General features: G+C 34.0%; 110 protein-coding genes and 1 tRNA gene (1 of these 111 running past the window's edge). 77 read left to right on the plus strand and 34 right to left on the minus strand.

All coding sequences use genetic code 11. From position 1 onward, the window contains the following. Both J8H85_RS10995 and J8H85_RS11000 read right to left on the minus strand, forming a co-directional pair. The coding region (locus J8H85_RS10995; RefSeq protein WP_245243791.1) for an Arm DNA-binding domain-containing protein at positions 1-336 on the minus strand (336 nt) is incomplete at its 3' end. Positions 337-587: 251 nt separating this feature from the next. Beyond that, a tRNA-Pro gene (locus tag J8H85_RS11000) sits at positions 588-662 on the minus strand. Between the two features lie 132 nt (positions 663-794). Here J8H85_RS11000 and J8H85_RS11005 point away from each other — a divergent pair. The 8 genes from J8H85_RS11005 to scpA all read left to right on the plus strand — a co-directional run bounded on the left by J8H85_RS11005 (position 795) and on the right by scpA (position 9,794). Continuing rightward, a complete protein-coding gene (locus tag J8H85_RS11005) occupies positions 795-3,092 on the plus strand; it encodes a TonB-dependent receptor (protein ID WP_245243792.1) in 2,298 nt (765 codons plus the stop codon). Positions 3,093-3,116: 24 nt separating this feature from the next. Continuing rightward, positions 3,117-4,241, plus strand: a complete 1,125-nt coding sequence (locus J8H85_RS11010; protein WP_209655253.1) for a PQQ-dependent sugar dehydrogenase — start codon at positions 3,117-3,119, stop codon at positions 4,239-4,241. A gap of 10 nt (positions 4,242-4,251) precedes the next feature. After that, positions 4,252-4,653: a c-type cytochrome gene (locus J8H85_RS11015; protein ID WP_245243793.1), complete on the plus strand. Its 402-nt coding sequence runs from the start codon at positions 4,252-4,254 to the stop codon at positions 4,651-4,653. Between the two features lie 69 nt (positions 4,654-4,722). Continuing rightward, positions 4,723-5,328: a uridine kinase gene (udk, locus tag J8H85_RS11020; RefSeq protein WP_209655254.1), complete on the plus strand. Its 606-nt coding sequence runs from the start codon at positions 4,723-4,725 to the stop codon at positions 5,326-5,328. A 1-nt stretch (position 5,329) separates the two neighbouring features. Next, the gene (locus J8H85_RS11025) at positions 5,330-5,653 is read left to right on the plus strand and encodes an FtsB family cell division protein (protein ID WP_209655255.1); all 324 of its coding nucleotides are present in this window, start codon (positions 5,330-5,332) and stop codon (positions 5,651-5,653) included. Continuing rightward, entirely contained in the window at positions 5,646-7,034 is a 1,389-nt protein-coding gene (locus J8H85_RS11030) for a methylmalonyl-CoA mutase subunit beta (RefSeq protein ID WP_209655380.1), read from the plus strand. Before J8H85_RS11025 ends, J8H85_RS11030 begins: the two co-directional genes overlap by 8 nt. Beyond that, the gene (locus tag J8H85_RS11035) at positions 7,027-7,671 is read left to right on the plus strand and encodes a hypothetical protein (protein ID WP_209655256.1); all 645 of its coding nucleotides are present in this window, start codon (positions 7,027-7,029) and stop codon (positions 7,669-7,671) included. Before J8H85_RS11030 ends, J8H85_RS11035 begins: the two co-directional genes overlap by 8 nt. Next, positions 7,671-9,794 carry a methylmalonyl-CoA mutase gene (gene scpA / locus J8H85_RS11040; protein WP_209655257.1) on the plus strand — a complete coding sequence of 708 codons (2,124 nt, stop codon included), beginning with the start codon at positions 7,671-7,673 and terminating at the stop codon, positions 9,792-9,794. Before J8H85_RS11035 ends, scpA begins: the two co-directional genes overlap by 1 nt. Positions 9,795-9,816: 22 nt before the next feature. Here the strand turns inward: scpA and J8H85_RS11045 are convergent, their stop codons facing one another. After that, a complete protein-coding gene (locus J8H85_RS11045) occupies positions 9,817-10,128 on the minus strand; it encodes a winged helix-turn-helix transcriptional regulator (RefSeq protein ID WP_209655258.1) in 312 nt (103 codons plus the stop codon). Between the two features lie 120 nt (positions 10,129-10,248). Here J8H85_RS11045 and J8H85_RS11050 point away from each other — a divergent pair, with 120 nt between their 5' ends. The 9 genes from J8H85_RS11050 (at position 10,249) to J8H85_RS11090 (ending at position 17,035) form a co-directional block, all read left to right on the plus strand. Further along, complete coding sequence (locus J8H85_RS11050) at positions 10,249-10,761, plus strand: lactoylglutathione lyase family protein (protein ID WP_209655259.1); 513 nt, start codon at positions 10,249-10,251, stop codon at positions 10,759-10,761. A 267-nt stretch (positions 10,762-11,028) separates the two neighbouring features. After that, entirely contained in the window at positions 11,029-11,793 is a 765-nt protein-coding gene (locus J8H85_RS11055; RefSeq protein ID WP_209655260.1) for a ParA family protein, read from the plus strand. Between the two features lie 2 nt (positions 11,794-11,795). Next, positions 11,796-12,707 carry a ParB/RepB/Spo0J family partition protein gene (locus tag J8H85_RS11060; RefSeq protein WP_209655261.1) on the plus strand — a complete coding sequence of 304 codons (912 nt, stop codon included), beginning with the start codon at positions 11,796-11,798 and terminating at the stop codon, positions 12,705-12,707. Further along, positions 12,697-13,311, plus strand: a complete 615-nt coding sequence (locus tag J8H85_RS11065) for a DUF5683 domain-containing protein (protein WP_209655262.1) — start codon at positions 12,697-12,699, stop codon at positions 13,309-13,311. Before J8H85_RS11060 ends, J8H85_RS11065 begins: the two co-directional genes overlap by 11 nt. Positions 13,312-13,349: 38 nt before the next feature. Next, the gene (gene dapB / locus J8H85_RS11070; protein WP_209655263.1) at positions 13,350-14,054 is read left to right on the plus strand and encodes a 4-hydroxy-tetrahydrodipicolinate reductase; all 705 of its coding nucleotides are present in this window, start codon (positions 13,350-13,352) and stop codon (positions 14,052-14,054) included. A gap of 61 nt (positions 14,055-14,115) precedes the next feature. Then, entirely contained in the window at positions 14,116-15,687 is a 1,572-nt protein-coding gene (lepB, locus tag J8H85_RS11075) for a signal peptidase I (RefSeq protein WP_209655264.1), read from the plus strand. A gap of 41 nt (positions 15,688-15,728) precedes the next feature. After that, positions 15,729-16,091 (plus strand): four helix bundle protein, encoded by a 363-nt coding sequence (locus tag J8H85_RS11080; protein ID WP_209655265.1) that lies wholly within the window; start codon positions 15,729-15,731, stop codon positions 16,089-16,091. A gap of 12 nt (positions 16,092-16,103) precedes the next feature. After that, entirely contained in the window at positions 16,104-16,727 is a 624-nt protein-coding gene (locus J8H85_RS11085; protein WP_209655266.1) for a WbqC family protein, read from the plus strand. Next, positions 16,727-17,035, plus strand: a complete 309-nt coding sequence (locus J8H85_RS11090) for a DUF6122 family protein (protein ID WP_209655267.1) — start codon at positions 16,727-16,729, stop codon at positions 17,033-17,035. Before J8H85_RS11085 ends, J8H85_RS11090 begins: the two co-directional genes overlap by 1 nt. Positions 17,036-17,170: 135 nt before the next feature. On the opposite strand, the gene J8H85_RS11095 is transcribed toward J8H85_RS11090, so the two are convergent. The 7 genes from J8H85_RS11095 to J8H85_RS11125 form a co-directional block, all read right to left on the minus strand. After that, positions 17,171-18,199: an endonuclease/exonuclease/phosphatase family protein gene (locus J8H85_RS11095; RefSeq protein ID WP_209655268.1), complete on the minus strand. Its 1,029-nt coding sequence runs from the start codon at positions 18,197-18,199 to the stop codon at positions 17,171-17,173. Between the two features lies 1 nt (position 18,200). Next, the gene (locus J8H85_RS11100; protein ID WP_209655269.1) at positions 18,201-19,061 is read right to left on the minus strand and encodes a rhomboid family intramembrane serine protease; all 861 of its coding nucleotides are present in this window, start codon (positions 19,059-19,061) and stop codon (positions 18,201-18,203) included. After that, the gene (locus J8H85_RS11105) at positions 19,061-19,828 is read right to left on the minus strand and encodes a rhomboid family intramembrane serine protease (RefSeq protein ID WP_209655270.1); all 768 of its coding nucleotides are present in this window, start codon (positions 19,826-19,828) and stop codon (positions 19,061-19,063) included. Before J8H85_RS11105 ends, J8H85_RS11100 begins: the two co-directional genes overlap by 1 nt. 3 nt (positions 19,829-19,831) lie before the next feature. Then, entirely contained in the window at positions 19,832-21,682 is a 1,851-nt protein-coding gene (gene mutL, locus J8H85_RS11110) for a DNA mismatch repair endonuclease MutL (protein WP_209655271.1), read from the minus strand. Between the two features lie 3 nt (positions 21,683-21,685). Continuing rightward, positions 21,686-21,973 carry a riboflavin synthase subunit beta gene (locus J8H85_RS11115; RefSeq protein WP_209655272.1) on the minus strand — a complete coding sequence of 96 codons (288 nt, stop codon included), beginning with the start codon at positions 21,971-21,973 and terminating at the stop codon, positions 21,686-21,688. A gap of 398 nt (positions 21,974-22,371) precedes the next feature. After that, a complete protein-coding gene (ribH, locus tag J8H85_RS11120; RefSeq protein ID WP_209655273.1) occupies positions 22,372-22,857 on the minus strand; it encodes a 6,7-dimethyl-8-ribityllumazine synthase in 486 nt (161 codons plus the stop codon). A 1-nt stretch (position 22,858) separates the two neighbouring features. Next, on the minus strand, positions 22,859-23,629 hold the full coding sequence (locus J8H85_RS11125) for a tetratricopeptide repeat protein (RefSeq protein WP_209655274.1): 771 nt from the start codon (positions 23,627-23,629) through the stop codon (positions 22,859-22,861). A gap of 140 nt (positions 23,630-23,769) precedes the next feature. On the opposite strand from J8H85_RS11125, the gene recF reads away from it, so the two are divergent. The 5 genes from recF to J8H85_RS11150 all read left to right on the plus strand — a co-directional run bounded on the left by recF (position 23,770) and on the right by J8H85_RS11150 (position 26,181). Further along, on the plus strand, positions 23,770-24,849 hold the full coding sequence (recF, locus tag J8H85_RS11130) for a DNA replication/repair protein RecF (protein ID WP_209655275.1): 1,080 nt from the start codon (positions 23,770-23,772) through the stop codon (positions 24,847-24,849). A gap of 61 nt (positions 24,850-24,910) precedes the next feature. Beyond that, positions 24,911-25,207: a DUF721 domain-containing protein gene (locus J8H85_RS11135; RefSeq protein ID WP_209655276.1), complete on the plus strand. Its 297-nt coding sequence runs from the start codon at positions 24,911-24,913 to the stop codon at positions 25,205-25,207. A gap of 98 nt (positions 25,208-25,305) precedes the next feature. Continuing rightward, the gene (locus J8H85_RS11140; protein WP_034044451.1) at positions 25,306-25,497 is read left to right on the plus strand and encodes a cold-shock protein; all 192 of its coding nucleotides are present in this window, start codon (positions 25,306-25,308) and stop codon (positions 25,495-25,497) included. A 158-nt stretch (positions 25,498-25,655) separates the two neighbouring features. After that, positions 25,656-25,847: a cold-shock protein gene (locus tag J8H85_RS11145; RefSeq protein ID WP_092847583.1), complete on the plus strand. Its 192-nt coding sequence runs from the start codon at positions 25,656-25,658 to the stop codon at positions 25,845-25,847. A 142-nt stretch (positions 25,848-25,989) separates the two neighbouring features. After that, a complete protein-coding gene (locus J8H85_RS11150; RefSeq protein WP_132217323.1) occupies positions 25,990-26,181 on the plus strand; it encodes a cold-shock protein in 192 nt (63 codons plus the stop codon). Positions 26,182-26,258: 77 nt separating this feature from the next. On the opposite strand, the gene J8H85_RS11155 is transcribed toward J8H85_RS11150, so the two are convergent. Further along, positions 26,259-26,678, minus strand: coding sequence for a nucleoside-diphosphate kinase (locus tag J8H85_RS11155; RefSeq protein WP_209655277.1), 420 nt, complete (start codon positions 26,676-26,678; stop codon positions 26,259-26,261). A 222-nt stretch (positions 26,679-26,900) separates the two neighbouring features. Between J8H85_RS11155 and J8H85_RS11160 the strand changes: the two genes are divergently transcribed. The 5 genes from J8H85_RS11160 to J8H85_RS11180 are packed head-to-tail and all read left to right on the plus strand — an operon-like array spanning position 26,901 to position 31,064. Continuing rightward, complete coding sequence (locus J8H85_RS11160; RefSeq protein WP_209655278.1) at positions 26,901-27,920, plus strand: DHH family phosphoesterase; 1,020 nt, start codon at positions 26,901-26,903, stop codon at positions 27,918-27,920. Continuing rightward, complete coding sequence (gene gldI / locus J8H85_RS11165; RefSeq protein WP_209655279.1) at positions 27,913-28,464, plus strand: gliding motility-associated peptidyl-prolyl isomerase GldI; 552 nt, start codon at positions 27,913-27,915, stop codon at positions 28,462-28,464. Before J8H85_RS11160 ends, gldI begins: the two co-directional genes overlap by 8 nt. A gap of 2 nt (positions 28,465-28,466) precedes the next feature. Next, the gene (locus J8H85_RS11170; RefSeq protein ID WP_209655280.1) at positions 28,467-29,594 is read left to right on the plus strand and encodes a peptidylprolyl isomerase; all 1,128 of its coding nucleotides are present in this window, start codon (positions 28,467-28,469) and stop codon (positions 29,592-29,594) included. Positions 29,595-29,644: 50 nt separating this feature from the next. Further along, on the plus strand, positions 29,645-30,574 hold the full coding sequence (gene lgt / locus J8H85_RS11175; RefSeq protein WP_209655281.1) for a prolipoprotein diacylglyceryl transferase: 930 nt from the start codon (positions 29,645-29,647) through the stop codon (positions 30,572-30,574). A 1-nt stretch (position 30,575) separates the two neighbouring features. Then, complete coding sequence (locus J8H85_RS11180) at positions 30,576-31,064, plus strand: DUF192 domain-containing protein (RefSeq protein ID WP_209655282.1); 489 nt, start codon at positions 30,576-30,578, stop codon at positions 31,062-31,064. Here J8H85_RS11180 and J8H85_RS11185 read toward each other — a convergent pair. Next, positions 31,061-31,750, minus strand: coding sequence for a uracil-DNA glycosylase family protein (locus tag J8H85_RS11185; RefSeq protein WP_209655381.1), 690 nt, complete (start codon positions 31,748-31,750; stop codon positions 31,061-31,063). The two genes, J8H85_RS11180 and J8H85_RS11185, sit on opposite strands and share 4 nt — an antisense overlap. 60 nt (positions 31,751-31,810) lie before the next feature. On the opposite strand from J8H85_RS11185, the gene J8H85_RS11190 reads away from it, so the two are divergent. Then, positions 31,811-31,948: a 30S ribosomal protein THX gene (locus J8H85_RS11190; protein ID WP_209655283.1), complete on the plus strand. Its 138-nt coding sequence runs from the start codon at positions 31,811-31,813 to the stop codon at positions 31,946-31,948. A 3-nt stretch (positions 31,949-31,951) separates the two neighbouring features. Here J8H85_RS11190 and J8H85_RS11195 read toward each other — a convergent pair whose 3' ends face one another. The 12 genes from J8H85_RS11195 to J8H85_RS11250 all read right to left on the minus strand — a co-directional run bounded on the left by J8H85_RS11195 (position 31,952) and on the right by J8H85_RS11250 (position 46,713). Continuing rightward, on the minus strand, positions 31,952-32,677 hold the full coding sequence (locus tag J8H85_RS11195; protein ID WP_209655284.1) for a hypothetical protein: 726 nt from the start codon (positions 32,675-32,677) through the stop codon (positions 31,952-31,954). A 3-nt stretch (positions 32,678-32,680) separates the two neighbouring features. Further along, on the minus strand, positions 32,681-33,439 hold the full coding sequence (gene yaaA, locus J8H85_RS11200; protein ID WP_209655285.1) for a peroxide stress protein YaaA: 759 nt from the start codon (positions 33,437-33,439) through the stop codon (positions 32,681-32,683). 106 nt (positions 33,440-33,545) lie between these two features. Continuing rightward, complete coding sequence (locus J8H85_RS11205; RefSeq protein ID WP_209655286.1) at positions 33,546-34,082, minus strand: GNAT family N-acetyltransferase; 537 nt, start codon at positions 34,080-34,082, stop codon at positions 33,546-33,548. A 79-nt stretch (positions 34,083-34,161) separates the two neighbouring features. Then, entirely contained in the window at positions 34,162-34,614 is a 453-nt protein-coding gene (locus tag J8H85_RS11210; protein ID WP_209655287.1) for a GNAT family N-acetyltransferase, read from the minus strand. 75 nt (positions 34,615-34,689) lie between these two features. Further along, the gene (locus J8H85_RS11215; protein ID WP_317195000.1) at positions 34,690-35,985 is read right to left on the minus strand and encodes a phosphoribosylamine--glycine ligase; all 1,296 of its coding nucleotides are present in this window, start codon (positions 35,983-35,985) and stop codon (positions 34,690-34,692) included. 401 nt (positions 35,986-36,386) lie between these two features. Then, positions 36,387-39,383, minus strand: coding sequence for a protein translocase subunit SecDF (gene secDF / locus J8H85_RS11220; protein WP_209655288.1), 2,997 nt, complete (start codon positions 39,381-39,383; stop codon positions 36,387-36,389). Positions 39,384-39,567: 184 nt separating this feature from the next. Beyond that, a complete protein-coding gene (locus J8H85_RS11225) occupies positions 39,568-40,185 on the minus strand; it encodes a hypothetical protein (protein ID WP_209655289.1) in 618 nt (205 codons plus the stop codon). A 137-nt stretch (positions 40,186-40,322) separates the two neighbouring features. Further along, complete coding sequence (gene mdh, locus J8H85_RS11230; protein WP_209655290.1) at positions 40,323-41,243, minus strand: malate dehydrogenase; 921 nt, start codon at positions 41,241-41,243, stop codon at positions 40,323-40,325. Positions 41,244-41,492: 249 nt separating this feature from the next. Continuing rightward, positions 41,493-42,527, minus strand: a complete 1,035-nt coding sequence (locus tag J8H85_RS11235; protein WP_209655291.1) for a DUF6588 family protein — start codon at positions 42,525-42,527, stop codon at positions 41,493-41,495. A 100-nt stretch (positions 42,528-42,627) separates the two neighbouring features. Beyond that, on the minus strand, positions 42,628-45,171 hold the full coding sequence (locus J8H85_RS11240) for a TonB-dependent receptor plug domain-containing protein (protein WP_209655292.1): 2,544 nt from the start codon (positions 45,169-45,171) through the stop codon (positions 42,628-42,630). Continuing rightward, positions 45,161-46,072, minus strand: coding sequence for a FecR family protein (locus J8H85_RS11245; RefSeq protein ID WP_209655293.1), 912 nt, complete (start codon positions 46,070-46,072; stop codon positions 45,161-45,163). Before J8H85_RS11245 ends, J8H85_RS11240 begins: the two co-directional genes overlap by 11 nt. Before the next feature lie 131 nt (positions 46,073-46,203). Next, positions 46,204-46,713 (minus strand): RNA polymerase sigma factor, encoded by a 510-nt coding sequence (locus J8H85_RS11250; RefSeq protein WP_209655294.1) that lies wholly within the window; start codon positions 46,711-46,713, stop codon positions 46,204-46,206. 300 nt (positions 46,714-47,013) lie between these two features. Here J8H85_RS11250 and J8H85_RS11255 point away from each other — a divergent pair, with 300 nt between their 5' ends. From J8H85_RS11255 to J8H85_RS11270, 4 genes are all read left to right on the plus strand, one after another. Beyond that, the gene (locus J8H85_RS11255) at positions 47,014-48,057 is read left to right on the plus strand and encodes a hypothetical protein (RefSeq protein WP_209655295.1); all 1,044 of its coding nucleotides are present in this window, start codon (positions 47,014-47,016) and stop codon (positions 48,055-48,057) included. 90 nt (positions 48,058-48,147) lie between these two features. Next, positions 48,148-48,915, plus strand: a complete 768-nt coding sequence (locus J8H85_RS11260; RefSeq protein ID WP_209655296.1) for a zinc metalloprotease — start codon at positions 48,148-48,150, stop codon at positions 48,913-48,915. Positions 48,916-48,945: 30 nt separating this feature from the next. Beyond that, positions 48,946-49,524: a porin family protein gene (locus tag J8H85_RS11265; RefSeq protein ID WP_209655297.1), complete on the plus strand. Its 579-nt coding sequence runs from the start codon at positions 48,946-48,948 to the stop codon at positions 49,522-49,524. A gap of 243 nt (positions 49,525-49,767) precedes the next feature. Beyond that, positions 49,768-50,226 carry a hypothetical protein gene (locus J8H85_RS11270; protein ID WP_209655298.1) on the plus strand — a complete coding sequence of 153 codons (459 nt, stop codon included), beginning with the start codon at positions 49,768-49,770 and terminating at the stop codon, positions 50,224-50,226. Between the two features lie 100 nt (positions 50,227-50,326). Here the strand turns inward: J8H85_RS11270 and gyrB are convergent, their stop codons facing one another. Next, a complete protein-coding gene (gene gyrB / locus J8H85_RS11275; protein WP_209655299.1) occupies positions 50,327-52,276 on the minus strand; it encodes a DNA topoisomerase (ATP-hydrolyzing) subunit B in 1,950 nt (649 codons plus the stop codon). Between the two features lie 424 nt (positions 52,277-52,700). Here gyrB and J8H85_RS11280 point away from each other — a divergent pair, with 424 nt between their 5' ends. The 13 genes from J8H85_RS11280 to J8H85_RS11340 all read left to right on the plus strand — a co-directional run bounded on the left by J8H85_RS11280 (position 52,701) and on the right by J8H85_RS11340 (position 68,964). Beyond that, positions 52,701-53,789: a right-handed parallel beta-helix repeat-containing protein gene (locus tag J8H85_RS11280; RefSeq protein ID WP_209655300.1), complete on the plus strand. Its 1,089-nt coding sequence runs from the start codon at positions 52,701-52,703 to the stop codon at positions 53,787-53,789. 12 nt (positions 53,790-53,801) lie between these two features. Then, positions 53,802-55,010 carry a T9SS type A sorting domain-containing protein gene (locus J8H85_RS11285; protein ID WP_209655301.1) on the plus strand — a complete coding sequence of 403 codons (1,209 nt, stop codon included), beginning with the start codon at positions 53,802-53,804 and terminating at the stop codon, positions 55,008-55,010. 41 nt (positions 55,011-55,051) lie between these two features. Then, positions 55,052-56,899 (plus strand): sensor histidine kinase, encoded by a 1,848-nt coding sequence (locus J8H85_RS11290; protein WP_209655302.1) that lies wholly within the window; start codon positions 55,052-55,054, stop codon positions 56,897-56,899. After that, positions 56,896-57,531 carry a response regulator gene (locus J8H85_RS11295; protein ID WP_209655303.1) on the plus strand — a complete coding sequence of 212 codons (636 nt, stop codon included), beginning with the start codon at positions 56,896-56,898 and terminating at the stop codon, positions 57,529-57,531. The genes J8H85_RS11290 and J8H85_RS11295 overlap by 4 nt, the downstream gene beginning before the upstream one ends. Positions 57,532-57,825: 294 nt before the next feature. Next, positions 57,826-58,095: an Asp-tRNA(Asn)/Glu-tRNA(Gln) amidotransferase subunit GatC gene (locus J8H85_RS11300; RefSeq protein WP_209655304.1), complete on the plus strand. Its 270-nt coding sequence runs from the start codon at positions 57,826-57,828 to the stop codon at positions 58,093-58,095. Positions 58,096-58,097: 2 nt separating this feature from the next. Next, a complete protein-coding gene (locus J8H85_RS11305) occupies positions 58,098-59,498 on the plus strand; it encodes an amidase family protein (protein WP_209655305.1) in 1,401 nt (466 codons plus the stop codon). Next, the gene (gene gatB/aspS, locus J8H85_RS11310) at positions 59,498-62,836 is read left to right on the plus strand and encodes a bifunctional amidotransferase subunit GatB/aspartate--tRNA ligase AspS (RefSeq protein WP_209655306.1); all 3,339 of its coding nucleotides are present in this window, start codon (positions 59,498-59,500) and stop codon (positions 62,834-62,836) included. Before J8H85_RS11305 ends, gatB/aspS begins: the two co-directional genes overlap by 1 nt. A gap of 83 nt (positions 62,837-62,919) precedes the next feature. Then, positions 62,920-63,474 carry a ferritin gene (locus J8H85_RS11315; RefSeq protein ID WP_209655307.1) on the plus strand — a complete coding sequence of 185 codons (555 nt, stop codon included), beginning with the start codon at positions 62,920-62,922 and terminating at the stop codon, positions 63,472-63,474. 191 nt (positions 63,475-63,665) lie between these two features. Beyond that, positions 63,666-64,568 carry a hypothetical protein gene (locus tag J8H85_RS11320; RefSeq protein WP_209655308.1) on the plus strand — a complete coding sequence of 301 codons (903 nt, stop codon included), beginning with the start codon at positions 63,666-63,668 and terminating at the stop codon, positions 64,566-64,568. Positions 64,569-64,783: 215 nt separating this feature from the next. Then, complete coding sequence (locus J8H85_RS11325; protein WP_209655309.1) at positions 64,784-65,143, plus strand: hypothetical protein; 360 nt, start codon at positions 64,784-64,786, stop codon at positions 65,141-65,143. A 355-nt stretch (positions 65,144-65,498) separates the two neighbouring features. Then, the gene (locus J8H85_RS11330; RefSeq protein ID WP_209655310.1) at positions 65,499-66,746 is read left to right on the plus strand and encodes an alginate lyase family protein; all 1,248 of its coding nucleotides are present in this window, start codon (positions 65,499-65,501) and stop codon (positions 66,744-66,746) included. A gap of 88 nt (positions 66,747-66,834) precedes the next feature. After that, a complete protein-coding gene (locus tag J8H85_RS11335; RefSeq protein ID WP_209655311.1) occupies positions 66,835-68,295 on the plus strand; it encodes an FAD-dependent oxidoreductase in 1,461 nt (486 codons plus the stop codon). A gap of 135 nt (positions 68,296-68,430) precedes the next feature. Further along, a complete protein-coding gene (locus J8H85_RS11340; RefSeq protein ID WP_209655312.1) occupies positions 68,431-68,964 on the plus strand; it encodes a DUF2911 domain-containing protein in 534 nt (177 codons plus the stop codon). A gap of 231 nt (positions 68,965-69,195) precedes the next feature. On the opposite strand, the gene J8H85_RS11345 is transcribed toward J8H85_RS11340, so the two are convergent. Continuing rightward, positions 69,196-69,825, minus strand: a complete 630-nt coding sequence (locus J8H85_RS11345) for a 7-carboxy-7-deazaguanine synthase QueE (RefSeq protein WP_209655313.1) — start codon at positions 69,823-69,825, stop codon at positions 69,196-69,198. 107 nt (positions 69,826-69,932) lie between these two features. Here J8H85_RS11345 and J8H85_RS11350 point away from each other — a divergent pair, with 107 nt between their 5' ends. The 5 genes from J8H85_RS11350 to rluF all read left to right on the plus strand — a co-directional run bounded on the left by J8H85_RS11350 (position 69,933) and on the right by rluF (position 74,577). After that, positions 69,933-71,477: a helicase HerA-like domain-containing protein gene (locus J8H85_RS11350; protein WP_209655314.1), complete on the plus strand. Its 1,545-nt coding sequence runs from the start codon at positions 69,933-69,935 to the stop codon at positions 71,475-71,477. 37 nt (positions 71,478-71,514) lie between these two features. Continuing rightward, positions 71,515-72,492 carry a YitT family protein gene (locus tag J8H85_RS11355; protein ID WP_209655315.1) on the plus strand — a complete coding sequence of 326 codons (978 nt, stop codon included), beginning with the start codon at positions 71,515-71,517 and terminating at the stop codon, positions 72,490-72,492. 16 nt (positions 72,493-72,508) lie between these two features. Further along, the gene (locus tag J8H85_RS11360; protein WP_209655316.1) at positions 72,509-72,877 is read left to right on the plus strand and encodes a cupin domain-containing protein; all 369 of its coding nucleotides are present in this window, start codon (positions 72,509-72,511) and stop codon (positions 72,875-72,877) included. Then, complete coding sequence (locus J8H85_RS11365) at positions 72,878-73,702, plus strand: alpha/beta hydrolase (protein WP_209655317.1); 825 nt, start codon at positions 72,878-72,880, stop codon at positions 73,700-73,702. Positions 73,703-73,812: 110 nt separating this feature from the next. After that, on the plus strand, positions 73,813-74,577 hold the full coding sequence (gene rluF / locus J8H85_RS11370; RefSeq protein ID WP_209655318.1) for a 23S rRNA pseudouridine(2604) synthase RluF: 765 nt from the start codon (positions 73,813-73,815) through the stop codon (positions 74,575-74,577). A gap of 17 nt (positions 74,578-74,594) precedes the next feature. Here rluF and J8H85_RS11375 read toward each other — a convergent pair whose 3' ends face one another. From J8H85_RS11375 to J8H85_RS11390, 4 genes are all read right to left on the minus strand, one after another. After that, positions 74,595-75,335, minus strand: a complete 741-nt coding sequence (locus tag J8H85_RS11375) for a hypothetical protein (protein ID WP_209655319.1) — start codon at positions 75,333-75,335, stop codon at positions 74,595-74,597. 49 nt (positions 75,336-75,384) lie between these two features. Next, on the minus strand, positions 75,385-76,263 hold the full coding sequence (locus J8H85_RS11380; RefSeq protein ID WP_209655320.1) for a bifunctional 5,10-methylenetetrahydrofolate dehydrogenase/5,10-methenyltetrahydrofolate cyclohydrolase: 879 nt from the start codon (positions 76,261-76,263) through the stop codon (positions 75,385-75,387). A gap of 113 nt (positions 76,264-76,376) precedes the next feature. Then, positions 76,377-77,705, minus strand: a complete 1,329-nt coding sequence (gene ffh, locus J8H85_RS11385) for a signal recognition particle protein (RefSeq protein ID WP_209655321.1) — start codon at positions 77,703-77,705, stop codon at positions 76,377-76,379. Between the two features lie 325 nt (positions 77,706-78,030). Then, positions 78,031-79,770, minus strand: a complete 1,740-nt coding sequence (locus J8H85_RS11390) for a hypothetical protein (protein WP_209655322.1) — start codon at positions 79,768-79,770, stop codon at positions 78,031-78,033. A 151-nt stretch (positions 79,771-79,921) separates the two neighbouring features. Here J8H85_RS11390 and J8H85_RS11395 point away from each other — a divergent pair, with 151 nt between their 5' ends. The 9 genes from J8H85_RS11395 to J8H85_RS11435 all read left to right on the plus strand — a co-directional run bounded on the left by J8H85_RS11395 (position 79,922) and on the right by J8H85_RS11435 (position 91,430). Beyond that, the gene (locus tag J8H85_RS11395) at positions 79,922-80,437 is read left to right on the plus strand and encodes an RNA polymerase sigma factor (RefSeq protein ID WP_209655323.1); all 516 of its coding nucleotides are present in this window, start codon (positions 79,922-79,924) and stop codon (positions 80,435-80,437) included. Between the two features lie 136 nt (positions 80,438-80,573). After that, a complete protein-coding gene (locus J8H85_RS11400; RefSeq protein ID WP_245243795.1) occupies positions 80,574-81,485 on the plus strand; it encodes a FecR family protein in 912 nt (303 codons plus the stop codon). After that, positions 81,478-83,793 carry a TonB-dependent receptor plug domain-containing protein gene (locus J8H85_RS11405; RefSeq protein ID WP_317195001.1) on the plus strand — a complete coding sequence of 772 codons (2,316 nt, stop codon included), beginning with the start codon at positions 81,478-81,480 and terminating at the stop codon, positions 83,791-83,793. The genes J8H85_RS11400 and J8H85_RS11405 overlap by 8 nt, the downstream gene beginning before the upstream one ends. An 87-nt stretch (positions 83,794-83,880) precedes the next feature. Beyond that, on the plus strand, positions 83,881-86,028 hold the full coding sequence (locus J8H85_RS11410) for a cation:proton antiporter (RefSeq protein WP_209655324.1): 2,148 nt from the start codon (positions 83,881-83,883) through the stop codon (positions 86,026-86,028). Between the two features lie 631 nt (positions 86,029-86,659). Continuing rightward, positions 86,660-88,300 (plus strand): DUF1800 domain-containing protein, encoded by a 1,641-nt coding sequence (locus J8H85_RS11415; RefSeq protein WP_209655325.1) that lies wholly within the window; start codon positions 86,660-86,662, stop codon positions 88,298-88,300. 39 nt (positions 88,301-88,339) lie between these two features. Then, complete coding sequence (locus J8H85_RS11420) at positions 88,340-89,968, plus strand: DUF1501 domain-containing protein (protein ID WP_209655326.1); 1,629 nt, start codon at positions 88,340-88,342, stop codon at positions 89,966-89,968. A gap of 58 nt (positions 89,969-90,026) precedes the next feature. Continuing rightward, positions 90,027-90,773, plus strand: a complete 747-nt coding sequence (locus J8H85_RS11425) for an NHL repeat-containing protein (RefSeq protein ID WP_209655327.1) — start codon at positions 90,027-90,029, stop codon at positions 90,771-90,773. 118 nt (positions 90,774-90,891) lie between these two features. Continuing rightward, on the plus strand, positions 90,892-91,134 hold the full coding sequence (locus tag J8H85_RS11430; RefSeq protein ID WP_209655328.1) for a hypothetical protein: 243 nt from the start codon (positions 90,892-90,894) through the stop codon (positions 91,132-91,134). Next, the gene (locus J8H85_RS11435) at positions 91,116-91,430 is read left to right on the plus strand and encodes a type II toxin-antitoxin system RelE/ParE family toxin (RefSeq protein WP_209655329.1); all 315 of its coding nucleotides are present in this window, start codon (positions 91,116-91,118) and stop codon (positions 91,428-91,430) included. Before J8H85_RS11430 ends, J8H85_RS11435 begins: the two co-directional genes overlap by 19 nt. Positions 91,431-91,573: 143 nt before the next feature. Here J8H85_RS11435 and J8H85_RS11440 read toward each other — a convergent pair whose 3' ends face one another. Then, a complete protein-coding gene (locus tag J8H85_RS11440) occupies positions 91,574-94,270 on the minus strand; it encodes a valine--tRNA ligase (protein ID WP_209655385.1) in 2,697 nt (898 codons plus the stop codon). A 313-nt stretch (positions 94,271-94,583) separates the two neighbouring features. Here J8H85_RS11440 and J8H85_RS11445 point away from each other — a divergent pair, with 313 nt between their 5' ends. Continuing rightward, positions 94,584-95,009: a DUF1573 domain-containing protein gene (locus J8H85_RS11445; RefSeq protein ID WP_209655330.1), complete on the plus strand. Its 426-nt coding sequence runs from the start codon at positions 94,584-94,586 to the stop codon at positions 95,007-95,009. A 54-nt stretch (positions 95,010-95,063) separates the two neighbouring features. On the opposite strand, the gene J8H85_RS11450 is transcribed toward J8H85_RS11445, so the two are convergent. Continuing rightward, complete coding sequence (locus J8H85_RS11450; protein ID WP_245243796.1) at positions 95,064-96,368, minus strand: aspartyl protease family protein; 1,305 nt, start codon at positions 96,366-96,368, stop codon at positions 95,064-95,066. Between the two features lie 164 nt (positions 96,369-96,532). Here J8H85_RS11450 and J8H85_RS11455 point away from each other — a divergent pair, with 164 nt between their 5' ends. From J8H85_RS11455 to J8H85_RS11505, 11 genes are all read left to right on the plus strand, one after another. After that, positions 96,533-97,723 (plus strand): pyridoxal phosphate-dependent aminotransferase, encoded by a 1,191-nt coding sequence (locus J8H85_RS11455; RefSeq protein ID WP_209655332.1) that lies wholly within the window; start codon positions 96,533-96,535, stop codon positions 97,721-97,723. A 132-nt stretch (positions 97,724-97,855) separates the two neighbouring features. After that, complete coding sequence (murB, locus tag J8H85_RS11460; RefSeq protein WP_209655333.1) at positions 97,856-98,869, plus strand: UDP-N-acetylmuramate dehydrogenase; 1,014 nt, start codon at positions 97,856-97,858, stop codon at positions 98,867-98,869. Positions 98,870-98,935: 66 nt separating this feature from the next. Continuing rightward, positions 98,936-99,466 carry an RNA polymerase sigma factor gene (locus J8H85_RS11465; protein ID WP_209655334.1) on the plus strand — a complete coding sequence of 177 codons (531 nt, stop codon included), beginning with the start codon at positions 98,936-98,938 and terminating at the stop codon, positions 99,464-99,466. A gap of 12 nt (positions 99,467-99,478) precedes the next feature. After that, positions 99,479-100,267, plus strand: coding sequence for an anti-sigma factor (locus J8H85_RS11470; RefSeq protein ID WP_209655335.1), 789 nt, complete (start codon positions 99,479-99,481; stop codon positions 100,265-100,267). A gap of 344 nt (positions 100,268-100,611) precedes the next feature. Then, positions 100,612-100,815 (plus strand): membrane or secreted protein, encoded by a 204-nt coding sequence (locus J8H85_RS11475; protein ID WP_209655336.1) that lies wholly within the window; start codon positions 100,612-100,614, stop codon positions 100,813-100,815. A gap of 5 nt (positions 100,816-100,820) precedes the next feature. Beyond that, the gene (locus tag J8H85_RS11480; RefSeq protein ID WP_209655337.1) at positions 100,821-101,933 is read left to right on the plus strand and encodes a glycosyltransferase; all 1,113 of its coding nucleotides are present in this window, start codon (positions 100,821-100,823) and stop codon (positions 101,931-101,933) included. Beyond that, positions 101,924-102,469: an RNA polymerase sigma factor gene (locus J8H85_RS11485; protein ID WP_209655338.1), complete on the plus strand. Its 546-nt coding sequence runs from the start codon at positions 101,924-101,926 to the stop codon at positions 102,467-102,469. Before J8H85_RS11480 ends, J8H85_RS11485 begins: the two co-directional genes overlap by 10 nt. Then, the gene (locus tag J8H85_RS11490) at positions 102,469-103,713 is read left to right on the plus strand and encodes an NRAMP family divalent metal transporter (protein ID WP_209655339.1); all 1,245 of its coding nucleotides are present in this window, start codon (positions 102,469-102,471) and stop codon (positions 103,711-103,713) included. Before J8H85_RS11485 ends, J8H85_RS11490 begins: the two co-directional genes overlap by 1 nt. A gap of 48 nt (positions 103,714-103,761) precedes the next feature. Beyond that, positions 103,762-104,643, plus strand: a complete 882-nt coding sequence (lipA, locus tag J8H85_RS11495; protein WP_209655340.1) for a lipoyl synthase — start codon at positions 103,762-103,764, stop codon at positions 104,641-104,643. A 2-nt stretch (positions 104,644-104,645) separates the two neighbouring features. Continuing rightward, complete coding sequence (gap, locus tag J8H85_RS11500; RefSeq protein ID WP_209655341.1) at positions 104,646-105,662, plus strand: type I glyceraldehyde-3-phosphate dehydrogenase; 1,017 nt, start codon at positions 104,646-104,648, stop codon at positions 105,660-105,662. Positions 105,663-105,689: 27 nt separating this feature from the next. Beyond that, on the plus strand, positions 105,690-107,927 hold the full coding sequence (locus J8H85_RS11505) for an ATP-binding protein (RefSeq protein ID WP_209655342.1): 2,238 nt from the start codon (positions 105,690-105,692) through the stop codon (positions 107,925-107,927). On the opposite strand, the gene lpxK is transcribed toward J8H85_RS11505, so the two are convergent. Beyond that, on the minus strand, positions 107,924-108,928 hold the full coding sequence (lpxK, locus tag J8H85_RS11510; protein ID WP_209655343.1) for a tetraacyldisaccharide 4'-kinase: 1,005 nt from the start codon (positions 108,926-108,928) through the stop codon (positions 107,924-107,926). The two genes, J8H85_RS11505 and lpxK, sit on opposite strands and share 4 nt — an antisense overlap. Positions 108,929-108,973: 45 nt before the next feature. On the opposite strand from lpxK, the gene J8H85_RS11515 reads away from it, so the two are divergent. From J8H85_RS11515 to J8H85_RS11530, 4 genes are all read left to right on the plus strand, one after another. After that, positions 108,974-110,068: a Nif3-like dinuclear metal center hexameric protein gene (locus J8H85_RS11515; protein WP_209655344.1), complete on the plus strand. Its 1,095-nt coding sequence runs from the start codon at positions 108,974-108,976 to the stop codon at positions 110,066-110,068. 3 nt (positions 110,069-110,071) lie between these two features. Then, positions 110,072-110,854, plus strand: coding sequence for a zinc ribbon domain-containing protein (locus tag J8H85_RS11520; protein WP_209655345.1), 783 nt, complete (start codon positions 110,072-110,074; stop codon positions 110,852-110,854). A 128-nt stretch (positions 110,855-110,982) separates the two neighbouring features. Next, on the plus strand, positions 110,983-111,639 hold the full coding sequence (msrA, locus tag J8H85_RS11525; protein ID WP_209655346.1) for a peptide-methionine (S)-S-oxide reductase MsrA: 657 nt from the start codon (positions 110,983-110,985) through the stop codon (positions 111,637-111,639). 39 nt (positions 111,640-111,678) lie between these two features. Then, on the plus strand, positions 111,679-112,326 hold the full coding sequence (locus J8H85_RS11530) for a hypothetical protein (RefSeq protein ID WP_209655347.1): 648 nt from the start codon (positions 111,679-111,681) through the stop codon (positions 112,324-112,326). 132 nt (positions 112,327-112,458) lie between these two features. Here the strand turns inward: J8H85_RS11530 and J8H85_RS11535 are convergent, their stop codons facing one another. Next, positions 112,459-112,878, minus strand: coding sequence for a (4Fe-4S)-binding protein (locus tag J8H85_RS11535; RefSeq protein WP_209655348.1), 420 nt, complete (start codon positions 112,876-112,878; stop codon positions 112,459-112,461). A 116-nt stretch (positions 112,879-112,994) separates the two neighbouring features. Here J8H85_RS11535 and kynU point away from each other — a divergent pair, with 116 nt between their 5' ends. After that, positions 112,995-114,266 (plus strand): kynureninase, encoded by a 1,272-nt coding sequence (kynU, locus tag J8H85_RS11540; RefSeq protein WP_209655349.1) that lies wholly within the window; start codon positions 112,995-112,997, stop codon positions 114,264-114,266. Further along, positions 114,259-115,343: the 5' portion of an FAD-dependent oxidoreductase gene (locus J8H85_RS11545; protein ID WP_209655350.1), read on the plus strand. The gene runs 313 nt beyond the window's last position; the window shows 1,085 of its 1,398 coding nt (coding positions 1-1,085); it begins with the start codon at positions 114,259-114,261; the stop codon falls past the right edge of the window. Before kynU ends, J8H85_RS11545 begins: the two co-directional genes overlap by 8 nt.

Consider the following 115,343-nt stretch of genomic DNA (forward strand, 5'->3'; position numbering starts at 1 on the left):
ATCCTCAACGGAATGGTTTTGCTCATCTTCTCCAAGGTATCTTGCCTTAACCGCTTGGGAGGTAATGAGCCTTTGTTCCAGTTTTAAATCTTGGTAGCATTTAAAAAGGCTACTGTTGACTTCCTCTAAATAATTGTTGAGGGTTCTTGTGTTTTTGTTGGTACCTCGAGACCTGCCTTTATGGGCATCCCAATCGGATATCGGTACTTTTCGCTTTAAACTGATGGTAGCCCGTTTGCCATTGACGGTAATTCTTGCGTAAATGGAGGCTTGATTGTTTTTTGCTCTGGAAAAATCTGCCCAGAATAGAATACTGAAAGTTGCTGTTGTTTTCATGATTTCGTCTTTTTGTTAATATTAATTTTATTACCAGACGAAAGTCAAATCACTTTAAAGATACATTTATTCTACCAACTAATTACTGAATTTTAACAATTCGGTCAACACTTTTCTTAAACTATATTTGTTATCCGATTTGTTGACTTTTTTAACAGTATTTTTTACTTTACTATGATACTGTTAAAAATACAAAAACCTGTAAATCATACGATTAACAGGTTTTTGATATTGATTGATATACTAATTTGTCGGGGTGGCAGGATTCGAACCTGCGACCTCCTGCTCCCAAAGCAGGCGCGATAACCGGGCTACGCTACACCCCGAAGTTAGTTTTATTCTAACGGGATGCAAATATACTTTTTTATATAATATAGAAACCAATTATTTAATTTAATTTTAAAAAATATATTTTTACCTATTAAACACAAAGCAACCTAACCTATTTTTATCAAAAAATGACGCAGCCAAATTTCCTTATCTTAAAAAAGATGTTCTTTTTGGGTGTTTTTTTTATTTGTCTAATGGATGCCTATTCACAAGCACTTCTAACAGGTAAAATTATTGATAGCGAAACCAAGACTCCTATTGCCAACGCAACAATTAAAAACACGCAAAACAATAACATAGTAATTTCAAACAATTTAGGTGAATTTGAATTGAAAGAAGCCGGTAATTATCAATTTTCAAAAACAAGTTATCAAACAAAAAACGAACATTTAAATTCTGGTTATACTATTATTCAATTGGAAATAAATCCTTCAAATCTAAATGAAGTTATTGTAAACGCAAGTCATATCCCCCAAAACCTACAAAGAGCCAATACAACCATAGACATTATCACTTCAAAAGATATAGAACGTGGCAACACAACAAATGTTCTTGATATTTTAAACAGGGTTCCCAGTGTTTTTATGCAATCGGGGGCATTAAACACCAATAAAATTTCTATTAGAGGTATTGGATCGAGAAATCTATATGGCACTTCAAAAATCAGAGCTTACTTTCAAGATATTCCTTTGACTTCCGGAAACGGAGAAACAACCATTGAAGATTTTGAACTAGGTTCTATTTCGCGTTTGGAAATCATTAAAGGTGCTGGTTCTAGTATTTATGGTGCGGGACTTGGTGGCACCATACACTTAATACCTCAAAGCGCTTACTTAAACCAAACTACAGCGCAAAGCGATGTGTCTTTTGGATCTTTCGGACTTATGAAAAGTGTTTTTAACGTAAATCATGGTTCTAAAAAACATAGTTTTCGAGTGATACACAGTAACACCCATAGCGACGGCTATAGAGATAACAATAATTATGACCGACAAACTCTCACCATAAACACCAACCATTTTTTAAGTGACAAAGATGATATTACGCTTCTAGGTAGCTACGTAGATTTAAAAGGGTTCATACCCAGTTCCATAAATGAAAACGATTACCTTAACAATCCTAAAAAAGCCGCTTTCACTTGGGCACAAGCAAAGGGTTATGGAGATTCTAAACGTGCTATATTAGGGCTTTCTTGGAACCATCAATACAACAGCAACACAAAGCAAGTAACCAGTATTTTCACTTCTTTTAAAGATGCTTATGAACCCAGGCCTTTTGATATTCTTACTGAAAACATGGCTGCTATTGGCATTAGAAGTCATGTTTTAGGCACTTTTAAAAAACTAAATTGGACCCTTGGAGGCGAGCTATTTAAAGACACATACAAATCGAGAAACTACGAAAATCTATATCAAGATTTTCCCGCAGGCACCGGCAGTGTAGAAGGCGATAAGTTTTCAGATTTTAAAGAAAAACGCACCTATTACAACCTCTTTTTTGAAACCAATTACAGTCTTTCGGAAAAAACCACACTTTCCGTTGGATTGAATTTCAACAAAACTTCTTATGATTTATTAGATAAATTTACAACAAATGAATCCCCAGACCTATCTGGCACCTATAGTTTCAAAGGTATGGTATCTCCAAAATATGGAATTTCACATGTTTTCAATGATAACATCAATGTATATTCAAACGTAAGTCATGGTTTTTCACCTCCTTCAACCGAAGAAACTTTACTTCCAGACGGATTAATAAACACCTCCATAAAGCCGGAAACGGGTTGGAATTTTGAAGTTGGTACACGTTCGGCGTTCATCAACAATCGTTTACAATTTAATATAGCTTTGTATAGATTAGATGTTCGCAATCTTTTAGTAGCTAGAAGAACGGGAGACGATCAATTTATTGGCGTAAATGCTGGAAGAACCATGCACAATGGGTTGGAAACCGTTTTGAAATATCAATGGATTCGATCTGAAGCAATTTCATTGAACCATTATCTTTCGTATACTCTTAATGATTTTAAATTTGAAGAATTTATTGATGATGGAAATAATTTCTCTGGAAACAAACTTACAGGCGTGCCGTCAGAAGTTTTAAATACTGGTATAGACTTTGACACTAAATTAGGCGTGTACATAAGCATTAATTATCAATATGTTGGACGTATTCCTATTACAGATAGTAACACGCTTTTTACAAATAGTTACAATTTAACCAACATCAAATTAGGCTACAAACACCAAATAAACAAAAACCTTAAATGGAATGCTTATTTTGGGCTGGATAATATTTTTGACACCCATTATGCATCGCAAATACTAATTAATGCCACAGGTTTTGGTGGTGCCGCCCCTAGATATTATTATCCAGGGAATCCTGTTAATTATTACACCGGAATAAACATAAGTTATATGTTTTAACTAAATTTATAGCAAAAAAAGAACATGAAACAGTTTCAATTAATACTCACTATAGCCCTAATATCCTTAATGGCATGCGCGCAACAAACGGAATCTTCAGTAAAAGCGCAAGACCCTGAATCCCTAAACTATACAACAGAATTGGTGGTTGGAGATATAAACATCCCTTGGGGTATGGCTTTTTTACCCGATGGCAGTATGCTAATTACCGAAAAAGCCGGTGAACTTATCCATTTTAAAAACGGACAAAAGCAATTGATAGCTGGTGTTCCCGATATTTATGTGCGTGGTCAAGGTGGTTTTATGGGTATCAAATTACACCCAAACTACGAAACAAATGGTTGGATTTATTTCTCTTACGCTTCCGCGGAAGGTGAAGGCGATGGGGGCAATACGGCCATTATGCGAGCAAAAATCAACAACAACACTTTAGTTGAAAAAGAAGTGCTCTATAAAGCAGAACCTAACACAAAAAAGGGGCAGCATTTTGGTTCGCGAATTGAATTTGACAATGATGGCTACTTATATTTCTCTATTGGTGAACGTGGAGAACGTGATATAAATCCGCAAGACCTTACTTTAGATTGTGGTAAAATTTACAGATTGCATGATGATGGACGCATCCCTGAAGACAATCCTTTTGTAAACGTACCTAATGCTAAAAAAGCTATTTATAGCTACGGGCACAGAAATCCACAGGGCCTTATAAAACATCCTGAAATAGGAGACATTTGGGAGCACGAACATGGTCCACAAGGCGGCGATGAAATTAACATCATCCAAAAAGGGAAAAACTTTGGTTGGCCTGTTATTTCCTATGGCATTAATTATAGTGGCACTTCTTTTACCGATCTTACCGAAAAAGAAGGCATGGAACAACCTGTTTTTTATTGGGTTCCATCCATAGCACCAAGTGGTATGGCGTTTGCTACATCAAACAAATACCCCGATTGGAAAGGAAATATCTTAGTCGGTTCACTTAAATTCGAATATTTAGAACGTTTGGTTTTAGAAAATGGCAAGGTTATAAAGCGTGAAAAGTTATTTGAAAAAATTGGTCGCGTTAGAGATGTTATTCAAGCGCCTGACGGTTACATTTACATAGCCGTGGAAGGCAAAGGCATCTTTAAAATTGTCCCTAAAAATTAATTATAAAACTATGAAATCAACCCTATTAACCTTATTTGTTACGCTTTCAATCATATTTACAAGTAATTCTCAAAACAGCGCTTTAAAATCGAGCATGGAACGTGGCGAAGAAATCTATACCGATTTTTGTGTAACCTGCCATTTACCTAACGGAAAGGGTGTAGAAAAGGTGTATCCGCCGTTGGCAAATTCAGATTATCTTCTAAAAAACAGAGAAGCAAGCATTAAAGCCATTAAATTTGGAATGCAAGGTGAAATTACCGTAAACGGAAAAAAATACAACACGGTTATGGCGCCTTTGGGTTTAAGTGATGATGAAGTAGCCGATGTTATGAACTACATTAACAATAGTTGGGGCAATAAAAACGACAAAATGGTAACCGAAGCCGAAGTTTCAAAAGTCAAAAAATAAAATAAGAGCCTCATTAATTGACTTTCATTTTAACTAACTTTGTAACGGGTTAATTAAACAAAATTACACATGCTTATTATAGGAATTGCTGGAGGAACAGGTTGCGGCAAAACAACTGTTGTAAATCAAATACTTAACGAACTTCCAGAAGGTGAAGTTGGCGTTATTTCGCAAGATTCTTATTATAAAGACACCACACACTTAAGTTACGATGAACGCATAAAAATAAATTTTGATCACCCAAGGTCTATAGATTTTGAACTTTTGGAAAGTCATCTTAAAGATTTAAAAAACGGCCTTCCTGTACACCAACCTGTCTATTCTTTCGTTAAACATAATAGAACCAGCGACACTATTTTAACGCACCCTAGAAAAGTAATGATTGTGGAAGGTATTTTAATTTTAACACATCCCGAATTACGCGATATGTTCGATATTAAAATTTTTGTGCATGCCGATACCGATGAACGTTTAATAAGAAGATTAAAACGCGATATTTCAGAACGTGGCAGAGATTTAGATGAAGTGTTAACCCGTTACCAAACCACATTAAAACCCATGCACGACCAGTTTATAGAACCTATGAAAGAGTACGCAGACATCATTATACCAAACAACAAACACAACACAGTAGCCGTAGATATTGTTAGAACTATTATAAACAACAAGTTGTAAAATGACGTTTTTTAAGCACAAAATATTCAAACCGTTTAAAAATATATTCATACTTATATTGGCCGTATTTATTGTTTGGATGCTTTTTTTCGATGCCAATTCATGGTTAATCCATCATGAATTAAATACTGAAATTGATGCCTTGGAAAATGAAAAAGAATACTATAAAAAAGAAATTGAAAAAGATAACAAAGCTGTTAAAACCTTAAATACAAAAGACGGTTTAGAGAAGTTTGCTCGTGAAGAATATTATATGAAACGAGAAAATGAGGAAATTTATATTATTGAATATGAAGACAGCTTAAAAACTAAAGATGATGACTAATGGTTTGTTTGATGAATTCAATGGGGTTTCAGCAAAACAGTGGAAACAAAAAATTCAGTTCGATTTAAAAGGGGCTGATTATAATGAAACACTTGTTTGGAAAAGCAACGAAGATATTTCAGTAAAACCTTTTTACAATGCTGAAGATTTTAAAGAACTCCCTGAAGTTTCAAACACCAAAGCAACCCAATGGAGCATTTGCCAAACCATTTTTGTTGCCAATGTTGAAAAATCCAATAAAAAAGCCATAAAGTCTATTGAACGAGGTGCAGAAAGCATCAAATTCATCATTCCAAATCCAGATATTTCGGTTTTAGATTTACTCAAAAACCTTGATAACATTCCTGTTTTTTTTGAACTTCAATTTCTTTCAGAAGCATTCATAAACAAACTAAACGAATGTCACCTTGAACTCAGTAAAAAAATCGCTTCTGAAAACAAAATAAGTATTCAAACCGACATTATAGGAAACCTAGCTAGAACGGGCAATTGGTTCCAAAATTTGAATGATGATTTCTCAAAATTCAAATCAATAGTACAAAAAACCAAATCTTTTAATGTAGACACCACGTTATACCAAAATGCTGGTGCCAATATGGTGCAACAATTGGCTTATGCCCTAGCCCATGCCAATGAATACCTAAATACTTTTGACAATAGTCTTAATACTGAAACCAAACAAAATTTAAAAATAACCTTTGAGGTTTCTGTTGGTTCCAATTACTTTTTTGAAATCGCCAAATTACGTGCTTTAAGGCTACTTTGGAACACATTAGCTTTGGAATATGAAGTAAACCCCAATTGCAACATTTTTGCCATTCCTACAAAACGCAATAAAACCATTTACGATTATAACACCAATATGCTTCGCACTACCACCGAATGCATGAGTGCTGTACTTGGTGGTGCCAATACCATTTGCAATTTACCATACGATGTTATGTACAAAAAAGCCAATGCGTTTAGCGAACGAATGGCTCGAAATCAGCTTTTAATCTTGAAACATGAAAGTTATTTTGATAAGGTAAACAACCCATCGGACGGCACATATTATATCGAATCTTTAACGCAGCAACTTGCTGAAAAGTCCTTAACACTATTTAAAGATATAGAATCGAATGGCGGTTTTTTAGTGCAACTTAAAGAAGGCACCATTCAGCGAAAAATAAAAGAAAGTGCCGCGAAAGAACAACAACAGTTTAATGATACTGAAATTATTTTATTAGGAACAAACAAACTTCCAAACCCTAATGATGCAATGAAAAACGAATTAGAAATTTATCCTTTTGTAAAAACGCATCAAAGGAAGACGTTAATTGAACCTATTATTGAAAAACGTTTAGCAGAAACTTTAGAACAAAAACGTTTAAAAAATGAATAAAAACCCCTTCATATTAGTTATCCTTTTTAGCTTTTTAATGCTAAGCAGTACATCATGCTTAACGATTGCGAAAGATGTTAAAAATTGGATTGAAATCAACGATATTGAAGACGTTCAAGGTAAATATCATTTTTTAACCCAAGACCAAATAAAAATTTATTTACCAGATACCTTTAAAAAATATTCAAGAGCTGGATATGAAAAACTTTTAGATTCTTTAGCCAACAAAAAAGATTTTGAACTAGAACTAAAACGTTTGGAGTCTTTACGTGAAATGGAAGGTAATTTTTACATCTTTTTTGATGAAGAAACACGTTCTACTTTTACCATAAACACCATGACTTACATGCCCATACATAAAGGTGATGCACAATTTATTTTAGGGATGATTAGTTTAAACAACAAGAAAATAGCTAAAGAATCGAACCTAGAAATAACTAAAATAACTGCAAAATATAGTGCTACCGACAAGATGCAACTGTTTAAAGCTATTCACAAAATAGACCACAAAAAGAAACAGCTTACTAACTACAATGCTTCATACATCCTCTCTGCCAATAAGAAAACCATTTATATCCAATTGCTTACTGGTTTTGATGTGAATTTCGACCCTTTTTTACAAAAAATGATTTTATAATGTCCAGAAAAAATCTTCAACATATTATTTTAAAGACGGAAGACGGAAGACAAAAGAAACCTACTTTTGAAACTTTTACAACCTCTGAAGGCATTGATGTAAAATCAACCTATTCAAAACAAGACATTGAAGGTTTAGAACACCTCAATTTTGCCGCTGGTATATCGCCGTACCTACGTGGACCCTACAGTACCATGTACCTTCAAAAACCATGGACTATTAGGCAATATGCTGGTTTTTCTACCGCAAAAGAAAGTAATGCTTTTTACAAACGTAATTTGGAAGCTGGACAAAAAGGACTCTCTGTTGCCTTCGATTTAGCAACGCACCGCGGGTACGATAGCGACCACGAACGTGTACAGGGTGATGTTGGAAAAGCGGGTGTAGCCATCGATTCGGTGGAAGACATGAAAATTCTTTTCAACCAAATTCCGCTCGATAAAATGAGTGTTTCCATGACCATGAATGGTGCTGTTTTGCCCATTATGGCATTCTACATTGTTGCGGCTGAAGAACAAGGTGTAAAATTAGAACAGCTTTCAGGAACTATCCAAAATGATATTTTAAAGGAATTCATGGTACGCAATACGTACATTTACCCACCTACGGCTTCCATGAAAATCATTGCTGATATTTTTGAATATACCAGCAAACATATGCCAAAGTTCAACAGCATCAGCATTTCGGGATATCACATGCAGGAAGCTGGCGCTACTTGCGATATTGAACTTGCTTACACCCTAGCTAACGGTTTAGAGTATATTAGAAAAGGACTGGATGCAGGCATGGATATTGACACCTTTGCTCCTCGCCTATCCTTCTTTTGGGCCATTGGCATGAACCATTTTATGGAAATTGCAAAAATGCGCGCTGCACGCATGCTTTGGGCTAAATTGGTGAAACAATTCCACCCAAAAAATGAAAAATCTCTTATTTTAAGAACACATTGCCAAACCTCTGGATGGAGTTTAACAGAACAAGATCCTTTTAACAACATTGCACGAACTACCATTGAAGCTGCTGCTGCCGTTTTTGGAGGCACCCAAAGCTTACACACCAATGCTTTAGATGAAGCTATGGCGTTACCAACCGATTTTTCGGCTCGAATTGCCCGAAATACACAACTTTTTTTACAGAAAGAAACTCAAATAACGAAAACAGTAGATCCATGGGCGGGTAGTTTTTATGTAGAAAAACTAACGCACGACCTAGCTGAAAAGGCATGGGGATTAATTGAAGAAATTGAAGCACTTGGTGGCATGACCAAAGCTATTGAAGCTGGCATACCAAAAATGCGTATTGAACAGGCAGCCGCAAAAAAACAAGCCCGAATCGATTCCAATCAAGATATTATTGTAGGCGTTAATAAATTCAAACTTACAAAAGAAGATACCATCGTTACGCTTGAAGTTGATAACGAAACCGTTCGTAAACAACAAATGGAACGTTTAAACGCCATTAAAGCTGAAAGAAATGCTGAAAAAGTTAAAGAAGCTTTATCAAAATTAACCGAAGCAGCACGTACAGGCCAAGAAAATTTACTAGCTTTAGCTATTGAAGCAGCTCGCCAACGTGCAACACTGGGAGAAATTAGTGATGCCCTTGAAGAAGTTTTTGGACGTTATAAAGCTGAAATAAAATCGTTTTCTGGTGTGTATAGTAAAGAAATAAAAAATGATGCTTCCTTTAAAAAAGCTCAAGAATTAGCAGATACGTTTGCAAAACAAGAAGGCAGAAGACCTCGTATCATGATTGCAAAAATGGGACAAGATGGTCATGACCGAGGTGCTAAAATAGTAGCGACAGGTTATGCCGATGTTGGTTTTGATGTTGATATTGGCCCACTATTTCAAACACCAAAAGAAGTAGCGAAACAAGCCATTGAAAATGATGTACATATTTTAGGTATTTCATCGCAAGCAGCTGGTCATAAAACCTTGGTTCCGCAAGTTATTGCTGAACTTAAAAACTACGGTCGCCATGATATTATGGTTATTGTTGGTGGCGTTATTCCAAAACAAGATTATCCGTTTTTATTAGAAGCTGGCGCTACAGCAGTTTTTGGCCCTGGCACAAAAATTAGTGATGCTGCCATACAGATTTTAGAAATTTTGATTGGTTAATAAGCAAAGGATTACAACTTTCCTATTTCTGGAAATTTTCAGAACCCCATGTATCTAAACTTCTTAAAATAGTTTCAAGAGATTGTCCTTTATCACTTAGTTTGTATTCAACTCTAGGAGGTACAACTGGGAAAATTTTTCTAACAATAAGACCATCTTGCTCTAACTCCCTCACACTTTGTGTAAACATTTTGTTTGAAATTCCTGGTACTTTTTTTTGCAACACTCCCGAACGTAAAGAGCCTTCAAGTAAATGAAACAATATTAAAGGTTTCCATTTTGTCCCAATTAAATTCATGGTATAATGAAGTGTGCACTCATTATTTTCATTCATTTAAACATTATAATTAATTGATAATCCACATTTTACCCTTTTTAGTAAGTATATTACTTTTAAGTAAGTTATTGCTTATAAAGCAAATATATACGTATTTTGCATAATAAATTCAAAATTATGAAATTAAATAAAGATTATCCGAAATCATTTTCACACATTGGCATTACCGTTCCAAATATCAATGAAGCCGTTACATTCTATTCTGAAGTTATGGGATGGTATGTAATTATGGAACCTTCCAAAGTAAAAAAAGAAAACGACACCGCCATTGGACAGATGTGTATAGACGTTTTTGGTGAAGATTGGGAATATTTCGAAATTGCGCATTTAGCAACATCCGATGGCATTGGAATCGAATTATTTTCCTTTCCAAACGGTGTAAAAAAAGCTCCCGATTTTAACCCTTTCAATACCGGTTTATTTCATTTTTGCGTTCAAGATCCAAATATTGAAGGATTAATTGAAAAAATTGTGGCTCATGGCGGTAAACAAAGAATGCCTATTAGGGCTTATTATCCTGGCGATAAGCCATACAGAATGTGCTATGTTGAAGATCCCTTCGGAATTGTTTTTGAAGTTTACACACACAGTTATGAATTAACATATTCATCTGGGGCTTATGCCAATTAAAATGGGTGGTAAAACATCTAAATTGATAAAAAAAGCCAATCTTCTAAATTTAGGAGATTGGCTTTTTCATAAATTATAAATAGAATAATTTATTATTTTTCAAATTATGCCTTAAAAACCGACAACAAACTATCGAAATCTCGTTGAAACACCTACAAATTTAAAATAAATTGAGTTTAATTATGGCTTTATTAATCTGTTAACAATTTGGGTTTTTATTCCTCATAAATAATTGTATTTTTACCGTTCATAAAACCAAATCAATTAATGGGTAAAATCATTGCAATTGCAAATCAAAAAGGAGGCGTTGGAAAAACAACAACATCCATAAATCTAGCTGCTTCACTAGGTGTTCTAGAAAAAAAAGTCTTACTTATCGATGCTGACCCTCAAGCAAATGCAACTTCCGGAATAGGAATTGACGTAGACTCAATAGAAATAGGTACGTACCAACTTTTAGAACATTCAAGTTCTGTAAAGGATGCTATTTTAAAAACAGAAACGCCAAATCTAGATATTATTCCAGCGCATATAGACTTAGTAGCTATTGAAATAGAATTAGTTGACAAAGAGTCTAGAGAGTATATGCTGAAAAAAGCTTTGGCAGAAATTAAAGACGATTACGATTATATTTTAATTGATTGTGCACCGTCTTTAGGCTTATTAACACTAAATGCCCTAACAGCTGCCGATGCCGTTATAATACCTATACAGTGCGAATATTTTGCGCTTGAAGGGTTAGGAAAACTTTTAAACACCATCAAAAGTGTTCAAAAAATACACAATCCAGAATTGGACATAGAAGGTTTATTGCTAACCATGTACGATTCTCGCTTAAGATTGTCTAACCAAGTAGTTGAAGAAGTTCAAAAACATTTTAACGATATGGTATTCCAAACCATTATACAACGAAATGTAAAATTAAGTGAAGCACCAAGTTTTGGAGAAAGCATCATCAATTACGATGCGGCCAGTAAAGGCGCTTCAAACTACTTAAGTTTGGCAAAAGAAATTATAAACAAAAACGCTTAATTATGGCTAAGGCAATTAAAAAACAAGCTTTAGGAAGAGGTTTATCGGCACTTTTAAAAGACCCAAGCAACGACATACAAACTGCACAAGATAAAAATGCAGATAAAGTTGTTGGGAATATTATTGAATTAGATATTGAATTTATTGAAGTTAACCCATTTCAACCGCGTACCAATTTCAGTGAAGAATCACTACGCGAATTAGCTTCATCTATAAAAGAATTGGGCATTATTCAGCCTATAACTGTTAGAAAATTAGGCTTTAACCAGTACCAATTGGTATCGGGTGAACGTCGTTTTAGAGCTTCAAAATTAATTGGGTTAGAAACCATTCCTGCATACATTCGTATAGCAAACGATCAAGAATCGTTGGAAATGGCTTTGGTTGAAAACATTCAACGTCAAGATTTAGACCCTATTGAAATTGCCTTATCATACCAACGTTTAATTGACGAAATCAATTTAACACAAGAACAAATGAGCGAACGTGTTGGTAAAAAACGTTCAACCATTACCAACTATTTGCGTTTATTAAAATTAGACCCTATCATTCAAACAGGAATGCGTGATGGATTTATTTCCATGGGGCATGGCCGTGCTTTAATTACCGTTGAAGATACTAGTATTCAATTGGATATTTACGAAAAAGTGCTTTCAAACGAATTATCGGTTAGAGATACTGAAAACCTAGTTCGCAACTACAATACAACGCAAGAAGTAAAAGTTGCTCCTAAAAAAGAGGAGGGAGAAATTACTCCAAACCACATAAAAGAGGGCATTAAAGCTTTTTCGGAATACTTTGGGCATAAAATAGACGTTAAAGTCTCTAAGAATGGAAAAGGAAAAATTACCATTCCGTTTCATTCTGAAGAAGATTTTAATCGTATTAAAAAATTAGTTGAAGGTGCCAAATAAACTCTTTATAGCTACTCTATTTTCACTATTAATTTGCTGCTTAGTAACAGCACAAGAAAAAAACAACAAAGAAGAAGAGATTACCAATGCTATTGTTGCCGATTCCATTATAGAAATTAAAAACTCCTACAATCCGCTTTCGCCTGCAAAAGCCGCTTTTTACTCGGCTGTGTTACCTGGTTTGGGGCAAGCTTACAACAAAAGATATTGGAAAATTCCTTTAGTTTATGGTGGATTGGCTACAGGTATCTATTTCTACTCAACCAACAACAAAGAATACAACCGCTATAGAGATGCTTATAAAAGTAGACTTGCAGGTTTAACTACCGATGAATTTTACTATGATGCCGAAGGTGTCCAACTAACGACACCTCGTGTGTCTACAGATGGTTTACAACGCGGACAAAAATTCTATAAAAAAAACAAAGAAATTTCGCTTTTGGTAACACTTGGCATTTATGCCCTTAATATTATAGACGCCAATGTTGATGCGCATTTAATGCAATTTAATGTGGATGAAAACCTATCTTTGGCACCACATTATAGAATCAATGAGATTGATGCAACAAGCAATCTCGGGTTAACTTTAAATTTTAAATTTTAGCCCATTATGGGCATTTTGCAAATTAAAACTATAAATAAATGAAAATAGCGCTACTTGGATACGGAAAAATGGGAAAAACCATTGAGCAAATAGCTATTAAACGCGGGCATACCATTGTTTTGACCGTTGATAAAGATGATGAAGAGTATGATATTACCAAAGCTGATGTTGCTATCGATTTCAGTATTCCAACGGTGGCTTTTGATAATATTTCAAACTGCATCAACCATAATGTTCCCGTAATTTCTGGAACTACGGGTTGGTTAGAAAATTACGATAATGCGGTTGCTTTGTGCAAAGAAAAGAAAGGGGCGTTTATTTACGCTTCAAATTACAGTTTAGGTGTTAACATTTTTTTCGAGCTTAATAAAACCTTGGCAAAAATGATGACCACTTTAAAACAGTACAACGTTTCTATGGAAGAAATCCATCATACACAAAAACTGGACGCTCCAAGTGGAACCGCTATTTCTTTAGCGAATGATATTATTGCAAATAATGCCAACTACGATGCTTGGAAATTGGACGAAGCCGCTGAAAAAACCATTCCTATTGTAGCAAAACGTATTGAAGATGTTCCAGGAACACACACCGTTAATTATGAAAGCGAAGTAGATACTATTACTATAGAACACGTAGCTCATACACGCCAAGGTTTTGCTTTAGGTGCTGTTATAGCTGCTGAATGGATTGCAGGAAAAACAGGTGTTTTCACTATGAACGATGTGTTAAATATTGGTTAATCCTTACAAAACAAGTAACAGCTTGATTAAGTTTAACTACTAAAAATAAAAAAATACGATTATGACTTTGATGCAATGGTTTATTTTCATCTTAATTATTCAAGTAATACATGGTTTAGGCACTTGGAAATTATACATTAAAGCAGGAAGACAAGCATGGGAAGCCTTTGTACCTGTGTATAATGGTGTTGTTTTAATGAAAATCATTAATCGTCCGTGGTGGTGGGTCATTCTTTTATTTTTACCCATAGTTAACCTCATTATGTTAGCTGTTGTTTGGGTAGAAACCGCTAGAAGTTTTGGCAAAAACGCAACTTTAGACACGTTTTTAGCTGTTATAACTTTAGGATTTTATAATTACTACTTAAACTATGTCACCGATGTTACATACATTGAAAACAGAAGCTTACAACCAAAGTCTGATGTGGGAGACTGGGTAAGCTCTATTCTTTTTGCTATTGTAGCCGCCACTATAGTTCACACCTATTTCATTCAACCGTTTACCATTCCATCATCATCTTTAGAAAAATCGTTGTTGGTTGGCGATTTTCTATTTGTTAGCAAGTTTCATTATGGTGCCAGAGTACCTATGACAACCGTTGCTGCTCCTATGGTACACGATACCATTCCGGGGTTAAAAAAGAAATCCTATTTGTTTGATGACCATAAAGAAAGTAGTTCTTGGAAAAATAAATTACAACTACCTTACCTTAGAATTCCAGGGTTTGAAGACATAGAAAGAAACGATATTGTAGTTTTCAACCAACCAGCCGATACACTGTTGGATATGAATGATTTTCATCCAGACAGAAACTATTACAAGCCTATTGACAAAAAAACAAATTTAGTAAAACGTTGTGTGGGTATTGCTGGTGATTCTTTAGAAGTCCGTGAAGGTTTTGTTTACATCAACGGAAAGAAAAACGAATTACCAGATAGAGCACATTTGCAATTTAGCTACTTTGTACAGCCAAAAACATCGCAATTCAATCCGCTTTTCCTAAAGGAACGTTATGATATTACAGATGGTTTCGGCATTATAAACGACCAAAACACCTATTATTTCTCTGCGATTTCAGATGAAGCTTTAGCTAAATTTAAGGACAATCCTAACGTAGTAAGCATCACACCAAATATTCAAGAAAAAGGTGTTAGGGATGCTAATATTTTTCCTCACGACCCAAATTATAATTGGAACGTAGACTTTTTTGGTCCGTTATATATACCAGAAAAAGGAAAAACCATCGATATTGATTTAAAAGTTTTACCACTTTACAAACGTGTTATTACCGAATACGAAGGCAATACATTACAGGTAAAAGGCAATCAAATTTTAATCAATGGTGAAGTAGCCACTACCTATACCTTTAAACAAAATTACTATTGGATGATGGGTGATAACCGCCACAATTCCATAGATGCCAGAGCTTGGGGCTTTGTACCTTTCGACCACGTAGTGGGGAAACCTGTATTTATTTGGATGAGTTGGGATGGAAAAAAACCACGTTGGGATCGTTTCTTTACAACCGTTAGTGGTGAAGGCAAAGCAACTTCATACCTTATTCCTTTTCTTGTATTATTGTTAGGATGGATTGGTTTTAACAAATGGAGAGCTAGGAGGATGAATAGTTGATACGTTTATTCGTTGATTTGTTGATTTGTTGATTTGTTGAAATGTATACTTATAGTTTTGAAAAATTGGAAGTTTGGATTGAAGCGAAAAAGCTATCCAAAGATATTTACACAATTACCAGTAAATTTTCACCCGACGAAAAATTTGGGTTAACTTCTCAATTGAGAAGAGCTTCTATTTCTATTTGTTCAAATATTGCTGAAGGGTCTGCAAGAAAAACCAATAAAGACAAAGCACATTTCACAATAATGGCTTTCAGTTCTGCTGTTGAAGTATTAAATCAAATTATAATTTCTTATGAACTAGATTTTATTGATTTAGATGCATATACTGCTTTGAGAGAACAAATTGAAAGTATAACTAATAAGTTGAATGCGTTACGAAACTATCAAATAAACAAATAAACGCATCAACAAATGAACATCATACTCCACCCCACATACTTCCCAAACATAGCGCATTTTGTTGCCATAGCAAATGCCGACCATGTAGTGTTTGAGGTTGATGATAATTTTTTAAAGCAAACCTACCGAAACCGTAGCTATATTTACGGTGCCAATGGTAAACTCGCTTTAAACATTCCTGTTGTTCATACACAAAAGAACAGGCAAAAGTATCGGGATGTTAAAATTTTTAATGAAGAAAACTGGCAAAGCAATCATTGGAAATCGTTACTTTCAGCCTACAGAACTTCGCCCTTTTTTGAATATTATGAAGATGAGCTTCAACCGTTATTCAACGTAAAAGCCGATTATATTTTAAACTATAATTTAAAGTGTTACGAGGTTATTTGCGAATGCTTGCAATTGGATATACAGACTTCAAAATCTGAAATTTATCAAAAGGAGATTTCTAATACAACAGATTTTAGACCCTTAGTGAACGCTAAGAAAGAGCAACCGCAACAATTTGATGCCTACACCCAAGTTTTTAGTGATAAACACGGATTTATCCCTAATTTAAGTATTTTAGACTTGCTATTTAACGAAGGTCCAAACGCACTTAATTACTTAGAATCTCAAACCATAACCCTTCAATAATGTTACAAACTGTAGCACATTACGGTTGCCATTTTTTATTACCGCTAGCGGTTGCTTTGGTTTTTTATAAACAGAATTGGAAATACGCCTACCTCATCATGGTTTTAGGTATGCTGATTGATTTGGACCACCTATTGGCAAACCCTATTTTCGACCCAAACCGGTGTAGTATTGGGTTTCATCCTTTACACTCTAGTTTTGCGATTTTGTTTTATATATTTTTATGCTTCCCCAAGAAATCACGCTTGGTGGGTTTGGGTTTGGTAATCCATATTATTGCTGATATGGTAGATTGTGCTTTGATGTAATTTCAAGTGGCAAAGTTGCAAAGTTTCAAAGCTTCAAAGTTGCAAAGAATCAAAGTGCTTTCGTTAAAAAGTTTAACGGGGAAGGATTTTTGATTTCAGAATAAAAAAACTGAGACTGAATACTGAGACTGTAAACTATTCCTTATCCAAACTTAAAGTTGCCATAAGCGGATAATGATCGGAGAAATGTTGATTGTAAGACTTGAAACCATTTACTGCAAAAGCCTTATCGGAAAAAATATAGTCAATCCTTACAGGGAAAAATTTAAACTCATACGTGCGTCCAAAACCATTGCCTGCTTCTTTAAATGTGTCATTTAAATCGCCTTTAATTTTTCTATACACATACGAATAAGCGGTATTGTTGAAGTCGCCGCAAACAATCATCTTATAATGACACTGTTTTTTATGCTGTAAAAATATTTCAGATTGGAACTGCTGTCTTTTAAAAGTATTTTCAATTTTTTTAAAAATACGCGAGGTACTTTCCTGTTTAAGCTTTTCTACATCGGTATCAATTTTCAACGATTGCAGATGCAGGTTGTAAACCCTAATCGTGTCTTTTCCTTTTACAACATCGGCAAAAATGGCATTGTTGTATGTATTTGGAAATTCCAAAGAACCAGAATTGATAATAGGAAATTTAGAAAAAATGGCTTGACCCGTGAGTATTTTTTTTCCTGATACTTTTTCAAACTTGTACTTGTAAAAAGAAAAATCAGTATCTGGATTCGGGCGGTAATCTTGAATACACAAGATATCTGGGGCCTCGGTTTTAACGAAATCGACTATTTTGGTTTCTATATTTTTTTCGGGAATCCAATCGTACAGATTAAACAATCGTACATTGAAATTCATCACCTTTATATTATTCGGATTGTCAACTTTTTTTGATTCTGAAAACTTGTAAAGAGAGCCAAAAACCATTTGCCCTATAAGAAGCACTATCAACGATATGAAGAGTTGCTTTCTTATGCCAATTAACCAATACAAGAAAAACAATACATTCAATAAAATTAAAAAAGGCACGCCCAAACTAAGAACCGATAACACGGAAAATGCGCGTGGCGACAAAAATGGCAACGCATAAGCTAGCAATAGAACAATAGCAACCAAAATATTGATGACGTAGATGATTTTATTTATGGTGCTTAATTGTTTCATGCTACTTCCCTGCCCTGAATAAAAATTCTTTTTCTTCTGCCGTTAAACTATCGTAACCGCTTTTGCTTATTTTATCTAAAATGACGTCTATTTTCTTTTGATTATTAAACTCGTTAAAATCGGCTTTAGTATAACCACCAACCTTACTTTTATTTTTATGAACGGTTTTTAAAGGTCCTTTTTTTGATGGTTTAAACATATTGGCAAATAAATCCATAAAACGTTCAAAACCTTTACCAATATCATCACCTTTCAATAGTTGCTTTGCGTAAAAATATCCTAATAACGCTCCGCCCAAGTGTGCTAAATTTCCACCGGCATTACCTGTTGCTGGATTACTTATTCCTGCAAAAACACCAAAAGCATCCAACACTACAATTGCTAAACCAATGTACCAAAGTTTTATGTTAAACATAAAGAAACGCACTTCTTGGTTTGGCATATAAGCACAAAGAAAAATTAATAACGCTCTTACTGCTGCTGAAGCTCCTACCAAATTGGAATTGGCACCAAATATACTTGGAAACAAGGTGTAGCATAACATAAATAATAACCCTCCAGACATGGCCCCGAGAAAGTAAATGTTCAAAGCCATTTTAGCACTGAATAAATTTAAAAACATACGCCCGATAACATACAACCAAAGCATATTAAATAGGATATGTAAAAAATCATAATGCACAAAAGCATAGGTAATTATGGCCCATGGTTTTGTTATAAAATTGCTTAAGTTGCTTGGTAATTCAAACCAATTCAAATTTAAAAATAACCCCAGTATATAAACTACTAGATTAACAGCTATAAGTTTTTCTAAAACATTTAGGTTAGCTAATTTGAATTTTATGTCGTTTGTTAAACTCATTAATTCCAACGGTTACTATTAAACTGATTTTTTTTCCAATACCACATTATAAAAAATCCGGTAAGTGCTCCACCAACGTGTGCCATATAAGCGGTATTACTAGGGCTAAAGAAAGACTGACCAGTGATACCTGAAATTAAATCTAATATAATAATACCCGGTATAAAATATTTGGCCTTAATAGGAATAGGTAAAAATATAAGCATCAGTTCCGCATTGGGGTTCATCATACCAAATGCAGCCAAAACACCCATTATACAACCGGAAGCTCCAACCATTGATGCATTATACACTGGAAAAATATTTTGTAATTCTAAAAGTTGCGATTGAGTAACTCCTGATAATACTTTATTGGTTGACAACATTAAATGGATATCGTTTGGACTTAACCCCGAAGCTAATAACGAATTAAAATTAGGGATGTATTGAAAATAGTAATACCCTAATTGCAACGCAGCTGCTCCTAAACCCGCAGAAAAATAAATAAACAGAAAACGTTTAGAACCTAATACTTGTTCTACAGGTGTTCCAAACATCCATAATGCGAACATATTAAACAATAAATGTGTAATGCTTAAATTATTTAAATCACCTCCACCATGCATGAACATATGCGTTATAATTTGCCAAGGTTTAAACAAGTCGTTTTTTGGAAAATACATAGCAAACCATTCATAAAAAGCACCATTTGCAATAAATAACGTTCCGATAAACATCAAAACGTTAATAATAATTAAATGCTTAACGGTATCAGAAATTCGCATCATAATCTATATAAATTTTTTATCTAATTCATCAACACTCATGGTTATAAATGTTGTTCGATTAGTAGGTGAAACATTGGGTTCTTTACATGCAAATAGTTTATTTACCAAATGCTCTTGTTCATCTTTTAATAGTGATTGTCCTTTTTTAATGGCTAAACTTTTAGCCATCGATTTTGCCAACAAATCGGTAGCGCTAAAATGTGTATCGGGCACTTCATTCTCAACATCACTAATTAATTGTTCTAAAATAATGGATACTTCACTTTCTGGAACCGATATAGGAACACCAGTGATTTCAATAGTTTCGCTATTAACGTTTGAAAATACAAAACCGGTATGCTCTAAATCTTCTTTTAATTGATGGATAATTTGAATTTCCTGTGAAGAAAAATGCAGTTCCAAAGGAAACAACAATTGTTGGCTCACCCCTTCCTTAATGGTTAAACTCTTAAGAAAATCTTCATACAAAATACGTTGGTGCGCCCGATGCTGGTCTATAACCAACATACCCGATTTTATAGTACTTACAATGTATTTATTATGAAGTTGATAGGTGGTTTTAGATTGTTCAATTTTATTAGCATCACTAAAAGCAGAAATGGTAGTTTCTTCAGTTTCAAAATGAACTTCGCTAAAATCGTGTTCGGTTTTGGTTCCTTTTGATTCTAAACCTACATACAAACTATCCCAATTAGTTGGGGTTTGTTTTTTAAATGCCGTTGTTTGCTTTCCGGACGTATAACTTTCTTTAAATGGATTGAAACTCCTGTCTACCTCTATAACTGGCGAACTCGTTTCTTTATTGTTGAAATTATAAGGCGTATCCAAACTAGCATCACGTTCAAAATCTAATACAGGTGCTATATTAAATTGCCCCAAACTGTGCTTTACTGCCGAACGCAGTAAGGCATAAATGGTATGCTCATCATCAAACTTAATCTCCGTTTTAGTAGGATGGATATTAATATCTATGGTTTCGGGGTTTACCGTTAAATTTAAAAAATAACTTGGATGGTTTCCGCTTTTAAGCAAGCCTTCAAACGCTGAAGATATAGCATGATTTAAATAAGGGCTTTTAATAAACCGATTGTTCACAAAAAAGTATTGTTCTCCTCTGGTTTTTTTTGCATACTCCGGTTTTCCGACAAATCCTGCTATTTTTAAAACCTCCGTATCCTCTTCAACAGGCACTAACTTTTCGTTTGTTTTGTTTCCGAAGATATTAACGATGCGTTGCCTGTAATTGCTTATTGGAAGATTGAATGACTCACTTCCATTATTATACATGGCAAAACTAATGGTGGGATGTGCCAGCGCTACACGGTGGAATTCATCAAAAACATGGCGCAGTTCTACCGTATTCGATTTTAAAAAATTACGACGCGCAGGGATATTAAAAAATAGATTTTTTACAGAAACAGACGTTCCTTTTGGTGTTACCACCACTTCTTGAGACACAATGGTGCTACCTTCTATCACAATACTATTGCCAACCTCATCATTTTCTTGTTTCGTTTTTAACTCCACATGAGCAATTGCCGCAATACTTGCTAAGGCTTCACCACGAAATCCTTTAGTGTTTAAATGAAATAAATCATCGGCAGTACGAATCTTAGATGTAGCATGGCGTTCAAAACTTAATCGGGCATCTGTGGTACTCATTCCCTTACCATTATCAATAACTTGAACGAGTGTTTTGCCAGCGTCTTTTATAATGAGCTTTATAACTGTTGCATTGGCATCAATAGCATTTTCTAATAATTCTTTAACTACAGAAGCAGGACGTTGTACAACTTCTCCAGCAGCTATTTGGTTTGCTACATGATCTGGTAATAGCTGTATAATGTCTGCCATGTATTATTTAGAAAAGAAAATAGACAAATCGAATTCAATAATGGCTAAAAAAATAAAAACTAGCACTGCTATAATGATTAGAATACGTCTGTCTGCTTGTTTATCAGGGTTACTTTTTAGCTCGTTGAAAGCATTTACAATTTTAGTTTTTAAACCTGTATTGCCTCCTACGGTTTTTCTATATTCGTCAAATTTATGTTTAATTTCAAAAGGGTTACCTTCACCTTTATCGTCAAAATAACGTGGTGTATAGCTGAATTTTTTATTTTTTCGTTGTTTTAAAATTGCCATAATTTCTAAGTTTTTGTTTACATGAATTTCTTATCTAACAAATACATGCAAATCAATAATAATACCAAAACTATAATGAGTGTTCGTATTGGCATAGCACCTTTTACTTTTCGGCTTCTTTCGCTACGACGCTTCCACTGAGAAACAAAGTCTTTGTTCTTAGAGTCTTCTAAGTTATTATCCGATCCTTTTTCTTTTGAAAAAGCAGATTGATAATTAAAGGTTTTATTTTTTTGTTGTTTTAACAAAGTGAATGCATTCTTAATCCCTCAAAAATACTTAAAAATAGGCAGAAACCGAAGATTGAAATGCTAAAAAATTCCAAAAAATAAATTCCAAATCCCATAAGCATATAATCGTATAGCTCTGGAATTTGGAATTTTAAAATTGTTTATTTTTCAACTATTTTTCCGCAATTCAGCCATTTTGATAGCAGCAATGGCAGCTTCTGTTCCTTTGTTACCATGTTTTCCACCAGAACGATCGATGGATTGCTGCATGGTATTGTCGGTAAGCACACAAAAGATTACAGGTGTTTCATGTAATACATTAAGGTCTTTTATCCCTTGTGTGACACCTTCACACACAAAATCGAAATGTTTGGTTTCTCCCTGAATAACGCAACCAATGGCAATAACAGCGTTTAACATTTGCTGTTGCATTTTTTTACTTCCGTAGATAAGCTCAAAACTTCCAGGAACATTCCAACGGATGATGTTGTTAGGCAATGCCCCATTTTCTATAAGCGCATCATAAGCACCTTGGTATAAACCTTCGGTTATGGTATCGTTCCATTCTGAAACAACAATCCCAAACCGAAACTTGCTCGCATTTGGGATTGTTGTTTTATCGTAATCGGATAAATTTTTGTTTGCCGTAGCCATATTATTTGTTTGCCAATACCTGAGCCTTACCAATAAATACTTCTATGGTTCCTGCTTCAGATGAATTTGGATATTCTTCTTTAATTCTGTTAAAATAGGTAAGCGCTTTGTCTGCCTTCCCTAAATCTAATGCCGTAATACCTGCTTTATATAAATACATTGGGGTTGTGTATTCATTGTTGCGCAATTCAGCAGCTTGCTCATAATAGTCTAAAGCGTCTTCAGGCTGGTTCAATTGTGCAAACGCATCACCAATATTACCCTTTGCTAAAGGTGCTAATATTTCATCATCACTTTTAAAATTACTCAAATGTTCAATCGCATTTTTATAATCTTTTAAATGTAAATAAGCAGTACCCGCATAGTAATTAGCTAAGTTTGCAGATGGGGTTCCGCTATGTTCTTTAATAATGTCCAACATACCAAATTTACCTTCACCACCTTTTAAGGCCAACGTGTAAAGTGAATCTTTAGCAGTACCGTTTACAGCATCGTTAAAGTATTTTTGAGCTTGAAACATATCGTTCATAGCTGTAACCTCTTTAGGTTTTGCAACAAACTCTTTATAACCTAAATAACCTAATACAACGGCAGCAACCACACCAATAATAATAAAAATGTATTTTTGGTTTTTTGCAACGAAGTCTTCAGTTTTTGATGCAGTTTCATCAAGTGTATTAAAAACCTCGGCGGTAGCAGAATGTTGTTCTACCTCTTCTACCTTTTCTTCTTTTGTTTTTGGTTTGTATCCTCTTTTATTATAAGTTGCCATGTATTTAGTCTAAAATTAATGCGCCGCAAAAATATAATTTTTCTTCATAACTAAAAGCCTATTTATTTGATATTTTTCAATAATTTGCACATCCTTTTAAAGAGTTCCATATTCTTTATACCGTTTAAGTTAGCTTTTTTATGATTTTAAAATCACTTTCATTATTAAATTACAAGAATTTCGATAGTAAAACCTTCGCTTTCAACGATAAAATAAATTGTATTGTTGGCTACAACGGTATTGGAAAAACCAATGTTTTGGATGCCATTTACCATTTATCCTTTGGAAAAAGTTATTTTAATCCCGTTGCAACCCAAAATATTAAGCACGACGAAGACTTTTTTGTGATTCATGGTGATTATGAAAAGGAAAATAAACTTGAAAAAGTGGTGATAAGTTTAAAACGCGGACAAACCAAAGTGATTAAGCGCAATGGAAAGGCTTATGAAAAATTTAGTGAACACATTGGCTTTTTACCGCTTGTTATTATTTCGCCAGCCGATAGGGATTTAATTATTGAAGGCAGCGATACCCGACGGAAATTTATTGACAGTGTCATTTCGCAAAGCGATAAAAACTATTTAAGCAACTTAATAAATTACAACAAAATATTGGCGCAACGCAATGCACTTTTAAAATATTTCGCTTTAAACCATACCTTTAATAAAGACACATTAGAGGTTTACAATAACCAGTTAAACGAATTTGGCACAGTTATTTTTGAAAAACGCCATGCTTTTTTACAAACATTCATCCCCATTTTTAAAGCACGTTATGAAGCCATAAGCAATGGCAACGAAGTTGTTGAGCTAAACTACCACAGCGATTTGTATGAAGACAATTTGAACACGTTGCTTCAAAAAAACATCAATAAAGACAAAACCTTACAATATACCAGTGTAGGCATCCATAAAGACGATTTACATTTTAATATTGAAAATCATCCTATTAAAAAATTTGGAAGTCAAGGGCAGCAAAAATCGTTTTTAATAGCTTTAAAGTTGGCGCAATTCGATTTTATAAAAGCACAAAGCAACGTAAACCCTATTTTATTACTTGACGATATTTTTGATAAATTAGATGAAAATCGTGTGGCACAAATTATTAAATTAGTTGATAATGAAAATTTCGGGCAACTATTTATAAGTGACACCCATGCTGAACGTACTGAAAATGCCGTAAAGCAAGTACACCAAAGTTATGAGATTTTTAAATTATAACGGGAAGACCGAACACCAACACCTAGCATCTAGCACCTAAAACCCATTAACCAAACCAAAAATGGCAAAACGCAACAACGAACATATAAGCATATCGGACGCATTAAAGGAATTTGTGGAGACCAATAAACTGGAAAAAGGCCTAAATAAAGTAAACGTAGCCGATGCTTGGGCAAATTTAATGGGCAATGGTGTTAATAATTACACCACTGCTGTAAATTTAGAGCGCGACACACTTTATATACAACTTAATTCGAGTGTTTTACGAGAAGAATTAAGTTACGGAAAGGAAAAAATAATAAAGATGCTTAATGAAGAATTAGGAAAAGAAATTATTAAAAAATTGATCCTAAGATAATTAGGTAAAACTATTTGAAATAAAAAAAACAATAAAAAGCACCGATGTCTGAAAAATTATACTACCTTTGTCCCTTAAATTTTTATAAATAAATTACAATGAGTAAAGGTACCGTAAAATTCTTCAATGATTCAAAAGGTTTTGGATTCATCACTGAAGATGACAACAACAAAGAACATTTCGTACACATTTCAGGACTTATCGATGAAATTCGTGAAGGTGATGCAGTTGAATTCGATCTACAAGAAGGTAGAAAAGGATTAAACGCCGTAAACGTAAAAGTAATCTAATACATATACTTTAACAATTACATTAAAAGTCTATCAATCAATTTGATAGACTTTTTTGTTGAATTTAACTTCAAAATCAAATTAACTGTAAAATACATGACTTGCTATGATATTTAGCGGTACTTTTGAAACAATAATTAATATTTAATATTTATAACATGAATAAAGGTACCGTAAAATTCTTCAATGATTCTAAAGGTTTTGGATTCATCACTGAAGATGACAACAACAAAGAACATTTCGTACACATTTCAGGACTTGTTGATGAAATTCGCGAAGGTGATGCCGTTGAATTCGATTTACAAGAAGGTAAAAAGGGTTTAAACGCAGTAAACGTGAAAGTAATCTAACACATACACTTTAACAATTACAATTAAAAGTCTATCAATCAATTTGATAGACTTTTTTGTTTTTTAAACTTTCTTAAAAAAACATTTTTTTTTTCATGTTTTTTTATAGTACATTTATAATATTAATTTAATAATTTAAAGTATGAGTAAAGGGACAGTTAAATTCTTCAATGATGCCAAAGGATTTGGTTTTATAGTAGAAGAAGGTTCAAAAAAAGAACATTTTGTTCACATTTCAGGTTTAATTGACGAAGTTCGTGAGGGCGACGAAGTTGAATTTGAACTTAAAGAAGGTAAAAAAGGATTAAACGCAGTAAATGTAAAAGTAATTTAATATATACTATTTAATTTTTTTAAGACACAAAAAATCCCGCAATAGCGGGATTTTTAATTTATAAACTTTATTAAGTTTTAAAACATTTCTCTTCCTGAAAAATGAAAAGCACTTTCAATAAAAGCATTTTCATCACTATCGCTTCCGTGTACTGCATTTTCACTTATAGAATCTGCAAACATTTTTCTAATAGTACCTTCAGCAGCATCGGCAGGGTTTGTAGCACCAATTAAGGTTCTAAAATCTTCAACAGCGTTATCTTTTTCTAAAATTGCAGCCACAATAGGTCCGCGGGTCATATATTCAACCAAATCTGCAAAAAATGGACGCTCACTATGTACAGCATAAAAATTTTGAGCATCTTTGGTGGTCATTTGTGTTAATTTCATTGCTACAATTCTAAATCCTGAAGCTGAAATTTTTTCTAATATTGCGCCAATATGCCCTTTTTCTACTGCATCCGGCTTAAGCATTGTAAATGTTCTGTTTTTTGCCATTTTGTTATATTAAATTTTGTGCAAAAATACTATTTTATATTTATTAGGCAGCATTAATACTGCTGTAATAATTTCTATTGCAAAACATTTCCCTTTCCTCGCATTTCCATTAATAAAGTATTGGTTTTAAAGTTAAATTTTTAAAATTTCACGTTAATTTTTCTATAAAAGTAACACAATCCATATTAAAGCATATATTATTAAATTGTATCTTCGCCCTCTATGAACAAACAAGATATTTCCAATATAAAACTGTTATTATCAACCCCAAAAAAGATAGTAATTGTACCCCATAAAAACCCAGATGGCGATGCCATTGGTTCTACGTTAGGACTGTATCATTTCCTTATTAAAAGCAATCACAACGTACAAGTTATTACGCCTAACGATTACCCAGGTTTTTTAAAATGGATTCCAGGTGAAGAAAGCATTTTAAAACACGACTCGCAAACAAAAATTTGCGATACCTTAATTAATGATGCTGATATTATTTTTACCCTCGATTTTAATGCTTTGCACAGAACCGGTAACATGGAAACCATTCTTACTAAAAGCAAAGCCATTAAAATAATGATTGATCACCACCAGGCTCCAGACGATTATGCCAAATATGTATTTAGCGATGTAAGTATGAGTTCTACTTGTGAAATGGTATATCATTTTATTGACATGTTGGGGGATTTGGATATAATAGATGCCAATATTGCAACCTGTTTATATGTAGGTATTATGACTGATACCGGTTCGTTCAGGTTTTCTTCAACCAGTAGTAAAACGCATCAAATTATTGCGCATCTTATAGACAAAGGGGCTAATAACTCGCATATCCACAACAATGTTTATGATGCCAACAGTTATGAAAGTTTACAATTATTGGGCTGTGCGTTAACCAATTTAAAAGTTATTCCAGAATATAAAACCGCATATATAACACTTTCTCAAGAAGAATTAAACCGATACGATTACAAAAAAGGTGATACTGAAGGTATTGTAAATTATGGCTTATCTATTGAAAATATAGTTTTAGCTGCAATTTTTATTGAGGATAAGCAAGAAGGTATTGTTAAAATTTCATTACGATCTAAAGGCAATTTTTCTGTAAATGAGATGTCTCGCTCTCATTTTGAAGGTGGCGGACATATAAATGCAGCAGGTGGAAAAAGCTATTTATCACTAAAAGATACGGTTGAAAAATTTATTAGTATATTGCCTAGTTATAATAAAGCCCTAAACAATGAATAAATTAGTTCTACTTATCTTAATTTTTTTAGCAGTTATTAGCTGCAAACAACCAGAGGCCAGACGTCCGGTTTCGGTGAGTTCCGGTTCATTTATAAATGCTTCGGTTGAGCGAAATAAAAAATTATATGCTCATGAACAATCTCAAATAGAGAAAATCATGAAAAAAAATAAAGATTCTACCAACTTTATAGCCTCAGAAAGTGGTTTTTGGTATTACTACAATACAAAAGTTGAAGTTGATTCTTTAGAAACTCCAAAATTTGGAGACATTGTAAACTTCAATTATAATGTAAAAACACTTAATGGTAAATTAATTTACTCTAAGGAAGCACTTAAAACGCAAAACTACGCCATGGATAGAGAAGAGCTATTTACCGGACTTCGTGAAGGTTTAAAACTTTTAAAAACCGGTGAAACAGCAACTTTTTTGTTCCCCTCACAAAAAGCTTATGGTTATTATGGCGACGAGCATAAAATAGGAAGCAATACGCCTATAATTTGTGAAGTTACCGTAAACTCAATTACCCAAAATCAAACCAATTAATAATGACCCCTGTACAATTTCCTTTTAAAGCCATATTAATTGCATTATTAATAGTAGCTACATCCTGCAAAGCACAATATCCTGACCTAGAGGATGGTATGTATGCCGAATTTGTAACCACAAAAGGCACCATGCTCGCTAAATTAACGTTTGACAAAACCCCTATTACTGTCGCCAATTTTGTATCACTTGCAGAAGGCACCAACACCATGGTAGACAGTGCGTACAAAGGGAAAAAGTTTTACAATGGTACTATTTTCCATCGTGTGATTGATAGATTTATGATCCAAGGTGGCGACCCATTAGGCAATGGCACTGGCAACCCTGGTTATAAGTTTTTAGATGAATTTAGCCCCGATTTAAAGCACGATAAGCCTGGTATTTTATCCATGGCAAATTCAGGCCCTAAAACAAATGGCAGTCAATTTTTCATTACCGAAGTCCCTAAACCTAATTTAGATAATAAACATTCCGTTTTTGGTGAACTGGTATTGGGGTTGGATGTACAAGATAGCATTTCGAATGTAAAAACCGATTCTGGCAACAAACCACTTGAAGATGTGATAATTAAAGAATTGAACATCATAAGAAAAGGAAAAGCCGCTAAAGATTTTGATGCTCCTAAAATTTTCATTAATCATTTTGCAAAAGCTGAAAAACTAGAAAAAGAAAAAATAGCTAAAGCCGAGGCTCTTTTAAAAGCAACAAAAGAAAAATTCATCAAACAGAAAGAACAAGCAACCAAGTTAGCTTCTGGTTTAGAATACACCATCACAGAAAAAGGCACTGGTGAAAATTTGAAAGAAAGTAGCAAGGTTTTAACCAACTACAGTTTGTTTTTTGAAGACGGAAAAATTCTAGACACCAACAAATTAGATGTCGCCGAAACGTATCTGATAGTAAATGAATACAGAAAACAAGCAAACCAATACCAACCCATTGTTGCCGATTTAAGCCCAAATGCACAAATGATAGCAGGATTTAAAGAAGGCTTGCAGCAACTGCGCATTGGCGATAAAGCTACTTTATTTATACCATACCATTTAGCATATGGTGAAACAGGAAACAGAGGCATTCCTCCAAAAGCAAACTTAATTTTTGAAGTTGAAGTTTTAGAACTTCAGAAATAATTTAAAAACATAAAGCAAATCCATAAAAACGCTGAAAAAATTATAACGCTATGTACCTATTAAAATTCGACTGGAACCCCCTAACAGGTATCGACATTATTGGAAATTTCAAACTGCACTTTTACAGCCTTATGTGGGTGGTTGCCTTTGTTTTGGGCTGGTACATTATGAAACGAATTTTCACAAAAGAAAAAGTATCGTTAGAGTATTTAGACCCCTTATTTATATACACCGTTTTAGCGACTATGATAGGTGCGCGTTTGGGACATGTCCTTTTCTATCAATCAGAATTAATTTCTGAAGATTTTTTCAGCATCTTTCTCCCTTTTAAATTTAAAGGAGGTTTTGAGTTTACAGGTTTTCAAGGGCTTGCAAGCCATGGTGCTGCCATTGGTATTATTATTGGAATGTATTTATACCGAAAAAAATACAATTACAAATCCCTGCTTTGGATTTTAGACCGCGTGGTAATTTCAGTAGCTTCAGGTGCTATTTTTATTAGAATAGGAAACTTTATAAATTCTGAAATTATTGGAAAAATAACCGATTCATCGTTTGGAGTTCGTTTTATTCAAGATGAATATTATAAGAGTCAAATTGTACAATTAACAGGCATCAATGATGTTCAAAAAGCCTACAATGCAGTGACTGATAACCCTCAGTTTGCTGAACTACTAAATGCCGTTCCTTACCGCCATCCAGCACAATTATATGAATCGTTTTGCTATATTTTTGTGTTTTTAATTTTATGGTATTTCTACTCTAAAACAACAAAAAGAGATCAAGAAGGATTTCTTTTTGGCCTATTTTTAATTCTATTATGGACGGTACGTTTCTTTGTTGAATTTGTAAAAGAACCACAAGGTGAAGAGTACATTAATTGGTTTGGTTTAAATACCGGACAATGGTTGAGTGTTCCTTTTATTCTTATTGGACTTTATTTTATGTTTGTTTACAAACCAAAAACGGCAACAAAATAAGATGTTTATTAAGCGCATTATATGTATTTCCATTATATCTTTAAGCGTGTTTGCTTGTAAAGAAGATAAAAAAACAATTAAGCAAACAGAAATTTCATTTAAAAAAGAAGGCACCCTTTCCGTTTTTAAACTGAAGGATTCCACTAAAATAAATTTAGATATTGAAATAGCAGATACCGATTTTGATATACAAACAGGCTTAATGTATCGCAATTCCATGAAGGATAACCAAGCCATGTTATTTGTTTTTGATGATGTTACCGAGCGCTATTTCTATATGAAGAACACTAAAATACCGTTAGATATCATTTATATAGACGAAGCAAAAAACATAGTAAGCTTTCAAAAAAATGCCAAACCTATGGATGAAACGTCGCTACCATCAAACGTACCTGCGAAATATGTTTTAGAAGTAAATGCAGGCTTGGTTGATGCGTGGTCGCTTGCTGTTGGAGATAGTATTAGTTACACTGAAAATAAAATAAATTAAAAAAATTCGCTATACTGCATCACCCTAAAATCGAAGGTGTTAAAAGCAGGATTTTTAGCTTTTAAATGTTTATATAAAGGCAATTTACTTATAGAAATATTGGCAGCACCCGATCCTGATGTTAAGGAAACCGTTTTTATAATTCGGTTTGATTGGGCAGATTGCTTCGTCTCATTCGGAATGTGAGGTAATTCAAATTGATGTATTCTAGGTACTTCTGAAGAAATGACTTCCAACTTTAAACCAAAGTCTTTAAGGTGTTTTCTAAAGAAATATTCTGGTCCGTTTTTGCTATTACCACCCGTAAACAACAGTGTATTTATGTTTGGGTAGGTTTTTAAATAGCCTATTAAGTTTCTAAGTTTAATGTTTTTCATTCCTAAATCGGAAGCATCCATTTTATCGCGTTCGCAACTTTCAACAATATCGCAAACCCCAATTTTATTTGCTATCAAAAAGGCTTTACGTTCATCAATTGCATCTTGAGAGTTATCAAACCGTAAATTTAGATTATGGATTTTATCTATATACAACCATAAAGAATTGTAATAACTACCGTAGCAAAAATCGACGTCTTTCTCTAAAAGTTCACTGGTTGAAAAACGTGGTGGTGGCAGCGTACCCACAATTAATTTGGTAGTATCTGTTTGAATGAAGGGTTGATATGGATGACTATGTATAAACAGCTTTCTTTTGTTTTTAAAATGAAATTTTGTATTTTATGCTTATTAAAATTAAGTAAAATTATGGGAAAAGGAGATAAAAAAACAAAAAGAGGCAAAATAAACAGAGGTACTTTCGGCACTAGACGCCCTAGAATAAAAAAGAAACCTTCAGTTGAGACTAAAATTAATATTGATAAAAAAAACATTGTAACACAATAGTTTTTATTTTAGTTCAGCCAAAAGTTTTCCAACTTCTTGAATGGTATTTCTGTACTTACGTCTATTGGTACTAGTCATGTTATGAGATTCGCTTTTAATTTCTTCCAATATCTCTATGGCATCAGTTACTTTATTTCTGGTAACTAAAAATTTTGCGAGCGCTAAACGTTCACTATAAAAGGAATACCTAATATCAATTTTTCTTAAATTTAACTCTGCTTCTTCAAAATTGTCTAACTTTTCTAAAGCTAATCCATATAAAAACTGTGCTCTCGATTTTTTAAACTCTAATTGGTCTTGAATTTTTTCTGCATAAAAAACCACCTTATCATAATCTTCAATTCCGAAATATGCTGTTACTAATTTTTCAGTAACATAAAAATCGTTTTGAGAGCCATCTTTTAAAGCTTCTAAATAATGTGGTATGGCATTTTTATAATCCTTAATTTCCAATAACGCATCGGCTAAATCAACCCTATTTTGATAGGTTTCAGAAAACTGAAGCCGTTTTTCTAAATCTTTAATTTTTTTAGTTGGATGGATTACAGATACGATGTCTTCTTGAATTTTTTCTGCATCTTGTTTGTTATAAACTTGGGTAATTAAGTAAATAACACAGCCTATAACAGGTAAAAACATGATTAAAAAGTACCAATAATAGGCACTTCCGTGTTTGTAAGCGTGATAAATACAGTAACCCTGAAGTATAAGAATAAAATAATATGGCATAAACTACCTGATAAAAGTCAATTCGGTTTCGGTAGACATTGGTTCACTATAATTATATCCTTCGTAATTAAAAGCTTTAACATCGTCTATGGTTTTTGCATTGGTATCTATAACATAGCGTGCCATTAAACCTCTGGCTTGTTTAGCAAAGGTCATAATCATTTTATATTCGCCATTTTTAAAATCTTTAAAATTTGCGGTAATAACAGGCACTTTTAAGGCTTTTACATCTATGGCCTTAAAATATTCTTTACTGGCTAAGTTTAAAAACAGTTCACCGTCTTCCAATTCTTCATTTAAAGTTTTAGCTATAGTTTTTTGCCAGAATGCGTATAAGTTTTTGTTTTTTCCAACAGGAAATTTGGTTCCCATTTCCAAACGATAGGGCTGCATTAAATCCAATGGTTTTAATAGCCCATATAACCCAGAAAGAATACGTACCGTATTTTGTACCGTTTCTATTTTTTCTGGCGGAATTGTGTATGCGTCTAATCCTCTGTACACTTCGCCACTAAAGGCATACATAGCAGGTCTTGCATTATCTTGAGTGAATGGTAATTGCCACTCTTGATTACGTTCATAATTTAACTGCCCCAACGCATCGGAAATGCTCATAAGTTTTGATAAACTTTTGGCGGATTTCTTTTTAAGTAATTTATTTAAACGCTCCGATTGGTCTAAAAACCGTGGTTCTGAATATTGAGTTGTTGGTAGTTTCGTTTCAAAATCGAGCGACTTTGCAGGTGACAATACTAATTTCATTATCTTTTTTTTTACGAACTCAAAGTTACAACTCCTAAGTATTATTTGAAACTAAGACGCTAAGTATTTATTAATATAGGAATAAGATAAATTAATCATGCTTTTGTTATTGGTTATTTAACTTTGAATATATATCCAAACTGATACGTTGATCATTCTTAATTTCACAATCTTTCATAGTGTCTTCTAAAGTGAAGTTTAATTTTGCCAATACCTTTTTGCAATTGGTGTTTTCACTTTCTACAAACGCCTCTAATCTATTCAAACCAATACTATTGAATGCGTAATTACATATAAGTGGGATTATTTCTGTTATAAATCCTTTTCCCCAATTTTCTGGTAATAACCAAAAACCGATTTCAGCTTTTTTGTTTATTTTGCACAAGTCGTTTAATCCACCAGCTCCTAAAAATTCTCCAGTAGTTTTAGAACAAACAGCCCACCAAATTCCTTTTTCACTTTTTTCAAGGTTGAAAAACCATGCCATTTGTTGCTTGGATTCTTCTAAAGTCTTAAAACTTATGCCATAATATTTAATAACCTCTGGATGTGAAAGTCCTTTAAAAACATTTTCTAAATCGGATTCAATAAATTGTCTTAAAATTAATCTTTCTGATTCTAAAATTGGAAAATTATTTTTCATCACAGTTTTTAAATTTATTCTTGAAGCTCTAAAAGTTAAGAAAAGTTCATTTAAAAAATAACAAGTTATAATTCACAATTTAACCTCCTATATTTTTGTAAACATAAAGACCTTCTTCTACCCCGTCATGATATAAAGACTTTATGTAATTAAACCCGTTTTTAACATAAAAAGCGTTTAAGTTTAAATCTTCAATGGTTAGCCAAAAGTTTTGTTTGGGATGCATTGTTTTTAATTCATTCAACCAAAGCGAGCCTAAATTTCGCCCTCTTTTTTCTTCTAAAACATATATAAAACCTAGATACAGATAGCCTTTTTGGAGCCATGAGTTTGCTTCTTCTTCAGCATATAGCATATCTGGAGGGCATGTTGAAAACACTAAACCGCCCGCCATAATTTGATTGTTTTCTAAAAGCACATAGCACTTTGTTGTTGTTTTGTATGTTCCCCAAAAAGGCATGATGCTTTCTTGCCAATCTTTGGGCAGGATTTTAAAAAAATCTGGAACCTCTGTAAAAAGTTTAAAAGTCATTTATAAATGGATTGGATAAAAATCAAAAACCTTTTCGACTGCGCTCAAGGTGACAAAGAATTAACTTTGAATTTTTTACAATAAACCCCAAGACCAAAGTTTATCGGAATCTTCTGTCCATCGGTCGCCAATATCGGTTCTGTAATAGCCATTGTTAATAATAACATTGCTAATCCTATTATACATCATTTTTTGGGCATCTTTCATGGTATTTCCAACACCAGTAACCAAAACGGCAATACCTGTATTGCCTGTTATTAACCATTCATCACTTACTTTTTTTAAATGCATGGGGTGCACGCCTTCTTTTCCATTTTTTTTGAAAACTACCACGGCATCTTTTGAAAACAGGTTGAACGTTTTTTTGTCTTCATACGGAAATGGAGGTACCACAATAAAAGCACCTACTTGAAACCCTTTTTTTACATTGATTTTGAATTGTTTTTTCTGTGCCAGTTTTAAAAACAATTCGCCCATAGGCTCATTAATACCAGCACGTTGGATATGGATTTGTGGATACCCAAAACGCGATGTAAACTCCAACGGATATATACCATGACCATTTACAATACAGTTAATATCAATATGCCCTATAAAATTGTGTTTTGCCAATGTGTTTTGAAATTTCAACAAAGTTGCTTCAAAAATGGGTGAATCTTTGGTCCAGAACATGCTGGTACCCATTTCGCCAGTGGAAACACCTAATTCTTTTGGGAATAGTTTTTTATGTTCGAAGGTGATGTTGATGGGGTAAATAAATTCGTTGCCATTAAAAAAAGCAGCAATAGAAACCTCTACGCCTTTTACTTTTCGTTGCAGTTGAAAATTCCCGAAATCGTTTCCCCAGGATTTCTCATAGGCTTTTAAAACGCGGATGGCATCCAAACCTTCATCATCGCTTCCCACAAAAAGGAGTTGTTTAAGCTCTTGGGTTTCACCACATGGCTTAATAACATAGGTATTGGGATAGGCTTCAATATACTTGATAGCCTCGCCAAATGATATAAATTCTTTAGATGGAATGACCTTTATTTTATGTTTTTGCAGTTCTGATTGTCCAAAATTTCGATCTAATTCTAATCTATCGGTGTATTCGGCGCCACCAATGACCAATTTTCCAGCGGCTCTTAATTCGCTTGCTACTTTACCATAACCGGTATAATCAAACACTATAATATCTGCCCAATCTATATGCTTTTCCCACTGGGTTACTTTGCTAACAAAGCCATAGCCAATTTCTTTGGAGGCTTTGTCTTCAATATACATTTTCACCTCATGTCCTTCTTGCTTAATGGCATTTATAACATCTAAAGTTTCGCCCCAGCGGGATACAAAAAGAAACTTTTTGCTAATGGGTTGTTGTGTTTTCACTGATAATGACTAGGGTTTTAAATGGTTGATTTGAAAGGCTAAAATGTACATCAAAAGTATATAAATAATTAGCTTGTTGTATATACGTTCAAAAGTAAATTCATGGTTATTTATTAACTGTTTTGCGTTAGGGATTACTTATGCATATTATTTTAAATCAAGGAAATCGTGAATGCTAGGCATTTGCAGCGGCATCCTTTTTAAAACTTTGGCAAAACAAACTTTGGTAAGAACTAAAATTAGGCAGATTGCTTTGTCGTGCCTCCGCGCAATGACGTTTTAAAAAGATATAGCGAAAAGCCCGACCCTTGTGGTAACGCCCAAAAGATTATTTTAGAAAAAGCTAAAAGCCTATCAACAAACTGTTAATAGGCTTTTTAAGAAATTGAATTTGAGTTATTTTAAGCTTCTAATTTCTTTTTCTTTTTTTCTTGTTTATCGATAGTATCGTACATGATTGGTGTTGCAATAAACAATGAAGAATATGTACCAACTACGATACCTACTATTAAGGCAAACATAAAGCCTCTAATAGATTCTCCTCCAAAAATGAAGATTGATAATAATACTACCAATGTGGTTGACGATGTATTTAAGGTTCTACCTAATGTACTGCTTAACGAAACGTCTACTACCTTATCGAATGCCCAGTTAGTATGTTCGTTTACATACTCCCTAACTCTATCGAATACAATTACGGTGTCGTTTAACGAGTAACCAATTACCGTTAAAATAGCGGCTATAAATGCTTGGTCTATTTCCATACTGAATGGCATGAACCTGTATGTTAATGAGAATACACCCAATACAATTAACACATCGTGGAATACTGCACCAACGGCACCTAATGAATATTGCCATTTTTTGAAACGGAACAAGATATAAAGGAACACGACGATTAACGAACCTAAGATAGACCAGAATGATGCTTGTTTGATATCATCAGCAATGGTTGGACTTACCTTATAATATTTCATTAAACCAACAGATTTTGCATCTGATTCGTTGATGAAGTCTTCATAAGAAAGACCGCCTAAATGTGGTTGCAATGTTTTGTAAAGTGTTTCTCTAATAGCTTCATCTACCTCAGTACCAGACTCATTTACTTTGTACTTTGTAGTGATTTTTAATTGATTGGCATCACCAAATGTTTTAGCGTCTGCACTACCAAAAGCACCTACTAACGTAGCAGTAATTTCTGAAGCATTAACGTCTTGTGGAAAACGTACTTGGTAGGTTCTACCTCCTACGAAATCGACCCCTTGATCTAAACTATTCGTAAATAAAGAGCCTAAACTTATTAAAATGAATACACCAGAAATGATATAGGCAATTTTGCGTTTCTTTAAGAATTCGATGCTTAAGTTTCTGAATAAGTTTTTTGTAAGTGGTGTAGAGAACTCCAATTTACCTCCTTTGTTTATATACCAATCTACTAACAATCTGGTAATAAAAATAGCCGTAAATAAAGATGTACCAATACCAATTAATAAGGTAGTAGCAAATCCTTTAATAGGACCTGTACCGAAAATAAATAATATTAAAGCGGTTAAACCTGTAGTAATGTTGGCATCTAAAATTGATGATAATGCATTACTGAAACCGTCTTGAATAGCTTCTTTTTTACCCTTACCTTTTGCGATTTCCTCGCGAATACGCTCGAAAATAATTACGTTCGCATCAACCGACATACCGATTGTTAATACGATACCCGCAATACCAGGCAATGTTAATACGGCACCTAAGCCAGATAAAATACCGAAAATCAATAAGATGTTCAATGCCATGGCAACATCGGCAAAACCACCAGCTTTTCCGTAGTAAAGAACCATCCAAACTAACACCAATGCTAAAGCAATCATGAAAGACATGGTACCACTATCAATAGCTTCTTGACCTAATGATGGCCCTACAACTTCACTTTGAATAATATCTGCCGATGCTGGTAATTTACCTGCACGCAATACGTTTGCTAAATCGACTGCTTCGTTTAATGTAAAGTTTCCTGAAATTTGAGAATTTCCACCAGAAATAGCACCAGTAGTTACACCAGGAGCCGAATACACCACGTTATCTAAAACAATGGCTATTTGAGTGCCTTGGGTATATGCTTTACCAGTCATTTCTTCCCAAATTTTAGCTCCTTTAGCATTCATTTGCATAGAAACAGTTGGCTTGTTGGTTTGACCAAAATCGTTACGTGCATCCGTTACAACAGCACCGCTTAATTGTGGAATATTATCTCTATTACCAACTAAACCATATAAATCTACTATTTCGCTATCTTTCTCTGGTTTACCAAAAGCAAACTTTGTATAACGCATCTCCGCAGGAAGCAATGCTCTAACTCTTGGCGAATTCAAATAGTTAAGAACTTTCTCTTTGTCTTTAATTTCGAATTGTGCAATAACTGGTCCACCTTGGTAACCTTGTCCGCGAATTAAATCGAAAATAGGGTTTACAGTTTTTACAGCTGTAGAATCGGTAGCTGCTTCACCCAAAAGATCATCAATAGTTGAATCTGTTGCATTTTCTTCATCCTGATTTTCTGCTACTTGAAGGGTGTCTTTTTTAACTTCAGCAGTTTCTTTTAAAACTTCGTTGGCTTGTGCTAAAAAGTTAAAGAATTGTTCGCCTTTATAAGCATCCCAAAATTCTAATTGCGCTGTACTTTGCAGTAAACTTGTAGCACGTTCCACATCTTTAACACCTGGTAATTCTACTAAAATACGACCAGAAGTTCCTAAACGTTGGATGTTTGGAGACGTTACACCAAACTCGTCAATACGCTTACGCAACACTTCGAAAGCAGAAACGATAGACTCATCAATTTTTGTTCTGATGATGGCTTTAACTTCATCATCAGACATGTTTCCTTCAATTTCACCATCTAAAGCTTTTGTATAGAATATATCTGGAGAAGCTAATTTTGTATCGCCTTTAATTTTATCAAATGCGATGAAAAAATCTTCTAAATAAGTGTTTTGACTGTTTTTTTGAAGCTCTTCAGCATCATTTAACGCCTTATTGAACACTGGGTTTTTAGTGTTATTAGCTAATCCTTTTAAAATGTCTTTTACAGACACTTGAAGAATAACGTTGATACCACCTTTTAGGTCCAAACCTAAGTTCATTGCTTTTTCTTTCACATCGTTATATGTGAATTTTGCAATACCCAATAAGTTAAATACCGTATCTGTAGCTACAGATTGTAAATAGTTTGCTTCTTCAGCGCTTCGTTTTGCACGATAATCTGGATCCGATTCCGGAATTTTGTTAATAGCTACTTCTTCTGCAGCTTTTTCAATTTGATTTGCTTTGAATGTGAATGATAATTGGTAAATACTTACCAAACCAAACAAAATAGCAAATAACTTTACAAGTCCTTTGTTTTGCATTATTAAATTATTTTGGTCAAATTTTTTTTAAAACGGGCAAATATAGAATTTACCACCGATTTGACAATTATTTTTTATGATTATATATGTGAATGATTATAGCTCTAAATACTATAATTTCTTTTGAGACCTGAGAGGTTTTAAAAACCTTTAAGGTCTTATTATTTTATGGAAAGTATTATCCCTAACAGTTAGGTCCTGCCCTAACTTCGGGTATTTTATGAGATGTATTATCTATGGCAAGCGCACAATTTTTATGGAATTTGTATGCTTCTTTTTGAAGTTGTTCAATATTTTTAACAACAACATCATTGGTTGGAACGGATGCTACAGGAATAAAAAACCGGTTGTAATCAGATTTTAGTTCTAAAGCACATGAACCACCAAAACCAGTTCCTGCATCTTGTTTATGAATTTCAAAAACATCTAAATTATAAGCAGATGTCTTTTTATTTGAAGGTAATTCTGAAGGGTTTTCATCTGTATTGGAAGATGAATTTTCTAAAGCTAAAACAGTATCCTCTAATAGTAGTTTTTTTACACTAACAGCGTCTGTATCGCTATAATAAGTGATTTTTAAACCACCTGTTGATTTTTTTACAACTTTAATATTATCAACACCAATGGCTTGCAATTGGTTTTTTACAATCGCAATGGCAGTTTCAGCTTCGTTAGCAGATACTTTAAGATGCGTGAACTGCAATACAATTTCCTGATTTGGCTCTGGAATTTGATTGTGGTTAACAACACCTAATAAGGTAAAAATAAAAATGAATGTACCAATGTACCATTTTGCCTTCATGCGCCAAATATATCATTTAAAAGTTGAAAGTTGAAAGTTAAAAGTTAAAAAGTGCCTAAGATTGTAGTTTGCATACAACTCTAGGCACTTTAAGTGTTTATAACTTTAAAAACTTTATAACTTTTTAACTTTATAAACTATAGTAAATCGTTAACAGCTTTAACACCTTTGGCACTTTCTACCATAGTTGCTTTTTCAGCATCATTTAAATTGATTTTTACAATCTCTTCAATACCGTTTTTACCTAAAACTACAGGCACACCAAGGCAAATATCATTAAAACCATATTCACCTTCTAATAAAACTGAACAAGGGAATACTTTTTTAGTATCGCAAGCAATAGCTTGAACCATAGCAGATACCGCAGCTCCTGGAGCATACCAAGCCGAAGTTCCTAACAATTTAGTAAGTGTAGCACCACCTACTTTAGTAGCTTCTAAAACTTCACTTAATTTTTCTTCACTTAAAAATTCTGAAACCGGCACCCCGTTTCTAGTAGCTAAACGCGTTAAAGGAATCATACCTGTATCGCTATGTCCGCCAATTACCATACCATCTACATCGCTAATAGGGCCTTGCAAAGCTTCTGCTAATCTATATTTAAAACGTGCAGAATCTAAAGCACCACCCATACCTATAATTTTGTTTTTAGGTAATGATGTCGATTTGTGTACTAAATATGCCATGGTGTCCATTGGGTTACTTACCACAATGATGATTGTTTTTGGAGAAAATTCAATTAAGCTAGATGAAACAGCCTTTACAATTCCTGCGTTAATTCCAATTAGTTCTTCGCGAGTCATTCCTGGTTTACGTGGAATTCCTGAAGTAATTACACATACATCGCTATTAGCCGTTTTGCTATAATCATTTGTGATACCTGTTATTTTGGTATCAAAACCATTTAATGAAGCTGTTTGCATCAAATCCATAGCTTTACCTTCGGCATAGCCTTCTTTAATGTCTAATAAAACAACTTCTGAAGCGAAATTTTTAATGGCAATATACTCCGCACAACTTGCGCCTACTGCTCCTGCACCTACTACTGTTACTTTCATTTTTTAGTTTTTAATAATTTTAGTTGTTTGATATATTTTCCTTTTAAAGATACAAATTTGCTTTCACAAACTTCAAAAGGTTAATTTATATGCTTTTAAGCACGCTAAATTACAAATTAAAATACACTAAATAAAAAAAGTGCAAGATTTAATCTTGCACTTTAAAACTAACTAATCATTATTAAAACTAACTAAAACTAAACAATTATATTTTCAGAATTCATTAAATATTTTTCAAATAGCTAAGAATTATCTAAAACCAAAATTCAAACCAACTGAAAAGGCATCAAATTCGGACAAATGATATTCAGCATTTAATCTGAAAAAGCCTAATTTCAACTTGGTTCCTATGGTACCTCTAACGGAAGCTACTTCACTTGAAACAGAGAACGGATCTTCAATGGTTTGAGAAAAGAACGGGCCATCTGATACTATATAGGTTCCCAATAAATTGGATTCCGATTTTCCTTTGATATAACCAATACCGCCATAAAAATTAATAACAGGTAATTTTGTTGATGCTATAAGTTGAAACAACCATGTATTCGTATCATTTTCAAGTCTTTGGTTATCGCCATTTATACCCGAAGAGTCGGTTAAATCATAACTTCCATCCAAATGGGTGTAAGCAACCAAACCAGAAACGGCAACCGGTAATATTTTATCAGCGGGCAACCATTTTGTAAATTCAACCTGTAAACCAGCTCCATACATACTAAAATCGATTTCATCTGTATCAATTTTTGGGACAAAACGCGCCTTTAATTCTATACCTTTGCTTAATCCTAAAGCACCTTGTATAAAAGCTGTTGGCAATAAATTAGCCGTTTGCGACCCTATACCACTAGGCAAGGTTATTGTTTCTTCTTGTTCGCCTAAAATAGGATCTTCATACCTCACAAGTATATTGATATCTGGATCATTTTCACCCAATGCTGAAGCTACCTTTTTTGAAGCTGCGCCATCCGCAAATTCCACGGTAAAATCTTGTTCCGGATCGCTGTTATAATCGGCTATATTCATTAAAAATGTTTTATGTTCATCCTTTATGGATGCGGCATTGGCAATGATAGAAATTTCAAAACCTCCTAAAGGTTTTGCATCGGCCGTATTAAACCAATTGGCATTCATACTGTACATTAAACCATTGGTACCGGGCGCTAAATAATCGTTTGCAAAACGTTCAGCATTTTTTACGCCTGCAGTTAAAAGTGCGTCAATATCTTGAGCGTTTGAGGAAATTGTTGCTAAACAGAACAACATAAGTAGGCTAAATTTTTTCATTCTTTTAATTTTGGGTTAAACAAATATATATAAAAAACTACATATAAAAACATTTTGTCGAAAAAAATTGCTTTTAAACGATGTTTATTTTCAAAATCACTTAAAAATCTACTCTAAAACTCATATTTGGAGTTAGGCTAAGGGACGTATTGTTAATTTGGATAGTAGATTCTGAATCGTTTGGGTTTACTTCATAATAACGATTTATTATATTTTTAGTATTCATGAGGTTTAACACACCAACCTTCAAAGAGGCGTTAATGGATTGATAAACATTAAACTTATAACTTAACGAGGCATCCAATCGTTTAAATTCATCTAGGTTTTTACTATTAGGTGCCCCATAGTTTACATAGGTTACATTTCCTGATTGCACAGTCTCATTACCTTCTACAGGTGATGTATAAGGCTGACCAGAACGCCACATTCCACCCACTGATATTTTTAAATTTTCTAAAATATCATAATTAAAACCAACAGAAATAGAATGTCTAATATCTACATTATTTGGAAATACTGATGGTGTAAAGGTTTCAAACTTATAATCGTTAATAGAATATGTGTAGCTTACCCAAGTACTGTATTTATGGCTCGTTTTGTTAGCTAAAAACTCAAGACCTTTTACCGAATAATCTCCAATAGCGTTTATGTATTGAAAATTATTATAAAACCCTTGATTGCTTGCCGTAATGCCTTCAACTATTTTATAAAATCCAGTGACATCAATATTCAAATTATTTTGATTATAAGCAATTCCAAAAGAAGCTTGTTTACTTGTTGAAATAGGAATTGTTTGCTCGTTTGCTAATATCCAACGGCGGTTTTCAACCCCTAAAAAATCATCTTGAAAATCTACAATTTGGGTTGCAGATTGGTTTTTAAACTCACCTTCTAATTTCGCCGCAAATTGGTTTGATAATTTTTGCCTAATATTCAATCTAGGCTCCACTATGAGCTTTTGAAATTTTTGAAAATAATTAGCTCGAACCCCAATTCTAAAAAAGGTTTTATCTTTATTATATTCTGCTTGTGTGTAAAAAGCATGGTTAAGCAACACGTCTTTTTTGGTTCTATCATATTCAGGTTTTGTTACAGCAGTTTCATTTAAAATACCCGATTCGTTGAACTGATAGCCATTTAAAAGTGTTAAAAAATCATTGAGTTTATAATAGGTATTAAACTTGAAACCCGTTTCCAGCACTTCATTGGTTTGGGTTAATAGCTGGTCGGTTTCTATTCTATAATCATTGGCATCTACAGTATATTTTGAATAGTAAGCAGTAAAATGAGAACTTAATTTTGAATTCCAATCAGCCATCCAATGCCCTCCAAAACCCAGATTTTTTTGAGCCAAATTGCTTGATTTAGATTCCGTTTCATCATTTTGAGTGATACTTTCTTGATAGTCTAAATTATTATTGATACCAATAACATTAGCTCTAAATTTATGATGTTCATTTAAATCGAACAACACTTTTGCCGTGTAATCATAAAAAACAAAATCGGATGTTGTGGATTGGTTTTCTATATTTTCGCTATTGGTTTTTATATCACTATCCTGAAAACTTCTATTAAAATAATTGTCGTATGTGGGTGTATTAAAAGCATCTGTTATTGATCTTCTACCAGAAATATGTAACTCTAATTTTTTGCTTATGGGAATTTCAAAAAAAGCATCGGCACTTATCAAATTCATACCTGCGGCACCCGCAAATTTGCCTGACAATTCATTTTTAGTAAACATGTTTATGGTGCTGGAAACCCCATTACTAAACTCACTGCTTGTACCGTTTTTAGTTACAACAACCTTATTGGTCAGGTTAGGATTATAAGCTGAAATCAACCCAAAAAAATGACCGGAATGATACATTTTGATGCCATCCCAAAGCATGAGGTTTTGATCGTTAGTACCACCGCGCACATTAATATTTGCAATACTTTCATTGGTACTTTCAACCCCCGGGAGTATTTGTATGGATTGTAAAATGTCCGGTTCAGTTAAACCTGGTAATATCCCGAAATTTTTTGTGTTTAAAACCGTACTACCATCCATTAACTTTTGAAAACCTGTGGTTAAAAACTTCGTTATTAATACTTGGTTCAAAACTTCCTTATTTTCAATTAAAACAATTTGGTTGCAATGGGCTGTTTCTGAAAAGAATTGTTTTGCTATGAATTGCTGACTTTTATACCCTAGATACGAAATAGAAATTACGGCATTTAAAGAAACATCATGTAACTGAAACCTTCCTGTTTCGCTTGTAATGATTCCTTTTTTTGTATCATTTACAACTACCGAAGCTCCAAATAAGGGATCTTTATTTTCCAAAGCATATACAAATCCGCAAATTGAAATTGTTTTTTCTATAACAGATACCGTAATATACCTATCATCCAAAATTTTAAAATTCAGTAACGTTTTAGAATTAAGATAGGCAATGGTTTGTTGTAGGTTAAACTCGGGGTTTGGCTGCTCTAAAAAAACATTGGAAACATCATCAAACGCATACGAAAACTTGACATCAAACTTTTGCTCTACAGCTGTTATTATTTCCGTAAGAGGCTTTTTAGTGACGCTATTTTGAGCAAAACAAACATTAACAACAAATAAAAGTATGTAAATAATGTGTTTCTTAATTTTCATATTTATACAACGTAACTTGATTCCCTTCTATTCTATAACTTAATTTTAAAGGTATAGTGATTGATTGCAAAGCTATGTTTTTATCTTTATGTGTAAAAGTTCCTGTGAATAGTTGTGATGTATCAACGGAATCAAAAGACACTTTTAAATCATACTGTCTTTCAAGTTCGTTTACGACTTGGCTTAAAGGAATTTTATCAAAACTTGTTTCATCCTGTAACCACGATGGATTTTGGGCATTAAAATCGGCAACAGTTTCAATAGTACCATTTACCACTCTAAATGTTTTTCCCTTAGGAAGTTTAACCGTTTCGTTATTAAAAGTAACGCTTACCAAACCTTCATAACATTGTACTTCAAAATAATTATCGCGTTCTTTTACATTAAATTGAGTCCCTAAAACCTGAACGGTTCCCGCAGTTGTTGTAACAGTAAACTTTTTACCTTTGCTCACCTTAAAAAAGGCTTCACCATCTAATTCTAGGTTTCGCTTATTTTTCCACGTTTTTTTGTTGTAATTCAATTTTGATGAAGCGTTTAAAATAACTTCAGAATTATCCGGCAAGGTCAAGGTTTCGTTCTGTGCTATTTGGGTTTCAAAAGCCATGTTGTTATTAAAAAACAAGAAATATGAAGAGGTAAGCATCACTACCAAAACAGCAGCTACTTTCATAAAAGTTTTAAAATTAAGCGGAATCACTTTAGGTTCGTTTTTAGTAAGCTTTCTTTCTTTAAAAGCTGCTAATGCTTTTTGCGCATCTACTTGAGGCGCTTGCATTTGTTTGGCATAAAAAGCTATTTTCTCTAGAGTATTATTATCTTCAGATTGTTTTAATTCTTTAATATCTTGCTCCGAAAGCTCGTTATCAAACCACTTTAATATGTTGTTTTCGTTTTTCATTTTATTAACCTTTTCAACTTTAAGACAACTTCAAATATTTTTACCCTACCCTTTATTAAAAAATTCCAATAAACAAAATTCCAAATTCCAATAAAAAACAAGCATAGGCTTTGGAATTAAACCAAAAAAAATTAAATATTTTCTATATGTTCCCGTAAAATTTGTAATGCTCCAGACATTCTTTTTTCTACAGCCTTTTGAGAAATATCCAATAATTCGGCTATTTCTCTATACTTCTTACCTTCTATTCTATTTAATAAAAATACTTCCCGTTGTGCATCAGACAATAGAGAAATGGCTTGTTGAAGTTTCTTTTTAAATTCTTCTTCTTCTAAAATATAATCAGGGCTTTCATTTGTTTTATCCAAATAAGGAGTTGCCTTCGCATACTCCATAACAACCTTATTATGTTTAATAGTATTAAGAAACAAATTATTTATTGTAGTAAACAAATAAGTTTTGGCTTTTGTAAAATCTATTTTGGAGCAGTTCACCCAGATTTTAGAAAAGGCATCCTGTACAAAATCCAAAGCACCATCTTTGTCACCACATTTATAAAAAGCAAAATTACTTGCGGATTGTACGTGCTCTAGGTAAAAATTATTGAAGTAGGTTTCTTCGCAAAGTTTATTCTCATTCATTTATATGGTTTTTTTTGAGGCTGTAATATAAAAAGACTTTCACAAAAGTAGGGTAAAAATATTTTAAGTTGTCTTAACCATAAGATAACTTTAGTAGTTAAACATGAACAACTCTATTTATAAAATTGTTAAAAATATTACTATAATACTTTTAACTTCATCTATTTTAGCCGTTGTTTTGTTAAACATAGAAATAATTTTTAAAAATTAGGTAGGGTAAAAATAAATAGGGTTGTCTTACTTACACAAAGGCGAAAAGAATCGCTATGAAAAAGAAAATTTAAACAAAAAATTATTATCATGAAAAATTTAAAATTTATTACAAGTTTATTTTTAACAGCATTGTTAACATTAACATCTTGTCAGGATGAAATAGATTCAGAAAATGGGCAAAACCCAAATACAAATAACTCCGAATCTCAAACCGCAAGTAACTTAGAGCGCACTTCTATGTACGATGGAAGTTTTGACGACTTTTTAGACGGCACTTCTTGTTCCTCTATATTATTACCTGTTGTAGCAACAGTAAATGGACAACAAGTAAGCATTATATCGCAATCGGACTACCAACTTGTTTTAAACATTTTGGGTCAGTTTACAAATGATAACGATACTGTTACACTACAATTCCCATTAAGTGTTAGATTAAGTAATTACACCGAAGTTATAGTTGCAAACCAAGGAGAATATGACGCTATTATTGACGCCTGCGAAACTGCTGAAAATACTGGAAAAGATGCTATTTCTTGTTTAGATATAGATTTCCCAATTACAATTTTAACCTACAGTCTAAACTTAGAACAAACAGGTAGTTTAGTTATTCAATCAGAGCAACAATTGTATGCGTATATGAACAATATGGGCAATACAGAATTATTCTCTGTAAAATACCCTATAACAGCTACATTATCAAACAACTCAACAGTAACGCTTACTAGCGATTTGGATTTACAAGCAAGTATTGAAGATTGTTTAGATACTGAAGATGCTGAAGAAGAAGCTGAAGAAGAAGCTAAAAATCTGGAAACTATTTTAGTGAATGGTGCTTTCAAAGTACAAACTTTTATAAATGCAGGAGTAAACAAAGCTTCAGATTATGCTAATTATACTATAGATTTTGCAAACGATAAAACTTGTACCGCAATACATTCAACTTTAAGTGCCGTACAAGGAACATACAATGTTACCTCAGAAACAGAAGTATATTTAAACCTAACTTTTGCAGGGAACGCTACTTTTAACTTATTAAATAACAAATGGGAAGTAACTAGCTTTAGTAACACATCCATTTCATTAAAAAGTACTGCAAACGCTGCAATAACATTAGTTTTGACCCAAATTTAGTATCTACATAATTGTTGGTTGGTTACCAATTATGTTTATGGTGAAACGGCTGTTGGTTTGTCCAACAGTCGTTTTTAAAAAAAATAAAAGATGAAAAAAATAATAACAATGCTATTGGTTCTTGGTTTTTTAGTTTCTTGTTCAAAAGAAGATCCTACCGAAACCAAAAATGAAAACACAAAATCAGCAAACCAAAAAGGGACTGGAAGTTCTTCAAACGATTTACTTTCAGACAACATCTTTAAAAGTATGATAATTGAATTGGTTTACGTTGAAGGTTTTGAGCCTAGTCAAAATAGCATCAATAATTTTTTAAATTTTTTAAATGCCAGAACTTTTAAACCAAACGGTATTACCGTTGAAAAAAGAGCCATTGCTTCTCCGGGAAACGCCCCTTATTCCAACCAAGAAATAATTGACATAGAAGACGCAAACAGAACTAAATACAACACAAACAATCAAATAGCTGTGTGGGCATTTTTTGCCGATGGTGAATCTGCCAGCAATACCGATACCAATATTGTATTAGGAACAGCATATAGAAATACATCGTTTGTAATTTACGAAGCTACCATTCAAGATTTAAGTAACAGCCCATTTGAACCAAACCGAAATGTTTTAGAAACTACGGTAATAACCCATGAATTTGGGCATATTTTAGGGCTTACAAATTTAGGGGCAGCTATGGTTGATAATCATGAAGATACCGAACATGCTAAACATTGTAATGTTGAAAGTTGCCTTATGTATTGGGCTGCCGAAAGTGGCTCTGGATTAAGCAACTTAATGGGATCGAATTCAGCACCTCAACTAGACGCCCAATGTATTGCCGATTTACAGGCAAATGGCGGCAAATAACTAATGTATAACCAAAACAAATTATCAAAAATGAAAACAATTTTTAAAATCTTATTCATTGCAACTATTGCATTCTCTTCCAATGCGCAAACCCTTAAATCGAATACAGGACTTAAAGGCGGTTACAATTTGGCTGCTGTAAGTTTTGATGGTGAAACCGAAACCGGACAAAGACATTCCTTTCATATTGGTTTTTATGGCGAATCATTTTTATCAGAAAGTGTGGTACTACAAGTAGAATTGCTTTACTCGCAACAAGGGTATGAGTTAAAGGATAACAGCGGAACATTCACCCAAAAGCTAGATTACATCAACCTTCCTTTGATGCTAAAAATATATCCAGATGAAGCCTTCTTTTTAGAAGCAGGCCCACAAGTTGGTTTAGCAGTCTCTCACAAGGAAGAGTTTGATAGTAATTTTGGTTTATTTGACACCTCACAAGAATTCGATCCTGAAAGTTTTGATTGGGGTATAAACTTTGGTGCTGGTTTTAAAACCGAATCTGGTATTACATTAGGTGCTCGATACCATTTAGGAAAAGGAAGCATTTATGATGAAGGAAATCCTAAAAACCGTGTTTGGCAATTTTATATTGGGTTTGATTTTTAGTTGTTAAAAAGAAAATCATCTTTAACAATTCCTATTGATTGTCTTAAAAGTCAATAATGAATTATTTTGTCGCATTGAGCGCAGTCGAAATGCATAGAAAATCAAATTATGAACGTTTTCGTATGCGCTAAAACTGACAGTATTCAAGAATTTTTTACAGAAGATTTAAAATTAAGTAGGGTAAAAAGTATTTGAGTTGTCTTATTAATGAAAACGAGTTAATAAAACATTAAAATAAAAATTATGAAATCGATAAAACCAATAGTATTTCTTATAGTATTAAATATTTCATATTTAGCGAACGCACAGGATACTGAAATATCAAATAAGACCTCCATTGATAAAGAATCATATTATCAAAAAAGAGCTGAAGAAGATGCTAAATTTGAACAACAATTTAGTGCAAAAACCAAGGCTGAAGAAGAAAGTTTTTGGGAAGATCAAAAAAGCTACGAAGAGAACTTGAAAAAAAATGATAAAAAAGCCTACAAAGCCTACATGAAAGGTAAAAAAGACGCCTACGCCAATCATTATGAAGACTGCAACCACCATTGCCACCATAGTGATTATTACTATCATCATGCATCATTTTATTATTACAGATATGATGGATACCATTATGAAAGATACCCTAGAAACAGAAGCTCTATGAGTACAAATGTTAGAGTTAGCACACCAAGTGTAAGATTAGGGTTGTTCTAATTACCTCATCTTAAATTATACCTTTTTTGCCCCAATTATTTCCCAAAAAAAATAGGCTGTCTAAAATTTAGACAGCCTATTTTTGTTAACCGAAACTTTTTTATGCATCAATTTTAGCATAAACGGCATTCTTTTCAATAAACTCTCTACGAGGTGGTACTTCATCGCCCATTAACATCGAGAAGATTCTATCAGCTTCCGTACCATTATCTATTTGTACCAAACGCATGGTTCTAAACTCCGGATTCATGGTAGTATCCCATAGTTGTTCTGCGTTCATTTCTCCAAGACCTTTATAACGTTGGATGTTTACACTACCTCCAAATTCCTCAGCAATACGGTCGCGCTCTTTATCACTCCAAGCGTACTCTTTTTTGTTTCCTTTTTTAACAAGATATAAAGGCGGTGTTGCTATGTAGATATGTCCTGCCTCAATCAATTCTTTCATGTACCTAAAGAAGAAGGTTAATATTAAAGTGGCAATGTGGCTACCATCAATATCAGCATCACACATAATCACAATTTTGTGGTAACGTAATTTTGAAAGGTTTAAAGCTTTACTATCTTCTTCAGTTCCAATAGTAACACCTAAAGCCGTAAAAATATTTTTTATCTCTTCGTTTTCAAAAACCTTGTGGGTCATTGCTTTTTCAACATTCAAAATTTTACCTCTTAGTGGTAAAATAGCTTGAAAATTTCTGTCGCGACCTTGTTTTGCTGTTCCACCTGCCGAATCTCCCTCTACAAGAAACACTTCACATTTTGTAGGGTCTTGTTCTGAGCAATCACTTAATTTACCTGGTAAACCACCAAGGCTCATTACGCTTTTACGCTGTACCATATCACGCGCTTTTTGAGCTGCATGACGTGCTTGTGCTGCTAAAATTACTTTTTGAACTATTATTTTAGCATCGTCTGGATGTTCTTCTAAATAATCGGTCAACATTTCAGATACTGCCTGACTTACCGAGGCAGATACCTCACGGTTTCCTAGTTTGGTTTTCGTCTGTCCTTCAAACTGTGGCTCTTGTACTTTTACCGAAATAATGGCTGTTAAACCTTCACGAAAATCATCACCAGCAATTTCGAATTTTAGGTTTTTCAATAAGCCTGAATCATCCGCATACTTTTTTAAAGTCATAGTTAAACCTCTACGGAAACCAGACAAATGCGTTCCTCCTTCGTGTGTATTAATATTGTTTACATACGAATGTAAATTTTCGGCATATGATGTGTTGTAAACCATGGCCACCTCAACAGGCACGCCGTTTTTCTCACCTTCAAACGCAATAACATCTTTCATTAAAGGTTCTCTGTTTCCATCTAAAAACTTGATAAATTCTTTTAAACCTTCTTCTGAATGAAACGTTTCACCTTCAAAAGTACCATCATCTTTTTTGGTTCTTTTATCAACTAAATGAATGGTAATTCCTTTATTTAAATAAGCCAACTCACGCAATCTGCTTGCTAAAGTATCGTAACTATATTCCAGTGTTTGAGTAAAAATAGTAGCATCTGGCTTAAAAGTAACAGTAGTACCTCTTTTATCGGTTTCTCCAATTTGTTTTACAGGATACAAAGCTTTTCCGCGCTCGTATTCTTGCTCGTAAATTTTTCCATCTCTATAAACGGTAGCGCGTAAATGCTCAGATAAAGCGTTCACACAGCTTACACCAACACCGTGCAAACCACCAGATACTTTATACGAATCTTTATCAAACTTACCTCCTGCTCCAATTTTAGTCATTACAACCTCGAGAGCAGAAACGCCTTCTTTTTTATGTAAATCTACAGGAATACCACGTCCATCATCTTCGGTAGTAATCGAGTTGTCTTCATTAATAATTACTGTAATGTTATTACAATGTCCTGCAAGTGCCTCATCAATGGAGTTATCTACAACCTCATATACCAAATGGTGCAAACCACGTACGCCAACATCACCAATATACATGGATGGACGCATACGCACGTGTTCCATACCTTCTAATGCCTGAATACTATCGGCAGAATAATTGTGCTTATTAAATTCTTCTTTTGCTTCGCTCATATTATAATTTAATATTGTTTAATTTCTAAGTTTTACCGCATAAAAAAAGATGCCTTTTTGCATCCTTCTGAATACAAACAAATATACAAAAATATCAGCCTTTTAAAAAGCATTTCATCGACTCATTTATATAATTATCAACATTTGTTAATTACTCAAAAGTGTCTTAAATTGCCTAAAAAGCGCCTTAAAATTGATTTTGGATTGGTTTTTTCGCTTTTAAAATCCACAAAAACACAAAGTGCCTTAAAACTTAAATTTTTGGGTTTTTAATGATTTGATAAATAGAATATTTCACCTACAAAACACTTTAAAAGTAAATTTATTAGGGTTTTCCCTAAGCTTTAATTTCTATGTTTTTCCCTTAAAAAAAACGTATTCTCGAAAAGTAATTTAGCATTATAACTTTTAAACGCTATTAATCATGAAAACAATTATTTTAAACTTTACTTTTTTACTATGTAGTGCAACTTTAATTGCACAAACCACTTGGACTGTTGATAACCGCCCAGGAACCACCGCACAATTCAGTTCTGTGCAAGCAGCGCATGATGCGGCTCAATCTGGAGATTTCATCTATGTTCACCCTTCACCAAATTCGTACGGAGTATTATCAATTAAAAAAACAATACACTTGAGAGGTATTGGGCACAGTCCTGAACTTGCCAATGGTGATCATGCATCTATGCAGTCTATAACCCTATCTAGAAATACCACAGAAGCCACCAGCTCTTCAAATTCAACCATTTCAGGTTTGGAAATTGGTGTCATTCAAGATGGCAATGAAGCAGCCTTTAGCAACATACTTATACAGAATAATAGAATCAATAATTTAAATTTTTACCAAGTCTATAACTTTATTATACAGGGAAATGTTTTCAATACGACTTCTGCGTATTCCATCATTTTCAACACGCCATCACATGCCAATAACATTATTTCCCACAACATTTTCAACACTATATCCAATACAAGTCCAACACTCGCTGTTTTGAATAGCTTAGTAGCCTCTGACACTGTTTCGAACAATTTGTTTATTATGAATTTTAATGGTGCCACCAATACTTTCTTCAACAACTGCAACAACCCAACGGTTAACAACAATATGTTTGTTTTAGGAGCTGCTGCTGTGATATCATCCATCAACACGAACAACAGCACTATTAACTTTCAAAATTGCTTAACTTTTGATTATGGCGGACAATCCATTTCAGCTTTAAACGGCACCACTAATTTAAACAATACCAATCCGCAGTTTGTTAATATTGGCACTCCTACCAATCCTGATTTTGCATACACCAAAAGTTATAAATTACAGGTAGGTTCTCCAGCCATTGCCTCAGGAAGTGACGGGTCTGATTTGGGTATTTACGGACAAGGATTTTTATTTCAAATGAAAGGCTACCCTTTTGATTTGCCTTACCCAACCAGCATAAACATCAACAATGCCGTTGTTGAAGCCGGTGGAAACCTAGAAGTTGTTTTTAAAGCGAATGCCAATGTTGAAAATTAAAAACATACGGATATGAAATCTAAACTTATAGGCTGTGTTTTGCTTTTTATTAGCTTCATTGTTAATTCGCAAAATACAATTACCGATATAGAATACTTTTTTGATACCGACCCAGGTATTGGAAATGCCACAGTGGTTGATGTTTCAAATTCAGCTAATTTAAATGAGACTGTTTCAATGCCAATCAATAGTTTACCTTCTGGCATTCACATTTTACACATGCGAACCAAAAACAATTTAAACAAATGGAGTTTTTATGCACGCCAAACTTTTTATATTGCAAATTTTTCATCTGTTTTAGATAATACCGTAACCGCAGTCGAATATTTTTTTGATACCGACCCGGGAATTGGCAATGCAGAACCTTTAAGCATCTCCAACGGTACAAGTTTAAACAACACGTTTGCAATTCCTTTAAATTCTGTTAGTTCTGGCATTCATTTATTACATATCAGAACTAAAAACAATGCAAACCAATGGAGTTTGTATGCACGCCAAACGTTTTACATCGCCAACTTTTCATCGGTTTTAAACAATACCATCACAGAAGCTGAATATTTTTTTGACACAGACCCTGGAGTTGGCAACGCAGAACCTTTAAGCATCTCCAACGGTATAAGCTTAAACAACACATTTACAATTCCTTTGAATTCGGTAAGCACTGGTATTCATATCTTGCACATTCGGGTTAAAAACAATTTTAACCAATGGAGCTTATACGGAAGACAAGTGTTTTATAAATCGGCCCAAATTAGCAATAATACTATTGTTGCCGCTGAGTTTTTTATTGATACCGACCCAGGTGTTGGAAACGCAACTGCCATAGCCTTAACTGAAGGTGCCACGGTTGATGAAACGTTAAACATCCCTATTCCTAATAATTTATCAGAGGGCGACCATATTTTACACATTCGTGTTCAAAATAGTAATGGCACGTGGAGTTTATATGGAAAACCAGAATTTAGCACTACGCTTTCAAACGAGGAAACGGCATTTAAAGACTTTAAAATATATCCAAACCCCGTTGAAAATATTTTGCATCTATCAATTCAAAACAACACGATTGAACACATACAATTGGTTGATATGAGTGGTCGGGTAATTCTAGAAACTTCAAAAAATATGGAGCAACTCAACCTTTCTAAATTACCAACAGGACTATACTTACTTCAAATTAAAACACATGGCGGCAGCATTTCAAAAAAAATAATAAAGAAGTAAATAAATTAATTACATTTAAATAACCATTCATATTATTTAGAATGAAATATTTTACATTCATAGGCTTTTTGTTATGCTATCAAATAAGCATTTCGCAACATGACAGCATAAACGCCACCTTGCTTTCAAATAAAGTCTATGAAAATGAAAAACGCTTTGAAAATTGCACAAACAAAGCATGCCAGATAAAAGAATCATTTCTGAATGCGGAATATTTTTTAGAAGAGGATGATATTTTTTCTTCTCAAAACTGGCTAGATAAAACCAAAAACTTGATTTCTTTAAAAGAAGTTGATACAACAACGGTATTTGTTCACAGCTTACAATCTGAACTTTTCTATTACAACGGGTTGCATCAATTTGCTATAAATGAAGCTGACAAAGCACTTATAACCGCCCATAAATTAAAGGACAGCTTACTCATTTCTAATGGCTATTTTTTTAAAGGAATCAATTTAATGGAATTGAACAAGCTAAATGAAGCTGAAAAGTTCTTGTGGAAATCTAGAAACTTTCAACCAAAAAACGTTCAAAAAACATATTTAAGAAGTTCCATTTTAAACGAACACATTTACAACAACATAGCACAATTAAAACAACACCTTAAGCAAACCGACTCTGCAATTTTTTACAACACAAAAGCGTATTGGTATGCCAAAAAAAGCCATAGCAAAAGAGGCATTCCTAATACTGAACAAACGTTTGCTCAGATATATTTGGAGCAAAACGACACCGAAAATGCATTGCTCTACTTAAACAAAAGCATACTTTCTGCCCAAAAAAGTAACTATTTTGATGTTGTGTTGGTCAACTACGGTCTTATGCTGCATTGTTACCTTAATAATGAGGAAAAAACAAATTTATGGTTTCAAAAAGCACTTGATTTAATAAACGAAAAGAAGATAAATATAACCTATCAAACGTATTTTTATGAAATAGCTATAAAAGCCTTCAAAAAAAGCAACCAAGTAAAAAACTTAACCTTTGCACAAGACAAATTAATTAGAATCAACGAAGATATTTCCTTAATAAACAATAGCTACATTCAAAATATCACCAAGAAATATTTTGAAAATGAAAACAAACTGCTTAAGCAAGAATTGGATTTAATTAAAAACCAAAGGGAAAAACAGATTTACTTCATTGCCAGTGTTGGTTTAATTATATTTTCTTTGGGCATTTGGTTTTTCTTTATACAGAAACAAAAAATCAAGAACAAAGAAATCATTACACTACAACAACAAAAAGAAATTGCCAAATTAGAAGCCTTAATGGATGGCGAAGAAAAAGAACGCATGCGTTTAGCGCAGGATTTGCACGATGGCATCAATGGCGATTTATCATACATAAAATACCATCTATCAAGCATTGAATACGAATCATTATCAAATGAAAACAAAACCCTTTTCGACAAGTCGATTGATATGATTGACTATTCATGTGACCAAGTTCGAAACATATCACACAACCTTTCACCAACCACCATTAATGATTTTGGACTTATAACTTCCCTGAAAAATTACTGCAATAAACTTGAGGGCTTTCATCCTATAAAAATAAATTTTCAACACTTTGGAAATGACATCAAACTATCAAAAAACATAGAAACTGTTATTTATAGGATTATACAAGAACTGGTTAACAACATCATAAAACACGCCGATGCTTCTGAAGCTGTCGTTCAAATAAATTCATATGATGACAACCTATTTATCACTGTTGAAGATAACGGAAAGGGATTTGAAAGTTCTCAAAAAAACGCTGGTATTGGATTGAAAAACATTGCATCACGTATTGCTTTTTTAAACGCAACACTTGAAGAAGAACACAACGCAAATGGCACTACCTTTACCATTAACATAGATTTAAACAACATTCCAAAAACATGATAACTGCAGCTATAACAGACGACCATATTATGGTAGTTGAGGGTTTAAAAACCATGTTAAAACAAGTTGAAGACATTCAAATTATCAACACGTACCATTGTGTAAATGATACCGTTGATGGCCTACAAACCACACTACCAGAAGTTTTGTTATTAGATATAAACCTACCCGATGGCAACGGCATTCATTTATGCAAACAACTTAAAGACACGTATAAGGAGCTAAAAATTATTGCCTTGTCCAATTACGAAGACATTTCATTCATCAAACAAATTATTAAAAATGGCGCCTCTGGATATTTGCTAAAAAACACCAATAAAACAGAGTTGATCAACGCTATAAAAGCCGTAAAAAATAACCAATTATTTCTACCGGAAAAACTTCAACGCATGCTTCTTAACGATTCATTAGGAAAACCAACCAACAGCTCGTTTTTCATTCCAACATTAACCAGACGTGAAAAAGAAGTTTTAGAATTAATCATTAAAGAACACACTACCGAAGAAATTGCAACCCTATTATTCATCACTTCAAAAACCGTAGAAGCGCACCGTAGCAATCTTATTCAAAAATTAGAAGTAAAAAATGTTGCAGGATTGGTTAGAGTTGCTATTGAAAAAGGATTGATTTAATGAATTTCCCAAAACACACAAACCTAAATTTTCAATACTCTCCCGTATTTTATAAAAACCAACCAATTATATCTAAATTTTCTATTAATTTGATAATACCGCGTAGGATATAAGAAAAAATAGTGCTTGATATGTTATTTCTGTATATATTTGGCATGTAAAAAAACAACCATGTTAAATAACAACAATAATAATTTCAATAATCCTAATTTTTAGGGTTCGGAAGGTTATTGTTTAAAAATATATAAAGCCTTCCGATTGTGGAAGGCTTTTTTTAATTTAAAACTATTAGAAATGAGTAAAATTATGACAGTCGACGTATTGTCGAGTATTAAAGGAGCACAACCCAGTGAGGCGGTGAACAAGTTATTTGAGGTTATTAAAAATGCACAACCTACAAATAATAATTCTTTTAATATTAATCATAATAATAACGTGTCTTTAAACGATTTAAGAGACGACGTAGTGATTGAAAGTTCTGCATTGGAAAAGCAAATCATTATTGAAAATTTTCCGAAAGAGAAAAAAGGCTATTTAGTGGTTTCTAAAGTTATAGAAGAATAATTATGGAATCTCAGATACACAAAATACACCAACAACTGGTGAACAAAGAAATTACTTGTACAAGCTTGGTACAAGAAAAACTGAACTTATTAAAAGCCAATACCAACAACACCGTAAACACTTTATTAGATACCTTGGCGTTAGATTTAGCCGCCAAAGTAGATGCTAAAATTGCAAATGGCGAAACCATTGGTTTATTAGAAGGCATCCCGTTTGGTATTAAAGATGTGTACATGGTACAGGGTACTTACACTACGGCGAGTTCAGATTTGCTTAAAAATTATAAATCGGCCTACACCGCCACGGCCATTCAAAAATTATTGGATGCAGGTGCTATTCCGTTAGTAAAAGAAAATTGTGATAGTTTTGGTCATGGTTCTTCTAGTGAAAACACCATTTTTGGCGCTGTTAAAAACGCCATTAACCCCGATTTAGTGGGTGGTGGTTCCAGTGGTGGTTCCGCGGTCAATGTGGCCAAAGATTACACCGTTTTTTCTATTGGAGGCGATACCGGTGGTTCCGTGCGCCAACCTGCGGGTTACAACCATGTATATGGATTAAAACCAACTTACGGGCGTATTTCCCGCTACGGATTGATGGCCTACGCATCTTCTACCGATTGTGTGGGACCTATCGCTAAATCCATTGAAGATATTCGTATTGTGTTGAATGTGATGAGCGGTAAAGACGCGAAAGATCAAACTACATACGCTTCCGCCGAAATTAAAGAAGCAAGTATCTCAAATTCAAACGGTATTAAAACCATCGGATATTTTAAAAATTTCGTTGAAAGCGATGCGATCGACCCAAAAATTAAAGCTGATTTTTTAGCAACTATTGAAAAAATAAAAGCCAAAGGCATTGAAGTAAAAGAGTTGGATTTCTTTAAATCGGATATTTTAGTTTCAACCTATTACACCTTGGCAATGGCTGAAACGGCTTCTAACCTATCACGATTGGATGGTAGCAACTACGGAAACCGCATTGAAGATAAAAACCTTAAAGAATCTTACGCTGTAACGCGTTCAGAGAATTTTTCAGAAGAAACCAAACGACGTATTGTGGGTGGTAACCAAGTATTATCTCAAGGGTTTTCAGATGAAATTTATTTAAAAGGTTTAGCGCTTCGTGATGCTATTTCAGAAAATTTTGAAAACGATTTTAAAGAGGTTGATATAATTTTATCTCCGGTTACACCAAGTACACCTCCAAAAATTGGAGATAGTTTAAAAGACCCACACGCTATGTATTTAAGCGATGCTTATACGGTTGGGTTTAGCTTAGGGCAACTGCCAACGCTTACCGCTCCACAAGGCACCGAAACAGGCGTACAAATTACAGCCGCTAAAAATAACGACGAACTTGTTTTGAAGTTTGCTAACTTCTTAAAAGACACGATATAATGGAATTAGAGCAATTAGACGCAGCACTTAAAGCACACGATTTAGAGTTAGTAATCGGACTGGAAACACACGTTCGATTAAATACCAAAACCAAATTATTTTGTTCTTGCCCAAACCAAGAGATTGAAACCCCAAACCAAAACATTTGTTCGGTTTGTACCGGGCAAATGGGCGTTTTACCTGCCATTAATAAAGAAGCCATTACCAAGGCTATTTATTTTGGGAAAGCGGTAAAATCATCGTTTGAAAATGAAGTAATTTCTTGGGACAGAAAGCATTACGAATACCCCGATAACCCGAAAAATATTCAAATTACGCAGTTTCACAACCCTGTGATTCCTGATGGTCAAGTGTCTTGTTTCCGTAACGATGGAAGTCAGTTTACGGTAAATTTAACCCAAGTTCATATTGAAGAAGATGCCGCTAAATTGATGCACGAAAAAACGGTTTCGTTGGTCGATTTCAACAAAGCCGGTGTACCATTAATTGAAATTGTAACCGAACCATGCATTCGCCATATTGAAGATGCTTCTATTTACGCACAATACATTCAACGTATTGTTCAAAATTTAAAAATATCGGAGGCTAATCTTGAAAAAGGTGAGTTTAAATCGGATGTTTCGGTATCGCTTCGTAAAAAACACAGTTACACGTTAAACCCACGTACGGAGATCAAAAACTTAAACTCGTTTAAGTTTATGGTGGACGCTTTAAAGGAAGAAGTTGAAAAACAACTTAACTATTTCTTAGAGCATAAAGAATTTAGACCCGACCAAACCACGGTTTTATGGGATGCCGATTTAAAGCAAACCAAAACCATGCGTAAAAAGGAATTTGAGGCCGATTACCGTTTTATTTCGGAACCCGATTTACCCTTTGTAAACATTAAAGAAGCTGTTGAAGCCATTAAAGTAGATACCAGAACACTTCCTTTTGCGGTAGAATCTATTTTGATAAACGGTGGCGTATTACCACAAGATGCCAAATTCTTTACCGCCGATTCGTTACGCTCGGAAACCTTCGTTGCGATTCATAATGAATTGAACGATGCCTCGTTTGTTGCAAAAACTTTATCAAACAATATAAAACCAGAGGAATACGCCCAAATTCAAAATATTCAAGATTTTATTGAGATTTTCAAAAGTTTCAAAGAAGAAAAAGTAACGGTTGTATTGGTTCAAAATGCCATTAAATCATTGTTGGCCGATGCTACGTTTGATTATAAAAGCTATTTTGAAGCCAACACCATTTCCGAAGAAAAAATCTACGATGCCATCGCCAAAGTTATTTCAGAAAATGAAGCGATTGCCAACGACATTAAAGCTGGAAACCAAGGAAAAGCAGGTATTTTAGTTGGAAAAATTATTGCGATTATTGGAAAAGGTGCGTCGGGGAAAGTAATTCGTGAGGGAATTTTGAGTCAGTTAGCGGGGGGAAATGACGGAAGTACGAAGACTGAAGACGGAAGCGATGAAAAGCCAAAAGCCAAAAGTCAAAAGCAAGAAGCTAAAGATGAAGAAGTATTACCTCAAATTCCCATCATTGTAAAAGAAGAATACAGAACGCATTTAATTTCGGGTATTTCTGAAGCTAACATTTCAGAAAAAGTAACCTTTGCAGGTTGGGTATCTAGTGTACGCGACCATGGTGAATTGATTTTTATAGATTTACGCGATTCGAGTACTGAAGTATTCCAAGTGCGTTTAAGTAGAGAATCGTTCCCTAATTTGGACGAATTGGTGAAGTTAAAACCAGAGTCTGTAATAACAGTTTCAGGCACCATCGTACAACGTAAAGAAGACGATTATAACACGGCGTTACGTACTGGAAAAATAGAATTGGAAGCGAACGAACTGGATATTTTAAACCTATCTAGAACCTTACCTTTTGAAATAAAACGTGCGACCAAAACCAACGAAAACACCCGTTTTCAATACAAGTATTTAGACCATAGAAATGACGATGTACGTCGTGTGATTGTTAACCGTCATAAAGTGATCAAACTTCTGCGCGATATTTTAGATGAAGAACATTTCTTGGAAATTGAAACACCTATTTTAAGTGCGGGAACTGATGAAGGTGCACGCGAATTTATAGTACCTACCCGTAAACAACCGGGTGCATTTTACACCTTGCCGCAAGCACCTCAACAATTCAAACAAATGTTGATGGTAAGTGGTTATGAAAAGTATTTCCAAATTGCACGTTGTTTTAGAGATGAAGATTCTCGTGGTGATCGCCAACCGGAATTTACGCAGTTGGATATCGAAATGGCTTATGCCAGCATGCAACAAATCATCGATTTGAACACCAAAATGTTTAATGAGGTGGTAACAAAAATATATGGTAACAAATGGATATTACGTCCGTTTGAAGTGATTACTTACCAAGATGCCATGGATTTTTACGGTTGTGATAGACCCGATTTACGTTTCGGTTTAAAACTTCAAGACATTACCAACATTGTAAAAGATACCACGTTCCAAGTGTTTAGTAAACCTATTGAAGAAGGTGGTATTGTAAAATGTATTAAGGTTTCGGCTGAAGAACAAGGCAACAAACGTTTATCTAAAGGGCAAATTGAAAAACTTACAGGTATTGCCCAACAACATGGTTTAGGTGGTTTGGCTTATATTATTGTAAATGAAAACGATTTACAATCGCCTATCATTAAGTTTTTAGGTGAAGATATCGCTGCGGGCATTATTAAAGCCACCAATGCGCAAGTAGGCGATATTGTGTTTTTCTCGGCGGCCGATTATACCACTGCCAATAAAGCATTGGATGCAGTACGTCAAGAACTTGGTAAAATGTTGCATTTAATCAATCCGAAGGAATTACGCCCTGCGTGGGTAATTGATTTCCCGATGTTTGAAAAAACCGATGAAGGACGCTGGACCTTTACCCACAACCCATTCTCAATGCCTGCGGTGTATGATATTGAAAAACACATGAACGGTAAAGAGGAAGAAATAGGAAGCATCATTGCCCAACAATATGATTTAATTTTAAACGGTTACGAAATTGGAGGTGGCTCGGTGCGTGCACACAAACCCGAAATTTTAGAAGCTACCTACAAAAACATGGGCTACAACAAAGAAGAAATGCTAAAAAGTGTTGGCACGATGTATAAAGCCTTCCATTATGGCGCGCCACCACACGGTGGTATTGCATGGGGTGTAGACCGTTTGATGATGATTTTAGAGAAAAAAGCATCCATACGTGAAGTAATGGCATTCCCAAAAACAGGAACCAGCGAAGATTTATTATTTGGCGCCCCTTCCCTACTTTCTGACAAGAAAATTGAAGAAATGAATGTACGTGTTATGAAGAAATAAGGTGTATTTGAGTTAATCTTTATTGCTTTTAAAGCAAAGGTCCATGTCCATAATATTTAATTTTAATAAAAAATATATGGAACATGGACACAAACAGATTATCAAAAAAAATAGAAGACATTTTAAATGCTCAGGTTACTAAAGAGGCAGAAGCAGCACAAATATATTTATCTTATGGCTGTTGGGCAGATAGCAAAGGCTACGGAGGTATTGCCAATTATTTCTTTAGACATTCTGGTGAAGAACGCAACCACATGATGAAAGTGATGCAATACATTATGGAACGTGGTGGCGAGGTAAAAATTTCGGCTATAAAAGCACCACCAAAAAGTCCAAAAAATTTACAGGATTGTTTTGAAAAAACATTTCAACATGAGGTAGATAATACCACGGCTATTTATGAGATTGTAAATTTGGCACATGATGAAAAAGATTGGGCAACCTATAATTTCGCCCAGTGGTTTGTAAAAGAACAAATTGAAGAAGAGAAATTGGTTATGGATTTATTGGATAAATTAAAAATTGCTGGTGGCCCTAAAGCAAGCGATGAATCCTTATTCAACCTTGACAAATATTTAGGAGAAGCTCCAGACGAAGTTCCTTTAGCCCGTGAAGCTTCGGTAGATAAACCAGAATAGGTTTTTTACGATTAAAATAAATTAAAAAATCCCGATGGTTTCCTATCGGGATTTTTTTGTTTTATTGTAGGAAATATTATTTATATTTACATGATAGCAGTAACAAGAAACTTACTATATCCTGAAATATTTACGGGATATTATTAATAAAGGTTTCTATATAAAATGTTGGCAAACATTTAAAATAAAATATGGGAATAAGAGAAAACCACCGAATTTTAAAAGACGCTTTAAAGTATCTTAATTATAAAAGTGAATACATATCTGGCGAGAGCGGTGGCAAACCATATTTAGTTGATGATATACATAATTTAAAAAAAGGAATAGAATTACTTTCCGACATAGATTTTCTAGAATATTATATCAAAGATTTAAAAGAAAATTCTGGATTATTTAATACATTCAAAGACAAAGATAATTTTAATTCATCCCAAGATACTGTAATAAAAAATAACATTAATTACCTTAAAACGGGAATTCAATTTTTATTAAATTATTTTGACAAACAAACGGTTAATGAAAAGGATATCGATGGAGTTTCAATTAAGCTTCCTGAGTTAAATAGCTTCGATGAATTATCAAAAATATCTAATGAACTTAAAAAAGCAATAGAATTGCCTATTAATGACTCTGGAATTGAAAATGCGAAAACTGAAATAGTTTCAGCAGAAAGAGGTTCTATTTGGCTCAATATTGGTTTAGGAACAATTGCTGCTGTTAAATTAGTTGCAAGCATAACTTGGGCAGCTACTTATTTAAGAAAGAAAAAAGCTGAAGCAAAAATTTTTGAAGAACACGCTAAAACATTAGAATTAAAAAACGATGCATTAAGCTCTATTATAGACGCACAAAAGACACAATTAAAAAATATTTTAGAATCGGAGGCTAAAGCAATAATTTCCGAACAATATCAGCACGATGACCCAGAAACATTGAGAAGACTAGAACTTTCAATAAATACAACAGCCGACTTAATAGACAGAGGTGTAAAAATATTGCCAACAAGTGAGAATGAAAGTTTAAAGGAATTATTTCCTGATTATAAAAATTTGAATTTAATCCAATCTGCAATAAAACAAATTAAAAACGAATAAAAACGATTTGTCAACACCGTGTATAATTAATTGCTTTGGTAAGTGCTTATTTGGAAAATTTCTGCGGAATTTTCTCTGGCACGTTTTTGTTAACTAATTTAGTTGCTTAACCACCCAACTAACCATACACAAGCACGTTGGCATTAATATGACAAAGACAACGGAAAGTTATTAATTCAAAATAAAACAAAAGAATTAAAAACTAACAAGGATTTATGAAATTTAAATTAATAGAACAAGAATATGTTGTAATATTTGTAGCCATTTCATTTATAGCCCTAATCTCCTATAGAATTTACTATACTAATGAAATTGACAAAAACCCATTTTTTACCATTGGACAAGTTTATGATATAACTTATACGAAATCTGTCCGGAATGTAAAATTTAAATATTACCACAAAGGAAAATCATATACAGGGATTCATCGTGTTGACTTCGGTAAGGACAGCTTATACTTAGGTAATTACTACAAAGTAATAATTTCAAAAAATAACCCAACAAAGAATAGAATAATTATTGAACAACAAATTTTAGATAGTATAAAAATTAATAATTTCAAATTGCGGAATTAATAAATACTATTGCCAACATACGTACATAACTAATAAAAAATATAATTAAAAACTTTTATTAAATTCCAATAGTGCATTCTAGCCTTAATTTATAAATAAAATACTTCAATTAATTTAGCTTACCCTTTCATTACTACCTCAACTAGCTGAAAGTTTTAGAAAACATAACAAATCATAAATGACTATGCTACCATCAACCAAACCAAAAAACAAGATCTAATTTTTCAAATTAAAAATTTCAATCTATTTTTACAAGGCTGAAGCAGGTTTCATTTTTGAACATTTACCATTGTTTTTAAATAAAAAAGACACCTTTCGAAATATAAAAAAAGTGCTTTTAATAAAAACCACCACCATGATACACCTTAGAAAATTAAATTGGATACTAGCAATATGTATATTATGGAGCATCAACGGGTTCTCTTTTTCTGCCATTGAAATAGACACCACGGTTCTCATAAAAGTAAAACAAAAAATACATGATGGCAGCTCTTCAGAACGTACACGCAGTGCTTACAAATCACTCATTGCAACCGCCAACAAATTACTCGACATAAAAAACCCTACGGTCATGGATAAAACCCTGGTGCCACCATCGGGAAACAAACATGATTATTTAAGTATTAGCCGTTATTGGTGGCCAGATCCTGAAAAACCAAACGGCTTGCCTTGGATGCGAAAAGATGGGGAAACCAACCCAGAAACCCAAACCGATGCGGTGGACAGAAAACGGTTAAGCGTTATGAGCCAAGGCGTAAAAAACTTATGCTTTGCCTACTATTTTTCGGGTGATGAGCGCTATGCTAAAAAAGCAGCCAGTATGCTAAAAACCTGGTTTCTTGATGAAGCAACACGCATGAATCCGCATTTGGCGTTTGCGCAAAGTGTACCTGGGAATTCAAAAGGGAGGTCTTCAGGCATTTTGGATGGTCGGTCTATTTCTTCTGTAGTTCCAGATGCCATAGCAATACTTTCAAAATCACCCCATTGGACTAAAAACGACACCACCAACATAAACAAATGGTTAACTGAATATTTAACTTGGTTAACCGATAGCGAATTAGGCATCACTGAGAATAACCAAGATAATAATCATGCCTCTTGGTATAAATATCAGGTGGCGGCTTTGGCTTTACATTTAGGTAACCATTCTTTGGCCAAAGCAACGGTTGAAGCGGGGCAGGAAAGCCTTGACAAACAATTGGATTTTGAAGGCAAACAAATTCACGAATTGGAACGCACCCGATCCTTTTTTTACAGCTGCTACAATTTGGAGGCCCTCACCCACATAGCCAGTATTGGCGATAAAGTTGGTATGGATATGTGGAACTATCAATCGAAAGACGGTAAAAGCTTGATGCTCGCTTTCAATTATCTGGCTCCTGTAATAAACGGTGCGACATGGCAATATACCGAAATAAATGGGGTTGATATATCCGATTTAATTGCTCCACTTGCGCGGTTTGCTAACCATACCAAATCGGATGAGGTTTCAAACTTATTAAAAAAGTCGATTTCCATACTTGTTGAACAGGAGAAAACAACGGGCAAAAAGAACGATGAGCTTGAAGAATTATCTTTAACAACTACTTTAGATTTATAATTGAAATAATTTTTTAAGTAATTGCTCACTTTGGGATAGTCTCGAAGCGTCAGGTGAATAATTTCTCAGAACAATGTATAGAGAATAAATGAAAAAAACGGAAAACGAAAAAACAAACTGGACCATTTGCAAAGAATGCCATGGACGGGGCAAAAAAAGACGTAGGCTTCGGAAGAAAGTACGCTTAGCGTACCAAAAGGCATTGGAACATTTTGAAAAATCGAACGGTGAGGGCATAGCACCTGTGCGCCCAAAAGGACACTTGGACACGTGTTTAAACTGTTCAGGTTCTGGATTGATTTCTGCTGAGAGTCCGCCAATACCCGACACAGAAAACTACCCACACGTTGCAATTATTGGTGGAGGAATTGGTGGTATTGCATTGGCAGTGGCGTGTTTACACCGTAGTATTCCGTTTACACTTTACGAACGCGACACTGGTTTTAATGTGCGGTCCCAAGGTTACGGACTCACATTGCAGCAAGCCAGTAAAGCTATTGCCGGTTTTGGTATTTTCGAGTTGGTTGAAGGTGTGGTTTCAACAAGGCATGTGGTGCATACCACCGATGGCAATGTGGTTGGAGAATGGGGCATGCGAAAATGGATGCAGCACGATGATAAAACATCAGCAAAACGTAGTAATATCCATATTGCACGGCAATCGTTGCGCTTAGCATTGATGGAGCAACTTGGTGGAGATACTGCCATACAATGGAATCATCAATTATTGGATTTTAAAACATGTGAAGACAAAAGTATAACCCTTCGTTTTGAGGTAAATGGAACGACAAAAACCACCAAAGCAGATTTGGTAGTTGGTGCAGATGGTATTCGGAGTTCGGTACGTAGATTGTTAATTGGTGATAAAAAAACACCATTGCGTTACCTAGATTGTATTGTAATTTTAGGTATCTGCCCTTTAAAAAATCTTGAAGGGGTTGGTAGTGATTTGCTGGATTCGGCAACCGTATTTCAAACTGCCAATGGTAATGAACGCATTTACATGATGCCTTTTACTAACGATTCTGTGATGTGGCAATTGAGTTTCCCTATGCCAGAAGAAGAAGCTAAAGCCTTAAGTGTGTTAGGCGCTAAAGCCTTAAAAGAGGAAGCTATGAAAAGAACACCATGGCACGCTCCCATTCCGCAAATTTTAGAAGCGACTTTGGAAACGCAAATCTCTGGATATCCGGTGTACGACCGTGAATTGCTAAAACCTGAATTTTTAGAAAACGCCGAAGCCATTACTTTAATTGGGGATGCGGCACATCCTATGAGTCCGTTTAAAGGGCAAGGTGCCAACCAAGCCTTGTTGGATGCGTTGACTTTAGCGCGAATGATATCAAAAACATGTGGTTCTTTTTCAAAATGGAAAGACACCGGATTAAGAAGCCGTTTATTAACCAAGTTTGAAGCAGAAATGATCAAACGAAGTGCTTCCAAAGTTAAAGATTCAGCTGATGCAGCACAGTTTTTGCATTCTGACGTGGTACTTCATGAAGGTGATGAACCAAGAGGACGCGTGTTGAAACGAAAAAACAACACATAATAATTTGGGATAGTTAATGGCAAACACTATTCATATTAAAATGAAAACTTTAACATTAGCAACCCAGTTTTACAAAAACTTTAAGATTTTTTAGGCTTACCTTTAAAACTTTACTAAACTTTTAAAAATTTGAATATGAAAAAATCAACCTTTATTACAAGCATTGCTTGCTTTTTTATCATGCTTTTATCTGTTAACATGGAGGCACAAAAATTTAGTTCTTTGGACAAAAGCCCATTGGACGTAACCGCTTACCCTAACAGCAACAAGGAAACCAATAAACTTGTAAAAGTAGTTTATAGTAGACCGCAACTTAAAGAAAGAGACTTAGGCACTTTAGTACCTAATGGCAAAGTATGGCGTACGGGTGCAAATGAAGCTACCAATGTTACTTTATATAAAGACATGAAGGTTGGCGGAAAAGCAGTTAAAGCTGGCGAATATTCATTATTCACAATTCCTGGAGAAAAAGAATGGACTATTATTTTAAATAAAGATATTAATGTTTGGGGCGCATATTCGTATAACGAAGCAAATGATGTGATTAGAGTTAAAGCACCTGTAAGCTCTGGTGATTCCTTAGAAGCTTTCTCGATTGCTTTTACCGATGATGGTACCATGCATTTAGGCTGGGGAACCGTTAGAGTTGCTGTGCCTTTCACTAAATAAGGCAATAGGCAATAGGCAATAGGCAAAAATAAAAGTTTCAGTTTTTTTTAATAAACTGGAACTTTTGTTTTCTAAAGAACTTTAAAAACGTACCCTAAAAGCCAATACAAAATTAGGAATACGAAGATGGTACCGAAGCACCCGCATTTGCCTCCTCCTATTTTTTTTGCGCCCCAGGCAGCTCCAATAACTCTTAATAGATTTTTCATAGTAAATTAATTAGGCTCTAATTTAAGGAATATTTAAATACTTATGCGTTTGTAAAGACACTTTCCACTTTGGGTTTGCCATAACATAATCTACAATTTCAGGAATTACTTTATCGCGCTTGCTCCATTCGGGTTGCAAATACAAAATACAGTTTTTATTCACTTGGGCTGCTTGTTCCTCAGCAAAGCGAAAATCGTCTTTATTATACACAATAACTTTAAGCTCGTGCGCTTTCGCATACACTTCTTTGGTAGGGAGTTTCATTTTTTTGGGCGACAAGCAAATCCAATCCCAAATACCTGTTAATTTATAAGCGCCAGAAGTTTCAATATGTATTTGCAACCCTTCAGCTTTTAATTGCGAAGTAAGGGGTGCCATATTCCAAGTTAATGGCTCACCTCCAGTAATTACTATGGTATTACTGTATTTTTTGGCGTTTTCAACAATTTTTGAAATTTCTGTTGGCGGGTGTAAATTGGCATTCCAGCTTTCTTTCACATCACACCAATGGCAACCTACATCACATCCACCTATTCTAACAAAATATGCAGCAGTGCCTTTATGGTAGCCTTCACCCTGTATGGTATAGAACTCTTCCATTAACGGCAACATCTCGCCTTTATCCACTAATTTTTGTATATCTTTATTCATAATCGTTTGCAAAGATAACGGTTTGCTTACTAATTGTTGGAAGTTTTATAACTCATGTTCATTTAAATTTATTTATAAATAACTATTTTTATGCAAAATTAATATTCATGGACAAGAAGGAAACTTTTTTTAAATACATAACGGAAGGCAATATTTGTAAAGGCGACTTTATATCTGTAGGTGCAGCCATGCTAGACGGTAAAACCATTACCGACGCTTTGGTAAACATCCCCCTAAAAACCCTTAACAGACACGGTTTAATAGCGGGAGCTACAGGTACCGGAAAAACAAAATCGTTACAGGTTTTAGCCGAAAATTTAAGTGATAAAGGGATTCCTGTGTTATTAATGGATATTAAAGGAGATTTGAGTGGTATTGCCCAACCAAGTCCAGGACATCCAAAAATTGACGAACGCCACGCACAAATTGGTATTCCGTTTGAAGCTAAAAGTTTTCCCGTAGAAGTTTTAACCCTTTCTGAACAAGATGGGGTACGATTAAGAGCTACTGTTAGTGAATTTGGTCCTGTTTTATTATCTAGAATTTTAGACCTTTCTGATGCGCAATCGGGTGTGGTAGCTGTTATTTTTCAATATTGCGATGATAATAAACTCCCTATTCTCGATTTAAAAGATTTTAAAAAGATACTGCAGTATGCTACCCAAGAAGGAAAAGCAGAATTTGATGAAGCCTATGGGCGTATTTCTACCGCATCAACCGGTGCTATTTTACGTAAAGTAGTAGAACTGGAACAACAAGGTGCCGATTTATTTTTTGGAGAAACATCCTTTGATGTGGACGATTTATTACGTGTAGATAACAGCGGAAAAGGGTATATCAACATCATCCGCTTAACCGATATTCAAGACCGCCCTAAATTATTCTCCACCTTTATGTTGAGTTTATTGGCCGAAATATACTCCACCTTCCCAGAACAAGGTGATAGCGACAGACCAGAATTGGTTATCTTTATAGATGAAGCCCATTTAATTTTTAATGAAGCTTCAAAAGCATTACTAAATCAAATTGAAAGTATCGTTAAATTAATACGTAGTAAAGGGGTTGGTTTGTATTTTGTAACCCAAAACCCTACCGATGTGCCCGAAGCCGTATTAAGTCAGTTAGGTTTAAAAATCCAACATGCACTTAGAGCTTTTACGGCTAACGATAGAAAAGCCATTAAACTAACGGCACAAAATTATCCAGATTCAGAATACTACAACACGGTTGAAGTTTTAACCTCGCTTGGTACGGGTGAAGCCTTGGTATCTGCTTTAGATGAAAAAGGACGCCCTACCCCATTGGCTGCCACCATGATGCGCGCCCCTATGAGTAGAATGGATATTTTAACCGAAGAAGAATTAAAAGCTTTAAATTCAAAATCGAAACTTGTTAAAAAATACAACGAAACTATAGACAGAGAAAGCGCTTACGAACTTCTAAACAAAAAAATAGAATTAGCTGAAGCCGAAGAAGCCAAAGAAAAAGCCAAACAGGAAAAGGAAGCACTTGAAAAAGCAGCTTCTAAAGAACGTACTACAACGTCTTCTAGAAGAAAAAGTACTGCCATGAATCCTATTGTAAAAGTGCTTACAAGTGCAACATTTATTCGCAGTGTATTTGGCATTCTAACTAAAGTAATGAAGAAATAGGTTACTTAATAAACATTCAAAAAATTAGAAATAGCTAATGAACCCATTTTTATCAAAATTACTAGTTGACATTGCTAGAAAGCGACTTCAATCTAAAAAGAAAAACCAAAAAGTAAGTAAAAAGGAAATAGTTCCATTAGTTAGAAGGTTTCAGGTTGAAGTAGCACACGCCATTAAAGAATACATCTTTATACTAATTGGTGTGTTTTCGGCTGGTTTTGGTTTAAAAGGTTTTTTACTCCCCAACCGGTTTATTGATGGTGGAGCCACAGGTATTTCGCTCTTGCTTCAAAACGTTACTTCTTTAGATTTAAGTTATTTTTTAATTCTTGTAAACCTACCCTTCTTAATTTTAGCATCCAGAACCATAGGCGTAAAATTTGCTATTAGAAGTATTGCTGCTATTGCCCTTTTAGCCTTTGTGGTACACTTCATAGACTACCCAACTGTAACTGAAGACAAACTGCTCATCTCCGTATTTGGTGGTTTCTTTTTAGGCTTAGGTATTGGTATGTCTATGCGAGGTGGTAGCGTTATTGACGGTACCGAGGTATTAGCTATATTTCTAAGCAGAAAATTATCACTCACCATTGGTGATGTTTTATTGTTAATAAACATTTTAATATTTTCGGTTGGTGCTTATATTCTTTCTATTGAAACGGCACTTTATGCTATATTAACCTACTTGTCGGCTGCTAAAACGGTAGATTTTGTGGTTGATGGTGTTGAAGAATATGTGGGTGTAACCATAATTTCTACAAAACATGAAGACCTAAGACACATGCTTACCAAAGAATTACGTAGAGCTTGTACCATTTACGCAGGTAAAGGAGGCTTTGGAAAAAGTGGAGAAAGCTACGACAAAGATATTATTTACACTATTGTAACCCGTTTAGAACTTGCCAAACTACAAATGGAAATTGATAAAATTGATAAAAATGCCTTCATCATTATGGGTATTGTTAAAGATTTAAAAGGTGGAATGATTAAGAAGAAACCTATGAAAGACCATTAGAATTTCACAAAAAATTATGTCTCAAAAAAAATACATTATACAAAACAATCCATTTGTAGTTCCAACAACCGATGGAAAAATAATTAAAGAGCATTTTGGAGTTGCTACTGATAAAAACTCACAAATCAGTATAGCCCACATGAAAGCACCCGCGGGATGGAGCGAACCTTTTCAAACTCCAGAATTTGACGAATACACCTTTATAATTCGTGGCAAAAAACAATTTATAATAGAAGATGACATTGTGGTTTTAGAAGCTGGTCAATCTATCAAAATCAACAAAAACACACGCGTTCAATATTCCAATCCGTTTACAGAAGTCTGCGAATACATTGCCATTTGCCTACCTGCTTTTTCTATGGATTTAGTAAACAGAGAAGCATAAATGAACAAATACTTTCTTAAAGCTATTGGAGGTTTTATAAACCTTATAAGCTACTTTTCCCCCAATTATGCAGCACAAATAGCTGTATTCTTGTTTTCAAAACCAAAAAAAGGAAAAACTAAAGAGGTTGAATTGCCTTTTTTAAATACAGCTAAAAAAGAAACCGTCCAATATCAAAACATGTCCATTGCTACTTACCATTGGAGCGGCACCAAAGAAACCGTTTTATTAATTCATGGTTGGGAAAGCAATGCCTTTAGATGGAAAGACCTTATTGAAATTTTACAATCTCAAAATTACAACATCATTGCTATTGATGCACCGGCACATGGCAAGTCGGGAAGTAAGATATTCAATGTCTTTTTATATTCTGAATGCATCCACGCTATTACAAACAAATTTAATATTGATATCATTATTGGGCACTCGGTGGGTGCCACCGCTTCGGCTATAGCACTTCACAACTACAATTCTTCTATAAAAAAGTTAGTATCTCTTGGTGCGCCTTCAAATTTTGCGGGCATAATTAATAATTATATTTTAATGATGGGTTACAACAAAAGGGTTATAAATGCTATGAACGCATATTATTTAAATCATTTTGGTCATGAACCCGATTATTTTTCGGCTAAAAATTTCCTTAAGGATATTCAAGCAAAAGGACTCATCATTCATGATAAAAAGGACCGAATTATATCTTACAGAGATGCTTTAGATATTTCAAAACACTATAAAGACTCAAAACTTATAAAAACAGTTGGTTTGGGTCATGGCTTAAAAAACGACCAAGTTTACAATCATATTTTAGAGTTTTTAAACGATTAGATTTGTTGTACTTTTGAACCATGGAGCCCACAATGGGCTTTTTGGAACTAAACCATTATTATTAATATAGTCCTTGACGGATTATAAATGGTTTTTGATTTTTTATTTAAATGGAAGTAGAATTAAAACGCATCAATAAATTTTTAAGTGAAGTTGGCTATTGCTCACGCAGAGAAGCTGATAAACTTATTGAAGCTGGCAGGGTAACCATTAACGGCGTAATCCCAGAAATGGGCACCAAAATTGCTCCAAGCGATGTGGTTCAAGTGGATGGCAAAGACATAACCAATACTAAAGAAGCATTTGTTTATTTGGCGTTTAACAAACCTGTTGGTATTGTTTGCACCACCGATACGAGTGTTGAAAAAGACAATATTATCGATTTTATTAATTACCCAAAACGAATTTTCCCTATTGGAAGATTGGATAAACCCAGTGAAGGCTTAATTCTTTTAACCGATGATGGCGATATTGTAAACAAAATTCTTCGTGCCAGTAACAACCACGAAAAAGAATATATTGTTACGGTTGATAAGCCTATTTCGCAAACTTTTATCGAGCGCATGTCTGGTGGTGTTCCGTTAGTAGAACTTAAAAAAGTAACCCGAAAATGTAAAGTTGAAAAATTAGGGACTTACGAGTTTAGAATTGTTTTAACCCAAGGTTTAAACCGACAAATACGTCGTATGTGCGAATACTTAAATTATGAAGTACAGACACTGAAACGTGTTCGTATTATGAACATAAAACTCGATATGCCACTTGGTGAATACAGAGAACTTACCAAAGAAGAATTTAAGGAATTGAATCATTTAATTGCCGATTCTTCTAAAGAATATAAACCAAAAACACCAAGACCAAATAGACGAAAATAATACGCTGTTTTGGAAATTCAGCTATCCTTTAAAATTGTTTCACCCTTCACCAACCAAGAAAAACCAAAAGCCTCAACAGCTAAAGTCTCCATCCAAAATGTGATATGATATCCGTTATAAACATCTTCTGGTATCAGGTTTAAGCCATCCCCTAAAAAAACAACAAGAAGTGCAATTATCATAAGTATTCCACATATGATGAAAACAACATTCCTTTGTTTCTTTTCCTTCGTTTTTCCTTCCGCTTTATTAAATTTAGTGAATAAAAATAAACTCATATACGCCAAACTACCTAGAAAAACACCTGCGCATACGTAATGAAAAACCGTTCGAACAGAATTTTCTACAACAAATGAAATACTAAAAGAATCGCATAAACCACCACATTCGCTAAGTATACTCTCTGTTGGGAATAACAACAATAAAAAAGCGGCAATACCTGCAATGCTTGATAAATAAAAATCGATTGGTTCTTTCCCTTTATAGATCATTAAAAAAACTGCCATAAGACTAACAATTATTATAAAAATGACATTGGATCTTGTAAAATAATAATGGCTAATGGAGTCCAACACTTCATAATGTTGACTTATTAAACCTAGGAAAGCGCATAACAATATAGGCAACAGCATTCCTAAAACGCCAACCAATTTCCTTAAAGTTTTGCTGCTTGTTAACCAAATGGCGTTATCATCAGTAAACGTTAAATTCAGAGTTTGGTTGACTTTATTAGTTGTCTGATTTTTGTTTTCGTCCATAGTACGCTGGTATTTTTATAAATATAAACAATACCATACAATCTACAGTTTACTTAGCGCGTCTTTCTCTTGCCAACAATGTGTTTTTAAGCAACATAGCAATCGTCATAGGACCTACACCGCCAGGAACTGGCGTAATATAACTTGCCTTTTTGCTTACACTTTCAAAATGCACATCGCCTGCGAGTCTGTAACCGCTAGCTTTGGTGGCATCTGGAACACGTGTAATTCCAACGTCAATAATTACCACATCTTCTTTAACCATATCGCCTGTTAAAAACTCTGAAATACCAATGGCAGCTACAATAATATCAGCAGCCTTTGTTATTTCAGCTAAATCTTTAGAACGACTATGAACAACCGTTACCGTAGCATCGCCTGCTTTACGTTTTTGGCTCATAAGAATACTCATTGGGCGCCCCACAATATGGCTTCTTCCCATAACTACCACATTTTTTCCTGAAGTTTCTACTTGGTAGCGTTCCAACAATTCCAAAATTCCGTAAGGTGTTGCCGGTAAAAACGTTGGCAAATCCAATGCCATTTTACCTACGTTAACAGGATGGAAACCATCCACGTCTTTATCTGGATGCACTGCCATTAAAACCTTTTGTTCATCAATATGTTTAGGCAATGGCAACTGAACTATAAACCCATCAATATCATCATTGGTGTTCAGTTCGTTAATTTTAGCTAATAATTCTTCTTCTGAAGTATAATCGGGTAAATCTATTAAGGTAGAATTGAAACCTATCTTTTCGCAAGCTTTTACTTTTGCATTAACATAGGTCATACTAGCTCCATCGGTTCCAACAAGAATGGCTGCCAAATGTGGTACTTTTTCTCCTTTAGAAACTAGCGCACTTACGTGTTCTGCTATTTCTTCCTTTATATCGTTGCTTACTTTTTTACCGTCTAAAATTATCATTGTTTGGGTGTTGGGTTCTTGAGTTTTAGGTGTTGGGTTTTAGGTATTGGATGTTTAGTTGTTTAGTTGAAGTAACTTTTAACTTTTAACTTTTAACTTTTAACTTTTAAACTTTATCTCATTCCTTTCATCATCTGCATCATCTTTTTGCCGCCACCACCTTGCATCATCTTCATCATTTTGCTCATTTGGTCGAATTGCTTTAAAAGTTGATTTACTTGTTGAACCGAAGTTCCAGACCCCTTGCCTATACGTTGTTTTCTACTTGCGTTTATAATGCTTGGATTTGTTCTTTCTTTTGGTGTCATGGAATGAATGATGGCTTCAATACCTTTAAAAGCATCATCATCAATATCAACATCTTTTAACATTTTGCCAGCGCCAGGAATCATACCCATAAGGTCTTTCATGTTTCCCATTTTCTTAATCTGCTGAATTTGTTTTAAGAAATCATCAAACCCAAATTGGTTTTTGGCAATTTTCTTTTGAAGTTTACGTGCTTCCTCTTCATCAAACTGTTCTTGAGCCCGTTCTACTAACGAAACAACGTCTCCCATCCCTAAAATACGGTCTGCCATACGTGCTGGATAGAACACGTCTATCGCTTCCATTTTCTCGCCCGTACCAATAAACTTGATGGGTTTATTTACTACCGATTTAATGGAAATTGCTGCTCCACCACGGGTATCACCATCTAATTTGGTAAGGATAACCCCATCAAAATTCAACACATCGTTGAAGGCTTTTGCAGTATTTACAGCATCTTGCCCCGTCATAGAATCTACTACAAACAAGGTTTCTTGTGGTTGAATGGCTTTGTGAATGTTTGATATTTCAGTCATCATCACTTCATCAACAGCTAAACGACCTGCGGTATCAATAATAACTACATTGTATCCGTTTGCCTTAGCGTGTGCAATACCCGCTTTTGAAATGGCCACAGGATCGGTATTTCCTCTATCGCTAAAAACCTCAACGCCTATTTGGTCTCCAACTACGTGCAATTGGTCTATTGCCGCTGGTCTGTAAACATCACAGGCTACCAATAAAGGTTTTTTAGATTTTTTGTTTTTAAGATAATTAGCCAGTTTACCAGAAAAGGTTGTTTTACCAGAACCTTGTAAACCAGACATTAAAATAACGCTTGGGTTGCCCGAAAGGTTGATGCCTTCGGCATCGCCACCCATAAGCTCGGTTAATTCGTCTTTTACGATTTTAACCATTAATTGCCCTGGTTGTAACGTGGTTAATACGTTTTGACCAATGGCTTTATCTTTTACTCTTACGGTAAAGTCTTTTGCTATTTTAAAGTTAACATCGGCATCTAGTAATGCACGACGTACTTCTTTTAATGTTTCGGCTACGTTTACTTCGGTGATGCTTCCATGACCTTTTAAAACGTGTAAGGCTTTATCTAATTTATCGCTTAAATTATTGAACATAGTTCAGTTTTAATTTTAAAAATGCAAAGTTAATGATTTGAGCCGTAATTATTGACGTGATTTTTATAAAAATGAGATTTGATTTTTACACTTTGGCTTTTTTTAATATGTTGCCATTTGCGCTAGGGATAGCAGCGGAAAGCCCACAGCGACGCAGGAGCGAGGACTTGTAGTGGATAGCCCGACCCTTGTGGTAGCGCCCTAAAGAATTGGCATAAAAAAAGGTTGCCAAAATTTGTGTTTGACAACCTTTATAAAGGGAGCTTTATTTAATAATTAACCTAACCAACCAAATATATGGGCTCCCTTTTAACCAAAAACATAATTAATTTTTCTTTTCAAGGATTAATGTGCGTTCTATTTCGCCGTTAGCGCTTAAATCAACCAATTCGATTCTGTTTGCTGTAATGGCTTTTATTTTCCATCTGAATGTTAGCTCGTTAAACGGTGCTTGGTTGGCGAATAACATGCCTAAATAGAGACCTTCGTTTCGGTACGCTAACCAAGAACCGGCTGTAACACCGTTGTTGGGATCGGTAACTTTTATTCTTCCTGTTATTAGAAAGTCTACTGTGTAGCCAAAAAAGTTTATTGTTGGGTCTACTACATGCACCAAGCCATCATCGTATTTAGCTACTTCCCAGGTTCCTGCTGCTATTACCGCATCGATGTATTTTAAATCATCATCACTATCAAAACAATGTCTTTCCAACACCATTTTACTGTTGGCGTTTTCAAGTTTTATTAAACCTGATTCTAGGAAGGTAATTAGCCATTCCAGTTTTAAATCTGGACGTCCATCTAGTGTAATTTGAAGTATAAAACCTATGTTTCTAACGCCTATTTCGTATGTACCAGTAACAAATTCACCATTTATTCTTAATTTAACTTCGTTGTTCGGTAAGAATTTAAGCGGTGTTCCTATATATTCTTTTTCTTTATCGGTACCGTTTATACTTAATCGTGCAATTCTCCAATAACATTCTTGTAAATAATTTTCAATGCGTTCTTTGGTAATGTCTATAACAATATCGCAGTTTCTCTTAATTATAATTCTGTTACCTCCTTCTTCGTAGATTTTAAATTTTCCGTCTTCAAAATCATACAATAACCATTCTAAAGTAAAGTCAGCTAAATTCTCAAACGCCATTTTTAAAAGTACACCACGCCTTGTTGATCTTAGCCCCCAAGTTCCGGTCAACATATCGCCATTTCTTGAGCGCATTACAACAACACCATCTTCTTTAAAATTAATGGCATACTGTTCGAATTGCGCTGTATTGTCTTGATTATTTCTTTTGAATTCGTAAACAATCCAAGGGCATTTTTTTAGATAGTTTTCTAAACGTTCTTTTGAAAAATCTTCTATATCGCAACTATCTTTGGCTGTTTCAATAATACGTCTTAGTTGTTCGTTATTTTCGGCTGTTAAGGTCGTGCCATTTTTAAGCACCATGGTTACAGGAAAGTTTAAACTTGCCAAAACTTCGGCGTTTTTAACGCGCTTCATAAAAAGGTAAAGTTGCTTTTTGTTTTCAATATTTACAACATTGATTACCGAGAAATCTCTGTTGTATACAGAAAAGGCTATTGGAAATTTAAAATCAATGCATCTTATTTCTCTTTCCTCTACTTCCTCATCATCTTTACATTCAGCAATAAATTCTGATAATTGTTCGCCACTTTCTATCGTAATCTCTTCGTGTTCCGAAGTGGTTATAGTAATAGGGAATATGATATCTAAACGATCTATATCGTCTTCCAGTTCGTCATAAAGATGCTTTATTTTTTCATAGTCTGCCTCAGAGTCAATCCTAATCTCGATGCCACGAACTTTTACAATAACAGGTAGTTTAACAGAAATACAAGTTGCGCCGTCAATAATATTGTCTTTAGAACCATCCATCTTAGAGGTAGCGCTAATTAAACTGGTTAATTGCGCTTGGGGCACTAAAGCTTCCTCTTGTGTAGGTTCGGTTATCTCAATTTTTTCTTCTTGACATGAAGAAAACAATAAAAGGGCAAAAAAAGGTATTAGTAGTAATGTTCTCATTTTAGTTTTCATGATTGTTGATTTTTTGGATTTAACATAGCTTTTTGTATATAAAACAGGATACCCCTAAAAACTCCTACCCTAATTTTTAAAAAAAGTTTCAAAGTTTCAAAGTTTCAAAGTTTTAAAAACCCTATTTTAGTGCGACCAACTACCTATAGTAATGGAAAAACAACTACATGAAAATATTTGTGAAGAGCGCTTGTTTTCTTCAATATTCAATAAATACGCTAAAGATTTACACAACTTTTTATATTATAAGTATGGCGATTTACTAAACCCAAAAGATAAAGTACAAGAAGCCTTTATTAAACTTTGGGAGAATTGTGCTAAAGTTAGCCCCGAAAAGGCTAAAAGTTTTGTTTTTACAACCGCCAATAATTTGATGTTGAATGAAGCTGCCCACCAAAAGGTTGTTTTAAAGCACCAACAAACCAAACCTAAAATGCATACTAACGAGAATCCTGAATTTATAATGCAGGAAACCGAGTATATGGATAAATTGCAAAAAGCATTATCAAACTTAACCGATGCGCAACGCGAAGCTTTTATGATGAACCGTGTAGAAGGTAAACGTTTTAAGGAAATTGCTGAAATTTTAGATATTTCTACCAAAGCGGTTGAAAAACGTATTTATGGAGCATTGGAAAAACTGCGGAAGGACATTAAGGAATTGTAAAGTTAGATGGTTAGATGGTTAGATGGTTAGATGGTTAGATGGTTAGATGGTTAGATGGTTAGAAAGCTAAACTTTGTTGCTTTGAAACTTTTTCAAAAACAAGGGTAGGAAAAAATAAAAGTTAACTGTTATATAATTGAATACAGAAATGATGGACAGAGAAACGTTAATATCGAAATGGTTAAATAATGAACTGAATGATCAGGAACTTGAAGCGTTTAAAATGCTTGAAGACTATGATGATTTGGTAAAGTTATCTGATGGCGTGCAAGCCTTTAAGGCAGATGATTACAACACTTCTGCTGAATTGGAGCGTGTTTTAAAAACCATTAAAACTACCAAAAAGCAACCTTCAAATTGGGTAAAACCATGGATGCGCGTTGCGGCAATTCTTGCCATTTGTTTCAGTATATACTTTTATACAACTACTATAGACACTAAAGTAACCACAGAGTTTGCTCAAAAAACAACTATAGAGCTACCGGATAATTCTAGTGTTAATCTAAATGCGAAATCCCTCTTAGCATTCAATAAAAATTCTTGGAAAAATGAACGCGAAGTAACGCTAGAAGGCGAAGCTTTTTTTAAAGTTGCCAAAGGTTCATCGTTCCAAGTTATTACAAAATCTGGAACCATAAAGGTTTATGGTACCCAATTTAATGTAAAACAACGCGATACTTATTTTGAGGTTATTTGCTACGAAGGTTTGGTTGGCGTTACGTTCAATTCTCAAGAAACTAAATTAAAACCTGGCGACAGTTTTTTAATTATAGATGGGAAACAAATTGCTAAAGAAAAAGAAAACAGCGCAACACCTTCGTGGTTAAATAACGAAAGTACTTTTAAAAGCCTACCTTATAAAGAAGTTATTGCTGAATTTGAAAGACAGTACCATGTAACGTTCAAACTTCAAAACATTGATGCGAACCAATTGTTTACAGGTAGTTTTGCACACAACAATTTGGAAGTTGCTTTAAAGGCAATTACATTACCTTTACACGTAACTTATAGTAAAACCAACGGTACTATAACATTAAAACGTGAGTAGAAAAGGACTCCTTTCTATTTTTTTATCACTATTTTTTTTGAATGTTGCATCTATAAAGGCGCAAAACATTCAAAAAGAAAAGCAACCCCTTATTTCTATTTTAAAAGTTCTTGAAGAAAAGTTCAGCATTCGTTTTTCTTTTATTGATGAAACCGTAAATAAAAAAGAGGCCACTTTACCAGACTTAGAAGCATCACTGGAAGACGTTTTGGAAACACTAAAAACCGAAACTTCATTAGATTTTGAATTGTTGGACAACCGCTTTATTGTCATCAAAAACAAAACCGAACGGCAACCAAGCACCTTCAAACTGCAACGCTTGGAAGAAGTTACCATTAACAACTACCTAACAACAGGTATATCAAAGCTTAACGACGGTTCCCTATCCATAAAACCCGAAACTTTCGGCATTCTTCCAGGACTTATTGAACCCGATGTTTTACAAACCATTCAAGCATTACCGGGTGTTTTAAGTACCGATGAAACGGTTTCCAATATTAACGTTCGTGGTGGCACTCACGACCAAAACCTCCTGCTTTGGGATGGCATTAAAATGTACCAATCGGGTCATTTTTTTGGGTTGATTTCAGCTTTCAACCCCTACACCACAAAAAAAATACATGTTTACAAAAATGGCACCAGTGCTAAATATGGCGATGGCATTTCGAGCGTTATCGATATGCAATTACCTAATGATATTGACCACGCGTTTAAAGCAGGATTGGGTTTTAATTTAATTAATGCGGATGGGTTTGCTAAAATTCCATTGTCAAACAAAACAGAATTACAACTTTCAACACGGAGATCTGTAACCGATTTAATTTTAACGCCTACTTACGACCAGTATTTTAAACGTATTTTTCAAGATTCCGACTTAACTAAAGGGAACAGAAACTCCATTTCTAAAAACGAACAGTTCTATTTTTATGATGTGAATTTAAAATTCTTATACGACATCACTAAAAAAGACAGAGTTCGTATTCATTTTTTAAACGTAAACAACTTTTTAAATTACGACGAACAATCTACTATAAACGATAGAAATGAAGCTTTTAATAGCAAACTATCGCAACGAAATTTAGCCACCGGAATTACATATACCAAAGATTGGAATGAATCGCTTTCAACAACCTCTCAAATTTATGTTTCAAATTACGATTTAGATGCCACCAATCACGACATCACCAACAACCAACGCTTAATTCAGGAAAACGAAGTGTATGACGGTGCTGCAAAATTGGATATTAACTACTGCCCAAACCATCAACTTAAAATACATGGCGGCTACCAATTTATTGAGGTTGGCATTAGCAATTTGGAGGACGTTAACAATCCTGCATTCAGAAGTTATATAAAAGAAGTCATTCGCAGTCATGCTGTTTATGCAGAGACGGGACTTCTATCAAACAACGTTAAAACAAATTTAAAAGTAGGTGCGCGTTTAAACTACATTCAAAAATTCGACATGCTATTTGCTGAACCACGTTTAAGTTTTAGTCAGCGGTTTTTAAACGATTTCAGATTGGAAGTTTTGGGCGAATTCAAAAGTCAAACCACCTCCCAAATTATCGATTTACAAAACGATTTCTTAGGCATTGAAAAACGAAGATGGGTTTTATCAAACAACAAAGACATTCCTGTTTTAAAAAGCAAACAAGCCTCTGTGGGTATTCATTACAATAAAAACAAACTTTTAATTAGTGCTGAAACTTATATTAAAAAAGTAAATGGCATTACCACAAGAAGCCAAGGATTTCAAAACCAATATCAATTTGAAAATAGTGCAGGAAGTTATGAAATTAAAGGGGTCGATTTTTTGCTGAACAAACAATTTTCCAATGTAGTTAGTAGTTGGATATCCTATTCGTTCAATACCAACAATTGCACTTTTAAAGATTTGAATGATGGAAAACCCTTCCCTAACAATGCCGATATAAAACACGCCGTAACATTTGCCGGAACTTACACCAAGAATGATTTTAAATTGGCAATAGGTTTAAATTGGCATTCAGGAAAACCAACCACCCCACCAAACAGAAGCGACGATCCTAACAACACCGAAATAACTTATTCAAGTCCAAACAGTGCCAACTTAAAAGACTACTTGCGCACCGATTGTTCATCTACCTACCAATTTGATATTTCCAACACTTCCAAAGCAACGGTGGGGGTTTCAGTCTGGAACATCTTCAACAAAAAGAATATTATAAATTCTTACCATACTTTAGATGATGAAAATCAAATTGCAAAAGTTGAAAACCAATCCCTAGGAATCACTCCTAATGTGAGTTTTAGGATTGACTTTTAATACAAATTAAAAATAAAAAGCGACCTTATATTATTTTTATAAAGGGAACAAACCATTTCATATATTTGGCTGAAAATAACAAGGGTTATGTTACTATTAAACATTTTAGATACCTCGCTGCCATTTACCAATCCGGTATTAAAATTTCTTATTATTTTAATCATTATTCTACTAGCCCCTATTATTCTTAATAAACTAAGAATTCCCCATATTTTAGGCCTCATTTTAGCAGGCGCTGTTATTGGGCCTAACGGATTTAATTTACTATTACGCGATAGTAGCATCATTTTATCCGGTACGGCAGGTTTGCTTTATATTATGTTTCTAGCAGGTTTAGAAATAGATATGAACGAATTTAAAAAGAACAAATTCAAAAGTCTGTTGTTTGGTTTGTACACCTTTAGTATTCCCATGACATTTGGAATTTTAGTAGGTATTTTTATTCTGAAATTTTCTGTGCTTACATCAGTTTTACTCGCCAGTATGTTTGCATCACACACCCTTATTGCCTACCCCATTTTAGGTAAATTCGGCATTACCAAAAACCGTGCTGTAAATCTAGTTGTAGGTGGCACCATGATAACCGATACCCTGGCACTTTTAGTACTTGCCATAATTGTAGGTATGACCAAAGGCACGACCAGTTTAGAATTTTGGATTCGGCTTTTTATTTCGGTTATGGTTTTTGGGTTTATCGTATTACATATTTTTCCAATTATTGGGAGATGGTTTTTAAAGCGTTATCAAGATCATATTTCACAGTATATTTTTGTTTTGGTTATTTTGTTTCTAGGTTCGTTTTTAGCTGAAGCTGCAGGCATTGAAGCCATTATTGGCGCGCTCCTTTCGGGTTTTGCGCTTAACAGATTAATCCCATCCACATCGGCTTTAATGAACCGTATTGAGTTTGTTGGTAACGCTATTTTTATTCCGTTTTTCTTAATTGGTGTAGGAATGTTGATTGATTACCGTGCCTTTTTCACCGATTTCGAAACCATTTTGGTAGCTGTTGTTATGACGATTGCGGTAACATTAGCTAAGTTTTTCGCCGCTTGGGCAACACAAAAATCGTTTAAATTTTCGGTAGATGAACGACGCATCATTTTTGGCTTGAGCATTGCACATGCAGCCGTTACATTAGCAACCGTTTCGGTGGGATATAACATCATTATTGGCGAAACCGAAACTGGAGAACCTATAAGATTGTTGGGAGAAAGTATTTTGAATGGCACCATTATAATGATTTTGGTTACGTGTACCATTTCCACCTTCGTAGTTCAAAAAGGATCTAGAAACCTGTCCATATTTCAATCTACTGCAAGAGACAAAAGCGATACTGAAAACGAAGAGAAAATATTGGTTACCGTTAATAACGCCGATACCGTTGAGGAACTAATCAATTTAAGCACCATAATAAAATCTAAAGAAAACAAAGAATCCATTTTCGCTTTACATGTTATCAATAATGAGAATTCCGATGTAAAAGCAGAAAATAATGCCATTAAAATTCTTGACAAGGCCATAAAGATTGCTTGGGCAACAGACATCCATTTAAAAAAATTATTGCGCTACGATATGAATGTCCTGAATGGAGTTTTAAATGTTGCCAAAGAAAAAAAGATAACAGATTTAATATCGGGCCTTCATGTTAAAACCAATATTTCAGAATCATTTTTAGGAGATTTAACCGAAGGTATTTTATCTAAATGCAATGCCACTACGTTTATTTATAAATCATTACAGCCTATTTCAACCATAAAAAGACACATCATTATCATGCCCAATAATGTTGAAAATGAAATAGGGTTTCCGTTCTGGTTATTAAAAATCTGGAACATTGCCTACAACACCGGTACCAAATTGGTTTTTTACGGTACGGAACAAACCATTAAAGTGATTAAAAACATCCATTCTGAACACCCTATTGAAGCCGATTTTGTAATCTTCAACAGTTGGAGCAGTGCCAAAGAACTTTCAAACAATATTAAATTGGATGATAATTTAATTTTTATTTTAACTAGAAAAGACGAACCATCCTACCAAAAAAACATCAAGAATATCTCAATTTATCTAAACAGATATTTAACTTCAAATAGCTTTATTTTGGTTTGCCCAATTATGAAACCCACTTCCATTAACGACACCATCGAGTTTAACAACCCTTCCTTGTTAGAACCATTAGAAAAACTGGATGAAATTGGAAAAACCATTGCGAGTGTGTTTAGAAAAAAGTAAAAATTTTATACTAAGTGAAATTTTATTTTGTAATCAATCTCAACTAAATTCGTTATAAACTTTAAAACTTTTTTATGCTAATTCGTTGTAAAACATTTGAATGAAAACCCTGCTACACATCATAATAGTTTTGAATTTTAGCTTAGGTTACTCCCAAACCAAAATAGATTCTTTGATTTTAAGTAGTAAATTGAATAGAAATTGATTAAAAAATATTTTGGAACACCTTATAAAAAAAAGTAGTTACGTGTTTGGAAAATCTGATTTTACTTATGAAAATCCTTGCCAAAAAACAAACAACACCCCAAACACATAACCGTAAGCAATCCCCACAAAAAAGCCTCCAACTAAAACTAATAAATCAGCATTCAAAGTCTCAATTTCAGCCAAACCATCAGCTTATTTTCCACATTCATTCATTAAACCTGTTTCGTTGCACAACCCGCTAAAACATTTCCTTAAAAGTTAACAATCAGCAATTTACTAAATTAACCCTTGTCTTTTTAGACTACATATTTGAATAAAAAATATTATTTTACTTACAAAAAAATGAATTTCAACGAAAAAACAAGCTTTTTGTAGCGTAAATTGGTTTTTTTCTTACTTTAAAACCTTTTAAAAAAAATAATTTATGGCATCACTTAATCCGCTTGGTACCAATCTAGATTTAAGAAAAGCAAAACACCTTCTTAGACGTGCTACATTTAATTATACCAAAGAGCAACTGGATAGTTTTGTTGGGATGTCTGCTACCAATGCTGTTTCTAGTTTAACAACGGTTTCACCAAACACTTTATCAGAGCCTTTTGATCCACTACCTACAGGTGCTCCCGATGGTTTTTGGACGTCTTCATTACAGCTGCCAAATTCATTTGAAGGACAAGGGAGAAAAAGTGCCATTACCACTGGTTGGTGGTGGTATAATGCCATGAGTACCATAAGCTTAAAACACAAATTGTCATTTTTTTTACACACCTGTTTTGTAGTTGGTAAAGACACAGGGGTTGGGAGTGCTACGTATATTTATGACCATATCCGTTTGTTGGATTTTTATGCTTTAGGAAACATTAAAACCTTTGCAAAAAAAATTACTTTAGATAATGGCATGCTGAATTATTTGGATAATTCACAAAACAATAAAAACAATCCAAATGAAAATTATGCCAGAGAATATTTAGAGCTTTTTACCATTTTAGCAGGTCCACAAATAGGAGAAGGCAACTACACAAATTATACAGAAATTGACATTCAACAAGCTGCAAAAGTGCTTTCTGGATTTAAAAGTAGAGCCAATAGAAGTGATATAGATCCAGACACCAATTTACCAATGGGTTATATAAACATCGACCAGCACGATACCAAAGACAAAACATTTAGCGCCGCTTTCAATAATCAAACAATAACTGGAAGAAGCACAGAGTCGGGAATATTTGAAGAATTAAGCGATTTTGTTGAAATGGTATTTGCACAACCCGAAACCGCCAAAGCCTATTGCAGAAAACTGTACCGCTATTTTGTAAAAAGCCATTGGACCGATGAAGTAGAAACCGATATTATCACGCCACTTGCGCAATTATTACTTGATAATGATTATGAAATTTTACCCGTAGTAACCACGCTGCTTTCAAGCGAACATTTTTATGATGCTGATGACAGTGATGCTACCGATGAAATTATAGGAAGCATCATTAAAAGTCCTCTACAATTAATATCCGAATTGTGCTCTATGTTTAGCGTGCCCATACCAAACCCAGCAACCGATCCTTTAAATTATTACTATAATTTTTTCTTTAGATTTATACACAATAGTTATTTGAATGCAGCTGGAATGGATTTTTTCAACCCAGACTTAGTAGCTGGTTACCCCGCTTACCACCAAATACCAGATTTTGACAGGCATTGGTTTTCTTCAAACACCATTATTGGCAGATATAAACTAATTGAATGCCTCATTGAAGGGAAAAACACGATAGGTTCTGGCAATATTTACACATCTTTGGATACCGTTTTATTTGTGAAAAACAAAATCTCCAATGCATCAGACCCCAATTTGCTTATTTCTGAAATTGCAGATTTATTATATCCCGAAGCTATTGATTCTGACAGAATAAATTATTTTAAAACCATTATAGTTGATGTAGGTTTCCCTGATTATTATTGGACGAGTGCATGGAATCAATACTTAAGTTCCAATGATAGCATCACTGTAAAAACACGTTTAAATGCCTTAATTATTGCCATGATTAATGCTCCAGAATTTCAACTAATGTAATTTATAAAACATCCATAAATAAGCGATAAATACTAACACATGAAAAGAAGAAATTTTATAAAACTTTCAGCATCAGCTACCGCTATTGGATTAACTCCTTTTCAACTACAAGCGGCCCTTAAATCGTTTATGCCTTATGTGGAATGTCCAGATATTTCAAACAGAAAGCTAGTTATTATCAATTTATCGGGGGCTAATGATGGCTTAAATACCGTCATTCCATTGGATCAATACGATATGTACAGTAATTTACGGCCTACTATAAAAGTACCTATTTCTGGAGCTAATAAATATATAAATTTAGATACTACGTTGCCAGATAACCAACAAATAGGTTTAAACCCTGCGCTTACAGGTTTAAAATCCCTTTATGACAAAGGTTGGTTACGCATTCTGCAGTCGGTTGGATATCCTTCACAAAATAAAAGTCATTTTAAATCGGCCGATATATATTTAACAGGAAATGACGGAAATAGTCTTTTAAATGGTAATGACACCGGCTGGATGGGACGTTTTATGGAATTGTTTTATGAAGATTTAATTGTTGAAACCTACCCGTTAGCAGTTGAAATTGGTTCTAATAACACATCGCTAGGCTTTCATGCTAAAGAAGCGCATGGGCTATCGATTAATATTTCAGGACAAGACCCTGCGGGATATTATTCAGTTTTAACTGGATTGGGAGGTTTGCCGCCATTAAACATTCCAGACTCCGATTATGGGGATCAATTACGTTTTTTAACCAATACAGATGAAATAACGGACACCTATGCACAATCTATTTCAAATGCATTTAACACAGGTAAAAACAGTATTACTTACCCAGACAGCGATTTATCAAATCAGTTAAAAACCGTCGCACGATTAATAAGTGGCGATTTAGGCACCAAAGTTTACATGGTGCGTATTTCTGGTTTTGATACACATAACAAACAAGTGGAAACTGCCGGCGATATTTTAGGAACGCATCATACATTATTATCAAATTTATCGGGAAGTATCGAAGCTTTTATAAATGATTTAAACAGTCAAAATTTAGCTGATGATGTTGTAGGGGTTACGTTTTCAGAATTTGGAAGAAAAGCAGCCGAAAACGGTAATTTAGGTACAGATCATGGTGAAATAGCACCTATGTTCGTGTTTGGCAAGCCTGTATCTGGGGGTGTTTCGGGTACTAATCCAGATTTAAAAGAAGCCGTTAGCACAAATAACTACCAATTAAAAACCGTTCAGTACGATTATAGGCAAACATTTGCAACCTTATTGCAAAATTTTCTAGGTGCAGATAATGCCATTATTGATGCTACGTTTTTTAATCATACTCTAAATGATAGCTTTAACAATTTAAAGGTTGTGAATCTAATAAAAGGCTCTTACGATGTATCAACAGGTTGCACAGCCTCAACCAACGACGTTTCAAGTGACAACAAAAATTGGTTGGTGTACCCAAACCCATGCCATGATACCGTTTACATATCTGGAATAAACATTGCAGAAACTGTTTCTTATAAAGTTTATAATGCTTCTGGCATTTTATTAATAGATAGAACGGACGAAATAATTAATGGCAAAGCAACTATTAATTTAGGTCTTTATAGTGATGGTATTTACTTTTTTCAAATTCTATCAGGTAGCAAAAAGGAAGTGCATAAAGTTATTAAAATATAGATTTCACAATTAAAGTTTACGAATTCAGTTTCAAAAGAAATAGATAACAAACAATTTCATGAAAGCCACAAAAACCTATTTTACACTTCTAATATTCACCCTTATAATAGCCTCCTGCAACCGAGATTTAACAGAAGATTTTATTGCTATAGAACCTATTGATATTGAATACAAATGGTGGATATTAACACATAAAAACTATGCAAGTCCTGGCATTTATCTATACAACGAAACAACCTCGACCATAGAATTAGAACTAAGTTTACCTGAAAATTTAAAATCGCCCCATGCCCTAGCCTTTGATGGGGAATCTTTATGGGTTGGAGGCAACGGAGAAAATGAATCCATCTACCAACTAAATCCAGAAACAGGTGCTATTATATCTCAAATTAGGAATATTGAAACCGAAGGTATTGCTTTGTTGGATGGTTATTTATATTATTCAAACTACAACATTATAAATAAAATAGAAAAAAACGGAACACTTGTTGAAGAAATACCAACGGTAAATTCATCATACAATATTCCAGATTTAGCCATATATAACGACAATTTATACTACTTGCGCTATTCGGAAACCGGACCCGTTGTAAAATTGAGTTTATCCAAAAAAACAGAAACCATCATTCCAGCTATTGAAACTTCAGGAACTTACTGCATGACTATTTTTAACAATGAAATCATTACCATGTCTGCTTTAAATGAAATTAACCATAATAATATACGAACCGGTTTACTTATCTCAAGCCAACCAACACCTTTTGATGGCTGGATAACAGCGATAGCGCCTTATAGTCAGGAATAGAGTTTTATTCTTAATTCAACACTCTCATTTCCTTAAAAATTATTTCACATCAAGTCGTTGGGCAACATTAGGAAAAATGAGCAATTTTTCGGATATTTAAAACTTAAATTTTCATAAAATGACAACAGTAGATGACATACGAAATGGATTGATAGAGAAAATACTATCTATTAGAAATAAAGATTTTTTAGTCGCTCTTGATAAATTAATTACATCAAGCTCTTCAGAATCCGACATTATTGAATTGACTGACGAGCAAAAAATTATGCTGGAAATGAGCGAACAGGATATTAAAAATGGAAAACTGATTTCTCAAGAAGCAATGGACAAAAGAAATCTGGAATGGCTAAACGCAATGTAATTTGGACTCGTACAGCCGACATTCAGTTTGTGGGGATTTTAGAATATTGGGTAAATAGAAACAAGTCAAAAACCTACTCAAAAAAACTCATGAAATTAGTTTCGGAAAGAACAAAACAAATAGCCGAACAACCATCAATTTTCAAAGCGACTAACGTTAAAGACACGAGAGTCGCTTCCTTAGGAAATTTCAGCATTTTCTATAAATTTAATGACAAAGAATTAATAATTACAGCCTTTTGGGATAACCGACAAAATCCAAAAAAACTATTGAAAATATTGGAAAGCAAAAAATAACACTGTCCAATAATGGCTATAAATAATTGCTTGCTTTTACCTACTTCTGAAAATCCATGAGGATTTCCAACTTGGTGTGTACTTACAAAGTTAATCGCTTAACCACCGTGACGTAAACATACGAGCCGAGACCGTTAAACCAACTAACCCAAACTAGCTAAACTAGCCTTCAAAGTTTCTATTTTAGCCAAGGCATCTGCTTCTTTGTTACGTTCGTTGGCAATAACTTGTTCAGGAGCTCCAGCAACAAAACGCTCGTTGGACAGTTTCTTTTGCACCGATTTTAAAAAGCCTTCCGTATAATTTAATTCTTCAGTTAGTTTTTTAATTTCAGCATCTACATCAATACTGCCTTCCATAGGAATAAAATACTCGTTGGATTTTACTCTAAACGTTAAAGCGCCTTCAACCGTTTCATTCACATAATTTACAGCTTCGAGATTTCCTAACTTAGAAATTATATCATCAAACGCTGTGCTTGATTTTTCATTATTGATCACCGAAAAACCAATGGCATCTTTAAACGCAATGTTCTTTTCTTTTCTAATGTTTCTAATACCAGAAATAACTTCCGAAGCAAATTCAAACTCTGTAATTAATGTTTCATTTATAGGTTTTGCCTCTGGCCATTTAGAAACAATCAATGCTTCCTCTGGGGTTCTTTCAGCTATATAATGCCAAATATCTTCGGTTAAAAATGGCATAAACGGATGTACAATTTTTAAATTTTCTTCAAAAATTGAAATCACGGATTTATAAGTTTCTGAATCTATAGGTTGTTGGTAAGCTGGTTTTACCATTTCTAGTAACCAACCACAAAAATCATCATAAATTAATTTATAAATCGCCATTAAAGCATCACTTAAACGGTATTTGCTAAAGTGATCTTCAATTTCCAATAAAGCTTTTTGAAATTTAGATTCGTACCAAGCGATAGCCATTTTACTGGAATTTGGTTGCGGAATGGTGTTGCTAATTTCCCAACCATCAACCAAACGGTAAGCGTTCCAAATTTTGTTTCCAAAACCCTTTCCTTGTTGGCAAAGCGCTTCATCAAACATTAAATCGTTTCCTGCGGCGCTACTTAAAAGCAAGCCCACACGGACACCATCGGCACTGTATTCATCAATTAGTTTTAAAGCATCGGGCGAGTTCCCTAAGGATTTACTCATTTTTCGGCGTTGCTTATCGCGAACCAACCCCGTTAAATACACGTTATTAAATGGTTTTTCACCTTTATATTCGTAGCCAGCAATTATCATACGGGCTACCCAAAAGAAGAGAATATCCGGTCCTGTAACCAAATCGTTGGTTGGGTAATAATATTTTATGTCTTCGTTTTCTGGATTTCTAATGCCGTCAAACACGCTCATGGGCCATAGCCAGGAGCTGAACCATGTATCTAAAGCATCGGTATCTTGTTTTAGGTCTTTGGCTGTTAGGTTTTGGTTGTTGGTTTTTTGTTTTGCTAATTCTAAGGCTTCATTCATAGTTTCAGCAACTACAAAATCCTCTTTTCCATCGCCGTAATAGTAGGCTGGAATTTGTTGCCCCCACAACAATTGACGCGAAATATTCCAATCGCGAATGTTTTCCATCCAATGGCGATAGGTATTTTCAAACTTCTTTGGGAATAATTTAATTTCGGAATGGTCGCCTAAAACCGCTTCAATGGCAGGCTTTACAAGTTCTTCCATTTTCAAAAACCATTGGTCTGATAATCTTGGTTCAATAACAGCTTTGGTTCTTTCGGAAGTGCCCACTTTATTGATGTGGGTTTCGGTTTTTACTAAAACACCTTTATCTTCAAGTTCTTTAACAATTTCCTTTCTAACAACAAATCGGTCTTTCCCTTGGTAATGCAGACCAAAACTGTTTAAACTGGCATCGTCATTAAAGATATCAATAACCTCTAGCTTATGCTTATCACCTAAAACTTTATCATTTTCATCGTGTGCCGGTGTTACTTTAAGGCAACCTGTACCAAACTCAACATCTACATACTCATCTTCAATAATAGGAATCACACGGTTGCAAATTGGCACAATGGCTTTTTTTCCACGCAAGTGTGCAAAACGTTCGTCATTTGGGTTGATACAAATAGCTGTATCTCCAAAAATGGTTTCTGGGCGCGTAGTGGCAATAGTTAAATATTCCTCCCCTAACCCCTCCAAAGGAGGGGAACTCTCACTCATAGCCCCCTCTCCTTTGGAGAGGGTTGGGGTGAGGATTTTATATTTTAAATAGTATAAATTCCCTTGTTTTTCCTCATAAATAACTTCTTCATCAGAAAGTGTGGTTTTCGCTTCTGGATCCCAATTTACCATGCGGTAACCACGATAAATAAGCCCTTTTTTGTGTAAATCGACAAACACTTTTATCACCGCTTCGCTCATATCATCATCCATGGTGAATTTGGTTCTATCCCAATCGCAAGAACAGCCTAATTTTTTAAGTTGTTCTAAAATAACCCCACCGTATTCGTGCGTCCAATCCCATGCGTGTTTTAAAAATTCTTCACGTGACAAATTATTTTTATCAATGCCTTGTTCCTTTAATTTAGCAACCACTTTAGCTTCGGTAGCAATAGATGCATGGTCTGTACCAGGTACCCAACAGGCATTTTTACCTTGCAAACGCGCACGACGAATCAATACATCTTGAATGGTATTGTTCAACATATGCCCCATGTGCAATACACCCGTAACGTTTGGTGGCGGTATTACAATGGTGTAAGGCTCTCTTTCATCTGGTGTGGAATGAAAATAATTATGTTTCATCCAGTAATTGTACCATTTGGTTTCTACCTGACTAGCATCGTATTTTGAAGGCATTTGCATACTTTGGAATAGTTTTTGAATAATAATTTGCAAAAGTACTTATATTTCTTTTTCTGTGAAAGGCATTGTACAGATTGATAAAAGGATTTATAAGATATTTTAACAAAATTTAATAATTATAATAGAAAAGTAATATGTACATTTAGCCTATCAAAACGACAATAAACATGTATTTCATCCATTATTTTTGCTGTTTAAAGGAAAAATAAGTATTTTCGAACAGAATTTTAATGCATTAAATCATTAAAAAAGACTTAAACGTCTCAACCTTTAACGTCTAAAGAACAAAAACAACAAAACAAATACATTAACAATGAAAAAATTATTTACAATTTTATTTATCGGATTAGTAAGTTTAGCCATTAACGCTCAAGATAAGGTAGCTAAAATAGAGTTTAAAACTGACACCGTTGATTATGGAACTATTGAAAAAGGTTCTAACGGCGTGCGTGTTTTTGAATTTACTAACACAGGGAATGCGCCATTAATTATTTCGAATGTGACTTCTAGCTGTGGTTGTACAATTCCTAAAAAACCAGAAGGCCCTATTTTACCTGGAAAAACCGGTGAAATTGAGGTTAAATATGATACCAATAGAGTAAACCCTATTAGAAAAACAATTACGGTTATCTCTAATGCTGAAACTCCTACTGTAGCCTTAAAAATTAAAGGTGAGGTTATTGACAGTAAAAGTGCTAGCGTCCTTGAAAAGACCAATAAAAGTATTGTTCAACAATAAGAAACAATGTATAATTTCAACAAAATCCTTAAGCCTGCTTAGGGATTTTGTCGTTTAATACGGGTCTTCCAAATTAAAACTAAAGGTTAACTCTTTTCCGTTTCTATCTACTTTTAATCGTATTCGTTTACCAGAATCCTCATAAAACTCTTCAGTAATTTGTTGTAAAGAAAATTGATGCGATGGTTTATTGTTTATACTAATTAAAACATCATTAATAAGCAAACCTGCTCTTTCAGCGGGCGAATTTTTTCTTAATTCCACAATTAGGTATGCTGGTTTCAAGGACATTTTATAATGCATATCACTAACAACCTTTATGTTATTCATAGCAGCATCATTATTTGATATTCCTACTTTTTCTCTTAAAATCCTATCATCAACTTCCTTAACAAACCTAAAACCATCATGCGCTAGTTCTATACCACTTTTATTATAACTAAAGGGTTCTTTAAAATAAGCATTCTTTTTAAGCGTTGCTATAGCGTTTTTATAATCGAACACCCAATTAAATCGTCTTAAAACATTACCAGCCAAACTACCATTGCGGTCTTTAACCATTCTTGCATATAAAACAGAGGTACTATCAGGATAGGCAACATTGGCGTTTTCTAAAACCAAGCTTTTTAAATGAAGTGCATCTATTTTAGAACGTTTCCCATAAATACTGCCACTTAAACCATGACCTAAAAAGTCATTAAAAAATTTGTTGCTAGATTTAATTCCTAACGAATCGTTTACAAACAACCACAAGGCATCACTACCTCCAGAATCTATCAATAGTTTTACGGGTATTTGCTTGTTTTTAATTGTGATTTCAGTATCAATATAAGGTTTACTATTATGAAACTCCAGATTAAATGTTTCACACGAATTGCATTTTTTATAACGATATGCCTCGGGCTCTGTTAATTTTAAATATTTTTTTGAATAGTTTATTTCAACAATTAAGTCTTTGAAAATATCGTTACCAATAATGCCATGAACAGGAAAGCCTAATTTTGGAGCTAAATTTAAATTGGCATCATAAATGGCATAAAGCTCTTGATTTAGTTTTATGGCATCGCCTATTTTAAGAATGTTGTTACTGGATTTTAAAGCTTCAACCGACTCACCTTCACCCAAACCTCTTAAAAATATAGATTCGGTATTTTTGATTTTTAGGGTATCGGAAACATTTAAATAATTAAATATAATAGGTTTACTTACACCTGTATCCAACAAAAAAGACAAAGTAACACCATTGATTTCAACAGGAACAATAATGAGGTTATTAATAAGCTGAAACTTGATTTTGTCCGATTTGTGCTTGTTTTGAATGATAAAATTATCCTGAGAAAAACCGAGGTTACCTATCAAAAAAATAACTTTAACAAAAAACACGAATCTTTTCATAGCAAACAACTATGCTTTAGGTGCATATAATTTATAAATCTTTATAATGCCATTCTTAATTTAGCATCTAATTTAAATAAACTTTAAGATAATTTTCTCAACTTTGCGCCTTATAATTTAATAAATAAATGCCAACTATATCTAGCAAAGGGCTTTTAATGCCTGAATCTCCTATTCGAAAACTAGTTCCTTACGCAGAACAAGCTGTTAAGGATGGAAAATTTATATACTATCTAAATATTGGGCAACCCGATATTAAAACTCCAGAAGGGGCTTTAAAAGCTGTTAAGGAAAATGATATTGAAATTCTTTCGTATTCTAAATCTGAAGGGTCTGAAACGTACAGAAAAAAACTTGCAAACTATTTTAAAACACATGACATCCATGTATCTTCTAAAGACATTGTGGTAACAACTGGCGCTAGTGAAGCATTACTTTTTGTTTTTGGTAGCATCATGGACCCTGACGATGAAGTAATCATTTCCGAACCATTTTATGCAAATTACATTGCATTTTCTACGGCCTCTGGCGTAAAAGTGGTACCAATAGTATCTAAAATTGAAGATAATTTTGCCCTACCTTCCATTGAGGCATTTGAAAAACTGATTACCCCAAAAACAAAAGCTATTTTAATTTGCAACCCAGGAAACCCTACGGGAAACCTATATTCTAAAGAGGAAATCCAGAAATTAACAGCTATAGTTAAAAAGCATGATTTGTTTTTAATTGCAGATGAAGTTTACCGCGAATTTGTTTATGATGGCGAAACCCATTATTCCATCATGCAAGAAAAAGAAATTGAAGAGCACGCCATTATGATAGACTCCGTTTCCAAACGTTACAGCATGTGCGGTGCAAGAGTTGGCTGTTTGGTTTCAAAAAACAAAAGCGTTATACAAACTGTTATAAAATTTGCGCAAGCGCGTTTAAGTCCGCCAACCTATGCACAAATTGCAAGCGAAGCAGCACTAGATACCCCAAGAAGTTATTTTGATGATGTGATTGCCGAATATATTGAACGAAGAGATACTTTAATAAGCGAACTTCAAAAAATTGATGGTATTAAGGTAAGCAACCCCAAAGGTGCTTTTTATTGCGTTGTAGAATTACCAATAAAGAACTCAGACCATTTTGCACAATGGCTTTTAGAGGAATTTGATATAAATGGCGAAACCGTTATGGTTGCCCCTGCTGGCGGGTTTTACTCCACACCAGGGCTTGGTTTAAACCAGGTACGCATTGCTTATGTGCTTAAAAAAGAAAACTTAATTAAGGCTGTACATATTTTAAAAGAAGCCTTAAAAGTTTATAAAGACTAAACAATTAACAATTAACAATTAACAATTAACAATTAACAATTAACAATTAACAATTAACAAAGTTAAAAAACCGATACTACCCAATTCCTATTTCGTAGTGTTTATTTCATTTAGCTTTGAAACTTTGCTACTTTGAAACTTAAAAAAAACATATCTTTAAAACCTTTTAATACTTTTGGTATTGATGCGCTAGCAACAAATTTTGTTTGCGTTTCTTCTATTGAAGAATTAAAAGAGGTTTTAACATTAAAAAACTACCCTAACAAACTTATTTTAGGTGGTGGCAGTAATATGCTGCTTACCAAAGATTATGATGGCCTTGTAATTCATGTGAACTTAAAAGGTATTGAAATAGTTTCAGAAGATGATGATTTTGTTTACGTAAAAGCTTTTGCAGGTGAAGTTTGGCATGACTTTGTAATGTGGTGCATCCATAACAATTTTGGAGGTATTGAAAATTTATCATTAATTCCTGGCAATGTTGGTACAGCACCTATTCAAAATATTGGGGCTTACGGGGTAGAGCTTAAAGATGTTTTCGAATCGTGTGAAGCCATGTCACTAGAAACAACTTCTATAAAAACTTTCAACAAACAAGAATGCCGTTTTGATTATAGAAACTCCATTTTTAAACAAGAAGCTAAAGGACAATTTACAATTACAAGCGTTACCTTCAAACTAACTAAGCGCAACCATCAACTGCATATTAATTACGGCACTATTTCTTCTCAATTGGAAGCCATGCAAATTGAAAACCCAACCATTCAGGATATTTCAAAAGCTGTTATTTATATTCGCGAAAGCAAATTACCAAACCCAAAAATTATTGGAAACAGCGGCAGTTTCTTTAAAAATCCGTTGGTTTCAAAAGCACATTACAATAAATTACTTCAAAATTTCGAAGATATGCCAAGTTATCCTGTATCGGATACCGAAGTAAAAATCCCTGCGGGTTGGCTCATTGAAAAAGCTGGTTTTAAAGGCAAACGTTTTGGCGATTATGGCGTTCATAAAAATCAAGCGTTGGTACTAGTCAATTATGGCAACGCGAAGGGTGCAGATATCTTAAAACTTTCAGAATTAATACAAAGCACTATTGCACGCTTATTCGAAATTTCAATAGAAGCCGAAGTAAACATCTTATAATACCAAAGAAATTTATAACTTTGAAGTTATTAAACAGTTAGTTAACCAACTTTAAACTTATCCATCTTGATTTCATCTCTAGAAAAAGAAATAGTTACCCTATTGGAACTTGGCGATAAAAAGGCCATTACCTTACTGTATGATAACTATTCAGATGCCCTTTATGGTGTTATAAAAAAAATTATAGCAGATGAGGATATGGCACAAGATGTACTTCAAGAAAGCTTTATAAAAATATGGCGCTATGCAAAAAAATACGATTCTACTAAAGCAAAACTATTTACTTGGCTTTATAGAATTGCCTATAATACCGCTATAGACAAAGTTAGATCGCAAAAAAATAAAGATGGTAAGGAAATCCAGATGGATAAATCTACCGTATATAAAATATCAGCGGAAGAATTGAATCAGGATGTTATGGACATGCAAAAACACCTGACCAGTTTGGACGAAAAATATCAAATAGTAATAAATGCACTCTTTTTTGAGGGCATGACCCAACAAGAAGCCAGCGAAGAACTCGATATCCCGCTAGGCACTATAAAATCGAGATTAAAGATTGGATTACGTGAATTGAAAAAAATTTATAATCCCTAATTTTAAAACGTCATGAATGCGAAAATAACTACTTTTTTAAATTCTGGCCTACTAGAAAAATATCTATTAGGTGAAACTACTTCTGCCGAAACAGAAATAGTTGAGTCTCATATTTCAAAATATCCAGCAGTACAGAATTATTATAACACATTACAGCACAACTTAGAAATAGTTGCTAAAAGTAATGCTGTTGAAGCCCCTAAAGGCATCTTAAATAACATTTTAGATGAACTTGATGAAGCACCCGTTGTAGAATTAAATGCCACTAAAAAATACAAATATTGGCATAAGTTTAGTGTTGCAGCTAGTATTATTGCCTTTATGTTTGCCGGTACTTCTTATTTATTTTATCATCAAAACCAAAGGTTAAATGATGAAAATCAGGTGGTGGTTGATGAAATATTTGATTTGCGAAATGATATTAAAGCAAACAATAAAAAGCTAGATGAAGTTATGAACCAGTTTATGGAACTTAACGACCCTGACACTTATAAATACATCATGCAGGGCAATAGTCGTGCTAAAACTTTAAAAACAGTAGCTTATATAAACCCTAAAGAAAAAACATCAATGATTGATGTCGTGTCTTTACCAGAACTACCTGAAGAACAATGTTACCAAATTTGGGCAGAATTACAAGGAAAAATGGTAAGCCTAGGAATTTTAGATCAAGCTGACAGACAACTTAGAGCCATTCCTTATACAGAAAACGCATTGGCACTAAATATTACCATTGAACCAAAAGGCGGTAATACCAGAGCATCTTTAAATAATATGGTAGCCGAAATTGATTTACAATAAGATTAATAGTTAAAATCCCTCAAAACGAAAAGCCTCATTTGCAAACTCAAATGAGGCTTTTTTATTGCTATAAATTAATTCTAAATATAAATAAATTACACGTATCCTTTGTTAAATATGTTTTGTGAATTAAACCTGCAATTAGAGCTACCCAAAACAACCAAAGTTGTGTTATAAACAATATTTTATGAATTAATATTTTAAAGAGTATTTATTAAAAAGCAGAAAAACATTTATAGCTTAAACACTATAAATGTTAAATAGTCACAAACTAGTTTTCATTAAATAAACTTTTAGATATTAATACTTAAATACTTTATCTTTGCCAAAAATTAAGATAACCGATGAAACTTCTTTTAATAACAATCGCTTTATTAGGATTAGGAATTGCAGGAATTGCAATAAAAATTTGGGCCAAAAAAGACGGGAAATTTTCTGGAACTTGCGCTAGCCAAAACCCAATGTTAAACAAAACTGGTGAAAATTGTGGTTTCTGCGGAAAATCTCCCGACCAATTTGAAAATTGTAACGAACCTCAACACTCTTAGCCTTTATGAGTTTACTTGATTTTGTGTTCTACGGTTTTATTGCCGTGGTAGTTATTCAAGTTATCTATTTTATTGGTTTCTTTTGGAAATTTACATTTTTAAAACCGGAAAGAACTGTACCTAAAAGCATGGATATTTCAGTTATTATCTGTGCAAAAAATGAAGCTGAAAATCTTAAAAAATTCTTACCCTCTGTTTTATCTCAAAAGTATCCTAATTTTGAAGTTGTTTTAATTAACGATGCTTCTACCGATGATACTCTTGAAGTAATTGAAACATTTGCTGCAGAACATAGCAACATAAAAATTGTAGATGTTAAAAATATTGAAGCCTTTTGGGGCAATAAAAAATACCCTTTAACATTAGGTATCAAAGCTTCAAAATACGATTACCTTTTATTTACGGACGCTGATTGCAAACCCCTTTCAAAATACTGGATACAAGAAATGAGCAATTGCTTTGTTAATGAAAAAAGCATTGTATTAGGTTATAGTGGCTATTCAAAAATTAAAAACTCATTTTTAAACAAACTAATCCGCTATGAAACTGTAGTGACTGCCGTTCAATATTTATCGTTTGCAAAAACAGGAATACCTTACATGGGAGTAGGCAGAAATTTAGCATATACCAAAGAGGCCTTTTTTAAAGCCAACGGATTTATCAATCACATAAAAGTGCGTTCTGGTGATGATGATTTGTTTGTAAACCAAGTAGCAACAAAAAGCAATACAGCCATCTGCATCACTGAAGACAGCTTTACACAGTCTACACCAAAAACGACGTTCAACGATTGGATTAAGCAAAAAAGACGTCATATATCAACAGCAAAACATTACAAGCTAAGTCATAAAATTTTATTGGCATTACTTTATTCAACACAATTACTATATTGGGTATTTGCCACCATCCTTCTTGTAACAACTTTTAAATGGCAAATTGTTGTGGCGTTATTTCTACTAAGAATCATACTTTACTACACCATTTTTGGAGCTTCATCAAAAAAATTGGATGAAAAGGACCTTGTTTTAACACTTCCTTTATTAGAAGTATTTTTAATTATTATCCAATTAACTATCTTTATAAATAATCTTATCTCAAAACCCAATCATTGGAAGTAATTGAAGCCATTAAGCGTGCCAAGGAAAACGACCAAAAAGCGTTTAATTTTCTATTAGACACCTATTGGGATGATGTGTATGGATTTCAGTTAAAACGTATTGAAAATGAAAATGATGCTGAAGATATAACCATTCAAACATTTTCAAGAGCTTTTGACCGCATTGAAACTTTTGATGAAAATTACAAGTTCAAAACGTGGTTGATTACCATTTCGAAAAACATCCATATTGATTTACTTCGGAAGTCAAAAAACTCTATTTCCCAAGTTATTTCAAATGATGATAAATCGGTGTATCAAATTTTAGACGAGTCGCCTTCACCTGAAGATGAATTAATTACCGAACAACATTTAGCAAAATTGCTTCGCGATATAAAAAAGCTAAAACCACATTATCAAGAAATAATCAATTTGCGTTATTTTCAGGAATTGAGCTATAAAGAAATCTCTATAGAGCTTAAAGAACCTATTAATAATGTAAAAGTGAAGTTGTTAAGGGCAAAAAAATTACTAGCAGAAATTATTCAAGAAAAATAATGTTTGTTAAACTTAAAAACCTAGGTCCGGGATTATTGTTTGCTGGTGCAGCAATTGGCGTTTCACATTTAGTACAATCAACACGAGCTGGTGCCGATTTTGGTTTGGGCTTACTTTGGGCATTACTTTTAGTAAACTTATGTAAATATCCTTTTTTTCAGTTTGGACCACGTTATGCAACCGCCACTGGCGAAAGCTTACTAGACGGTTACAACAAATTAAGCAAAGGCGTTTTGGCTACCTATTATATTTTAAATTTAGCCACCATGTTTACCATTCAAACCGCAGTTACCATAGTAACAGCTGGTTTAGCTTCTACTCTTTTTGGCGATTTTGGCACTTATAACATTGGAAATAAAATTATATCAAGCACCGAAATTTACACTGTTATTATATTAATTGTATGTATATTATTATTGCTTTTAGGAAAATACAAGCTTTTAGATAGGTTGATGAAAATAATTGTTATTACATTAACCATAAGCACCATAATTGCTGTAAGTGTTGCACTATACAATAGCTCTGAACCACTTTCATTTAAACAAATTATACCAAGCAATAGCTTAGAAATTGGCTTTTTAATAGCTTTTATGGGTTGGATGCCTGCACCTTTAGATGTTTCTGTTTGGCAATCGCTTTGGGCTATTGAAAAAAATGAAAACACTAATCAGTATACGCCACAATCGGCATTATTCGATTTTAATATTGGGTATTTAAGCACCATTGTTATTGGTATTGGGTTTCTTCTTTTAGGTGTTTTAGTTATGCATCATAGTGGTGAAACATTTAGTAATTCGGCAAGTGTATTTTCGCAACAATTAATAAACATGTATACCAAAAACTTAGGGAATTGGGCATATCTAATTATTGGTATTGCAGCTTTTACAACTATGTTCAGTACTACTTTAACAACATTAGATGCATCGCCAAGAGTGATGGCAAAAACTACCACCTTACTTTTTAAAAATGTCTCAAAATTGAATTACACCTTTTGGATTGTTTTATTAACCTTAGGAACGGTTTTTATTTTCTTGTTTTTCGCATCAGAAATGGGCTTACTTATAAAGGTTGCTACCATTTTATCGTTCATCACAGCTCCTTTTTATGCCATTATAAATTATATTTTAATTTCCAGCAAACACACACCAAAAGAATGGCAACCTTCAAAAAAACTACACATTTTTAGCTGGTTAGGCATCTTGTTTTTAATAGGATTCAGCATCTGGTATCTAACCACTTTATAACTTCATTTTAAAAGAATACTTCGTATCTTTGTACTTTATTTTAAAGACATGGATTCAGAAACTGTTTCAAATATTTTACCCGAAGAACGTGTTGCAAAACCAAAATGGCTTCGTGTAAAACTTCCAACAGGAAAAAAATATACCGAATTAAGAGGTTTAGTTGATAAATACAAATTAAACACCATTTGCACTTCTGGAAGTTGCCCTAATATGGGTGAATGTTGGGGAGAAGGTACTGCTACCTTTATGATTTTAGGAAATGTTTGTACCCGCTCTTGCGGTTTTTGTGGCGTAAAAACTGGCAGACCCGAAAGTGTAGATTGGGATGAACCTGAAAAAGTAGCGCGATCCATAAAAATAATGAACATTAAACATGCTGTTTTAACAAGTGTTGATAGAGATGATTTAAAAGACATGGGAAGCATTATGTGGGCTGAAACAATAAAAGCAGTTCGTAGAATGAATCCTGAAACTACGCTTGAAACATTAATTCCAGATTTTCAAGGCGTAGAACAGCATATTGATAGAATTATTGCTGTAGCGCCAGAAGTGGTATCCCATAATATTGAAACTGTTAGACGTTTAACCCGAGAAGTACGTATACAAGCACAATACGACCGAAGTATGGGTGTTTTAAAATACTTAAAACAACAAGGACAACGACGTACAAAATCGGGCATTATGCTTGGTTTAGGAGAAACACGCGAGGAAGTTATTCAAACACTTCACGATTTAAAAGCGAACGATGTGGATGTAGTTACTATTGGGCAATACCTTCAGCCTAGTAAAAAACATTTACCTGTAAAACAGTTTATTAATCCGGATCAGTTTAAAGAATACGAAGAAATTGGTTTAGAATTAGGATTCCGCCATGTTGAAAGTAGCGCACTGGTACGTTCTTCATATAAAGCTCAAAAACACATTAATTAGTTATGATTAATATAGCTATCAATGGCTTTGGTAGAATTGGCAGACGTGTTTTTAGACTTCTTCAAGATTATAAAGACATTCAAGTAGTTGCCATTAATGATTTAGCCGATGCTAAAACGTTAAGCCATCTACTTAAATACGATAGTGTCCACGGCGGTTTCAACGGAGTTGTATCTCATGATGATTCAAACATTATTGTTAATGATAAAAAAGTAGCACTATTAAATGATAAGCATCCAAAAGATATTAACTGGAAACCTTTTCAAGTTGATTTTGTAATTGAAGCCACAGGAAAATTCAAAAACAAATCAGAGTTACAAAATCACATAGATAATGGTGCAAATTCTGTTATATTAAGTGTTCCGGCACTTGATGATGATATAAAAACCATTGTTATAGGTGTAAATGATGATAGTATTAATGGTACGGAAACCATCATTTCCAACGCATCGTGCACCACTAACAATGCAGCCCCCATGATTGATGTTATAAACAAACTTTGTGGCATTAACCAAGCATATATCACAACGGTTCACTCCTACACCACCGACCAAAGTTTGCACGACCAACCGCATAGAGATTTACGTAGGTCGCGTGCTGCAAGCCAATCTATAGTACCTACTACCACTGGAGCAGCTAAGGCATTGACTAAAATTTTTCCTGAACTATCCGATGTTATTGGTGGTTGCGGTATAAGGGTGCCTGTTATTAATGGATCGTTAACCGATATTACTTTTAACGTAAAAAAAACAGTTTCTATTGAAGATATAAATAACGCCTTTAAAGAAGCTGCCAAAAATAATTTTAAAGGTATTATAGAATACACCGAAGACCCCATCGTTTCTATTGATATTGTTGGAAATAGCCACTCTTGTATTTTTGATTCCGATATGACTTCGGTAATAGGAAATATGGTAAAAATTATAGGCTGGTATGATAATGAAACTGGTTATTCTAAAAGAATAATTGACTTAATATGCAATTTATCGAAGAAAAAGAGTGTTTTATCGAAGAAATAATTATATTTGCCTGTAATATTTATTTAAATGTCTCAAATTAAAAACTTCATATTTATTGCATTGGTGCTTTTAAGCATGACGGTTTCATCACAAAAAAAAATTAGTAATGATCCCGAATTGCTTCAAAATAGCATCAATTATCATATTTCACAATCGCAAACGGAGTTGGAAAATTTCAACTATTTTAAGGCGCAAAAAAATCTTGATGAAGCTTTAGTTCTAGCCGAACAAATAGAAAACAAAAAAAGTATCGGTGTTATAAATGCTATTAAAGGCAGGCTTCAACTTAGTATAGGTGACACTGACAAGGCTATAAAATCACTTACCAAAGCTATAGATGTTCAACGTCTTATAAACGATAACAAAAACATAGGAAGTTCATACAAAATATTAGGCGATGTTTATGTAGCTAAAAAAGATTACAATCAAGCGCTGGATTATTACCGATCTGCAAAATCAAAATTTGAAGAAGAAGCTTTAAATGCAGAATTAGCAGATGTTCTTTTGTGTGAGGGCAAAACATATTTTAAATTAATAAACTACAAGAAATCAAGAGATATTATAGAGCAAGCTATAGCCTTGGCAAAAAAAGAAGAATTATTAAAAACCCAAAGCGACGCTTTAATTGCTCACGGTTTAGTGCATTCTAAACTAAACAATAATGACAAAGCGCTTACCTATGCTCTTGAAGGTGTTAAGTTGGCAAGCGACAATAAATTTTCAAACATTCTTAATAATGGTTATTTAACTTTAAGCGAAATTTACAACAACATACAGGACTACAAATCGTCAAGAGATTATTTAAACTCGTATGTAAAACTTTCAGATTCTCTAACTAACTTAAAACGTGCTAATTCTTCAAAAGACCAAGAAACGCAGTACCTTTTAAATGAAGCGAATCAAAAAAACACTGAAATGTTTCAAAAATTAGAGAAAGCTGAAGACGATAACAGTTTAAGCACATTAATTTCTATTTTAAGTGTTGCCTTAATTACCATCTTATCTTTACTAACATTATCGCTTTACAAAAACAACAACATTAGGCTAAAAACAAATAATATGCTCCATAAAAAAAACGGAGAACTTATTTTAGCTAAAGAAAAAGCAGAATTAGCCTCAAAAACAAAAGCCAACTTCTTATCTACAGTTACACATGAGTTAAGAACACCGCTATATGCAGTAACAGGATTGAGCAACATGCTACTGGAAGAAAACCCAAAACCTGAACAGATTCAACATTTAAAATCGTTGAAATTTTCGGGCGATTATTTATTGACTTTTATTAACGACATTCTTCAAATTAATAAAATTGAAGCTAATAAAGTTGACATAGAGCCCGAACCGTTCAATTTAAAAAAGAAAATAAACAATATTATTTTAGCTTTAAATAATTCGGCACAAGACAATAATGTAAAGCTTCATTTAGAGTTCGATAAAAATTTACCGGAAAATTTCATTGCAGATCAATTAAAAATTTCTCAAATCCTTATCAATTTAATTGGTAACTCCATCAAATTTACAAAAGATGGTGACATATGGATTCGAATTTATAAAATTGAAGAACAAGGAAAAATTTACACCTTACGTTTTGAAGTTGAAGATAACGGAATAGGTATAAGCCAAGAAAAACAAGATAACATGTTTGAAAGTTTTTCTCAAGGCTCTATACAAATTAACCGAAAATATGGAGGTACCGGTTTGGGGCTTTCCATAGTAAAAGGTTTGATAGATATTTTAAAAGGGAAAATTTATGTGAAAAGTGAGCTTGGTAAAGGAACCACATTCTATTTTGAAATTCCTTTAGAATACACTTCCTTAGAAGAAGCTAAAGAAGTTAAAACAACGTATTTTAGTGGTAATGCTAGCGATTTAGATTTAACAAACGTTAAAACTTTGGTTGTTGAAGACAACAAAATCAACCAAATGATCACCAAAAAGATTTTAACCAAAATGGATCTTAAATGTGATATTGTTGATAACGGTGAAGATGCTGTTGAAATGATAAAAACCAATAATTACGACATTGTTTTGATGGATATCCACATGCCAGGAATTAGCGGTATCGAGGCTACAAAAATTGTGAGATCGTTTGATAAAGAACAAATTATTTTTGCACTTACAGCGGTTACCATTGAAGATAAAATGCACGAGTTTGAAGAAGCTGGTTTTACAGATATTATTCCAAAACCATTTAAACAAGAAGAGTTTGAGAAAAAACTTTATAATGCACTAGCTTCAAAAAAAAATAAACCGGCAACAACTTAAGAAGCTACAAAACCCTTAACAAGCTTATTGATAACCTCGCTATTACTTATAGTTGTTTGAATAGGTAAATAATACAATTTGTCTTTTAAAGTACCATATTGGTTGAGGCGCATAAAGTCCTTTTCGGTAGTTATAATAAGTTCTTTTTTCTCTAAATCTAAAATATCTTGCTGTGTAAACTCATGGTGGTCTTTAAAATTCAAATGCTCAAACCGCAAGCTTTTGGCCTTTAAAAACTCAATTAAAGGATTGGCATTCGCAATGCCCGTTACCAAAGTAAAATTTGTTAGTGTATCTAAACTAATTTCACTTTGTGAAGAAAAAACAGTATTTGAATAATTTATTGAACTAAAGAAAACCTGTTGATGGTTTTTAGGTTCAATTTGCTTCAAAATTTTGCTTTTTTCAATCTCATTTAAATTTTCAGGACATTTAGTAACTATAATAATATGGGCTCGTTTTGCCCCATTTCTAGGTTCGCGCAAGTTACCTGTAGGCAAAACATAATCAGAAAAATACGGATTACTATATGTAGTAAGTAAAATATTCAACCCTGCTTTTACTTTTCTATGTTGAAAAGCATCGTCCAATAAAATAACTTCGGGTGAAGTTCCAAGCTTTATTAATTCATTTATACCGTTAATCCTATCGCTATCTACAGCTACAAGAATATCATTTTTAAATTTGTTATAAAATTGAAATGGTTCATCTCCAATAGATTCTGCACTTGAAAGTTCATTCGCCAACTGAAAGCCTTTTGTTTTTCGTTTGTATCCTCGGCTTAATGTAGCTACTTTATAATCATCCTTCAACAAATGAATTAAATATTCAATCATGGGCGTTTTTCCTGTACCACCAACACTTAAGTTTCCAACACAAATTACAGGAAAATTGAAAGAAGTAGATTTTTTTATACCTAAATCGTATAACTTATTTCGTAAACTGGTTACTGCATAATACACAGGTACAAAAGGGAAAGCTATGTTTCTAATTAATTTCATCGTAACGAAAATAATATTTTATCTTTGATTCAAACAAATTAATTCATGATAGTTCAAGACGTCATTAACCATTTAGAAGAATTAGCGCCTTTAGCCTATGCTGAAGATTTTGATAACGTAGGGCTTTTAGTAGGTGATAAAAATGCCAAAGTAACAGGCATTCTAGTTACCCTAGATACACTTGAAGCTGTTGTAGACGAAGCCATTGCCGAAAAATGCAACCTTATAGTTAGCTTCCACCCTATTATTTTTAAGGGCTTAAAAAAACTTACAGGTAAAAATTATGTGGAACGTGTGGTTATGAAAGCCATAAAACACGATATTGCCATTTACAGCATACATACCGCTTTAGATAATGCCTTACAAGGTGTGAATGATATGATTTGCAATACTTTAGGATTAACCAATAAACGCATCCTCATTCCGCAAAGCGAAACCATAAAAAAACTAACCACCTACGTACCAAAAGACGAAGCAGAACAACTTAGAACTGCCCTATTCAGCTCTGGTGCAGGCACAATTGGCAATTACTCCAATTGCAGTTTTAATGTAGAGGGCTATGGTACATTTAATGGAAACGACACAAGCAACCCAACAAAAGGAAAAAAAGGGATCACACATACCGAAGCTGAAACTAAAATAACCATCACGTTTCCAAAACATTTAGAATATAAAATTCTACAAACATTATTCAAATCACATTCCTATGAAGAAGTAGCGTATGAAGTCACTACTTTAGAGAATAAAAATCAGCAAATTGGCATGGGAATGGTTGGCGAACTAGAAGAATCTATGAGCGAATTGGATTTTTTAAGCTATTTAAAAACAAAAATGGACACTAAATGCATCAGGCATTCTTCACTTTTGAATAAAAAAATTAAAAAAGTTGCTGTTTTAGGAGGCTCAGGAAGTTTTGCCATTGAAGCCGCTAAAAACGCTGATGCTGATGCTTTTATAACTGCAGATTTGAAATATCACGACTTTTTTACGGCCGAAAACAGCATTCTTTTAGCCGATGTTGGACATTATGAAAGTGAGCAGTTCACAAAAAATCTTTTAGTAGCATATCTTACAAAAAAAATCACTAATTTTGCAATCATTTTATCAAAGACAAATACAAATCCTGTTAAGTATTTTTAAAGTATGGCTAAAACTAAAGAATTAACTGTTGAAGAACGTTTAAGAGCGTTATACGATTTACAACTTATAGATTCTCGTATAGACGAAATAAGAAATGTTCGTGGAGAACTTCCATTAGAAGTGCGCGATTTAGAAGATGAAGTTGCTGGACTAAACATCAGATTAGAAAAATTAGTTTCAAGTTTAGAAGTAATCGATAATGATATCGTTTCTAAAAAGAATCAAATTGAAGAATCTAAATCTTTAATTAAAAAATATAGCGAGCAACAAAAAAATGTTCGAAATAACAGAGAATTCAATTCTTTAACTAAGGAAGTTGAATTTCAAGAATTAGAAATTGAATTAGCTGAAAAACACATTAAAGAATTTAAAGCGCAAATAGAACAGAAAAAAGTTGTTATTTCTGAAACTAAAGACCGTTTAAAAGAGCGCGAAAATCATTTAAAGCACAAAAAAAATGAACTGGACGCCATTTTAGCTGAAACTGAAAAAGAAGAACAAGCTTTAATTCAAAAATCTCAAGATTACCAAGAGCAAATTGAAGAACGTTTGGTTGCTGCTTACAACAGAATTCGTAAAAACGTAAAAAATGGTTTAGCGGTTGTGCCAATTGAAAGAGGTGCTTCTGGAGGATCGTTCTTCACCATTCCACCGCAAATTCAAGTAGAAATTGCTGCTCGTAAAAAAGTAATTACCGATGAGCATAGTGGACGTATTTTAGTTGATGCTCAATTAGCTGAAGAACAAAAAGAAAAAATGGAAAAATTATTTGCTAAATTAAGCTAAGCATTTTCCTAATATATAAAACGAAGCCTTCATAAATTTGAAGGCTTTTTTTATTTTAAAATTTTCAGACTTTCGCTTTAAGGTATTTATTTTTAATTCGTCTAATAGAACAAGAAAAACTTTAAAAAATGAAAAATATTGCCCTTACCTTATTTGTAATCGTATTATTCAGTTGCCAAAACAATGCACAAGCAAACAAAAACCAAGAAGCGGTTATTAATGCCAAACCTATTGAAGTCCCAATAAAAAACAGTAAAGCCAAGGCCTATTTTGCCAGTGGCTGTTTTTGGTGCGTTGAAGCCATTTATGAAAGCGTAAAAGGTGTTGATGAAGTAATTAGTGGTTATTCTGGTGGACATACCAAGAACCCAACTTACGATGCAAGTAACACTGGTAGAACAGGACATGCCGAAGCGGTTGAAGTTATTTACGACCCAAAAGTGGTAAGTTTTTCAACATTGGTTGAAGTCTATTTTGGTTCGCAAGACCCAACACAAGTAAACGGACAAGGGAATGACCGAGGTTCGCAATACCGTTCCATTATTTTTTATCAAAATGAAGCGCAAAAGCAAATCATTCTTAAAAAGAAAGAAGCCCTTGCCAAAAAATTAAATGCCAAAATTGCTGCTGAAGTATATCCATTCCAAAAGTTTTGGGTGGCCGAAGATTATCATCAAAACTACGAACGCCTTCACCCAAACAACAGCTATATTCAAAATGTATCCGTTCCAAGGTTAAACCGGTTTAAAGCTAAGTTTCCTGAATTAATAAAAGATAAACATTAAGTTGATTACTTGTTTTATACCTTTACTAAAATATAAATCATGAAAAAACCAATCATTCTGCTTTTCATTTTAACCATTGTTATTGCTTGTAAACAAAAGCAAGAAACCAAAGTTGCTCAAAAAGAACTTTCAATTGCCGAAAAAATAGCTAATGCCCATGGCTTTGAAAACTGGAAACATGTTTCTGAAATAGCTTTTAATTTTAACGAAAAAAGAAGCTGGACATGGCATCCTAAAACGAATGATATTACTTTAATTACTGAAAACGACACCATAAATTATAATAGAAAATCTCTTGATAGCATTTCAGAGAAAGCAGATAAGGCATTTATAAATGACAAGTTTTGGCTATTAATTCCGTTTCAATTGGTTTGGGATAAAGGCACTAGCATTTCTGCACCTGTTAAAGCTGAAGCTCCCACAAGTAAGATGGAAATAAATAAAATCACATTAACATATCCTAATGAAGGAGGTTATACCCCTGGTGATGCTTATGACATCTATTATAATGATGATTACATAATTAAAGAATGGGCTTTTAGAAGAGGCAACAAACCCGAAGCTGGACTTGTAAACACCTTCGAAAACCATCAAGATTTTAACCGTATAAAAATTGCTTTAGATCATAAAAAAGCAGAAGGCGATTGGAATCTTAAGTTTACCAATGTAAAAGTTACGTTGGATTAATTTTATAATTTTTTCATACTTTCAACATCCAAAATCACCACTAAAGACGTATATAATATAAACAATGAATATTCCGCGTTATGCGTCTCTATATATTCAAAGCGCTTTCACTACTAGTTGAAGCGCTTTTTTTTACCCAATAAATTGTTCTTTGGTATGTGTACCGTCACAATAAGGTTTATTGCTCGAAGCACCGCATCTACAAAATGCCGTTGTTTTATTCTTAATTTCTTTTCTGCCATCTTTATGGGTTACATGTAGCGTTCCGTAAACCAATAAGGGGCCGTTTTCCAATACCTCAACCTTGGTTTCCAGCACTTCAGCTGTTTGGTCTTTTTCATTATTCATATAAAAGCTCAAAGCACCCGATGGGCATTTCTTTACAGTTTCTATAATAGCATCTGTTTTTGCGGCATCTATTTTTATCCAAGGCCGTTCCCTAGGCTGAAACACTTGTGGTAAACCTTTGGCACAAATAGCAGAATGAATGCACTTTTCAGCTTCCCAAACTACAGTTGTTTCTCCGTTTGTATATTCTTTTATCTTGCCCATAGCTAAATTATTTTACTAAATATACAAAATTCAGAGCTAAAAATTAAGTCTTATTCGTAACTTCATTTCTAAGTTTAGAATTCTTATTTTTGTTGGAAACCGAAAAAATAATCGCCTTGCTCAACCATAAATTAGGTCTCGAATTTGCTTTAGAGCAAGATAAAAAAGACACTTTATCATCCTACCGAAATCAATTTCACATACCAAAAGACAAAGATGGTAACGATTGTATTTATATGACTGGAAATTCACTCGGGCTCCAACCAAAACAAACCAAGTCCTATGTAAATCAAGAACTGGAAGATTGGGCAAATTTGGGTGTTGAAGGGCATTTTGATGCAAAAAACCCGTGGTTGAACTACCACGAATCTTTAGGAGAACACATGGCAAAAGTGGTGGGCGCAAAACCTATTGAAGTGGTTGTGATGAATACCTTAACGGCCAATCTACATTTTTTAATGGTATCGTTTTACCAACCAACCAAAACACGCTATAAAATTTTAATGGAGGCCGATGCGTTTCCTTCAGATAAATATGCTGTAGAATCGCAATTACGCCATCATGGTTTTGATGATAAAGCAGGATTAATTCTTTGGAAAGCTAGAAAAGGTGAAGAATTAGCCAATTACGACGATTTAGAAGCGATTTTAAAAACTCAAGGAGATGAAATAGCATTAGTTATGATTGGTGCCGTTAACTACTACACTGGGCAGTATTTCGATTTAAAGCGCATCACCCAGTTAGCACATAAACATGGATGCACGGTAGGGTTTGATTGTGCCCACGGTGCTGGAAATGTTGCTCTAAATTTACACGATTCACGAGCCGATTTTGCGGCATGGTGTACCTATAAATACCTCAACTCAGGTCCAGGCAGCATTGCTGGATGCTTTGTTCACGAGCGTCATGCTTACAACAAAAACCTCAACCGATTTACAGGTTGGTGGAGCCATAACAAAGAAACACGATTTAAAATGCGTGATGAATTCGACCAATTACCCGGTGCCGAAGGTTGGCAATTGAGCAATCCTCCTATTTTATCTATGGCTGCCATTAAAGCTTCTTTAGATATTTTTAATGAAGTTGGCATGGATACATTGATTGAAAAATCAAAAAAACTAACAGGCTATTTAGAGTTTCTTTTGAAAGATTTAGGTGAAGACACCATCAAAATCATCACCCCTAGCAATCCTGAAGAACGCGGTTGCCAACTTTCAATAGCAGTAAAAAACGCCGATAAATCATTGCATAATAAATTAACCAAAGCAGGCGTTATTTCCGATTGGCGCGAACCCAATGTTATTCGTTGTGCCCCTGTGCCCTTATACAATTCGTTTCAAGATGTGTATTATTTGGTAGAACGGTTGAAAAGCATTTTAAATGAATAAACAACAAAACATACTCATTATTGGCGCGGGACTTTGCGGTTCACTCTTAGCCTTACGCATGGGGCAACGTGGTTACAAGGTATCTGTTTACGAAAAACGTCCCGATTTACGCCAAGTAAATCTAGATTCTGGGCGTTCCATAAATTTAGCGTTTTCAGATAGAGGCAATAAAGCCATTAAATTGGTTGGCATAGAAGATAAAGTAAAAGCTTTATGCATTCCTATGAATGGCAGAATGCTTCACGATATAGAGGGCAATACCGTTTTTGCACCTTATAGTGGTCGTGAACATGAGCATATCAATTCCATTTCACGCGGGGCATTAAACGCTTTACTTTTAGATGAAGCTGAAAAACACCAAAACGTTTCTATTTATTTCAACAAAAAATGTAAGTCGGTCAACTTTGAAAAAACCACAGCACTTTTTCAAGATTATGAAACCAAAAACGAATTTATAGAAGATGCCGATGTTATCATAGCTACCGATGGCGCTGGTTCCATCATGCGCCAAAGCTATTATTTAGGCAAAAAATTCTTATTCAGTTTTTCGCAAGATTATTTAACGCATGGTTATAAAGAACTAAGCATTTTTCCAACCGAAAATGGCGATTACAAAACCTACAAAAATGCATTACATATTTGGGGAAGAGATTCATTTATGCTTATTGCACTCCCAAATTTAGATGGCAGTTTCACGGTCACGCTTTTTTTAAGTTATGATGATGGTGCATACAATTTCAACAACCTAACTACCAAAGAACGTGTTATTGAATTCTTTAGAAAATATTTTAAAGATGCTTTGGAATTGATGCCAAATGTGGTAGACGATTTTTTCAAAAACCCAACATCACCACTTGGCACTGTAAAATGTTCGCCTTGGCATTATAAAGGAAACACGCTTTTAATGGGTGATGCTGCCCATGCCATTGTACCGTTTTATGGGCAAGGTATGAATGCGTCTTTTGAAGATGTTGTGGAATTTGACAAAGTTTTAGATACTTACAAAGGCGATTGGGAAACCGTTTTTAAAACCTACGAAGCATCACGAAAAAAAGATACCGATGCCATTGCAGATTT

This window comes from Mariniflexile gromovii (genome assembly GCF_017814435.1).
GTDB classification, from domain to species: Bacteria; Bacteroidota; Bacteroidia; order Flavobacteriales; family Flavobacteriaceae; genus Mariniflexile; species Mariniflexile gromovii.

What these genes read in the sequence shown, in the direction of transcription:
- J8H85_RS11005 (WP_245243792.1), top strand. Translation starts at nt 795, where the DNA reads ATGACGCAGCCAAATTTCCTTATCTTAAAAAAGATGTTCTTTTTGGGT.
- J8H85_RS11010 (WP_209655253.1), top strand. Translation starts at nt 3,117, where the DNA reads ATGAAACAGTTTCAATTAATACTCACTATAGCCCTAATATCCTTAATG.
- J8H85_RS11015 (WP_245243793.1), top strand. Translation starts at nt 4,252, where the DNA reads ATGAAATCAACCCTATTAACCTTATTTGTTACGCTTTCAATCATATTT.
- udk (WP_209655254.1), top strand. Translation starts at nt 4,723, where the DNA reads ATGCTTATTATAGGAATTGCTGGAGGAACAGGTTGCGGCAAAACAACT.
- J8H85_RS11025 (WP_209655255.1), top strand. Translation starts at nt 5,330, where the DNA reads ATGACGTTTTTTAAGCACAAAATATTCAAACCGTTTAAAAATATATTC.
- J8H85_RS11030 (WP_209655380.1), top strand. Translation starts at nt 5,646, where the DNA reads ATGACTAATGGTTTGTTTGATGAATTCAATGGGGTTTCAGCAAAACAG.
- J8H85_RS11035 (WP_209655256.1), top strand. Translation starts at nt 7,027, where the DNA reads ATGAATAAAAACCCCTTCATATTAGTTATCCTTTTTAGCTTTTTAATG.
- scpA (WP_209655257.1), top strand. Translation starts at nt 7,671, where the DNA reads ATGTCCAGAAAAAATCTTCAACATATTATTTTAAAGACGGAAGACGGA.
- J8H85_RS11045 (WP_209655258.1), bottom strand. Translation starts at nt 10,128, where the DNA reads ATGAATGAAAATAATGAGTGCACACTTCATTATACCATGAATTTAATT.
- J8H85_RS11050 (WP_209655259.1), top strand. Translation starts at nt 10,249, where the DNA reads ATGAAATTAAATAAAGATTATCCGAAATCATTTTCACACATTGGCATT.
- J8H85_RS11055 (WP_209655260.1), top strand. Translation starts at nt 11,029, where the DNA reads ATGGGTAAAATCATTGCAATTGCAAATCAAAAAGGAGGCGTTGGAAAA.
- J8H85_RS11060 (WP_209655261.1), top strand. Translation starts at nt 11,796, where the DNA reads ATGGCTAAGGCAATTAAAAAACAAGCTTTAGGAAGAGGTTTATCGGCA.
- dapB (WP_209655263.1), top strand. Translation starts at nt 13,350, where the DNA reads ATGAAAATAGCGCTACTTGGATACGGAAAAATGGGAAAAACCATTGAG.
- lepB (WP_209655264.1), top strand. Translation starts at nt 14,116, where the DNA reads ATGACTTTGATGCAATGGTTTATTTTCATCTTAATTATTCAAGTAATA.
- J8H85_RS11080 (WP_209655265.1), top strand. Translation starts at nt 15,729, where the DNA reads ATGTATACTTATAGTTTTGAAAAATTGGAAGTTTGGATTGAAGCGAAA.
- J8H85_RS11085 (WP_209655266.1), top strand. Translation starts at nt 16,104, where the DNA reads ATGAACATCATACTCCACCCCACATACTTCCCAAACATAGCGCATTTT.
- J8H85_RS11090 (WP_209655267.1), top strand. Translation starts at nt 16,727, where the DNA reads ATGTTACAAACTGTAGCACATTACGGTTGCCATTTTTTATTACCGCTA.
- J8H85_RS11095 (WP_209655268.1), bottom strand. Translation starts at nt 18,199, where the DNA reads ATGAAACAATTAAGCACCATAAATAAAATCATCTACGTCATCAATATT.
- J8H85_RS11100 (WP_209655269.1), bottom strand. Translation starts at nt 19,061, where the DNA reads ATGAGTTTAACAAACGACATAAAATTCAAATTAGCTAACCTAAATGTT.
- J8H85_RS11105 (WP_209655270.1), bottom strand. Translation starts at nt 19,828, where the DNA reads ATGATGCGAATTTCTGATACCGTTAAGCATTTAATTATTATTAACGTT.
- mutL (WP_209655271.1), bottom strand. Translation starts at nt 21,682, where the DNA reads ATGGCAGACATTATACAGCTATTACCAGATCATGTAGCAAACCAAATA.
- J8H85_RS11115 (WP_209655272.1), bottom strand. Translation starts at nt 21,973, where the DNA reads ATGGCAATTTTAAAACAACGAAAAAATAAAAAATTCAGCTATACACCA.
- ribH (WP_209655273.1), bottom strand. Translation starts at nt 22,857, where the DNA reads ATGGCTACGGCAAACAAAAATTTATCCGATTACGATAAAACAACAATC.
- J8H85_RS11125 (WP_209655274.1), bottom strand. Translation starts at nt 23,629, where the DNA reads ATGGCAACTTATAATAAAAGAGGATACAAACCAAAAACAAAAGAAGAA.
- recF (WP_209655275.1), top strand. Translation starts at nt 23,770, where the DNA reads ATGATTTTAAAATCACTTTCATTATTAAATTACAAGAATTTCGATAGT.
- J8H85_RS11135 (WP_209655276.1), top strand. Translation starts at nt 24,911, where the DNA reads ATGGCAAAACGCAACAACGAACATATAAGCATATCGGACGCATTAAAG.
- J8H85_RS11140 (WP_034044451.1), top strand. Translation starts at nt 25,306, where the DNA reads ATGAGTAAAGGTACCGTAAAATTCTTCAATGATTCAAAAGGTTTTGGA.
- J8H85_RS11145 (WP_092847583.1), top strand. Translation starts at nt 25,656, where the DNA reads ATGAATAAAGGTACCGTAAAATTCTTCAATGATTCTAAAGGTTTTGGA.
- J8H85_RS11150 (WP_132217323.1), top strand. Translation starts at nt 25,990, where the DNA reads ATGAGTAAAGGGACAGTTAAATTCTTCAATGATGCCAAAGGATTTGGT.
- J8H85_RS11155 (WP_209655277.1), bottom strand. Translation starts at nt 26,678, where the DNA reads ATGGCAAAAAACAGAACATTTACAATGCTTAAGCCGGATGCAGTAGAA.
- J8H85_RS11160 (WP_209655278.1), top strand. Translation starts at nt 26,901, where the DNA reads ATGAACAAACAAGATATTTCCAATATAAAACTGTTATTATCAACCCCA.
- gldI (WP_209655279.1), top strand. Translation starts at nt 27,913, where the DNA reads ATGAATAAATTAGTTCTACTTATCTTAATTTTTTTAGCAGTTATTAGC.
- J8H85_RS11170 (WP_209655280.1), top strand. Translation starts at nt 28,467, where the DNA reads ATGACCCCTGTACAATTTCCTTTTAAAGCCATATTAATTGCATTATTA.
- lgt (WP_209655281.1), top strand. Translation starts at nt 29,645, where the DNA reads ATGTACCTATTAAAATTCGACTGGAACCCCCTAACAGGTATCGACATT.
- J8H85_RS11180 (WP_209655282.1), top strand. Translation starts at nt 30,576, where the DNA reads ATGTTTATTAAGCGCATTATATGTATTTCCATTATATCTTTAAGCGTG.
- J8H85_RS11190 (WP_209655283.1), top strand. Translation starts at nt 31,811, where the DNA reads ATGGGAAAAGGAGATAAAAAAACAAAAAGAGGCAAAATAAACAGAGGT.
- J8H85_RS11195 (WP_209655284.1), bottom strand. Translation starts at nt 32,677, where the DNA reads ATGCCATATTATTTTATTCTTATACTTCAGGGTTACTGTATTTATCAC.
- yaaA (WP_209655285.1), bottom strand. Translation starts at nt 33,439, where the DNA reads ATGAAATTAGTATTGTCACCTGCAAAGTCGCTCGATTTTGAAACGAAA.
- J8H85_RS11205 (WP_209655286.1), bottom strand. Translation starts at nt 34,082, where the DNA reads ATGAAAAATAATTTTCCAATTTTAGAATCAGAAAGATTAATTTTAAGA.
- J8H85_RS11210 (WP_209655287.1), bottom strand. Translation starts at nt 34,614, where the DNA reads ATGACTTTTAAACTTTTTACAGAGGTTCCAGATTTTTTTAAAATCCTG.
- secDF (WP_209655288.1), bottom strand. Translation starts at nt 39,383, where the DNA reads ATGCAAAACAAAGGACTTGTAAAGTTATTTGCTATTTTGTTTGGTTTG.
- J8H85_RS11225 (WP_209655289.1), bottom strand. Translation starts at nt 40,185, where the DNA reads ATGAAGGCAAAATGGTACATTGGTACATTCATTTTTATTTTTACCTTA.
- mdh (WP_209655290.1), bottom strand. Translation starts at nt 41,243, where the DNA reads ATGAAAGTAACAGTAGTAGGTGCAGGAGCAGTAGGCGCAAGTTGTGCG.
- J8H85_RS11235 (WP_209655291.1), bottom strand. Translation starts at nt 42,527, where the DNA reads ATGAAAAAATTTAGCCTACTTATGTTGTTCTGTTTAGCAACAATTTCC.
- J8H85_RS11240 (WP_209655292.1), bottom strand. Translation starts at nt 45,171, where the DNA reads ATGAAAATTAAGAAACACATTATTTACATACTTTTATTTGTTGTTAAT.
- J8H85_RS11245 (WP_209655293.1), bottom strand. Translation starts at nt 46,072, where the DNA reads ATGAAAAACGAAAACAACATATTAAAGTGGTTTGATAACGAGCTTTCG.
- J8H85_RS11250 (WP_209655294.1), bottom strand. Translation starts at nt 46,713, where the DNA reads ATGAATGAGAATAAACTTTGCGAAGAAACCTACTTCAATAATTTTTAC.
- J8H85_RS11255 (WP_209655295.1), top strand. Translation starts at nt 47,014, where the DNA reads ATGAAAAATTTAAAATTTATTACAAGTTTATTTTTAACAGCATTGTTA.
- J8H85_RS11260 (WP_209655296.1), top strand. Translation starts at nt 48,148, where the DNA reads ATGAAAAAAATAATAACAATGCTATTGGTTCTTGGTTTTTTAGTTTCT.
- J8H85_RS11265 (WP_209655297.1), top strand. Translation starts at nt 48,946, where the DNA reads ATGAAAACAATTTTTAAAATCTTATTCATTGCAACTATTGCATTCTCT.
- J8H85_RS11270 (WP_209655298.1), top strand. Translation starts at nt 49,768, where the DNA reads ATGAAATCGATAAAACCAATAGTATTTCTTATAGTATTAAATATTTCA.
- gyrB (WP_209655299.1), bottom strand. Translation starts at nt 52,276, where the DNA reads ATGAGCGAAGCAAAAGAAGAATTTAATAAGCACAATTATTCTGCCGAT.
- J8H85_RS11280 (WP_209655300.1), top strand. Translation starts at nt 52,701, where the DNA reads ATGAAAACAATTATTTTAAACTTTACTTTTTTACTATGTAGTGCAACT.
- J8H85_RS11285 (WP_209655301.1), top strand. Translation starts at nt 53,802, where the DNA reads ATGAAATCTAAACTTATAGGCTGTGTTTTGCTTTTTATTAGCTTCATT.
- J8H85_RS11290 (WP_209655302.1), top strand. Translation starts at nt 55,052, where the DNA reads ATGAAATATTTTACATTCATAGGCTTTTTGTTATGCTATCAAATAAGC.
- J8H85_RS11295 (WP_209655303.1), top strand. Translation starts at nt 56,896, where the DNA reads ATGATAACTGCAGCTATAACAGACGACCATATTATGGTAGTTGAGGGT.
- J8H85_RS11300 (WP_209655304.1), top strand. Translation starts at nt 57,826, where the DNA reads ATGAGTAAAATTATGACAGTCGACGTATTGTCGAGTATTAAAGGAGCA.
- J8H85_RS11305 (WP_209655305.1), top strand. Translation starts at nt 58,098, where the DNA reads ATGGAATCTCAGATACACAAAATACACCAACAACTGGTGAACAAAGAA.
- gatB/aspS (WP_209655306.1), top strand. Translation starts at nt 59,498, where the DNA reads ATGGAATTAGAGCAATTAGACGCAGCACTTAAAGCACACGATTTAGAG.
- J8H85_RS11315 (WP_209655307.1), top strand. Translation starts at nt 62,920, where the DNA reads ATGGACACAAACAGATTATCAAAAAAAATAGAAGACATTTTAAATGCT.
- J8H85_RS11320 (WP_209655308.1), top strand. Translation starts at nt 63,666, where the DNA reads ATGGGAATAAGAGAAAACCACCGAATTTTAAAAGACGCTTTAAAGTAT.
- J8H85_RS11325 (WP_209655309.1), top strand. Translation starts at nt 64,784, where the DNA reads ATGAAATTTAAATTAATAGAACAAGAATATGTTGTAATATTTGTAGCC.
- J8H85_RS11330 (WP_209655310.1), top strand. Translation starts at nt 65,499, where the DNA reads ATGATACACCTTAGAAAATTAAATTGGATACTAGCAATATGTATATTA.
- J8H85_RS11335 (WP_209655311.1), top strand. Translation starts at nt 66,835, where the DNA reads ATGAAAAAAACGGAAAACGAAAAAACAAACTGGACCATTTGCAAAGAA.
- J8H85_RS11340 (WP_209655312.1), top strand. Translation starts at nt 68,431, where the DNA reads ATGAAAAAATCAACCTTTATTACAAGCATTGCTTGCTTTTTTATCATG.
- J8H85_RS11345 (WP_209655313.1), bottom strand. Translation starts at nt 69,825, where the DNA reads ATGAATAAAGATATACAAAAATTAGTGGATAAAGGCGAGATGTTGCCG.
- J8H85_RS11350 (WP_209655314.1), top strand. Translation starts at nt 69,933, where the DNA reads ATGGACAAGAAGGAAACTTTTTTTAAATACATAACGGAAGGCAATATT.
- J8H85_RS11355 (WP_209655315.1), top strand. Translation starts at nt 71,515, where the DNA reads ATGAACCCATTTTTATCAAAATTACTAGTTGACATTGCTAGAAAGCGA.
- J8H85_RS11360 (WP_209655316.1), top strand. Translation starts at nt 72,509, where the DNA reads ATGTCTCAAAAAAAATACATTATACAAAACAATCCATTTGTAGTTCCA.
- J8H85_RS11365 (WP_209655317.1), top strand. Translation starts at nt 72,878, where the DNA reads ATGAACAAATACTTTCTTAAAGCTATTGGAGGTTTTATAAACCTTATA.
- rluF (WP_209655318.1), top strand. Translation starts at nt 73,813, where the DNA reads ATGGAAGTAGAATTAAAACGCATCAATAAATTTTTAAGTGAAGTTGGC.
- J8H85_RS11375 (WP_209655319.1), bottom strand. Translation starts at nt 75,335, where the DNA reads ATGGACGAAAACAAAAATCAGACAACTAATAAAGTCAACCAAACTCTG.
- J8H85_RS11380 (WP_209655320.1), bottom strand. Translation starts at nt 76,263, where the DNA reads ATGATAATTTTAGACGGTAAAAAAGTAAGCAACGATATAAAGGAAGAA.
- ffh (WP_209655321.1), bottom strand. Translation starts at nt 77,705, where the DNA reads ATGTTCAATAATTTAAGCGATAAATTAGATAAAGCCTTACACGTTTTA.
- J8H85_RS11390 (WP_209655322.1), bottom strand. Translation starts at nt 79,770, where the DNA reads ATGAAAACTAAAATGAGAACATTACTACTAATACCTTTTTTTGCCCTT.
- J8H85_RS11395 (WP_209655323.1), top strand. Translation starts at nt 79,922, where the DNA reads ATGGAAAAACAACTACATGAAAATATTTGTGAAGAGCGCTTGTTTTCT.
- J8H85_RS11410 (WP_209655324.1), top strand. Translation starts at nt 83,881, where the DNA reads ATGTTACTATTAAACATTTTAGATACCTCGCTGCCATTTACCAATCCG.
- J8H85_RS11415 (WP_209655325.1), top strand. Translation starts at nt 86,660, where the DNA reads ATGGCATCACTTAATCCGCTTGGTACCAATCTAGATTTAAGAAAAGCA.
- J8H85_RS11420 (WP_209655326.1), top strand. Translation starts at nt 88,340, where the DNA reads ATGAAAAGAAGAAATTTTATAAAACTTTCAGCATCAGCTACCGCTATT.
- J8H85_RS11425 (WP_209655327.1), top strand. Translation starts at nt 90,027, where the DNA reads ATGAAAGCCACAAAAACCTATTTTACACTTCTAATATTCACCCTTATA.
- J8H85_RS11430 (WP_209655328.1), top strand. Translation starts at nt 90,892, where the DNA reads ATGACAACAGTAGATGACATACGAAATGGATTGATAGAGAAAATACTA.
- J8H85_RS11435 (WP_209655329.1), top strand. Translation starts at nt 91,116, where the DNA reads ATGGCTAAACGCAATGTAATTTGGACTCGTACAGCCGACATTCAGTTT.
- J8H85_RS11440 (WP_209655385.1), bottom strand. Translation starts at nt 94,270, where the DNA reads ATGCAAATGCCTTCAAAATACGATGCTAGTCAGGTAGAAACCAAATGG.
- J8H85_RS11445 (WP_209655330.1), top strand. Translation starts at nt 94,584, where the DNA reads ATGAAAAAATTATTTACAATTTTATTTATCGGATTAGTAAGTTTAGCC.
- J8H85_RS11455 (WP_209655332.1), top strand. Translation starts at nt 96,533, where the DNA reads ATGCCAACTATATCTAGCAAAGGGCTTTTAATGCCTGAATCTCCTATT.
- J8H85_RS11470 (WP_209655335.1), top strand. Translation starts at nt 99,479, where the DNA reads ATGAATGCGAAAATAACTACTTTTTTAAATTCTGGCCTACTAGAAAAA.
- J8H85_RS11475 (WP_209655336.1), top strand. Translation starts at nt 100,612, where the DNA reads ATGAAACTTCTTTTAATAACAATCGCTTTATTAGGATTAGGAATTGCA.
- J8H85_RS11480 (WP_209655337.1), top strand. Translation starts at nt 100,821, where the DNA reads ATGAGTTTACTTGATTTTGTGTTCTACGGTTTTATTGCCGTGGTAGTT.
- J8H85_RS11490 (WP_209655339.1), top strand. Translation starts at nt 102,469, where the DNA reads ATGTTTGTTAAACTTAAAAACCTAGGTCCGGGATTATTGTTTGCTGGT.
- lipA (WP_209655340.1), top strand. Translation starts at nt 103,762, where the DNA reads ATGGATTCAGAAACTGTTTCAAATATTTTACCCGAAGAACGTGTTGCA.
- gap (WP_209655341.1), top strand. Translation starts at nt 104,646, where the DNA reads ATGATTAATATAGCTATCAATGGCTTTGGTAGAATTGGCAGACGTGTT.
- J8H85_RS11505 (WP_209655342.1), top strand. Translation starts at nt 105,690, where the DNA reads ATGTCTCAAATTAAAAACTTCATATTTATTGCATTGGTGCTTTTAAGC.
- lpxK (WP_209655343.1), bottom strand. Translation starts at nt 108,928, where the DNA reads ATGAAATTAATTAGAAACATAGCTTTCCCTTTTGTACCTGTGTATTAT.
- J8H85_RS11515 (WP_209655344.1), top strand. Translation starts at nt 108,974, where the DNA reads ATGATAGTTCAAGACGTCATTAACCATTTAGAAGAATTAGCGCCTTTA.
- J8H85_RS11520 (WP_209655345.1), top strand. Translation starts at nt 110,072, where the DNA reads ATGGCTAAAACTAAAGAATTAACTGTTGAAGAACGTTTAAGAGCGTTA.
- msrA (WP_209655346.1), top strand. Translation starts at nt 110,983, where the DNA reads ATGAAAAATATTGCCCTTACCTTATTTGTAATCGTATTATTCAGTTGC.
- J8H85_RS11530 (WP_209655347.1), top strand. Translation starts at nt 111,679, where the DNA reads ATGAAAAAACCAATCATTCTGCTTTTCATTTTAACCATTGTTATTGCT.
- J8H85_RS11535 (WP_209655348.1), bottom strand. Translation starts at nt 112,878, where the DNA reads ATGGGCAAGATAAAAGAATATACAAACGGAGAAACAACTGTAGTTTGG.